Consider the following 110,657-nt stretch of genomic DNA (forward strand, 5'->3'; position numbering starts at 1 on the left):
CGAAGATGACCCACAATCAATGTGGAGCACGGGAACGTCCGATCACAGAGATGGTTAGACATTCACCGTTTTGATGGAGTCCAAAATGATCAATATGAAGGTTCTGAGCACCGCCGCGGCTCTGGCGCTTGCGCTGCCGTTGGCTGTGGCGCCGACCGTTTCGTTCGCCCAGTCTGCCGCACAGATGGGTGCGATGGGCGGCGGCGGCGGCCACGTTGGCGGCGGCGGTGGTGGCGGCTTTGGCGGCGGCCGCGGAGGCGGAGGTGCCATGGGCGGCGGCGGTGGCGGCGGCTGGCACGGCGGCGGTGGCGGTGGTCACTGGGCCGGTGGTGGCGGCGGCGGTTGGCGCGGCGGTGGCGGCTGGCACGGCGGGTATCATCGTGGCGGCGGATTCTGGCCCGGCGCGGTGGCCGGTGCGGTCGTCGGCGGCGCCCTCGCCTCGGGCGCTTATTACGGCTCCGGCTATGGCTACGGCCCCGGCTATTATGACGACAGCTACGGCTATTACGATGAACCGTCTGTTGCCGTGGAGGTGCCGAGTGGCGGCGGCGCCAGCTACTGCGCGCAGCGCTACAGGTCCTACGATCCTGCCTCGGGCACCTATCTCGGCTATGACGGCCGGCGGCATCCCTGCCCGTAATGAAGGCCTGAATTCTTGATTGCAAAAGGGCGGCGCCAGCGCCGCCCTTTTTTCATGTACGCAAGTCTTATGTGCGCAAGGCGACCGCGACGGCCGCGAACGTCACCACGAGCGCTGCGATGTCGCTCGTGCTGAGCGGCTCGCGCAGCATCGCCGCTGCCGCAAGCACGCCGACGACGGGGACCAGCAGCGTGCCGATCGACGCGGTCGCCGCCGGCAATCGCTCGAGCGCCGCAAACCAGCAGACATAGCAAAGGCAGAACTGGATCAGCGTCATGTAGATCATCGACGCCCAGCCGAACTGCGACAGCGCGGCGAGCTGCGGCTGCTCGATCATGATGCCGATGATTGCGATCGGCACGCAGCCGATCGCAAGCTGCCAGGCCGCGAGCGACAGCGGCGGCATCGCGAGCTTGAACGATTTGGTCAGCACCGTGCCGAGCCCGACGCAGACCGCGCCGGCGAGCGCGAACAGAATCCCCGGCAGCTTGCCGAGGCTTGCGTCGATGCCGCCGCCGCCGATCAGCACCGCGATCCCGGCGAGCGCCACCGCAAGCGCAAGCGCACGCGGCAGCGACACACGCTCGCCGAGCACCGGCCAGGCCACCAGCGCGACCCACACCGGAATCGATATCCCGAGCACGGCCGCCTCGCTGGCCCGCAGCCAGATCAGCGCGAGGCCCATGGACGCGACCCAGCCGCCGATCGACAGTGTCGACACCAAAGCAAGCCGCAACCACATGCCGTCGGGCACGCGCAGCGTCTGTCCCCGCACCAGCGCGACCAGCCCGAGCGCAACCGCGCCGACCACGCCGCACAGCCCGCGCGCGGACAGCGGCGGCCACTCCGTGAGCAGGAACTTCATGATCGGGAAGTTGAGTCCCCAGCCGATCGAGGCGACCACCAGGAATGCGACGCCAAGCGGTGACAGCGGGGCGCGGCCGGCGATGGGAACTGCGGTCATGGACCTGTCGTAAAGGGGATGGACAAATACAGGTGATGTGTCACGGCTAGCTGGAAATCTGCTTGTCAGCAAACAGCATATGCATTCTATGATACAGACTTTCCGTCTAGGTTCCGCCTTAATTGACGAACAGGCCAAGCGAGTCGCCGGCACGCGAGGCCGTTAGAAAGAGGATGCATCGTGCCGAGCGTTCTCGTGGTTGATGACGACCCGATGGTGTGCGTTGCCATCGAGGTGTGTCTGCAACGCCAGGGCTTCGAGGTCACCGTCGCCGATGGCGGCGAAGCCGGCATGCGCGCGCTCGAGCAGGCCACCTTCGACGTCATGCTGGTCGACGTCTTCATGCCGCATATGCGCGGGTTCGAGGCGATCCGCGTCTTCCACGAGCGTGCCCCCGATATTCCCGTCATCGCGATGTCCGGCTATGCCTTCGCCAATGCCGATCGCGCGCCGGACTTCCTGCGGATGACGATCGAGCTCGGCGCGTCCGCCTGCCTGCGCAAGCCGTTCACCCCGCAGGCGCTGATTGCCGCCGTTAACGAATGTCTTGCGAAGTATGCACCTTCCGCTCGTCTTTCGAAATAATTGCTCGTACTAATCCTCGATGGCTTCCCAGCGTCTCATTCTCGGCAGCGGCCTTGCGATCCTCCTCGTCATCAGCGCGGCGTCGATCGGGTTGGACGTCAAGTCGCGCAGCGAGATTGATTCGGTCGATCGCACGCTCAGCATCCTGAAGCGCATTTCGGACGCGCGTCAGCTGCCGCGCAGCGTCGAGAGCGCGGCGCGCGGTTTCGCGCTGACCGGCGATGCGTCCTTTGCCGACGAGTTTCGCGAGCAGAGCGCAGCCCTCACCGCGGCCTTCGACGATCTGATGGCGGCGGTGACGTCGGCCCCCGAGGAGGCGCAGTTGATCACGGGCACCAGGGTCGAGGTCCAGCGTGCCATTGCGCTCGGCGCCGAGCTGATCAGGTTGCGCAGCGCGGGCGACACGGCCGGCGCCGCGGCGCTGGTCTCCGCCGGCGAGAGCCGCGCGCTGACCGACAAGGTCGGCGCGGCGCTCGACCGCCTGGTCACCGAAGAGCGCCGCCTGCTCCGGATTCGCACCGACCAGTCCAAGACCAATGGACGGCTGCTGCTGATGATCGATCTCGCCGGCGTGGCGATGATCCTGCTGCTCGCGATCGCGCTGACGGTGACGGCCCGGCGCGCCAGCCGCGAACTGCAGGGCGCGCTCAGCGCGACCAAGGCGACCAATCTGTCGCTCGAGGGCAAGGTCGCCGATCGCACCAAGGATCTCGGTGCCGCGCTCGAAGAGCTCCGCCGTTCCACCTCGGTGATGGAAACCACCTTCCGCACCATGGCGGAGGCGGTGCTGGTGATCGACAGCGCCGGCACCGTGCTGCTGTCGAACCCGGCCGCCGAGAAGATGCTGCGCTACAAGCCGGGCATGACGGTCCGGCAGCTGCGCGCCATGAGCAACGTGTTCCAGTCCGACGGCGTCACGCCGATGCAGGCCGACGACATGCCGTCGGCCAGGACGCTGCGCGGCGAGGAATTCGACGGGCTGGAATTCGTCGCCAAGCCGGTGCGCGGCGCGCCGGAGATTCACCTCGTGGTGTCGGGCCGGCCGCTGCGCGATGGCGACGACACCGTCACCGGCGCGGCGCTGATCTATCACGACATCACCGCCTCGCGCGAAACCGAGCACAAGCTGCAGCAGGCACAGAAGCTCGACGCCATCGGCAAGCTGACCGGCGGCGTCGCGCACGACTTCAACAACATGCTGACGGTCATCACCGGCACCACCGAGACGCTGGTCGACAGCCTGCGCGCCCAGCCGCAGCTCGCGAAAACCGCCGAGCTGATCGACCGCGCCGCCGAGCGCTGCCGCGAGCTGATCCAGCATTTGCTCGCCTTCGCGCGCCGCCAGCCGCTGGAGCCGCGCACCGTCGACATCAACGGCACCGTGGTCGACATCGCCAAGCTGCTGCGGCCGACGCTCGGCGAGCAGATCGAGATCAATTCGGTGCTGGCGCCCGATGTCGCCAGTGTCCATATCGATCCGTCGCAGCTTGCCAACTCGCTGCTCAACATGGCGATCAACGCCCGCGACGCGATGCCGAACGGCGGCAAGCTGCTGTTCGAGACCAGCAACATCGTGCTCGACGACGCCTATGCGGCTGTCAATCCCGACATCACGCCGGGCCGCTACGTGCTGCTCGCGGTCAGCGACACCGGCACCGGCATGTCGCACGCGGTGCAGGACAAGGTGTTCGAGCCGTTCTTCACCACCAAGGAAGTCGGCAAGGGCTCCGGCCTCGGCATGAGCATGGTCTACGGCTTCGTCAAGCAGTCCGGCGGACATATCAAGATCTACAGCGAGGAAGGCCACGGCACCACGATCAAGCTCTATCTGCCCCCTGCCCGCGGCCAGGTCGAGGTCGAGGCGCCCCCGCCGGAGCCGGTGCGGCGCGGCAGCGAAGTCATCCTGGTGGTGGAAGACGACCAGCTGGTGCGCAACTATGTGGTCACGCAGCTAGGCGCGCTCGGCTACAAGACCATCGCCGTGCCCGACGCCCGCGCCGCGCTGGCGCTGGTCGACAAGGGCGAGAAGTTCGACCTCCTGTTCACCGACGTGATCATGCCCGGCGGCATGAACGGCCGCCAGCTCGCCGACGAGGTGCAAAAACGCCGCCCCGGCATCAAGGTGCTCTACACCTCGGGCTACACCGAGAACGCGATCGTGCATCACGGCCGCCTCGACGAAGGCGTGCTGCTGCTGGCCAAGCCCTACCGCAAGGCGCAGCTCGCCAGCATGCTGCAGCAGGCGCTCGGCGAGTGATGTGAGCTACCTCGTCGCCAGCGCGACGCCGGCGAGCGTGAACAGCAGCGCGACGATCTGGCTTGGCCCCAGCGGCTCGTGCAATGCGACCGCGGACGCCACCACGCCGATCACAGGCACCGCCATGGTGCCGATCGCCGCCACCGAGGCCGGCAGGCGGGCGAGCGCGGCAAACCACGCGACATAGGCGACGCAGAACTGGATCAGCGTCGAATAGACCAGGAGCCACCAGCCGACGGTCGTGATGCGGTCGACATGCGTGGTCTCGATCATCATGCCGACGATCGCGATCGGCACGCAGCCGAGGCCGATCTGCCAGGCCGCGGCCGGGATCGGCGGCATCACCAGCGGATATTTCTTGGCCAGCACGGTGCCGAGCGCAAAGCCGAAGGCGCCGCCGAGCGCCATGATGATTCCCGGCAGCTTCTCCTTGCTTGCGGTGATGCCGCTGCCGCCCATGATCGCGGCGAGGCCTGCAAAGGCCATCACCAGCGCGATGGTCCGCAGCAGCGTCGGCCGCTCGCCGAGCACCGGCCAGGCCAGCAGCGAGGCCCATACCGGCATCGTGTAGGCGATCAGCGCGGCCTCGCTCGCCGGCAGCCAGAGCAGCGCCAGCCCCATCAGCACCATCCAGCCGGTGACGTTGAGCGTCGCATAGAGCACGAGCCGCGGCCACAGCCGTTTCTCGACATGCAGGCTCTGGGCGCGGATCAGCGCCAGCACCGCCAGCAGCACGGCGCCGATCACCCCGGTGGTGCCGCGCAAGGTCAGCGGCGGCAGCTCGCCGAGCAGGAACTTGGTGGACGGCCAGTTGAACCCCCAGCCCACCGAGGTGATGGCGAGGAACATCAGGCCGGCGGGCGCAAGGCGCGGCCGCGCTTGAGGCTTCTGGACTGTCATGGAACCCGGCAAGGGTGTGAAAAGGATGTGAGTCGGCCTCACCTTGCCCGCGATTTTGTCGCCCGACCATCACGGCTCTGACATGCCTGATCCGTACTTTGCCCGTAGGCCTACGTGAGTCCCCAAAATTCAATCCGGGACCGCGAATAAAAACTTCGCCTGTGAACAGCGGGGCGAAGCTCCGATCCACAGGCGATAGGAATTTTTTTGGCTTGGGAATCCCTGAGGACTCACCGATAGTTGGCCCGATCACAGGCGCGGCACCGACCCCTGTTATCCCCCTCTTTCCACCATATTTAGTGTTTGATTCAGAAACTCGTACTAGTCCTTGACGGGCGTGACGGACATGGCCTAGCTTTCAACCTGTTCGGCGCGAGTGTGTTTGGGTCCCCGCCGGTCGCTCCCACAAGGGTTCCAAAATGACCACTCCGCCAGGCCTTCGGGCCGCGGGTGAAGGGCTTTTCTGCCCTGATTTTGGGGCCGCGTCGGGGACGACAAACGGGCCGCGAAGGACCCGGAAACAGAGGCCGTAACCGGCCCGCAAGAAGCGTACGCGTGACGTGTCGCGTGAAGCGTTTGGGGCGTTGAATGCATGACCCGGAGCACCCGACCAGTCGGGCGCCGCGCCGGGACGATGCCGCCGCAGGACCGGTCATACCGGTGCCCAGCGGATGAGAGAAAACAGGCCGGATCCACCGGCTGAGCTGCGGATGACGGGAGGCGTGCTGACGCGTGTTCCGAAGTCCGCGAACAGACAACATTCCGGCACCTGCGGGGAAACGTGGGGCCGGGCAGAAGAAGAGACGGGGCTCGACCATGCGAATCGAACGACGCAACACCACCAGCGGACAATCTCCCTATGCCGGGATCAATTTCCGCCTGACCACATCAGAGATCCGCAATCCGGACGGCTCGGTCGTGTTCCGCGCCGAGAACGTCGAGGTTCCGGAGTTCTGGTCGCAGGTCGCCTCCGACGTGCTGGCGCAGAAGTATTTCCGTAAAGCGGGCGTTGCCGCGCGCCTGAAGAAGGTCGAGGAAGAGACCGTGCCGTCCTGGCTGTGGCGTTCGGTGCCGGACACCGAGGCGCTTGGCCTCCTGCCGGAGAACGAGCGCATCGTCGGCGAGACCTCGGCCAAGCAGGTGTTCGATCGCCTCGCCGGCTGCTGGACCTATTGGGGCTGGAAGGGCGGCTACTTCTCCACCGAAGAAGACGCCCTCGCCTTCTTCGACGAGCTCCGCTTCCAGCTGGCAAAACAGATGGTCGCGCCGAACTCGCCGCAGTGGTTCAACACCGGGCTGCACTGGGCCTATGGCGTCGATGGCCCCGGCCAGGGCCACTATTACGTCGACTGGAAGACCGGCAAGCTCACCAAGTCGAAGTCGGCCTATGAGCATCCGCAGCCGCATGCCTGCTTCATCCAGGGCGTCGGCGACGACCTCGTCAACGAGGGCGGCATCATGGACCTCTGGGTGCGCGAGGCGCGCCTGTTCAAATACGGCTCCGGCACCGGCTCCAATTTCTCGAGCCTGCGCGGCGAAGGCGAAAAGCTGTCCGGCGGCGGCCGCTCAAGCGGCCTGATGAGCTTCCTCAAGATCGGCGACCGCGCCGCGGGCGCGATCAAGTCCGGCGGCACCACCCGCCGCGCGGCCAAGATGGTCGTGGTCGACGCCGATCACCCCGATATCGAGACCTATATCGACTGGAAGGTGAAGGAGGAGCAGAAGGTCGCGGCCCTCGTCACCGGCTCCAAGATCAACCAGAAGCACCTCAAGGCCGTGATGAAGGCCTGCGTCAACTGCGAAGGCAGCGGCGACGACTGCTTCGATCCCGAGAAGAACCCGGCGCTCCGCCGCGAGATCAAGCTCGCGCGCCGCGCGCTGGTGCCGGACAACTACATCAAGCGCGTCATCCAGTTCGCCAAGCAGGGCTACAAGGACATCTCGTTCGACACCTACGACACCGACTGGGATTCCGAGGCCTACCTCACCGTCTCCGGCCAGAACTCCAACAACTCGGTGTCGCTGAAGGACGATTTTCTGCGCGCGGTGGAAACGGACGGTGACTGGAATCTGGTCGGCCGCACCACCAGGAAAGTCACAAAAACGCTGAAGGCCCGCGACCTCTGGGAGAAGATCGGCTACGCCGCCTGGGCGAGCGCCGATCCCGGCCTGCACTTCAACACCACGATGAACGACTGGCACACCTGCAAGGCGTCCGGCGACATCCGCGCGTCCAATCCGTGCTCGGAATACATGTTCCTGGACGACACGGCGTGCAACCTCGCCTCGGCCAACCTGCTGACGTTCTACAGCACCACCACCAAGCGGTTCGACATCGAGTCCTACGAGCACCTCTGCCGGCTCTGGACCATCGTGCTCGAAATCTCGGTCATGATGGCCCAGTTCCCGTCGAAGGCGATCGCCGAGCTGTCCTACGAATTCCGCACGCTCGGCCTCGGTTTTGCAAACATCGGCGGCCTCTTGATGACCATGGGCCTGCCCTATGACAGCAAGGAAGGCCGTTCGCTGTGCGGCGCGCTGACCGCTGTGATGACCGGCATCTCCTACAAGACCTCGGCCGAGATGGCGGCCGAGCTCGGCACCTTCCCGGGCTACAAGAAGAACGCGGCGCACATGCTGCGCGTGATCCGCAACCACCGCCGCGCCGCCCACGGCAACGCCACCGGTTACGAGGCGCTGTCGGTCAACCCGGTGCCGCTCGATCACGCCTCCTGCCCGCAGGCGGACATCGTCACCCATGCCAGGCTGGCCTGGGACGACGCGCTGGCGCTCGGCGAGGTCAACGGCTACCGCAACGCCCAGACCACCGTGGTGGCGCCGACCGGCACCATTGGCCTGGTGATGGATTGCGACACCACCGGCATCGAGCCCGACTTCGCGCTGGTGAAGTTCAAGAAGCTCGCCGGCGGCGGCTACTTCAAGATCATCAACCAGGCGGTGCCGTCGGCGCTGCGCGCGCTCGGCTATCGCGAGAGCGAGATCGCGGAGATCGAGGCCTACGCCGTCGGCCACGGCTCGCTGTCGAATGCACCGGGCATCAATGCCTCCACCCTGAAGGCCAAGGGCTTCACCGATGAAGCCATTGCCAAGGTGGAAAAGGCGCTGCCGACCGCGTTCGACATCAAGTTCGCCTTCAACAAGTGGACTTTCGGTGAAGACTTCATCCGCGACCAGCTCGGCATCGGCGCCGAGGCTATCGCTGCCCCCGGCTTCGACCTGCTCCAGGCCGTCGGCTTCACCAAGCGCGAGATCGAGGCCGCCAACGTGCACATCTGCGGCGCGATGACGGTGGAAGGCGCGCCTCATTTGAAGGCCGAGCACTATCCCGTGTTCGACTGCGCCAATCCCTGCGGCAAGATTGGAAAACGCTACCTCTCGGTCGAGAGCCACATCCGGATGATGGCGGCCTCGCAGCCGTTCATCTCGGGCGCGATCTCCAAGACCATCAACATGCCGAACGACGCCACGGTGGAGGACTGCAAGTCCGCCTACCTGCTGTCGTGGAAGCTGGCGCTGAAGGCCAACGCGCTGTACCGCGACGGCTCGAAGCTGTCGCAGCCGCTGAACTCGCAGCTCATCGCCGACGATGAGGACGAGGACGATGCGGTGGAAGCGCTGTACGAGAAGCCGATGGCCGCGCGTGCCGCCCAGGTCTCGGAGAAGATCGTCGAGAAGCTGGTCGAGCGCATCGTCGTGATGCGCGAGCGCGAGAAGATGCCCGATCGCCGCAAGGGTTACACCCAGAAGGCGGTGGTCGGCGGCCACAAGGTGTACCTGCGCACCGGCGAATATGACGACGGCCGGCTCGGCGAGATCTTCATCGACATGCACAAGGAAGGCGCGGCGCTGCGCTCCTTCATCAACAATTTTGCGATCGCAGTATCCCTGGGTCTGCAATACGGCGTGCCGCTGGAAGAATATGTCGACGCCTTCACCTTCACCCGCTTCGAGCCCGCGGGTCCGGTGCAGGGCAACGACTCGATCAAGTACGCGACCTCGATCCTCGACTATGTCTTCCGCGAGCTCGCGGTGAGCTACATGGCGCGCTTCGATCTCGCCCATGTCGATCCGAACGAGTCTGGCTTCGACGCGCTCGGCAAGGGCGTCGAGGAAGGCAAGGAGCCGGATGAGGCCCCCGCCCAGCACCAGGCGACCAAGTACCTGTCGAAGGGCCTGACCCGGTCGCGCACCGACAACCTCGTCGTCATGCGCGGCGGCTCGGCCGCGGTCAGCCAGGGCGCCGACAACGCGCCCGCCGGCAGCCGCGTCACCGCGCTCGCCTCTCACGGCGCAACGTCGCGCGGCGCCTCCGACACTGTCGAGGGCGCGGTCGCCCTGAAGCAGGAAGTCAGCCACGACCTCTCGCCGACCGAGAAGCTCGAGGCATTGAACTGGAGCAAGCCCGGCACCGCCGCAGCCGCCGCCCCGTCCAAGGCCGAGCGTCGCGCCGAAGCGAAGGCCAAGGGCTACGAAGGCGAGATGTGCTCGGAGTGCGGCAACTTCACGCTGGTGCGGAATGGGACGTGTATGAAGTGCGACACTTGCGGGTCCACGACGGGGTGTTCGTGAGGCGGTAGACAGCGTTCATCAGCCCTCCGGGAGCGGCGGCGGAGAAAGTTGGTCCCCAATCCCAATCGAGTGCTCTTCTCCGGCTCTCTAAGCGCCGGCAGTAACAAGAAGGATCGCGGCGAGCTTCGGCTTCGCCGCGAAATCGCAAACCGAACGAAACATGAATCGATAGCGCTATGCCCGAACCGATTACGCTCACCACTCTGCTTATCGCCGGCGCAAACCTAGTCGGTACCGAGACCGTCAAAGAAGTGACCAAGGACGCCTACCGCAAGCTGAAAGAGAAGGTCGGCGAGGTGTTCGGATCACGGGCCTCGACCGCAGTGGCAAAACTCGAGAGTCCCGCGACTCACGAGGAAGGGCGGAAGGATCTTACGCGTTGCGTGGACGATGACCTGCGACCCGACGAGGCGTCCGAGCTCGCTCCGTTTGTCGAGGCGCTCGTCCGAGCGATGCAGGCCGACACCGTCGCCAAAAGCGCCGCGCAATCCCGGGTCGGTCTAGATATCGAGGCGGGCGGCAATGCCTTCATTCGCGACATCAAGGGCGCCCGCGAAGTCGTGGCGAAAGTCAAGGCCGGTGAAGACGTCACTATCGAGGGCCTGCATCTGGACACGGGAAGATATCCGGGAAAATAGCCGGCGCGCTCGCTGGTCCTAACAGCGCGCCGGTCTCCAACACGGATCAAACTGCTGCCGGTCTTCGCATCGATGCGAAAGCCGGTGGAAATGCAACGGTCACCGTCAACCAGTATCAAGGTCCCGACCTAGCTCAGATCCGTAGCGAGATGATGAGCGTGCTCGTGACTGCAGGTCTGACCGCTGGGCTGGTGCAGGTCCAAGAGGTCGTTGTTCCAGCGCATGAACAATACCTTTCGGACCAGTTGGACCGCCTGCGGGACGGTGCGAAGACTGCGGATCCGGACACCAATCTGAAGCTGTTTCACAGCTTCATGGATAGTCTCCCAGCCGATGCCAGCGACACCATCCGCTACCGCGCGAAGGCAAACATCGGACTGCAACATCTCGCGCGCGGGGAAGGCGTCGAAGCGATCCAATGGCTTCTCGACGCGTACGACGAAGCACCGAACGATCCACGCGCGATCGCGAATCGCACCCTTGCCCTGTTCGTGCGAGGAGACGCCGACGAGGCATATCGCTTCGGCCGGGAACGGTTGGATGCAGATCCGACCAACGAAGTCCTCGCTTCCTATCTGCCACAAATTGCGGCCAAGGTCGCCAGCGTCACCGACGGCCTGGATGGCATTCCGAACGACGTGCGTGACAAGGAAAGCCTTCTCATCGCGCAGACCGCGTTTCTTCGAGGCCGTAACCTCGTTCCGCAATGGTGGGATTTCGCGCGACAGGCGCTCGCCAAGCATCCCAACTCCGAGCACTTGAAGATGCTGGCAGCCTTCGCTGACGTCGATGAGATATCGCGCGACCCTAACGCGTCACGGACCTTAATCTTCACTGCCGATCAGCGCGCGAGGCTTACCGCGGCTGCCTCGGTGCTAGAAGCGGACTGGCAATCCAAGCCATGGTTGCTGACCAGCCGTTTCGACGACGCGATCTATACCTTGTCCGTCGCCATGATCGCCTACCGCTTCCTACACGATCGGGAAAAGGCGCTGGCTCACGTCGAGCGTATGGCCGACGCAAAAATTGACGAGCCGGGCGTCCTACTCAACGGCGTGACCATCGCGTTGAGTTTCGGCAGAGCCGACCTTGCTCTCCGCCTCATCGCCCTAGTACCGAGCAATCCTGATCTCGCCTTCCACGCCGCTGTGATTGCAATCGGTGAGAACCGGTGGTCGGATGCCGTCGAGCTCTTCGGCAAGGCCAATATTCCGGATCACGAACAGCGCGTAACCGAAGCTGCGATCGCACTTGCCCCGATCGCGGAGGCCGGCAGACCATCCGACGGAAGTCCGGCGGATCCCGCGCCGTTGATGGATCTGATCTCGAAATTCAAGGACAGCGCGCGCGGCCTCGTCCTGATCGCGCAGGTCGCCACCGCGAGCGGATTGAGCGACGTCGCGGAATCGGCGTTCGAAGCCGCCGTGGAAGCAATTCCGGAATACAGCGATATCGCTACGCGCCTCATGGTCGCGCACCAAGCCGATCGGGCCGGCTCACCAGCCGCGGTAATCCAGCTCTTGGATGGACACCTTCCGTTCGAAGGCTTCGAGAAGGACTTCGAGTTGCTCTCCGTCGCGCATGCCAACGAGCATCCGCACCGCGAGCGGAATCTTACCTTCTTCTCCCGGCTGCCTGCCCGTCTTCGGGACTCTCACCCGATCGCCCGCGCACACGCGAGCGTCCTGGTCGACGTTGGGAAGCTTCCCGAAGCGATCAGGCTGCTCCGCCATCTCCGCGACAAAGATCCGACGGACGCGCTCGTCGCTCTTCGCATTTATGATGCTCTATACCGATCGGCGGACATTGTCGGCGCCGAAGCCGTAATCCGGGGAGTCGATCTCGCGCGCCTGGTCGGCGTTCCCGAGCACATCATGCGACTGGCGCACGAAACGCTGCGCCAAGGGGACTTCGAGCGGGCCTACGTCGCCGCCTACAACCTCGTCCGTCGCCATCCGAACAACCCCAACATTGCATTGGGTTACGCCGGACTGGGCCTGATGTACGAGGTCAACCCGATGTTCACGGCAACGACCGCGGGTCTGGGTACTTACGTCGCCGTCGAGGCACCCGACGGCCTGCGGCAGGACTTCGTGATCGACGAGGGCGGCGACTTCTTTGGCATGAACGTTCAAGCCGCGACGTCCGGGATCGCGACTCGCGTGATGGGCTTGCGCCGCGGCGAGACGTTCGCGATACCGAAGTTCGGCCTGGATCAGCCCGAGACCTGGAGGGTCGTCGAGGTCAAATCCAAGTATCTCCACCTTCAGCATCGCGTTTTCGAGGAGTTCGAAACCCGTTTTCCGGGCAAGCCCGGGCTAGCCAGGTTCACGGTCGGCCAAGACAACATCGACAGTGTTCTCGATGTCGTCCGCCGAAGCGCCGAAGAGAACGTCAAGAACGCGCAAGTCTACATGGATAAGGCCCTCCCACTCGCATTCATCGCGCGAGGGCTCGGCGGCGACGTCGTCAGCTTTGCCCAGTTCGTGCGTAAATTGGGCGGCCGGGTCGTTACGTGTGCTGGGAATTTACCGGAGCGTATTGGGGCCGTCAGGCTGGCGCGGCAACATCGGGGGAGAGGTGCAGTCCTCGATGCCTATACCGCTTGGGTGGCGGCCGAAATCGGGATCCTACCAGTGCTGAAAGCATGGTTCGGCAGCCTTCGGACGCCGACTTCAACAATGACAATGATAGACCGGATGACCCGGCGCGAAAACGACGGTCGTGGCCGCCGTCAGATGACCATTAGCTACCAGGACGGGCAGTTCTACCGGAACGAGGTGACGGACGAATATCGCGATCACCAGATCGGGGCGATCAATCGCATCCGCGATTGCATTGAGCAGAAGTGCGAAGTTGTTCAGGTCCTGGTGCCGGATGACGTTTCTGAGACGACGGAAAACCTACTTGCCGTGTGTGGCAGCCGATTCCTCGATGCCGCCTTCCTTGCCGCCCGGAGCGACGCGCTTCTGTTGTCCGACGACATGCGGTTCCGCCAGTTGGCGGCGGAAGCCACAGGAACTGCTGGGACCTGGTTGCAAGCCGCGCTTCTCGCCGCCACTGAAGCTAGGCAGCTGGCTCCTTCCGAATACGCGAGAGCGGTAGTCGGCCTGGCCAGGAATGCGCACGATCACGTCGTGCTGAACGCTCCCTTGCTCTATCTCATTGCACGCCAGGATGAGGACGGTCTTCCCGGACTTCAAGCGGCGTTGCGATGCCTTGGCGGCCCGAACGCTGAGATGGTCTCTCATCTGAACGTCCTCGTCAGCTTCATCACGCTGCTCTGGCCTCCGGACAATCCGCTAGACGAGGTGAAAACGAGAGCTGCCATCGGTCTGAGTCTCGAAATCTTCCTGAGTGCTCGAAGTCGCGATTGGGCCCCGTTACTTGGCGAGATTTTGCTGCGGACTGGCCACAATCGTGATCTGGCAAGATATCTGTCGGGCTGGCTCCGGGGCCATTTTATCACCAAAGCCGTCGTGGAGAATGCACTTGCGCCTGCGGCACCGCCTCGACGCCGGCGCAGGAAAGCAGCTTGATTGCTGGTTGCGGATAAGCGGAGATTCGGACTGGTTTTTGCTGCTTGTAGGTCCCGTCCAGCAAAGGGTCGATCGGATAGCCGAAGACGTAATCCGCTGTTTCGCGCGCAACAGTCACGGCGGGTTATGCTTCGCTAGCCCGCCCCTTGCTGGAGCCTGCGGTCGACGCCGTCTACGCCGGCAGCACGATCACCTTCGTTTTTACGGGCGTCCGCGAATAGAGGTCGATCATGTCCTGACTGAGGAGGCCGGTACAGCCGCTCGTAATACCGTTCCCGATCGTTTCGGGGGCGCTGGTGCTATAGATCGTGTAAAGCGTGTACACCCCATTTTGGTAGAGGTAGAGCACGCGCGCGCCAAGTGGATTGTCGAGACCCCCCGCCATGCCGCGAGCATATTTGCCCGCCTCCGGCTGGCGCGCGATCATCTCCTTGGGCGGCGTCCAGGTCGGCCATTCGGCTTTGCGCCCGACATAAGCCTCCCCGCTCCACCGGAACCCATCGCGGCCGACATTGGCGCCATAGCGGGTCGCGTTTCCTTCGCCTTCGATGCGGTAGACATAGTATTTGCTCGGATCGACGATGATCGTACCGGGCGCCTCATCGCTGTGGTACTTCACGGTCTTGCGAAAATATTTCGGATCGACCTTACTGACGTCGACCGCGGGGATCGGGAATTTCTCGTCGGGCACGGGCCCGTAGACCTTCTCCGCCTCGGCCAGGGTCATGTAGTCGGATGCGCAACCGGCCAGGCTCAGTGCGGCGAGACCGGCAGCAGAGCCGGCCAGGAACGCCCGGCGGTTGAGAAAGCCCGACCGAGATCCGGGCAGAGCGCCCTCGCCCATCGCACCGGCGTCGGCAATTCCACGGTCCATGATCATGATTTCTGATTTTCCCTTGTCCCGTTGCGCGGCAGAAGCAGACTTTGGCATACAGTAGAAGGGAAAAGAAAAGTTCTTCGTCATTGTCTGAGGTTGACCAACAGATGGTGTTGTGAATCCTTCCGAGAACAATGCGAGAACTTCGGCGGATTACGCTTCCGCCTTCGCTCCATGAGCTAAAGGTCGGCGGGTTACGCCTTCGGCTAATCCGCCCTACGCGATGGCAACAACTGATTGATCACGTTTTCATGCGATTGATCTGCGGCGCTTTGTCGGACCAAATTAGTATGGAATCACCGCCCCGCTACCCTGCCGCATTCCATGCGGAAAATGAATCGAAGGTGAAAACCCAATGAGACGCGTTGTCCAGGCTTCGCTCGGACTCCTCGCATGGAGCATTCTCCAAACCTCGCCCGCATCCGGCCAGCTCAAGGGCAACGCCGACAACATTTGTCGGAACGGATATTTCCCGCGCGAGAGCACCGACTACAGGCTGGCGAAGATCAAAGGCGCAGCCGGCGACAGGATCTATTTCCGCGGCGACGGCAACGAGCGTTGCCCCGACGACCAAGCCTGTCGTCTGAAAACTTATGTCGTTCGCAACGATGAAGTCATTGTTTCCCGGACGTCAGGCAAGTTCGCATGCAGTTGGTTTCAACCTCGCAAGGGCACTGAGACGGTCGGCTGGATCGAGATCGAAAGGCTTGCGTGGCAGGAGGACATACGAGGACCGGCAGAACGGGATTGGCTCGGCGAGTGGCGTGCCTACGACAACGTCATTCGCATCTCGAAATCGAAAGAGGGAGGTCAGCTGGCCATCAAGGGCGAGGCCATTTGGGGTTCGGGCAGCCGCACCCATTCCGGCGAGCTTGATTACGAAGCAAAACCTTCAGACGATAAGATGAAATTCGGTGACGGGACGGACGAACTCGACTGTCAGGTCACGATGCAGCTCGTCGGCAAGTTACTGGTTGTCGGCGACAACCTCCATTGCGGCGGGACAAACGTCTCATTTTCAGGTGTCTACCAAACGAGACCGACGCGATGAGCATCTCGCGGCTCGTAGGGCGGATTAGCGCAGCGTAATTCGCCCTACGTCGCGGTAACGCCGAGCGGCGGGTTACGAGGAGTCTATCATCGGACACGCGTTCCGCGCGATCCGTTGGCGAACCCACCCTACTCGTTACGTGCTTGTTCGTTTCGCTCAGGCCGCCTTCGCTGCACCTCGATCGCGAAGAGATTGGTGTGAAGCTGGCAAGATCATTGCCGCTGTCAGACCGAGATCGGCGGGACGAAATCGACCCGTTGCGGACGTAGATGGGTCGGCCATAATGTCTTCTTTTCAAGGCAATTCGGTCGGAGGCGAGATGGTCGATCCGTGGCCCGCAGATGCAAAGTTTCAAATGGGTGACTATGCCGCCAAGAAAGGGCGAGCATCATGGCGCGGTCGAATCGTTGGTTGGTATCGTACGGATTTGACCAGGCTCGGATATGCGATCGAGAGCTACTTCGAGCCCGGCTCGGTGCAGATTTACCCGGAGACGGCGATCGACGCATGGCAGCCGCCGGCCTTGGAACGTGAGTGACCGATTCTCACCCTCCTGCGACCTTCGGAACGTTTGCTCGTGCACGAATCGGAAGCCTCGTAGCCCGGATGAGCGAAGCGATATCCGGGACCGGCATCGCCATACGCACGACCGACCCCGCATGTCGCTTCGCTCATGCGGGCTACCGCTGCCCCCCCTGGCCGAGAAACAGACCGGACACCGCGCATCGCATGCGCAACAAATCGATCAGACGCCTTCAGCCACACGCAACGTGATCCGGGTCAATTCCGACGGGCGGCCGAGCCGCAAGGCAAAGCCCGGCCAGAGCGCGGTGCCGTTGTTGACGTAGAGCGTCATCCCGTCGACGTCGTAGCGGCCGGAGACGAAGCCGGCGTTGGCGCGCGCGGCGAGGCGATCGATCCCCAGGATCAATCCGCCATGGGTGTGTCCGGAGAGTTGCAGCGCGACGCCGAGCCGAGCGGCCTTTCGTGCGTCGCTCGGCTGGTGGTCGAGCAGGACGACGGGCGCGCCTTTGGGGGCGCCGTCGAGAACCGCGGCAAGGTCGCGTATGGAATGCCCCCGGTGGCGCGACGCGCGGTCGGTGATCCCTGCGATCACCAGGCGGCCGCCGCCGCGTTCGAGCACGATGTGCCTGTTCTCGAGCGAGCGCAGGCCGAGCGCTTCGTAGTGCGCCATCCAGCCGTCATAGCCGAAGATATACTCGTGATTGCCCGAGATCACGTAGACGCCGTCGGCGGCCATCAGGTCGCGCAGCGGCGCGATGTCGTTGCGCCGCGCATCAATTGTGCCGTCGATCAGGTCGCCGGTGATCGCGATCAGGTCGGCGCCGAGCTTGTTCGAACGCTCGACCACGGCGCGCGCCCACGGCGCGGGAAACAGCCGACTGATGTGCAGATCGGTCAGTTGCAGGATGGTGTAGCCGTCGAACTGTAGCGGAAGTCCCCTTATGCCGACCTCGACATCCCTGAGCGGCGGAATCCGCATCGCCTGATGCACGCCGAGCGCGGCGGCTGCGCCCGCGAGCGCAGCAAGTGCGTAGCGGACGCCGTCGGGCGCGCCGACGAAGCCGCCGTGGATCAGCGCGGCCACCAGCAGCCCGGCATCGAGCGCCAGTTGCAGCAGCGCCAGCAGCATGATCGCACCGAACGCCCAGTTGAACAGGACGACCACCGGACGCGGAAACTCCGGCGAGAATTCCGATCCCGACGACAGTCTGTTCCAGCGGTGAAACTGCAAGGCAACCAGCACCAGCAACGCGGCGACGATCTTTGCCGGGAGCGGCCAGTCGAGTGGCCAGATGAAGCGGGCCAGGATCAGCAGGCTGGTCAGGCCGAATATGAGCTGGGGAATAGGTCTCGCTCCGGATCGGATCGGTTAAGGCTGTGCGGGTCGGCGCCCAGCGAAGGTAGGGTGGATCGGCCGCAGGCGTAAGCCGCCATCGTCAGCACATTTTCGGCAAGTTGCGCTTCGCCGAAACGCTCTGCGCTTTTGTCCCAGTAGCCGGGATGAGCCAACGGGTCGCGCGAACGCGCGCCCGATGACAGGCTCCACGACATCCGGGATCCGCCTCGCACCGGTCCCCGCATATCGCTTCGCTCATGCGGGCTACGGGCTGCACGCCTTGCTGCGGAGCGCAGCCGGAGGCCGCGTTGACGCCTCGGGGTCTCCTGGCACCTTCCCCATTAGCATTATCGGCCCCTCCCGAAAAATGAACTTGAACATTGCTCATTTCCATGTCAGATATTGAACATTGTTCATTTTGTTTGGAGCCGACGATGCAAACGACCTTCCGGATGGACGGATTGACCGGGTCCGAACGGCCCGTGAAACCGTGGATGAAACTCGCCCCGACGATCACCACGATCGGCATCATCGCGGCATTCGCGGTGCACGGGCGCATCGCGCAGCCGGCCCACTACAACGATTTCGCCGACCACTCGGCCATCTTCGGCATCTCGCACGCAGCCGATGTCCTGTCGAACATCGGCTTCGCCCTGGTCGCGATCTGGGGCTGGCTGGCGCTGCGCCCTCACCGCAACAGTGATCAGCTTCGCACCGGATGGCCGGGCTATCGCCTGTTCCTGATCGGATTGTTCCTGACCGCCTTCGGGTCCGCGTTCTTTCACCTCGCCCCCGGCAATGGCCGGCTGACCTGGGACATGCTGCCGATCGCGCTTGCCGGCGCGGGCTTGCTGGTCGGCGTCCGCGGCGACACCCAGCCGGGATCGAAGACGAACATTGAAGCGATCGTTCTCGGGCTTTACGCCACCGCCAGCGTCGCATGGTGGGTCACCACCGACCGGCATGGTACGGGCGACCTTCGACCGTATCTGCTGCTGCAGGTCCTCCCTCTCATCCTGATCCCGCTCTGGCAGTCGATCTATCGCGCGCCGCGCGCCGACCGCATCGCGTTCACCACCGCGATGATGTTGTACTTTGTGGCCAAGATCGCCGAAGTGCTCGACCACCAGATCGCGAACACGCTTCATTTCGTCAGCGGACACACCTTGAAGCATCTGCTCGCGACGGCAGCCACGGCCGCAATCGTCTGGGGCCTGACGCGACGATTCTCCGATGGCGGCGGGCGACGGGGTCATTTCGGAATAATGGAAAAGTATCGCTGATTTGCCCGACGCGTCAAGTCGCTTTTCCGAGTGCCGGCGGCAGCCTGCACCTTTGCATGGGGTTGTTTTCGATATTTTGGACGGGCAGCCTTGCTTAGTCGATCGCATCGGGCGGATTGACCGGCATGGCGACCGCATCCATATGCATCTGCATGAACCGGCTGTTCCCCGCCGTTTCGCATCCACCTGGACACAGCCAAATACCATCGGCTCCCGTCCCTAACGCTCCGGAGTCGCCGTGGCCGCCCTCTCCATTCTCGATCTCGTCCGCGTCACCGAGGAAACCGACGCGCGCGGCGCGCTCTATAACGCGCGCGATGTCGCCGTGCATGCGGAGGCTCTCGGCTATCGCCGCATCTGGGTGGCGGAGCATCACAACATGGCGGGCATCGCGAGCGCGGCGACGTCGGTCGTGATCGGGCACATCGCGGCGGGCACCAAGACCATCCGGGTCGGCGCCGGCGGCATCATGCTGCCGAACCACGCGCCCTACGTTATCGCCGAGCAGTTCGGCACGCTGGCGCGGCTGTTTCCTGACCGTATCGACCTCGGCCTCGGCCGCGCCCCGGGCACCGACCAGCTCACGCTGCGCGCGCTGCGCCGCACGCCGGAATCCGCCGAGAACTTTCCGCAGGACGTGCTCGAGGTGCAGGCCTTCCTCGCGGCGGCCGGTCCCAACCAGCGCATCCAGGCGGTGCCGGCCGCGGGCACCGACGTGCCGCTGTGGATTCTCGGCTCGAGCAATTTCGGCGCGATGCTGGCCGGCGAGCTCGGCCTGCCCTACGCCTTCGCCTCGCACTTTGCCCCCGAGCTGCTGATCCAGGCGCTGCAGATCTATCGCGCCCGCTTCAAGCCGTCGGAGCAGCTCGACCGCCCCTACACCATGGTCGGCGTCAACATCATCGCCGCCGACACCGACGAGGAGGCGCGGCGGCTGGCGACCACGCAGCAGATGTCGTTCACCAACATCTTCCGCGGCGCGCGCGGCCTCAGCCAGCCGCCGATCGACGACATCGAGAGCTACTGGTCGCCGGCGGAGAAGGTGCAGGCGATGCGGATGCTCGCGCGCTCCATCATCGGCTCGCCCGCGACGGTGCGCGCCGGCATCGACGCGCTGGTCGCGGAGACCGGCGCCGACGAGCTGATGATCGTGTCCGACGTCTACGATCACCAGAAGCGGCTGCGATCGTTCGAATTGATCGCCAAGGCCGGCGGGATCACACCGCAGACGTAGCCTGCAGGATGGGCAGTAGCCGACACACTAACGCAGCCTCACTTCGGCGCGCCGGCGGGCGCCTGCGACTGCGCGAGCTGGCCGAGCGTCACGCTCAGCGAATTCGGCGCGTTGTCCCGCAGCATCGAAAGCTTGACCGAGCTGCCCGGCGCGCCCGCATAGACCTTCTTGGTCAGCTCGTTGGCGCTCTTGATCGGCTCGTCATTGACCGAGGTGATCACGTCGCCCCGCCTCAATCCGGCCTTCGCTGCCGGACCGCCGGTCTGCACGCCGACCACGACCGCGCCGTGCAGATTGTTCGCACCCAAGCTTTCGGCAATGCCGGGGGTGATCGATTGAATCTGGGCGCCCATCCAGCCGCGCGTGACCGAGCCCTTGTCCTTCAGCTGCGGGATCACCGTCTTCACGGTATCGGCGGGTATCGCAAACGCGACACCGACCGAGCCGCCGGAGGGCGAGAAGATCAGGCTGTTCACGCCGATCACCTCGCCATGCGTGTTGAAGCTCGGCCCGCCGGAATCGCCGCGGTTGATCCGCGCGTCGATCTGGACGAAATCTTCCGACGACCCCGTTTCCAGGTCGCGTGCACGCGCCGAGACGATCCCCGCGGTGACGGTGTTTCCGAGACCGAATGAATTGCCGGCCGCGAGCACCCAATCGCCGGTGCGCGGCGCTTGATCCGCGAGCTTGACATAGCTGAAGTCGGTCCGCCCATCGACCTTGAGCAGGGCCAGGTCGCTGACCGGATCCTTGCCCAGGACTTTCGCCTTGTAGACCTTGTTGTCGCTGGTGCGGACATCGGCGCGGTCGCTGCCGCCGAGGACATGATTGTTCGTCACCGCATAGCCGTCCGCCGAGATGAAGAAGCCCGAACCGATCGAGGTCATCTCACCCAACTTCGGCAGATTGCCCGGTCCGCGCCTGCCGGGATCCGGAACGGCCCTTCCCGGCGTGTCCTGATCGGGAGAGCCGTCCGGCCCGAGAGAACCGCCGGGGGAGTCACCGGGAGACGAGTCGTCGTCATCCGCCGCTGCCGCCACCTTGGCGTTGACGCCAATCACGGCCGGCCCGACCTTCTCGGCAAGGTCGGCGAACTCGCCAGGACCACCATTGCCATGATCCGCGCGCGAAGTCGCCGGCTGTGCGTGGGCAAGAGTTGCGCTCACAAGACTAGCGCCCACCAGCAACGCCGACGTGAAGGCGGCGGTGACGAGCGACGTGCGAAGGCAGACGAAGGCTGGATTTCTCTGATTCATCTTCCGCGTCCATGTTTGGGATCAGCCGATTGCTCCTGGATGAATTGCCGGCCCGGACGCGACGATCAGTGAACCGTTCCCCGCAAGCACAGGGGCGCAATGCCGAGCGACGGACGGCAACGGATAGAGGCGCAGACCGTTCCACCGGCATCCGCGGGTGGACGAGTGGCTCGCCACCTTTGCGCCGCTTTGCGCATCAAATCGCCGGGTTTTTGCTTGCTTTGGCCGCCTGTGCCTCTACGGTGCGCCCGCAACGACGGAGACGATCTCGACTATGGACGCCGCAATGAACTGCCCGAAATGCAATTCCGAGCATGCCTATCAGGACGGCGTTCTCTGGGTTTGCCCGGAATGTGCCCATGAGTGGAGCAGCGATGCGGCCGCGGCCGCCGAGACCGCCCAGCAAGCGGGCGTGCGCGACGCGCATGGCAACCCGCTGACGGACGGCGACAGCGTCATCGTGATCAAGGACCTCAAGGTCAAGGGCTCGTCGTCGGTGGTCAAGGGCGGCACCAAGGTCAGGAACATCCGCCTCACCGAGGGCAGCGACGGACACAACATCGCCTGCAAGATCGACGGCATCGGCGCGATGAATCTGAAATCGGAGTTCGTCAAGAAGGCCTAGCGTAGCCCAGCTTACGCATCCGCCAATGCTTTCGCCGGTGAGGCGGCAGCCTTCGCGACGTGCCGGTTCTTGTCGTCGACCAGCACGACCCGCGGATGAAACTTGCGCGCCTCGTCGGCGTCGAAGCTGGCATAGGCGACGATGATGACCTTGTCGCCGGCCATGGCGAGCCGTGCGGCCGCGCCGTTGAGGCCGATGGTGCCCGATCCCGCCGGCGCCTCGATCACGTAGGTCGAGAAGCGCGCGCCGGTGTCGATGTTATAGATGTCGACGCGTTCATTGATGAGGAAACCGGCGGCCTCGATCAAATTGCGGTCGATCGAAATCGATCCCTCGTAATGCAAGTCCGCTTCGGTGACGTGCGCGCGATGAATCTTGCCCTTCATCAAAGTCACTTGCATCGAGACCATCCCGTATCGTTGCGTCGGAATTTTCCGCGCCGCCAATAACGGCGCGCCGCCTCCGCGTCAACGTTGTCCGGGTGTACGCTCGCTTCGAGCGCAGTTCCGCCACGATGGGTTTGTCCTGAAATCGTCGACCGCGCCGGGCTGCAATGCTCCGCGCCACCGAAATCGGAGAATGAATGCGCTGCGGCGGAGCCTTTCCGGAGCAGGCTATTATTTGTGACCCGGTAGCGAACGCCCTACTCTCGCTTGCTCGCAATCTCGTTCGCCAAGACCACTATCACCTCGCCGTCGAGGATCGGCTTCGCGACCTCAAAGAAGCGCGCCACAGCCGGCGAATTGTTGTGCCGGTCCATCGCCGCCTGATCCAGGTATCGCTCATACGTCGAAAATATCCGCGGACTGTCGACATCCTGCGAGACGTAGTAGCCGACGGTGGACGGCTCGTTGGCGCGGACATGCTCGACGACGTCGAGCAACGCCTGACGCATCGCCGCCTCATGGCCCTTCTTCGCGCGGATGATCGCCGTGATTGCCAGCATGCACTCTCTCCGGAGGTTGGTAGCCCGTAGGACGGGTTTCGTGGAGTTTATCATCGGGCCGCGCGACGCGCGGCCCCGTTGGCTCGACCCATCCTACACGCTTTTGACTGGCTCACACCCGGCTCAACGCCTGCGCGATGTCGGCCACCAGGTCGGACGGATGCTCGATCCCGATCGAGAGCCGGATTGTCGAATCCAGCACGCCGATCCGCTTGCGGATGTCGGCTGGCACGCCGGAATGCGTCATGGTGGCCGGCAGGCTCGCGAGCGACTCGGTGCCGCCGAGGCTGACTGCGAGCTTGAAGATCTGCAGCGAGTTGAGGAATTTCTCCGCCGCCTGCTGCCCGCCGACGATATCGAACGAGAAGGTCGAACCGGCGCCGCTGCTTTGGCTCGCGAACACGCGCCCCGCAGGCGACGCCGGATCGTGATGGCCGAGATAATGCACCTGCGCCACCTTGGGATGGTCGCGCAGATAGTCGGCGACGATCCGCGCGTTGCGGTCGGCCTTTTCCATGCGCAGACTGAGCGTTTCCAGCGAACGGCTGATCATCCAGCAGGAATGCGGATCGAGCTGGGTGCCGATCGCGCCGCGCAGCGCCTTGATGTCCTTCATCAGCTTCTTCGAGCCGAGCGCCGCGCCCGCGATCAGGTCGGAATGGCCGCCGACATATTTCGTCAGCGAGTACAGCGAGAGATCGGCGCCGTGCTCGATCGGCCGCTGAAATACCGGCCCGAGCAGCGTGTTGTCGCAGGCGATGATCGGCGTATGGCCCTGTGCCTTGCCGATCGCATCGGCGATGCGCCGCGTCAGCGCGATATCGACCAGGCCGTTGGTCGGATTGGCCGGCGTCTCGATGAAGATCATCGCGACACGGCCCTTCTTCATCGCCTCGTCGGCAGCGGCGCGGATGACACTCTCGTCGAGGCCGTCGGCAAAGCCCACGGCGTGAATCGAGAAGCCCGCCAGTGTCCTGGTGAACAGCGTCTCGGTGCCGCCATAGAGCGGCTGCGAATGCAGGATCACGTCGCCGGGCCGCGCGAAGGCCAGCACCGTGGTCGAGATCGCCGACATGCCGGAGGAGAACAGCGCGCAGCTCTCGGTGCGCTCATAGATCGCAAGCCGGTCCTCGACGATCTCGCTGTTCGGATGGTTGAAGCGCGAATAGACCAGCCCCGCCCCCATGCCCTCCGGAGGCTCGCGCCGGCCCGCGACAAAGTCGAAGAAGTCCTTGCCGTCCTCGGCGGTGCGGAACACGAAGGTCGAGGTCAGGAACACGGGCGGCTTGACGGCCCCCTCCGACAGCTGCGGATCGTAGCCGTAGTTCAGCATCTGGGTTTCCGGATGCAGCAGGTGATTGCCGATATGGGTTTTGGACGGAAACGGTTTTGTCATGGCCGGTCTCCTGTTCACGGGCCGCCGCGCTGGCGGCGATTCCCGGAATGATGGGACCAGCATACCCCAGCTTTATGCCATTCAGCCAAAGCACGGCATCAGACAGTTCTGGATAACGAACGGCCGGCGTGCGCCCTGCTCCGCCGGCCGTTCCGAATTTTCACGCAGCGGTGAAGACGCGGGCTACCAGCCGCGATCCACGTTGCGCACCTCGCCGGTCCGCGCGTCGACATCGACCTTCATCCAGCGGCCGAGGCGGTCACGCCCCTCGACCTCCCACTCGTCGCCGAGGAACTGGGTGTTGGACACCGTCACGATGCCGAGACCGGTCGCGACATCGAGCGCGGCCTCCATCGAGACCTGGCTGCCGGAATCGTAGGCCATCGCCGGCGTCGCTGCGCCGATCGCCAGGGCCGCGATCGCGGGAATAATGAAACTTCGCATGGCTCACTCCTCATGGAACAGGATGTTATGCCGCATAAAACGAGCGGCGCACCCATCAGTTCCGACAACAGGAGTGCGAAGCAGCGCGAAACTTCGGCAGTTGCGGCGATTTGGTGGCGGTTCCGGTTTCATCGACGCGCGCCGTTCGCCTTGCGCGCTCTCTTCTTCCACATTCGAAATCCGCCCTCGAATGCGTTGGCGTTGTCGCCGAACCTCACCTTGGGCGGCGGGTTGTCGACCTTGTCGGCATTGCCGCCGCCGAGCACGATGTACTCGGGCTCCAGCGCGGCGGACAGCCGCGCGATGACGTCGTCGACGCTCTTGCGCCATTTCTTCCGGCCGCGCCGCTCGAGACCCGCGGCGCCGACATAATCCTCGAACGTCGCGCCCTTGCGGTACGGCAAATGACCAAGCTCCATCGGCTCGTAAACACCGTCCACGATCATCGCCGAGCCGAGGCCGGTGCCGAGGCCGAGAAACAGCATCCGCCCGCCCTGATAGCTGCCGATCGCCTGCATCAGCGCATCGTTGACGACCCTGGTCGGGCGGCCGAACGCGTGGTGAAAATCGAAGCCGGCCCAGCCGCGGCCGAGATTGTGCGGCTCGGTCAGCGGACGGTTGTGAACGACGGGTCCCGGATAACCGACCGAGATCACATCATAGGACCAGTCCTTGGTGAGCAGCTTGACCTGCCGCACCATCTCGGTCGCGGACAGAGTTGGACCCGACTCGAATTCGCGCTTGATGCGCTCTTTGTCGGTCATGACCTTCACATGCGTGCCGCCGACGTCGATCGCCAGCACAGTGCGGCGCGACGCGGGCCCGTTCGTCTTCTTGCTGGTCTTGTTGCCTGCCTTCTTGGCCATCAATCCACTCTCCTATGCGCGCCGAGTGGAGCAGAGAAACGCATCGCGCACCACAGCGACGTTCTGCATCTGACTCCAATTTGTTCGCCAAGAACGAATCGGAATCGAACAAGTCAGGAGAGTCCAAACATTAAGAAGTCGTGTGCATCATCAACGGCGCGTAGCGATTGCGCTGCGGGGCGATGTGGGGCCGTGCGCTGTCCGCACAAATTCGGCCCGTCGGCCGGACTAATCCTTTGACACGAAATCCTTCAAGCGAAGCCGGCTCCGGTGATCCGCATGCGTTTCCTCGCCCGAGGGATTGAGGCCCCGAAAATAGGTCTTTTGCCACCGCTGCTGCGTTGCCCCCGATCCCGGGTCCTGCAAGTCGGTATTGAAGGCGTTGCGGCCTTCGGACCACAGTCTGTGCTCGCGCTCGATGTCGGGCGCCTTCGATAGTGGCAACGTCTCCGGCTCGATCCGCTCAAGACTGCCACGCTCAATCGGAAAAAGATGGCAATAGGGCTCCCCCCGCTCAAATCGCATCTTTGTGTTTGAACGCGTGAATCGCCAGTTCATCGTGAAGGTGTACGGTGACCAATCCGTCTCGATGACCCCGCTCAACGGCGCAATGGCGTCTTTCGGCCTGTTGATGGGTCCGGTGACAAAAAGGTCGAAACCAGGATCGGTGCGGAACAGGCACGGGACGTGGAAGGTCAATACACCATGTCCGAAGTGACTCACAGCCGGCGCGTCGGTGCCGAAATCAGCCTTGACCCGAATGGTCTCCTTATGATTGAGCCCGTCCCAACGAGCCGAGAAGCCTGACGGACAGAGCAGTTCCCAGCCATGGGCGTTTGCAATGTTGAGTGGCAGGCAGCGGTACGCATAGCGCTGGTCGGAAGCATCCATCCAATCGCGCTCCGGCGATGCAGGCCGGATGTGAACCGCATGGCCGTCCATCGTATAGGCAATGAGCTTTGGCATCACCCAGCCTTATCGCGAGAACCAGCTGCTGCCGCTGCTTGGCGGACCAGTCAACTTATAGCTCAACCCTACGCGAACAATGTTTTCAGTCAATTTCGCCGAGTGGTCCCAAGCGTACGCGCTGAGCCCACCGATGTTCTGCGGTGCCGGGGCCGTCCGATCACCGAGATCGACATAGAGATATTCGAACTTGGCGGTCCAAGGGCCGCTCACGACGGCCTCCCAGCCGACGCCCGCCGTCCAGCCCGGCTTCGCACGGGAGTCGGAGCCCGCAAATCGAAAGCCACTGAAGCCGGGAAAATCTGTTGCCGTCGAAAATGCATAATCCGCATAGGCGAGGCCCGCGGTCACGTACAGCATGTTCGATTGATTGGCCAGGATTCCCAGACGCCCACGGACCGTGCCGAGGTAATTCGAGCGAAAACTGTTTTCCCAAGTGGTTGATACGCCGGCCGCGAGCGGAAACGGCCCGCGCAGCTGGGACGATTGCAGATCTGTGTAGTTGATGTCGGTTTCTAGTCCGATGACCGTCTTGTCATACTGCACGTTGCAGGAGAGGCCGCCGCCGGCAGTCAGCCCTCCCGTGTTCCGGGTACTGATCGAGCCCGCCTGTTGAGCGGCGATTTCGGGAAGGACGCCGTTACGTTGCGCGAAATCGATGATGGCGCCATTTGGATCGGAAGAGAATTGCGCCTTGGCTGAACCATACCCCGCATTCACGCCGACACTGCAGCCAGTCCAGCTGAACGGGGCGACTGGCGGCGGCGCCTTGACCGGCATATAAGCGGCCAACGCCGAGTTCGTCTCGTCGAAGCGCATCCGGAAATGCGCTTTCGCCTCCCAGGCATCGATCCCGGGTGTGAAGAATGACAAATAGCCGCCCGATAGCCACAGTTCGGCTTGCGATCCAAGTTGGGCGCGAACGCCGCCACGCAGCTGTCCATGCCAGCGCGTGAGCCCAATGTCGGTGCCGTCGATCGTGGTAACGGTATCGACAAGCTGTTGCGTGTCGTATCGCAACGTTGCCTGGACGAACGGCTGCAGTAGGAAACGCTGGTCGACCACGAAATCTCGATTGACCTCCACAGAACCTTCGACGTGGCCCCAGCTGTAGGCTTGGCCGGGGATGGGAAATCCCTGGCCGCTTGTAACGCCCCCGACGTTGTCGTGAGCATGAAAAAACGTGAACCGGGGCACGACGCGCGCCCATGGCGTATCGACAATCTGGGTCAGGCTCGCCGATAGAAACACGCGGTCGACAGGCATATTGGCACCATGGCCGAAAACGTCGAAGGCACGATCAAGCCGTGCGTAACCGAGCCAGGCATCAAACAGTGTCGTCGGGCTGACGAGCCATCCCAGGTAGGGTCCGCCGCCGATTCCCGACTGGTAAATCGATGCATTCAGTCCGTCGTAGGTGACTTGGTGCTTTCAGGATTGAACGCAAAGCCGGCAACGAGATCCGGGCTGACACGGTAGTCGAGCCCGTATGTGAGTTCAGACAGCGTGCCGTACGACGTGAGTCCGACGATGCGGTCGGTGAAATTGACCTGGCGCGGTGTTACCCAAGCATGCCAACCGTGGCCGATCGACGCATAGGAAGGATTGGTGGCGATGCTTGCGTACTGGTTGAACCCCGCAAAGATCGCGTCCGAGATGAAGTAGCTGCGCGCAAAGTCCGTCCCCAACGCGCGTGCGAGGTTCGCATGCGGCACCGGCATTGGCGATGGCGGCGGAGGTGGTGGCGGCGCCGGTGGTGGTGGTGGCGGCGGTGGCCCCGGCGGAGGCGGTGGCGGCGGTGACGGTGGCACCGGAGTGGGTGGAGGTGGAGGCGGAGGCGGAGGTGGCCCCGGCGGCCCTGGTGGCGATGGCGGCGGCGATATCGAACAGACCTGGTCACGGAACGCATTGACATCGTTTGATATGGATTTTTCGCCGATCAGAGGTCCTAGGACGCTGCCCCAGGCCCTGAACTTCTCATGATCGTCGAACGATGGCGGAAACACCTCGGTTGCAGTGTCCGTTCGCAGATCGAGGAAGGTAGGTCCTCCGGTAAGCGTTCCGCTCTTGCTGAAGCGCCACATGAATCCAGTCTGCGGATCGCCCTGCACGCTGCTCGCATTGATGCAATAGTCATTGGTCGCGGAGCGATAGCCGTCGAAGCCCAGATGGATTCGGTCCGCGGCGACCGCGACGTTGCCGGAAACGAGCGACGCCGCGGTCCCCAATAAGAAGGGACGAACTCGCGTCTGCCAGTATCGCTCCGTCGGAGCGGAACATGCGTGCTGTCGGTTGGATCCTACCGAGGCTTCGGTTGGCATCGTTGATGGAATCAAGGCCGAACGAGTTCGCGGTGCATCCATCCGCGGTCTCCACAAATCGGCCCCACTGCACGCTAACGCTTGGGGATGAAATATTCAGTCACATAATTGCGGCGTGATGAATTGCTACCTGAAATAGTTCCTTGATGTTGCCGCGTGGCAACGATTCACTACAATTTCCACGATAGTTCCTCGCAACCTCGCGCGATCGGTGCCGAACTCTCCGCATCGTCGCGCAAGCTATGGCATAAACTGCACCTTGCTCCCGTGGGCCGCACAACGATCGCGTTCGCGATCCGACTCCAGTTTGTTCGCGCAGAACGAATCGGAATCAGGAAAATCGGCGCGATCCAGATGTTAACAACGCACATACATCGACCGCATCCGAACAATCGATGTTGTATCATGATGGGATTATTGCTCTCGGCGTGCAACACCGCGGCGCATCTCAGGCACACTGCGTTCTCCCGCATCACTGATCGATCGATGAGTCGCACCACGGCCACGTTCCCGATCCGACTCCAGTTTGTTCGCGAGGAACGAATCGGAATCGAAAAATCGACGCAAAACGATACTTAACAAGAGGTTTGCGCGATTCGATGCCGCGGCGCTTCGTACGGCGGATGAGCGCAAGCGTAATCGGACATCCACCGACGACATCACCGCGTCGGGTTACTCCGCGCCCATTATCGGCCGCGCTTCGCGCGGACCGGTCGGGTCGCCCGCCCTGCACGCTGAGCGAGCCGCCAGCCTTTGAGGTGAAGCCAGAGCGCTTCGGCGACCGGTCCGTGCGAATGCTGGCGATGACGGACTGCCGCAAGATTTTCCTCGCGGCCCGGAAAATTCGGTCCGGCGATGCTGATCAGCCTGCCGTCCCGCAGCTCGTCCTCGATCAGCCATGCGGGCAGATGGCCCCAGGCAAGACGATGCAGGATCAGCTCCTTCTTCATCATCTGGTCCGGCACGCTACACTGATGCGCACCTTCGATCAGGAAGAAGTTTTCCGGCGACGCTCGCCGCGCCGTGTCGCGGATGACGCACTGCGCGAAGGGGCGCATCTGCTCCGGCGTGACTTTCTTCGTCCACGCAAACGGCAGAAAGCCGGGAGCGACGACCGGCACCATGGTCGTGCGCGAGAGCCTGATCTGTTCGAAGCGCGGATCGGACGGCTCCGCGCGATGAAACACCAGATCGGCGTTATCATCGATCAGGCGCTCGAGCGGTCCGCCGACCGCCTCATATTCCAGGTGCAGGCGCGTGTTGGGATAGCGGGCAAAGAACGCCGAGAGCATCTGCAGCACCGGCGGCCGCGGGCACAGGTCGCCGATGACGATGCGCAGGACGACTTCTTCTCCGCCTGCAAGCTGCTCCGCATAGCCCCGCAGCAGATCGAGCTCGCGCAGCGTCACCTGCGCGCGTGCGTGAAACGTCCGGCCGGCGTCCGTCAGCCCGATACGGTATCCGCTGCGATCGAACAGCGTGAGGCCGAGTTGCTGTTCGAGCCGGGCGACCGCCGCAAACACCGACGGGTGCGACCGGTTCAGCGCCGTGCCGGCGGCCTGAAAGCTTCCCTCGGTCGCGACAGCGTCAAAGCAGCGCAAATCGTGCAGCTTGATCCGATCCATTGTTCATAAAACCTACAGAGATTGATCAATCTTAGTAATTTTTCTTCGAAGGCGCGAGTCCTAGCCTGGGTCGATGCGAAGCCTGCCGGCTTCCACCAGCACAAGGGACTGACGAGATGAGCGGCGATCGACACTTCACCACGGCGGATGGCTGCCGGATTGCGTACCGCATCGACGGTCCCGACGATCGGCCGGTGCTCGCGCTGTCGAACTCGATCGCCACCAACCTGCACATGTGGGATCGTTCGATGCCGGCCCTCAGCCGGTCGTTTCGGGTGCTCCGCTACGACACCCGCGGTCACGGCGGGTCGGACGCACCGGTGGGCGCCTACTCGATCGACCGGCTCGGCCGCGACGTGGTCGAACTGCTCGACGCCCTCGGCATCGATCGCGCGCATTTCCTCGGTCTGTCGCTCGGCGGCTTCGTCGGGCAATGGCTCGGCATCTTCGCGCCTGACCGCATCGACCGCCTGATCCTCTCGAACACCTCGTCCTATCTGGCGTCCGAACTGGCGTTCGACGAACAGATCCGCGCGGTGCTCGCGGCCACGGACATGAATGGAATCGCAGACGGCTTCATGCGCAACTGGTTTCCGGCAGCGATGCTGGCCACGCCGAACGAGGTCGTCGACGAATTCCGCAACATGGTGCTGACCACGCCGCCGCGCGGTCTCGCCGGATGTTACGCCGCACTGCGCGACGTCGATCTCCGCCGCGTCATCTCGCTGATTGCGGCGCCGACCCTCGTCATCGGCGGCAAGAGCGACACGGTCACGCGGGCCAGCCACAGCGCTGATATCGCCACGACAATCACCGATGCCAAGCTTGTCCTGCTGCCCGGCGTTCACATCCTCAATATCGAGCAGCCGGATCGATTCAACAGCGAGGTCGTGAGCTTCCTGGCGCTCCACCACATGTAGCCCGGATGAGCGAAGCGACATCCGGGACCGCTCCAAGAGTACGTGGTCAGGCCCGCATATCGCTTCGCTCGTGCGGGCTACATGGATCCACGCACCACATGTTCCCCATTCGACTCCATTTTGTTCGCAAAGAACGAATCGGAATCGAACAAATCAGCGCGGAGCGATTCTTAACAACACGTTTGCGGACTCGATGCCGATCGGCTCTATGGCGCGGATTAGCGCAAGCGTAATCCGCCCTCTGTCGCGTAGAGACAGCGCCGGGTTACACGGAGCTGACCCGCCTTCCGCACGGTCCAATGTCGTATTCAAGCTCCGGCCGCAGCGCGTGCATCTTCTCCGCCAGCCTTTGGCTTGCCGTCTCCTCCGCGCGCGCGAGGCGATTGACCAGCGCGACATAATCCGCATCGCTCTTGTGCTGGTTCAGCTTTGACTGGCCCTCGATCTCGTCGACGACGATGTCGATCACCCTGATCCCCGCCAGCATCGCTTCGCGCTTGCCGGGCTCCATCTGCGTCAGGTCCCAGGGTTGCTTTTGCAGCCGCGCCTCGGAGACCGCGAGCAGCGCGTCGCCATGGCCGCGGTTCTCGCCGTGATCGCGCAGATGCGCGACGCCGGACAAATGCACCGCCTCGTAGAGCCAGGTCGAGACGTTGTCGGGTGAGACATACCAGTCGTTCGAGATGTAGGCGTCATCGCCGGAGACGATCAGGAGAAAGCGCCTGACACCGTCGGCGAGCTCGACCAGCGGATTCTTCGCGGTGAGATGGATCTGCACGATCACGCGATCGTCGCGCCGCTCGATCACGAACGGCACGTGGGACGCGCGCGGGCCGCGTGCATCGGCGGCGACGATGGCGCCGAAGCCGCGCGCCGCCGCAAAGGCGAGCGCGCGGTCTTGCTCAATGCGAAACTGGGGACGGAGGATGTGCATGGCGGCGGCGCTCGCGAGCTGGAGGGAGACGACCCAGCAAGGCTAGCGCAACTTTCGCCGGAGATCACCGCCATGCACGATCCGGCTCAGCAGATCATGGCATTGTCGCCGTGATCGCAGACGCCGCCGGGCTGGTCGCGCGGCAGCGCCTCGGACTCGCCGAAATGCGGGACCGCCATGCGCGGCGGACCGCCGCTCCAGCGGCCGGCGGCGGCATGGCTCTTCACGAGCGCGGATGGGCCCGCCGCCGGCACTTCGTGTGCCATGGCCGACGCCGTCAGCATGGCGAGCGCGGTCAGCGCGGCCGCAATCTGTTTGATCCCTGACATCAGTTGCTCCTGTTGGATACGGCGCGCCGGCGCGTTGTTCGCCGCCGCCGATCGGTTCGCGCTCACATCATGATCGATCGCTCTGCCGTCTTATTCCGACGCCATGAGGCAAGCGTTTGGATGCAGGACAGTCCACCCACGCATCTTCTTCCACGTCGATCCGACACGATCGGTTGATCGCAGCGTGACAGACGAGGTCCCGACGCGAACCCGCAAATCAAACCCGGCTGCGCCGCCTGCGACAAAACAGCCCCACGGGCAACTCAGCAAAACCTGTCGATATCAGAATAAGAAAATATTCCGCTTACTGCCCTTTGCTCGCGGCCCATGGGTGCGGTCAGACAAAACATGTCGCGAGAATGCGGATGTATGACTCGCAGCGCACCACACGTTCGATGTCGTCCCGGCGAATGGAGAAAGATGCGCGCGCCGACTCCATCACCGTCATGCCGGCAGTAAAGGCGAGGGCTTTGCCCAGGAATGATCGAGCTTAGCAATGCCGCGGAATCCCAATCCGCCGTTGAACTGACGGCAACTGGCAGGTTACGCTGTCTCCACGCTCACGCCCTCCCGCTGGAAGGATTCCCCATGAACGGCAATCGATATTATGGCGTCCGCGTCGAGGGCGCGAAATACGGCGTGGGGTTCGGCTCGGCGCTGGCGATCGCGATCTCCTACACCAAGAACCATTCGATCCTGTGGGCCATCATCCACGGTATCCTGGGCTGGCTCTACGTCATCTACGCCGTACTGTTCGGGTGATGCGCACAAGATGACCGTCATCTCGATCCAGTCACAGGTCGCCTGGGGCCATGTCGGCAACAGCGCCGCCAGCTTTCCGATCCAGCTGCACGGCATCGATGTCGTCGCCGTGCCGACCACGCTGCTCAGCAATCGGCCGGGCTATCCGACCATCCGCGGCCGGGTGCTCGACGTGCAGCTGGTCGCCGACCTGCTGCGCGGCATCGAGGAGCGCGGCGCGGTCGAGGCCGCGCGGCTGATCCTGTCGGGCTATCTCGGCTCGGCCGACATCGCGATGGACGTTGCCGACTTCGTCGAGCGCGCGAAGGCGGCGAACCCGGCCCTGCTCTATTGCTGCGATCCCGTGCTCGGCGACCGCGACCGCGGCATGTTCGTGCGGTCGGACATCCCGCCGCTGGTGCGCGACCAGCTCTGCCCGCTCGCCGACATCATCACGCCCAATCATTTCGAGTTCGAATTCCTCTGCGGCGCACGCGCGACGACGATCGACGACGTCGTCGCGCAGGCGAGCGCGCTGATGGCGCGGGGACCTGCGACCATCGTCGTCACCAGCGCCGAGCTGGCCGGCACGCCGCACAGCGAGATCGAGACGCTGGCGATCGAGCGCACTCAATCCGACAAGACTTGCGCCTGGCGCGTGCGCACGCCGCGGGTTCCGATCAGCCCGTCCGGCACCGGAGACCTGTTCGCCGCGCTGTTCGTCGCCGCCCGCGCGCGCGGCCTTGCGACGCCGGATGCGCTCAGCCACGCTGCGTCAGGCATCCACGGCGTGCTGGAGCGCACGGCGCAGAGCGGGACCGAGGAAATGCGCATTGTCGAAAGCGCCGGCGTGATGCTTGATCCGAAGCCGCGCTTCGCGGCGGTTACCATCGCCGCATCCTGACATCCGGGACAGGTCTTCATGATCGACATCACCACCCTCCTCACCTACGCCGCCGTCGTGCTCGGCCTGTTCCTGATCCCCGGGCCGGCGGTGCTGCTGGTGCTCGCGCGTTCGGTCACCGGCGGAGCGCGCGTCGGCGTCGCGACCGGGTTCGGGATCGCCCTCGGCGATCTCGTCCACACCGCGATGGCGACATTCGGCCTCTCGGCCGTGCTGATGACCTCGGCGCTGGCGTTCTCGGTCGTGAAATATGCCGGCGTGATCTACCTGATCGTGCTCGGCGTCCGCGCCCTGTTCGAGAAGAACGACGAGCTGGATTTGCCGGCGGCGCAGCCGGTCGATCCGCGCCGCGCGTTCCGGCAGGCGATCTGGGCGGAAATGCTCAATCCGAAGACCGCGCTGTTCTTCCTCGCCTTCCTGCCGCAGTTCGTGCACCCCGGCCACGGCTCGGCGGTGGCGCAGTTCGCGACCCTCGGCCTTATCTTCGTCGTGATGAGCGCGGTCTACACCTCGCTGCTGGCGCTCGCCGCCGGCCAGATCAGCCCGTGGATCAGTCGGCATCGCCGCATCGGGCAGTGGCAGGGCCGCGTGGTCGGCACGATCTACATCGCGCTCGGTGTCCGCCTTGCGTTCCAGGAGCGCTGATGTCCCCGCTCAAGCCGCAGGCCAGCTACGACGACTTCGCCCGCCTCGATATCCGGATCGGCGAGGTCGTCGAGGTGCAGCCGTTTCCCCGCGCCCGCAATCCGTCCTACAAGGTCGGCGTCGATGTCGGCGCCGGGCGAATCATGTGGTCGAGCGCGCAGATCACGAATTACGAGCCGGCGGCGCTGGTCGGCGCGCTGGTCGTGTGCATCTGCAATCTCGGGCCGAAGAACATCGCGGGTTTCACCTCGGAACTCCTGATCCTCGGCGCCAAGGACGCCAGCGGCGAGGTGATCGTGCTCGGTCCGCGCAGCGAGGTTGCGATCGGCGAGCCGATCTTCTGACGTCGGGCTGATCACAGCCGCGTGATTCAAATCGTCTGGAATCCCCGTAGTTTACCGATGGGGGATCACCCGGATTCTCCGTGCCCGCGCGCGCTGCTATTGCAACGCGCGAGAATCGCTTCGGCATGGGAATCGGAAGAATGTCTGCAGTTTTCTTTCACTGCTCCGACGACAAGCACGTCATCCTGGATCGCACCGGCGCCGCCATGGATCTGGCGGAGGCGCGCGTGTATGCGGAGCAACTGGCGCGCAGCTTTGTCATGACACCGAGTGTGGAGGACTGGCGCAACTGGGCGGTCCACGTCACCGACGACATCGGAACCGAGATCTTCGAGCTGCCGTTCACTGCCATCCTCGGCGAGCTGCATTGAGGGCGTGCCATGAATGCGATGGAACTTGCCCTGCAGCCGTTGCGACGCCACCTCGCCCGCCTCGTCGCGCGCTGCGTCGCGCTGATCGATGGCGTCATCAATCCCTATCGCCCCGAACTGTATTACATGCGCGGGCCTGGCCCGAAATGCCGCGCCCGGCGGCAAGCCGCGCTGCGCGACTAGCTTCGCGGCATCCACAACGAGAAAAGGCCGGCGGGCGTTACGCCACCGGCCTTCTCCTGCAGCTGCCGGTTCCCGGAGTCCGGTTCCGCTGCGATTCCACTTGGTCCTGAGCTTGCGACGACTGTTTTAATCAAATCTTAACGGCATGGCGGTGAGCTGGTTCAAAGGACTCCTTCGCCGTGCGGCGTGGCTTGTTCGTTCGTCGTGCTTGATGCGCTGCACATCGTTTTTGCGCCGATCGCACGTTGATTGTGCGCCACGCATCTTAGGGAATGCTCGACTCAGTGTTACCCTGTGATGCAAACCGAAACGGAGACTTCGGAATGCCGTACTACACCTTCGATCTCGTGGTGGGGGACGAGTTCCGCAATCAAGGAACCATCATCCTCGAAGACATCAGTCTCGCCTCCGACCGCGCCGACCAGCTCGCCAACGAGCTGTCGCAGGTCAAGCCGGAGCTGAAGGCGCGCGGCTGCGCGGTGCGCGTCACCGACATCGACCGGCGCGAGCTCTACCGCACGCCGCTCGATCCCGTGCCGCGGTGGCGCAGGGCGGGCTAGCGTCCGTCGGTTAGATCTGCGGCGACCGCGCTCGCCTCGCGCGGTCCCAGTGTTGTTGCGCGACGGCGGGGTCGCTGCCCCGCCCGCCGTCAGCTCTGATGCGGTCCGCGCATCATCTTCAGCGCGTCCTCGATATGGCGCCAGTCGCGCGCGTCGTCGGTCTCGCCCTTGCTCTCGCAGGCCACGGCGTTCTGCGCGGCCTGGGCGATCGCCTGCGGACCGTGCTTCAACAGCATCTGCCGCGCGATGGTGTGGATTTGCATCTCGGCTAACATGGCGCTCTCCTCGGCTGTCGACTGCTGACATCAGAAACCACCGAGCGCCGCGTCTGGTTCCAGCAGCGCGCCGGGCGCGCCACAATCAGCGGTTCCCACCCGGCGCGGCGGCGGCTACAGAGAGAGCCATGGCGCAGAACATCTATGACGATCCCGGCTTCTTCGCCGGCTACAACCAGCTGCCGCGGCAGGTCCGCGGACTGCTCGGTGCGCCCGAATGGCCGGCGATCCGCGCCATGCTGCCCGATGTCGCGGGCAAGCGCGTGGTCGATCTCGGCTGCGGCTTCGGCTGGGTGTCGCGCTGGATGCGCGAGCAAGGCGCATCCGACGTGCTCGGCATCGACCTCTCGCAGAACATGATCGGCCGCGCCGCGGCCATGACGCAGGATGCGGCGATCACCTACGAGATCGCCGACCTCGAGACGCTGGAGCTGCCGAAATCTACCTTCGATCTCGCCTACTCCGCCCTCGCCTTCCACTACATCAGGGATTTCGATCGCCTGGCGCGCATGCTGTATCGCGCGCTGGTCCCGGAGGGGCATCTGGTCTTCACCGTCGAGCATCCGGTCTACATGGCGGCCGTCCATCCGGACTGGGGGCAGGACGAAGACGGCCACAAGACCTGGCCGGTCAACCGCTACTTCATCGAAGGCGAACGCCGGACCGACTGGTATGTGAAGGGCGTGCTGAAATATCACCGCACCATCGGCACCACGATCAACGCGTTGATCGCCGCCGGCTTCACGCTGCGCCATGTCGAGGAATTCTGCCCGACGCGGGAGCAGGTCAAGGCCGCGCCCGAACTGGCCGACGAGCTCGAACGGCCGATGATGCTGCTGGTGTCAGCGCAACGCTAAAGCATGATCCGGAAAAGTGCGAAGCGGTTTTCCGAGGAGATCATGCTCTAACTGAAGAGCTAAAGCGCGATGAAGCTTCAACCCGAACTCATCGCGCTTTGGCGTCAAGCCGCGAGCAGCTTGTCGAACTCCTCGGGCGGGTATGATTTCCCGTCCTTGTCGGTGATCACCACCTGCCACCCTTCGCTCGCCCAGACCTTGGCCTTGGCGATGATGATGAAGGTGCTCTCGCGCTCGATCCTGACCGTTTCGTTCTCGCGTTCTGCGATCATCTTGTAGGCCAACGCTTGTCCCTCGCCGACTTGGTCCATCCGGCGTTTGTTTGCAGCGGCTTTGGGCCGGATTTCGCTGGGACTGTGACAATTTGGTGGAACCGCCGGCGCAGGATCCGCCAGCGCGCAACGTTCGGTCGCGCCTATGCGAGCTTTCCCATCAAGGTCGGCATATCCAGCGCCAATGAGTTGACGCTGCGCGCGAATCGCATCTGCGGCCCCTCGAAGGTGCAGGTCACGGTGTCGCGAAACGCCGATTCCACGCAGGTCCAGGTCATCACGAACGTGCGCAGGTCGCGCCAGCTGCCGCTCGCGACCACGCGCATCAGGTCGGGCTGGTACTCGTGATGCAGCTTGTTGCCAGTCATCGTCGCGGTGCCCTCGCGCGGCGCATCGAGGCCGACCTCGATCCGGTGCGTGCCTCTGCCGTCCTCGAGCGTGCGAAGCCGTCAGTTTCTTGATTGTTGTTTGGCATGGCCGCCCTCCAAAGCAGAACGGAGGTTATGGCGCCGGCTCGCCCTGTCGACGCATGCGGCGCGCATGGCGGCCACAAGAAAAACCCCGCCCTGGAGGGACACCAAGGCGGGGAAGGTTCATTGGGTAGAAATCCACGCGCCTGGAAATGGAGAGCGCGGGGAAGTAGCGGCAACAATTCTATTTGCCGCCGTCATTCGGACAACAGGATTAAAGCGCGCGCAACGCCGGGACTTTTTCCCGATCGAGCTGGCAAAAATCCCGAACCTGGCTTGCGCCACGCTATTTACTGCACCACGTCGAGCCTGACATTCGTGATGCCCTTGCCGATCATGCCGAGCGATTGCGCCGCAGAATGCGAGACGTCGACGATGCGCCCGGGGACGTAGGGTCCGCGGTCATTGACGCGCACGGTGACCGAACGACCGCTCTTGACGTCGGTCACGCGCAGCTTGGTGCCGAATGGCAATGTCGGATGCGCGGCGGTCAACTCGCGTCCGTCGAACTTCTCGCCGCTTGCGGTCGGCTGCTCCTCGCTGTAGAAGCTCGCGACGCCCTGCGACGCAATCTTGGTGTGGCCGGTCCTGCGCGAGGCATACGGCGTATGCTTGCGCGCCGTGGCGACACGTGTGCGTGTCGCAGATGACGCAGCCCGCGTCGGCTCGATCGACGCAGGCCGGCTCGCTAGCGCCTGTGAGCGCTGGCTGACAACGGAGGACTGCGCGCACGCCGCGAGCGACGCCGCGCCGATCATCACGGCAAGTAGCCGGAGCGGCTTTTGGGCATGCGCAAACGGGATCGGGGCCGCAGCACCATGCGCGCTGCATTTGACGCCGACGTACGAGTTGACTGCATCGTCGCGTGACATGTTGCACCCCCAACTTGCGCCCCCAGCCCAAGCCGAAAATCCAACGGCCTATCAGCCGAATCCAATCGGGGCGGAACGGTGGCGGAGCACGGTCGGAGGTGCCGGACGCCATGCGATTTGCCCTCGGGTGTGGTGGATGCGCCACACAACCCAGGGAGCTTTCATCCGGAATGCGGTAGGGGCGCTGCGCGAGAGGCCGTGGACGTTCGTGCGCTTCGTCCCCGGCTTGGGTTCCCGAAACTCCCCAACCTCTCCACCCTCTCGCCTTGCTTTGGTCAAACCGGACTGGAGTCGTGGGGACAGGGTCAGGGGTCAATACAGAGCGTAAATTTGCCGGCCGCCCATTTGCGGTTGACCTTGGAATGAAACGGGGACCGCCATGCAATCGACACTGAAAGACGCAGATCCACACGATATTTTCGCGATCGAACCCAGCTTCGCTCCGGTACGCCCGGACAACGCCGCTGCGCCTGCCGGAAGGGCAGCGCCGGGGCAACGCGAGCCCTATTTCGGCTCGAGCCTCGCGCCTACGTCCACGCCCCCGGTCGCGTCCGCCGCGGCCGTCGCCTCGGTGCCGCCGGTCACGACAATGTCAGTAGCGGCCGAGCCGGCCTATAGCGCGCCAAGCCATGACGGCCGACTGGACGACATCAGATTGGACCGCGCGCCGCGCCCCACCAGCAAATGGGCGATCCGCGCCTTCTGGTTCTGCTTCGCGATCGCTGGCGCCATGGGCACCGCGGCGTGGCAGCACTACGGCGATCGCGCCAAGCAGATCGCCGCCGAGTGGGCGCCTCAGATCGCTGCACTGACTTCGCTGATCCCAGGCAAGGCAGCCTCCGCCTCGGATCAGGTGAGTGCGCCGCCAGCACCGGCGGCGACAACCGATCAGGCGGCAGCTGAAGCTGCACCGGCCACTCCGCCACAGGACGTCGCCACGGCCGTGCCCGCCACGGCCGCGCCGGCGCCCGCCCCTGCCGCGGCACCGGCTGCCGCAGGAGCGCCGGTTGCGCCCGCTACCGCGGCGGCACCAGCCGCAGCGGCACCCGACCAGACGCAATTGCTGCAATCGATGGCGCGCGATCTCGCGTCGATGGGACAGCAGATCGAGCAGTTGAAGACCAGCATCGATCAGCTCAAGGCCGGCCAGGATCAGTTGGCACAGCGCGTCGCGAAGACGACCGAGACCAGGGCCGTCGAGCCGCGGCCGGTCGCTCCGCCGCGCCCGCGCGCCGCGGTCACGCCGCAGGCGGCGCCGCATGCCGCCGTTGCGCCGCCACCGGTGCGCCGGCCGGCGCAGGCCTATATCCCGCCGCCTCCACCGCCTGCATCAGCAGCACCGCTGCCGGCTCCCGCCGCCGCCCCGCAGGCGGTTGCGGCACCGCGGCCGGTGCAGCAGCAGTCCTCGGTTGTTGACGCGGATGATGGCGGCCCGGTGGTTCGGCCGCCGATGCCGCTGCGCTGAGCCTGACCGACCTTTAAAAAAGCGTGCGGCCGATCGCGATGACGCGATCGGCCGCAATACACTTTGTATTCGAATTACGCGCTCTGTCCCGGCGGCAGAACGACCACGGTCGCGCCCGGCTTGACCCGCTGATAAAGGTCGATCACGTCGCCATTGGTCATGCGAATGCAGCCCGACGAGATCGCCTGCCCGATATATTCGGGCTGGTTGGTGCCATGGATGCGATACAGCGTGTCCTTGTTGCCCTGGTAGAGGTAGATGCCGCGGGCGCCGAGCGGATTGGCCGGTCCACCGGCGACACGCTTCGGATACGGCCCGAGCCGCTCCTGGATATCCTGGGTCGGAACCCAATCCGGCCATTCGGCCAGGCGGCCGACAGTGGCGACGCCGGAGAAGGCCATCGCCTCCTCGCCGACGGCGACGCCGTAACGGATCGCCTTGCCGCCGGGCAGCACGTAATAGAGGTAGCGCGCGTCGGTATCGACCAGGATCGAGCCCGGCTGCTCCCGACGGGTGTACTCGACAATGTGCCGCTGGAACTGCTGCGGGATCTTGGCATCCGCATAGGGCGGATGCGCCAGCAATTGCCGATCGCGCGACGTCATCGCGACATCCGTCGCCGGCGACAGCGTCGCCTGCATGCAGCCGCCAAGCGCAAGCGATCCCACCAGCACCGCAGCAAGCCCCAACTTTGACACGATCATTCTCCCCTGCGTCAACTTGTGCCACATGCTGCCGAAATCGTGCTCAAATCGTGGCAGCGCAGGTTGGAACACGTCCGTTTGATCGGTTCTTTCCGTGAGTGTGTCCTAGCGGTTGCACTCGGTTCCCTTGGACGCTAGCTTCACAAAAAACGTCCAAAACCACCGGAGGAAATTCATGCGTTACGCCCTGCTGATCGGCGGCCTGATTGTCGCAGCAACCCCTGCCCATGCCGATCCGCGCGCGGCCTATGTCACGATGGTGCTGCAGGCCTTCGCCGCCAAGGTCGAGTGCCCCGGCACCGATCTGGTCTATCAGGACCTCGTGCAGCGGGCGCAGGACATGCATCTGCCCGACGGCACCACCGAGAAGGTGCGCAAGGCGATCGCCTTCATGCATACCGGCGGCAAGATGGGCGAGAAGCAGGCCGACGACCTGATGACGGAGGTCGCGATCGCGACCCAGACCACCGACCTCGATCAGCGCCGCGCCGGTAGCATGACGACCTGGTGCCAGGACCAGAAGACGCGGCTTGCGGGTTACATCAGGACGAAGGAATAGAAAGCGTTTTCGAGCGAAGCCTGTCCCACACTTGATGCGGGATGGGCACCGGTTCGCGTGAAGAAAACGCGTCAGACAAGAATCCTCAATCGAGCTCCGGCGGCGCGAACCAGTTGGTCAGCGACAGGCCGCCGTCGACCACGATCGACGCCCCGGTGACGTAACCCGAGAGCTTGTGCGAGAGCACGGCAAGCGCCATCGGCGCCAGATCGTCCGCCTGGCCAAGCCGCCCGAGCGGAATGTGCTTTGCCAGCGCCGGATCGGCGACGAAGCCGCCGGCCGCGATCGCGCCGGGCACCAGCGCATTGACGCGGATGCCATAGCGGCCCCAGCTCTTGGCAAGCTCCTTCACCAGCATCGCCATGCCGGCCTTCGCGGTCGAGTAATGCGGCAGGTTGCGTGGCGTGCCGGCATGCAGCGAGGTGAGCAGCAGGAACGAGCCCGGCGTCTTCGCCGCGATCAGCCTGCGCGCCAGTTCGCGCGACAAATGAAAGCCGGCATCGAGATTGACCGCATGCATCTGCCGCCAGATCTCTTGATCGACGGCCATCGCATGATCGGCTTCGCGGCGCGGCGGCGAAGCACTGTGGACGAAATGGGTGACCTGTCCGAGCGAGGCTTGCGCATGCGCCAGCAGGGCGTCGCACGCCGCGTGCTGCGCGAGATCGCCAACCCAGCTGACCGCGAGTTCAGGACGCGGCGCGGCCTTGATCGCCGCCAGAACCCTGTCCTCATACAGATCGGCAAACACCGTCCGCACACCTTCGCCGACCAGGGCCTGCGCAATGGCGCGGCCGATGCCGTTGCCCGCGCCGGTGACCAGGGCGGTCTCGCATGCGGGATCGAACGGCGATGTGAAGAGGCCCATGATCGCGAAACTCCCGGGATTGGCAGACCTGCGCTCAGTAGGGCGGCGCCTTGCGCGCCCGCTGTGCCTTGGCGGCTTCGATCCACCAGGAAAAATCCTCGGCAAAGCGCGGAAAGGCGCGTTCGAGCGCCTTGCCGCCCTCGCCGATCGGCTTGCCCTCGGCCGACAGCGTCTGCGCGATCGGCCCCGCACCGATCGTGCTCGATACCACCACCATGCCCATCTCGGACAGCGTACCGTGCCAGGCGGTCGCGGCACGCACGCCGGCGAACCGCCCGGCCGAATAGCTTGCGATCGCCGCGGGACGCCAGAACCATTCCTCGAGGAAATGGTCGGTCAGGTTCTTCAGCCCGGGCTGAATGCCCCAATTGTATTCGCCGGTGACGAACAGGAAGCCGTCGGCGTCGCGGATTTTTCCGGCGAGCGTTTCGAGCACGGCCGGCGCCTGCCCCTTGGGATGTTCCTTGTACATCCGGTCGAGCATCGGCAGGCCGACCTCCTTGGCATCGATCAACTCGACATCGTTGCCGCGGGCACGAAGGCCGTCGACGACGAAGTGTGCCAGCCGGATGCCCATGCGATCCGAGCGATAGGAGCCGTAGAACACGAGTATGCGGTGGGTCATGGGGCGATCCTAGCACGGTGCGGCAACAGCGTCCTGCGGCGCGGGCGCGGTGAGCCGCCGCGCACAAGGCTTAACCGGCATGCCGGCTCGTTCCGCCAGCATTAAGCAATTCGTCGCAGGCCCTTCGCCGTGGCCAAAAATCGCCAGATTTGTTTTCTGGATATGTTTTCGCTTCGAGAAGGAGGAACCGACATGCGGATCGCAAAGCTGGTCTTCGCAGGCTCGCTCGCAGCCATCGCTGCCATTGCCACGCCTGCGCTGGGCAAGAGCACCGAGCGGCAGAAGGCCGACGACAAATCCACCACCACCACCACTTCGTCCGGCTGCCAGGCCTATCAGCAGGCCGCCGATGGCACCTGGAACCAGCTCCCCTGCGGCGAAGCGGGCTCGAACGGCGCCACCCAGCACCGCCCCGCGGCCAAGGGCGCTGACGACGACGAGCACTGACGTGTCACGCCCCGCCGCCACGCGCGGCCGGGCGATGCGGCGCCTTCGACTTCGGACCAAACCGCCGGGACCGTTGCGGCGGCTCCCGCATCATAAACCCAAGCTTAATGCACGCCCGCTACGGTTGAGGTCTCCCCTCTCTCGTCAAGAACGGCGCACATCCCATGAAAATCGGTACTCTCCTGACGGCCGCGATCGTCTCATTGTCCGCGGTCGGCGGCGGACTGGCGGCCTATGTCGCGGTGACCAAGTACCAGACCATGGATAAGGTCTCGACCGCGCAGAGCCGGCTCGAAATCGTCCGCGCCGTCGGCGACATCCCGCGCTACATGAACTCCGAACGCGGCATGTCCACCAACCTCTTGTTCAGCACCGGTGCGATCGACCAGAAGCAGATCACCGATCTCGACAAGCTGCGCAAGCTGACCGACGGCGCGCTCGCCAAGGTCAATCAGGTCCGCGCCACGCTGCCCGGCTCGCTCGACGACGGCGAAGCGGTTGCGAGCGCGATCGATGCGCTGAAGGCCAAGTTCGCCGCGCTCCGCGACGCGATCGAGAAGGCGATCGCAGGTCCGGTCGACGCCCGCCGTCCGGCGGCAACCAAGATCGTCGCCGACAACTCCGTCTTCAACGCCGGCGTCACCGTGCTGCTCGATGAGCAGGTGCGGCGCCTCGCCGGCCTTGACGGCAACGCCTACCGCCAGGCCAGCTACGCCAATGTCGCCTGGACGCTGCGCGACACCGGCGGCCTCAATGCCAGCCTGCACAAGGCGCTGGTCGGCGCCAAGCGCGTCGCGACCGAACAGGAAAAGCTGGAGCTGTTCCGCAGCACCGGCCGCACCGAGCAGATCCTCTCGACGCTGCAGGAGTTGCGCAACAATCCGGCGACATCAGCCAATGTCCTGACGGCGCTGGGCAAGATGCAGGCCGACTATGTCGAGCGCTTCGGCAAGGCGCTGAAGCTCGCCAAGGAAGGCGCGATCTCCGGCAAGTATGAGCAAGACGTCGAGACCTATTACGCCGAGTCCCAGATCGGCCTCGCCTCCATCATCACCGTGCGCGACGCATTCTACGAGAACGCCGAGCAAGGCCTTGCGGGCGCCTATTCGTCGGCGCGCTTCAGCTTCGTGGTGGCGCTGATCGGGCTGCTCGCGGTCGTTGCCGTCAGTGCCGGCCTGATCGTCATGGTCCGCCGCCGCATCCTCAACCCGATCGCGGCCCTCACCGGCCGGATGTCGCGTCTTGCCGCGGGCGAAGTTGCCGAGACGATCCCGGGCGCCGCGCGCAAGGACGAGATCGGCGCGATGGCCGCCGCCGTGCAGGTGTTCAAGGACAACAAGATCGAAGCCGATCGCCTCGCTGCCGAGAAGGAAGCCGAGAACGACGTCAAGATGCGCCGCGCCCGCGTGCTCGACGATCTGACCCGCGCCTTCGAAGCCAAGGTCACCGAGCTGGTCGGCGGATTGTCCGCGGCATCCTCGGTGATGGAGGACACGGCGCAATCGATGTCGGCCACCGCCGCCGCCACCAACCGCCAAGCCGCAATCGTCGCCGCGGCGTCCGATCAGACCTCGACCAACGTGCAGACGGTGGCGAGCGCCACCGAGGAGCTGACCTCCTCGATTTCGGAGATCGCCCGCCAGGTCGCGACCTCGACCGAGATCGCCGCGCGCGCGGTCGATCATGCCCGGCGTACCGGCGACACCGCGCGCTCGCTGGCCGAGGGCGCGCAGAAGATCGGCGACGTCGTGACGCTGATCCAGAGCATCGCGGCACAGACCAATCTGCTGGCGCTCAACGCCACCATCGAGGCGGCCCGCGCCGGCGAGGCCGGCCGCGGCTTTGCCGTGGTCGCGTCCGAGGTGAAGTCGCTGGCCGGCCAGACCGCGAAGGCAACCACGGAGATCTCCGAGCAGATCACCGCGATCCAGACCGCGAGCGACGAGACCGTGACGGCGATCCGCAGCGTCATCGACGTCATCACCGAGATCGACCAGATCGGCACCGCGATTGCCGCCGCGATCGAGGAACAGGGCTCGGCGACCAAGGAGATCTCGCGCAGCGTTCAGGAAGCCGCGCGCGGTACCCAGGAGGTCAATTCCAACATCTCCGGCGTGCAGCGCGCCGCGGACGACACCGGCGGCGCCGCGAACCAGGTGCTGGGCGCGGCCGAACAGCTCTCGACGCAGTCCAAGGACCTCGCCGGCCAGGTCAACCGCTTCCTGTCCGACGTGCGGGCCGCGTAATCGAGACCACGTGGCGACCACGTGGCAGGTTTTCTCCTCGTCATTGCGAGGAGCGACAGCGACGAAGCAATCCATGTCTCCACTGCGGCACGATGGATTGCTTCGCTTGCGCTCGCAATGACGGGTTTGCTTGAGGGCCGCGCGCCCTGCTAGCCGCCGCGCAGGCCGAGCACGCGGCGGGCGATCGCCTGGCGATGCACCTCGCTCGGGCCTTCGTAGACCCGCATCAGGCGGGCCTTCTGCCACAGCGCGTTCAGCGGCAATTCCAGCGTCACGCCGAGCGCGCCGAGCGTCTGCATGGCGTGGTCGCAGGCGTCATAGGCCATCTCGGTCGCGAACACCTTGATCATCGAGGCCTCGTGGCGGATGTCCTCGCCGCGGTCGGTCTTGTCGGCGGCCTCGCGCACCATCAGCCGGCACGCATGCATGCGCGTGGAGATATCGGCGATCCACCACTGGATCGCCTGGCGCTCGGCGAGCTTGACGCCGAACGTCTCGCGCTGTTTGGCGTGCTCGCACATCATGTCGAGCGCACGCTTGGTGATGCCGACGCAGGTAGATCCCATCTCGAGCCGCCGCGTGCGCAGCCGCAGCTGCATCGGCGCGTAGCCCTTGCCGACCTCGCCCAGTACGGAGTCCTTCGGGATGCGGCAGTCCTCGAACACGATCTCATAGGTCGAGCCGCCGCCGACCATCGGAATCTCGCGCTCGATGATGAAGCCCGCCGTGCCCTTCTCGACGATGAAGGAGGTGATGCCGCCCTGGCGCTGATCGTTGCCGACCCGCGCCATCACGATGATGAAGTCGGCGGCGCGCGCATTGCTGATCCAGATCTTGCGGCCGTTGAGCACCCACTGTTCGCCTTCGAGCACCGCGCGCGTCTTCATGCCCGCGGGATCGCCGCCGGCTCCGGGCTCGGAGATCGCGATCGCCGAGGCCATCCGGCCTTCGATATAGGGCTGCAGATATTTCTTCTTCTGCGCGTCGGTACCGACCGCCTGCAGCATGCGCAAGTTCGGCGAGTCCGGCGGCAGCACGAACGGCACGCAACTGCGGCCGAGTTCTTCGTGTACCGCAGCCATCGTGCGCGTCGGCAGGTCGTGGCCACCGAGATCCTCGGGCGCATCGAGGCCCCAGAGGCCGAGCTCCTTCGAGACGTCGCGCAGCCGCTTGCGCTGTTCCGACGTGAGCTCGGGGTGATCGCTGCCGGGCAGCTTCGATTTCAGATAGTGCGGCTCGAGCGGGATCAGTTCGCGATCGACGAATCTCGCGACGGTCTCGCGGATCATAGCTGTCTGTTCATCGTCGCTCATCTGGGATTCCTCGCCCGCGCTGTTGTGCTTCAAAAAACCAGTAGCGCATTTTTTACCGGCGAGAATAGCGGAAACGCTCAGCCGTGCTCACGCTCGCGCGATGGTTTCACGGCGCGGAATTCAATATCCCGCGGCGTGGTCGGCGCGTACGCAAATGCGCCGACCACGCCCGTGCATCGCGCAACCGAGCGTGCCGCACGAGGTTGTTCCCCTGAGCAAGCGAACGACGCGGCGCTAATCGGCAAAGCCGACGTAGCGGACAAAATCGTTGTTGGCCTCGCGGTCGGAGCGTACCGCATTGGCGGCAAAGCCGTCGTCGGGATAGCCCATTGCGACGCAGGTCATGATCACCTCGTCTTCCGGGATGTCGGCGACCTCGCGCACGATGTCGGAGCGCATGATGCCCTGGCCGTTGATCACGCTGCCAAGGCCGCGATCCCAGGCTGCGAGCACGATGCCGTAGCAGAGCGCGCCGAGATCGAAATGGCAGACCGCGCCCGGATCGAGGATCCGGTCGTAGGTCAGGACCAGCGACACCGGAGCATCGAACTGGCGGAAGCCGCGCAGCACCCAATCCTGCCGCATCGGCTTGTCATCGCGGGCGATCCCCATCGCCCCGAACAGCTTCTTGGCGATGTCGACCTGGCGGCCGCGGTGCACGCCCTGGTATTCGCCATGGCCGACGATGTCGCGCTTCACCTTGGCACCGGCGACCATCTCTTCCATGTTGCGGCGGCGCACTTCCTCCAGCGGCGCCCCGGTCAGGACGTGAACGTGCCAGGGCTGGGTGTTCATCGAGGACGGCGCGCGCTTGGCCACCTCGATGATCTCCTCGACGGTCGCCCGCGACACCGGCTGCTTCTTGAACCCGCGCACGCTTTTGCGTGACTGTACCAGCGTCTCGAATTCCATTCCGCGCTTCCCCGATTTTGTTCCGCGCTGCGCGCGGAATTTCCTTGATCTGATCGGGGTATTTTATCGACAAAATCGGCCATGGGAACTTGATCGGGCCAAGAATCCCGTATCCAATCCGGCCACTGGTTTGGTTTAGGGAGAACCCAGATGAAGCGGATTTTCTTGGCGGCAGTGATCGCGACCTTTGCCGCCGGTTCGGCATTTGCACAGGACGCCTCCTGCGAGACGAAAGCCGTCGGCAAGGACGGCAAGCCGCTGGCCGGCGCGGCCAAGACCTCGTTCATGAAGAAGTGCACGACGGACGCCTGCGAGACCAAGGCAGTCGGCTCCGACGGCAAGAAGCTCGCCGGCGCGGCCAAGACCTCGTTCATGAAGAAGTGCCAGAGCGGCGCCTGAGCCTCTCGCCGACGCCTTTTCACCCCTCATCGGGACAGACTTCAATCGGGACAAACCATCGGGTCGCGCAGGGCGCGGCCCGAACGGCTATTGGCCGGTGGATCGCCCCTGATCGGCGGGCGCCCTCAGAACGATACGCCGACCCGCACACCCCTGCTCCAAACCCGCCGGCAACGCTTCCGGGTGTTGCCATGAAACATTTCGAAACGCTCCGGCAATTGGGTCGGCTTGGCAAATTCCAGGCAGGCCCCGCCGGCGGAATAGTCCACCAGCCGGCACTCGATCAGCGGCGCCTTCGGTTCAAGCTGGAGCTTGACCACACTGGACACGCATCCGCTCGGACGAACACGCGCAAATCTCCGGGGATGCATTGCCGTCGCCTCTGGTGAAATCGTACCCACAGGCTCGTCGGCGGCCGTTAAGATTCCGTTCAGATCGATGGTTACGAACCGTGTCCGCGGGACGGATCGGCGCGGGTGGCGCCCGGACGGCGCGAGGCGGCCAGTGTTTCGGATGGCGCTTCCCCGAACTGCGACCGATAGCTGCGCGAAAAATCGCTCAAGTGCCAAAATCCGTAGGCCAGCGCGCACATCTTGACGCTGGGCGCACCGGCCAGCAGTTGCTGGCGCACCAGCCAGAGCCGGCGCAACCGCAAATAGCGATGCAGGCTGACGCCCCGGTAGCGCTGGATGGCGTCATGCAGCGTGCGCACCGACACGCCGATCTGCCTGGCCAGTTCGCCGCTGTAGATCGGGTGCGCCACGTCGCCTGCCAGAATTGCGCGCGCGTCGTTGAAGACCTTGAACTGGCGCGTCGTGTTGGCCCGCGTCGTCCACTTGGCCGGCACGATCTCGGCGAAGGCGTTGTCGATCGCGGCAAGCAGCGTCTCCTTGATCGACTCGCCGCTGGCGAACGGGGCATCATCGGTCGGCTGCGAGGTCACGAGCAGGATGTGCCTCACCACTTCGCGCAGCCGATCCTGCGCGCGTTGAGAAATTTCGTGAATGCTGAAATGGAGACCCGCCTGCGGCCAGCCGCGGTCGACAATCTCCGGCGTAAACATCACCGAGGCATATTGGCGGGGCGTCTCCTCCACCGACGAGTAGAACGCGCCGCCGCCACCGAGCACAATGACCGCGCGATCGCGCTCGACGCCGTTGAAGCGAATCGGGACCCCGTCATCCATCGTGAAGCCGACCGCAGTGGTGTGCGGCGCAAGCTGTGCGTCGACGATCCGCGGAAAGGACTGCGTGTAGTTGAGCTCGCATCCCGGCAAACTCAGGATGACCTGCTCGGCCGAAATCTTCCGCGCGAGTGGCGTGAAATCAACATCCAGATTTCGGATCGAACTCCGGAATGCATCAACATCGTCAAAACGAAAGACTCTCGGCACCGGTAATGGCGCCGTCAAATGACCGCTCCCGTGAAATGCTCTTGAAAAATTGCGCGCGACGCGGCGCCTTGCGCGCCGGCCGCATCAATAAATTCCATGCACAAAATGCGAATCGTCCAATAGGTTCAATCAGGAAAAATGCGGTCCGTTCGTCGAACCGGACAATCCGCCAATGTAACGCGGCTGCCGAATTTCGATAGTCTTTAGCGGGATATCCACCGCCGCAATCGGCCCTCCCCATCAATTTCTATACCCCTATTAAAGATTCGAGGAGCAAATTGGCATCGGGAACGATGATGTTCCTCGTCGCGGACCATTTTAGAGACCGCAATGACAGTCATTGCCTCGCCCGATCTTATTGCCAAACTCGACCATGTCTTGAAAGCTGGCTCGCCCGACCTCCGCACGCGGATGCTGCAGGAGGTGGCTGGGCTGTTTCTCGAAGACGCTCACCGCCTCAGCGCGCACCACGTCGAGATGTTCGACGGCATCCTGGTCCGCCTGACCGAGAACGTCGAACTACGGACCCTGACCACGCTCAGCCGCTCGTTTGCCGATTTGCGCCTAGTGCCGCGGGAACTCGCGCGCCGTCTGGCCAACCATGACGACGCCGATGTCGCCGCTCCGATCCTGCGCAAATGCGAATGCCTCCCCGATGCCGACCTGATCGACATCGCCTGGATGCGGGCCGAGGGACACCTCTGCGCGATCGCAGGACGCAAGGCCGTCAATGCGGAGCTCACGGACATTCTCCTGATGCGAGGCGACACCAGCGTGCTTCGGGTCCTCGCGCGCAATCCCGGCGCTGAACTGACCGGCGCGGGCCTCGCCATGATGGTCGATGCTGCCGAGCGCGACGACGACATCGCCGACGGATTGATCTCGCGCAAGGATCTACCTCGCCGCGTTCTTGCCGACCTCGTTATGCGGTCCACGCCGCGCCAGCAGGCCCGGCTGCTCAAGCTTGCGCGGCCCGATCTTCAGGACACGATCCGCGCTGCAATCGATGCCAGCGCAGCCCGCGCCTCCGCGACCCCACCAGCCACAATCGACGATGCGGAGGCGCGGGCCACGGTAACGACGAAGCGCTCCCGGGCAGGAAGCGCTCTCAGGTCGTGCGAGTGATGCAATGACGTATGGTGACCGCAGGGCGGAACGCGTCAGGCTCGAGACGCGCTATCCCGTCAATCTCATGGGTGTCGACGGCACGTGGCGGCGGAGTTGCATCCTGCTCGACGTCTCGCAGAGCGGGGCCCGGCTCGAGGTCGACGGATCGCTCGATGTGCTGAAGGCCCAGGAGTTCTTCCTGGTGCTGTCCTCGCGTGGACTGGCCTTCCGCCGCTGCGAGCTCGTTCGCGTCGACGGTGCCGAGATCGGCGTGAGGTTCATCGAAGAGAGACGGCGAAAGGGACGCCCCGTCATTCCAAGGTGAGGATTGCAAAATGAGGATTGGCGCAACCGGCCCGAAGGGAAGTTGACGACATGACCGTACAGAGAGCGACCAACATCAGGGTATCGACCGCCTCCGCCGCACCGTTGCGCGGGACCATCGAGATCGACTGCGCCGGCACCGTCGCGACGTTTGCGATCGACGAGGAAATGGCGCATCGCCTGTGCGCCGATCTGGAACGGTTTCTGACCCAGGTCCCGCGCCGGACCCGCGCAGCGCGGTGACCTTGAGCTGCCGACTGTCGCGCGCCTACTCCCGCTTGAAGCGATAGTCGAAGCGATCGCCATCCGCCTTGATCAGGCCGACCGTCGGGGCCGGAAAATGGATCGGCAGGATCAGCGTGTCGGTCTCGGCAACGGAGGCAAAGAATTTCCGCCGCGATATCGCCGACTGCTTCGGGTCCCAATCGGGCTTGGCCGACCATTCCGGTTCGCGGCACTGGATTGCATGGTGCATCAGGTCGCCGGCGACCACCGCGCGCTGCCCCTTCGAGAAGATGTTGATGCAGCAATGGCAGGGCGAATGGCCCGGGGTCGGCGTCAGCGTCACGGTGTCGTCGAGCGCGTAGTCGTCGTCGACCAGGAGCGCCTGCCCGGCCTCGACGATCGGCAGGCAATTGTCGCGGAACACCGTACCGGGCGGATTGGCGCCCTTGGCGTTCTCGGCCTCCCAGGCCGCATACTCGCCCTTGTGGAAGACGTATTTCGCGTTCGGGAAGGTCGGCACCCAGCGCCCGTCGCGCAGCGTCGTATTCCAGCCGGTGTGGTCGATGTGCAGATGGGTGCAGAACACATAATCGATCTGCTCATAGGAGATGCCGAGCGCGAACAGCTCGTCGCGCCAGCGCTCCTTGCCCGGGAAGTCGAACGGCGGCGGGTGTCCCTTGTCCTCGCCGGTGCAGGTATCGACCAGGATGGTGTAGCGCGGCGTCCGCACCACGAAGGTCTGATAGGTGATCACCATCATGCCGCGCGCGGCATCGAAGACCTCCGGCTCCATCGTCTTCAGATGATGCTTGAACACATCGTCGTTGTAGGTCGGGAAGAAATCCTGCGGCCGCCGCCACGGTCCTTCGCGCTCGATTACCGCGTCGATCGTGATGTCGCCGATCCTGATCTGCTTCATGGTTGTTTCGCTCCCGGTTTTTTGTAAAGCGTAGCGGGCGGCACCTCGCCTCACAAGCCGAGCGCCGTGCAGCACGCCATGCGGCTTTGCATTGCTGGAGGGAAACAACCATGCCGCAATTCATCCGAAATCCTGCTCATGCTGCGGGAATGACCCATTGCGCGATTCCGATCGTCCTCCTGACGCTCACGACATTGCCGACAGCGGCGGCAGCCGCGCCCGACACCGTTTTCTTTCCGAGCGCCGACGGCAAGACCGAGATCGTCGGCTACCTGTTCAGGCCGCAAACGCCGGGCCCGTACCCTGCCATCGTGCTGCTGCACGGCCGCGGCGGCCCCTATTCGACCAATGTCAACAAGGACTGCACGCTGGTGTCGCGAACCAATCCGTCGGCGGCCTGCAATGCCGGCAGCCTGTCCAAGCGCCACGCGATGTGGGGACAGTATTGGGCCGACCACGGCTATTTCGCGCTGCTGCCGGACAGTTTTGGTCCGCGCGGCAAGGCGCACGGCTTCGGCCGCTACACGCATGACGATCCTGATCGCAGCGACGTCAATGAAAAGACTGTGCGGCCGCTAGACGCCGAGGGCGCGCTGAGCTGGCTGCGCAGCCAGAAGGAGATCAGCAGCAACCGCATCTTCCTGCAGGGATGGTCGAATGGCGGCAGCACCGCGCTGAACGTGATGCAGCGGCAAGGCGCGACGACGTCGGGGTATCGCGCCGCGCTCGTGTTCTATCCGGGCTGCGGGCCGGCCGCGCTGCTGGCGCAGACGCTCGGGTCGGCAGCACCGATCACGATGTTGCTCGGCACGGACGACGAGGAAGTATCGCCCGACCGCTGCCGGGACGTCGCCAGCCGCTCCGTTGCTGCCGGCAGCAAGATCGACGTCGTGGTTTATCCGGGTGCCACCCACGATTTCGACGATCCCGGCCGTCGCCGCCAGTCGAATCCCGCCAACAGCGCGGCGCTCCAGGACGCGATGGTGCGGGCGATTGCCGCAATCGACGGCTTGAAGGATTAGGCCGCCGCAAATCGACCAGAAAGCACCCCTACCCGGGCCGGCGATCCAGCAAGGAACCGAGTCGCTTGGGCAGGAAACTGAAATACGCGGCAGCGGCGATCGTTGCCGTCGCCGCCGCAATCTACCTCAACAACACGAACCTTCTCGCAACGCATGCCGGCGGCAAGCCGGTGCTGCTCGCCCATCGCGGCATGGCGCAGCGCTTCGACGAGCGCGACCTCAAGAACGACACCTGCACCGCGGCGCGCATGCTGCCGCCGACCCATGACTATCTCGAGAACACGATCCGCTCGATGCGGGCGAGCTTCGAGCGCGGCGCCGATATCGTCGAGCTCGACGTCCATCCGACGACCGACGGCGAGTTCGCGGTGTTTCACGACTGGACCGTCGATTGCCGCACCGATGGCCAGGGCGTCACCCGCGAACAGCCGATGGCGCGGCTGAAGATGCTCGATATCGGCTATGGCTACACGGCCGATGACGGCAAGACCTTCCCGTTCCGCGGCAAGGGCATCGGCCTGATGCCGTCGCTGGACGAGGTGCTTAAGACCTTTCCGGATCGCCGGCTCCTGATCAACGTCAAGAGCCGCGATCCCTCCGAAGGCGAGAAGCTCGCAACGGTCTTGAACCGGCTCGCCGCCGAACGGCGCAAGCTGATCATGGTTTATGGCGGCGACGAGCCGATCGAGACGATCCGGCGGCTTGCGCCGGAGACCCGAACCATTTCGCGCGCGACGCTCAAGAGATGCCTCGTCCGCTATATCGGCTATGGCTGGACCGGCATCGTGCCTGATGCCTGCCGCAACGCCATCGTGCTGGTGCCGATCAACTACGCGCCCTGGCTATGGGGATGGCCGGACCGCTTCCTCAACCGCATGGCCGCGGCCAACAGCGCGGTCTTCGTGCTCGGGCCTTATCAGGGCGGCGAATTCTCGACCGGGGTCGACGATGCCGACCTGTTCCGGCGCCTGCCCGAAAGCTATTCCGGCGGGATCTGGACCAACGAAATCGAGACCATCGCCCGCCTCGCCGGGCGTTAGATCCGGCCTCCTCCTGTCATCTCTCCGTCATAGAAATTGTGCGACTGAAGCGGCTCGTCGCATCGAGGACAACGCTATGAACGCACCGAGCCTGACCGGCCCCAAGATCGCCGAAACCGTCATCGAGCCGACGGTCAAGCTGCGCGAGGTCAGGGTCGGACGTTGCTGTGAGGTTCTCGGCGACACCGCGATCGAATACACCGAGCTTGGCGACTACTCCTATCTCGGCAGCGGCTGCATCGTCGCCGACGCCGTGATCGGCCGCTTCTGCGCGATCGCGGCGCAGGTCCGGATCGGCGCGCCCAATCATCCGCTCGAGCGCCCCTCCCAGCATCGCTTCACCTATTGTCCGGAATATTACACCGCCTCAGCCGAGCGCGATCACGACTTCTTCAGGAACCGACGCGCGGATCGCGTCGTGATCGGTAACGACGTCTGGATCGGCCACGGCGTGATCGTGCTGCCCGGCGTCACTGTCGGAGACGGCGCGGTGCTGGCGGCCGGCGCCGTGGTCTCGCGCGATGTCGCGCCCTACACCATCGTCGGCGGCGTGCCGGCCCGGCCGATCAAGGAGCGGTTCAACCGCAAGATCGCCGCCGAGCTGTCGCAGATCGCCTGGTGGAACTGGCCGGCTGAAACCATCTGGGAGCGCCTGCCGGAATTCCAGTCCGGCGACGTCGAGGCGTTTTGCGCGCGATGGCGGACTTGAGCTAGCTCCGCAGTCCCGGCGCTTCCTGGCCGGTACGCGCGACATACTCAGTGTAGCCGCCGCCATATTGGTGGATGCCGTCAGGGGTCAGCTCCAGCACGCGGTTGGAAAGCGCGGCGAGGAAGTGCCGGTCGTGCGAGACGAACAGCATCGTGCCTTCGAACTCGGAGAGCGCTGATATCAGCATTTCCTTCGTGGCGAGATCGAGATGGTTGGTCGGCTCGTCGAGCACCAGGAAGTTCGGCGGATCGAACAGCATCTTGGCCATCACCAGCCGCGCCTTCTCGCCACCCGAGAGTACCCGGCACTTCTTCTCGACGTCGTCGCCGGAGAAGCCGAAGCAGCCGGCCAGCGCGCGAAGGCTGCCCTGGCCGGCCTGCGGAAACGCGTCCTCCAGCGACTGGAACACGGTGCGCTCGCCATCGAGCAGGTCCATCGCATGCTGGGCGAAATAGCCCATCTTGACGCTGCCGCCGACCGCGACCGCGCCGTCGTCGGGCTCGGTTGAACCGGCGACCAGCTTCAGGAGCGTCGACTTGCCGGCACCGTTGATGCCCATCACGCACCAGCGCTCCTTGCGACGGATCATGAAGTCGAGGCCGTCATAGATGCGCTTGCTGCCATAGGCCTTGTGGACGTTCTTCAGGCTGACGACATCCTCGCCCGAGCGCGGCGCCGGCTGGAACTCGAACGCCACGGTCTGCCGTCGCCGCGGCGGCTCGACCCGCTCGATCTTGTCGAGCTTCTTGACCCGGCTCTGCACCTGGGCTGCGTGCGAGGCGCGCGCCTTGAAGCGCTCGATGAACTTGATCTCCTTGGCGAGCATCGCCTGCTGCCGCTCGAACTGCGCCTGCTGCTGCTTGTCGGAGAGCGCGCGCTGCTGTTCGTAGAACTCGTAATTGCCGGAATAGGTGGTGAGCTGGCCGGCGTCGATCTCGACCACCTTGTTGATGATCCGGTTGATGAACTCGCGGTCATGCGAGGTCATCAGCAGCGCGCCCTCATAACCCTTCAGGAACTGCTCGAGCCAGATCAGGCTTTCGAGATCGAGATGGTTGCTCGGCTCGTCGAGCAGCATGACGTCCGGACGCATCAGAAGAATACGCGCAAGCGCGACGCGCATCTTCCAGCCGCCGGATAGTTTGCCGACGTCGCCGTCCATCATCTCCTGGCTGAAGCCGAGACCCGCCAGCGCCTCGCGCGCGCGGCCGTCGAGCGCGTAGCCGTCGAGCTCCTCGAACTGATGCTGCACCTCGCCATAGCGCGCGATGATGTCATCCATCTCGTCGGCCTTGTCGGGGTCGGCCATTGCGGCCTCGAGTTCCCTGAGCTCGGCCGCGACCACGCTGACGGGCCCTGCCCCATCCATCACCTCGGCGACCGCGCTGCGGCCGGACATCTCGCCGACATCCTGGCTGAAATAGCCGATCGAAATGCCGCGATCGAGCGAGACCTGGCCCTCGTCCGGGATTTCCCGGCCCGAGATCATCCGGAACAGCGTGGTCTTGCCGGCGCCGTTCGGCCCGACGAGGCCGATCTTCTCGCCCTTCTGGAGCGCCGCGGAGGCTTCGATGAAGAGGATCTGGTGGCCGACTTGCTTGGAGACGTTATCGAGGCGGATCATGCTCTAATACTGGGGAACTGAGGGTTTGCGGCCTCTTATTCGATCTGGGCCGTGGGTGGAAGCCCATTCCGCAGGTTCGTGCCGCGTTTCGTGCATGCCACGATCGTTGCCAATCGAATATGACATGAAGCGGTTCGACGATCGGTTTTGGGGCATCTTATGCAAGTCTGGTTTCTCTATCTGCTCGCGCTCGGCGCCGGCATCTGCGTCGCCGTTCAGCAGGTCCTGAACGGCAATCTCAGGTCCGCCCTCAACTCGCCGGCCTGGGCCGGGCTCGTCAGCTATCTCGGCGGGCTCGTGACGATGGCGGTCGTGCTGGTCGCGACGCGCGAGCCGGTGCCGTCCTGGAAGCTGGTGACGGCGGTGCCGTGGTGGGCCTGGAGCGGCGGCGTCCTCGGCGGCATCTTTATCCTGCTGATGATCCTGCTGCTGCCGCCGCTCGGCGCCGCGACCCTGCTGGCACTGGTGGTTGCGGGTCAAATGCTCGCGGGCATCGCGATGGACCATTTTGGCCTGTTCGGGCTGGCGCAGCACCCGGTGTCGGTTTCACGGCTGGCCGGCATCGCGCTGATCATCGGCGGCGTGCTTCTGATCAAGGATTGACGGGCTCTCGTCAGGCGCGGCGCATCAGGCGCAATTCGGCGGACAGGCGAAGGCTGCGCTTGCCGGCCAGCGCGATGCCTTCGAGCTCGGCACCGTCCGCACGGCACGAACCGGCAAAACCGATGCCGACTTCATAACCGCCGAACACCGGGTACTCGCCCTTCGCCGGCGTATGCTCCTGGTTGACGATCTCGCCTCGCCAGCGGCCATCGGCCGACGAATACGAACCGAGATAGTAGAAGAACGCATCGCCGCCGAGGATGCGGCCGTCCATCAGCAGCATGACCCCGGTGAGCCCGGCATCGACACCGTCGAGCGCGCGCAGATGGATCGAGTACAGTCCGTTGACGATGCCGCCGGGACCGACCGCCCCGCGCGGCGGCAAGGCCTCGTCGTCGAGCGGCGCCAAATTCGCCCAGAACACGCCGTCCGGCATGGCGTCGGCCTTGCCCTCGAGCAGGATGGTGGACCCCTCGCTCCTGCCGCGCACCTTGATGACGGTGACGTCGGCGCCCATCAGCGGCTTGAAGTTCGGATCGTCATTGTGGCGCTCGGTGATCACCTCGGCGGCGATCTCGCCTTCCGTCACCTGATAGGTGCCGAGATGGGCAAAGGCCGAATTGCCGCCCAGCATCCTGCCGTCATGCATGCACATGATGCTGCGGCCGAATGCGCCGTTGATGCCGTACTCGACCTTGTAAAGTCCGTTGAGCACGCAAAAATCCAAAAAATAAAATTGATTCTATTCGCCCCATAGCACCAGGCCGAGCGCCGCACCATTGCGTCTTTTGGCGCAGGCACGCCCGCAATGTCCGGGTGTGGACAGCAGCCGATTCGTCGCTTAGCTGTAGGCACCGCCCGCGTCGTGCTGCGTCACGCGGGATCCGGTCTGCCGGTTCTCTGATCTCCCAGTTCATTGTGTCCAAGCATTTGCGCATCCCGCCAATGGTCGCGCGGCCGCACCCGGCCTCGACACAGGCGAGGCTTCGAGGAGCATCACATGATCAATCGCTTTGGCCTGGCCGCCGCGCTGGCGCTGCTGCTCGGCGGCGACGGCACAGCCCTGGCCCAGTCACTTCCCGACTATATGGGGCCGATCTCCGGTAAGACCTCATCAACGCCGGCCGACGTCGCGACCAAGGACGTGCTCGCGCTCAACACCGGCATGTTCGAGCTCTACGGCGATGCGGCGCGGATCTTCCAGAAGAACATCCTCGACAAACACCCGGTGATCCTCGGCCTGTTCTCCGGCGCCGGCGGCCGCCTGATCCTGTACCGGCCGGGCAAGCCGCCGACCGAGGCGCCGCAGGTGCCGATCGTCTATCAGCTGCTCAAATCGGTCGGCCACAGCACGATGGCGCTGGCCGAGGTGGTCGGCCCCTATGTCAACAATCCCGACGACAAGGCATGGCGCGGGTCGATGCAGGCCTATCGCAGCCGGATGCAGTCGGCGCTCGACGGGCTCGATGCCACGCCGATGCAGGCGGACTGGCGCGACAACAACCGTGCCATCCTCAAGAACAACATCGCCTTCATGGATGAATGCCTCACCGCCGGCGCGATCCCCTTCGCGACGCTCGAGGCGTTCGGCAAGAAGCAGGCGCCGCTGCTCGCCAAGAACGTCGCCTGGGCTGCGCAGACCCAGGTTGCGCACTGGATGACGGTCATGGCCGACTGGAAGTCGCAACTCGGCACCGACTGGGAGAAGACCTACGGCGCGAGCAACACGATCTATGTGGCGCGGCAGAACAACGTGATCTTCAGCGTGCTGGCGCAGTTCTTCGGGCCTGACGCCATCAACAGCCGCCTGATGCTGATCGAGACGATCTCCTTCACCACCACGCCGTCGGACATGCTAGAGTCGCTGATCCGGATCATCGCGGACCGCTCGGTCGGCGCGCTGTTCTTCGGCAGCTATCACCTGATGGACTATGAGCTGATGGGGGGCGACGCGCGCGAGGCGATCATTGCCGAGACCAAGAAGCGCGGCATGACCGCCTTCCTGCCGCCGCTGGTGCCGTTCGGTTCCAAGCAGTGGCCGACGCTGATCACGCCGGGTCCGGGACCGGCCACCATCGCCGACCTGAAGTGAGCCCAAAGCTACGAGGGAGGCAGCTACGACCTATTGCGGCGTTGCGGTTGCGCTCGCTTTGCCGCAATACTTTCGCGTGTATTGCACCAATTGTTAAACCCCGGCGCGATATGCCGTCGTCGAGGTGTCGATGAAAGATCAGACCATGCGGCCTTCGCGACGCGATTTCGTGAAGTGGTTGTCGGCAGGCGGCATCTCGGTCAGCCTGTCGCATCTGGCGCTGGCGAAGGAACCGGCTTTCGCGACCCGCGAGACGCTGCCCGGCCGCGGCCATTTCAACCCGGCGGAAAAGGGCGCCGGCCGTGTCGACGGCGTCGCCAAGGTCACCGGCGCAAAACTCTACGCGTCCGACTTCCGCGCCGCCGACATGCCGGGCTGGCCCGCGACCACCGCGCACGCCATCCTGGTCCGCGCCGATGACGCGACGCATGTCTATGCCGGCATGGACCTCGCCCGTCTCGATGGTCCGGCAAAGCCGTCGGTTATCGTAACCGCTGCCGATCTCGACCGGATCGGCACGCGGGTCCCGGAGTTCTACACCGGCGACCTGTTCTGCCCGGTCGGCAAGACGCCGCTCTATCTCGGACAACCGGTCGCGCTGTTGATCTTCGAGCAGTTCGACGCCTTCGACCGCGCCCGCCTCGCGCTGCGCGACGGCGGCTTCGTCAAATTCGGCGACGAGACCGGGCCGGTCATCCTGCCGAACTACGGCGCGTATCGCTTCACGCGCGTGGCGGGCGCCTCGCCTGACGCGCCCGACGTCTATTCGCCGATCCAAGCCGGTTGGGTTTCGCCGAGCCGCATCCAGAACGCGGCGCTGCCGGTCTGGCTGCCGCTCGCCAAGGAGACCAAGGCCGACTACGCCAAGGCCGCAACCCATGGCGAAGCGATCCGCGCCCAACTCGCCAAGGACGATCCGACACAGCTCGTGCTCGACCGCGAGTTCGAGACCCAGTCGGTCGATCCGATGTTCCTGGAACCGGAGAGCGGGCTCGCCTGGTACAGCGACAACAGCGGCAATCTCGAACTGGTGCTCGGCGTGCAGTCGCCCTATGAGGCGACCGAGTCGATCGCCTTCATGCTCGGCAAGGCTCGTCCGCCGTTGCGGCCCTCGCACATCAACGCGCAGTTCGCCCATGTCGGCGGCGGCTTCGGCGGCCGCGACCATACCCCGTTCGTGCTTTACGTGGCGCTGGCGGCGATGTTCTTCCCGGGCCGGCCGGTGCGGCTGGCGCAGGACCGCTACCAGCAATTCCAGGGCGGCATCAAACGCCACCCGATCAAGATGCGCTCGCGGATCGGCATCGATCGCGCCAGCGGCAGGATCACGGCATTTGCCGCCGATCATGTGCTCGACGGCGGCGGGCTCGCCAACTTCTCGGCCAATGTCGCGGTCGTTGCCGCGACCGCCGCGATCGGCATCTACGACATCCCGAAAGTCGACGTCACCACCGTGGCGCTGCACTCGCGCGGCGTCACCGCAGGCTCGATGCGCGGCTACGGCACGCTGCAGACCATGACCGCGCTCGAAGTCCTGATCGACGAGGCGGCGAGCGAGCTCAAGGTCGATCCGATCGCATTCCGGCGCAACAATGCGCTGAAGCAGAACGGCCGGACCATGACCGGCAATCCCTACATCGTGTCGGTGCGCACGCCAGACATCCTCGACAAGCTCGAGAAGCATCCGATCTGGCAACAGCGCGCTGGCTTCAAGCAGAAGGCGCCGGAGGGACGCCTGGTCGGCACCGGCGTCGCCTGCGTCACCAAGGATTACGGCTCGGGCGCGGATTGCTCGCTCGGCCGGGTCGAGATCGACCCCGAGGGACGGATCGCGATCCACTGCGACCACGTCGAGATGGGCAACGGCGTCGGCACCGCGCTCGCCAACCGGGTCGCGAGCCATCTCGGCGCCGTCGCCGACGAGGTCGCGGTCTCCCGGGTCGACAGCTACGACGCGCTCGGGCTCGTCACCTCGGGCGATCCCTACACGATGGATCAGAAGACCCAGGATCTCGCCGAGAAGAACCCGCGCTGGGTGCCGGCGATCAGTTCGGCAACCAGCGCGTCGATCGGCGCCCATGTCGGCACGCACTCGTCGGCCGAGGCGGCCCGCGTCATCTTCCGCTTCGGCCTGTGGCCGGCGGCGCTCGAGCTCTGGCACATCGCCAAGGCCGATCCCCGCACCCGCCAATGGGACAAGGCGCACTGGAAGGATGGCCAGCTGGTGCTCGACGATCTCGCGCCGCTACCCTTGCCAAAGCTTGCCGCGACCGCGCATGCGCGCGGCTTCGTCACCGGCGCCATCGCGCACAGCTTCTCGCGCTGGGCCTGGTCGCGCGCCCGCTTCCCGCTGTTCGGCGAGCAGTACCGCGCCGAGATCGACGCGCTCGCTATTCGTCGCGGCCGGAGCCAGTTCGAGCGGATCGACCGAACAAGCGTGAAATTTCCACCGACCGACAACAACCGGATCGGCACCGCCTACACCTCGATGTGCGGCACGCTGGTCCGCGTCGAGATCGAGCGCGCGACCGGCAGCTTGCGCATCGCCAAGGCCTACAGCGTGTTCGAATGCGGCCAGGCGCTGGTGCCTGAAGTGGTGCTCGGCCAGTCGCATGGCGGGTTCGCGATGGGCGTCGGCTACGCCTTGCTGGAAACCCTGCCGCCGTTCGAGGGCGGGCCCGGCAACGGGCAGTGGAATCTCGGCCAGTACCTGATCGCGCGCGGCTCCGACCTGCCGCTGCACGATCTCGAGATCGAGATGCTGCCGCCGCTGACGCCGGACGAGCCGCCGAAGGGCATGGCCGAGGTGGTGATGATCCCGATCGTGCCGGCGCTGCTCAACGCCATCAACGACGCGACCGGCCACCGCTTCCGCTCACTGCCGGTGACAACGAGCCTGCTCAAGGGAGCGCTGGCGTGACGACGCTCAACCTCACCATCAACGGCCAGAAGCACGGTCCGATCGAGGTCCGAGACGACCTCTCGATGAACGATTTCCTTCGGGAAATGCTCGGGATGACCGGCACCAAGTTCGGCTGCGGCGCCGCGCAATGCCTGAGCTGTGCCGTTATCATCGATAATCCCGACGGCACGAGCTACACCACCCCGACCTGCGTGGTGCCGGCGGCCAATTTCGACGGCAAGGCGATCCGCACCGTCGAGGGCCACGCCAGGGACGGCGAACTCTCGGCGTTGCAGCGCGCCTTCATCGACCACTTCGCGTTCCAGTGCGGCTATTGCACCGCCGGTTTCCTCAACGAAGGCCAGGTGCTGCTCGAACGGCTGGCGAAGACGCCGGTGGCGCGGGACCAGCTCGAGAGCGTGATTGCGGATGCGCTCGACGGCCATCTGTGCCGCTGCACCGGCTACATCAAGTATCATCAGGCGGTGCGCGACGTGATCCTCGCCGATTCCAAACGCTATCTGACCGCCAGCAAGTGAGTGCGCGAGCAATGCCATCGGAAACGCGGTTTCGGATCGTTGCGGTGCTGACGGCGCTCGCGACCAGCCTGTGCGCGGGCTACGCGGCGTCGGAAAGCGCGAGCCACGCCCTCGCCTCGCCGGAAAGCTTTGCCGGCATCGAGAATGTCGAGCAGCGCTCGGCGGCGATCTTCACCGAGCTCGGCAAGGTGTTGACGCATCCGCGCTGCACGAACTGCCATCCTGCCGGCGACAGCCCGCGGCAGGGCGACATCAGCCGCATGCATCAGCCACCGGTGACACGCGGTGCCGACGGCCACGGCAAGGACGCCATGCGCTGCTCGATCTGTCACCAGCACGCCAATTTCGACCCCGGTCGGGTGCCGGGACACCCGGAATGGCACCTTGCGCCGCGCGAGATGGCATGGGCCGGCAAGACCGTCGGCGAGATTTGCGCGCAAATCCGCGACCCCGAGCGCAATGGCGGCCGCAAGGTCGAGGAGCTGGTCGAGCATATCGGCAAGGACACGCTGGTGGGCTGGGCCTGGCATCCCGGCTTCGGCCGCGCACCGGCACCGGGCACGCAGGCGCAGGCCGGCGCGCTGGTCGAGGCCTGGGTGAAGACCGGCGCGGCCTGCCCAGTGCCTTAAGTCGCGCAACTCCGAACTAGTGGCGCTTGAAATACTGCACGTCGCGCTCGTGCTTCTCCGCCGCCGCGCGCGACTTGAAGGTGCCGAGATTGCGGCGCTTGCCGGTCTTCGGATTGACCTTGCGGGAATAGAGCCGGTACTCGCCGGAACTTAGTTTGCGGATCATCGCAACGCCTCGCCAATGCCTTTCGCATGTCAACGACATGCCGCGGAGAGCGTTCCAGTTCGGTTAGAAGCAGAGATTGGTCACGGCATTGCCGCGCTTGTCCTTGATGACATAGGGACAGCGGGCCCGCTCCAGCGCCTTCTTGGCATCCTCGTCGCCGAGCGCCGCCGCCCGCTCGTAATAAGCTTTCGCGGCATCGCTGTCCTTCGGCCCGCCGCGACCGGCCTGCGCGAAGGCGCCCATCCGCTCCAGCGCGCCCGGATGGTTCTGCGCAGCGGCCTTCTCGAACAGCGCCCGCGCGCCGACATCGTCCTGCGCGCCGCCCTGGCCTTCGGCCAGCATCATGCCGAGCTGGTACTGCGCTTCGGCATTGGTCTCGGCGGATTTGGCGAGCAATTCGCGCGCGCGTGCCGGATCAGCTGCCGCGCCGCCGCCGCCGAGCGCGGCGAGATTGCTGACGCCGCGCGCGTTGCCGGCCTGCGCCGCGCGCTCGAACAATTTGCGGGCCTGCGCCTCGTCTTTGGCAACGCCGGTGCCGTTGCCGTAGAGCACGCCGAGCTCGACCATCGCCGAGGTCGAGCCCTTGTCGGCGGCCTTGCGCCAAGCGCTTGCGGCTTCCGCCGTCTGCCGGTTGGCGGCATAGGCCCGGCCGAGCTGGTACATCGCGCGGCGCGACGATCTTGCGGCCACCGCGCAGTACTTGATCGCGGTCGCGATGTCGGCCGACGCGATGTCGGGCACGCCCTTCACGTCGGCCGGCTTGTCGGGATCGGTGGGATCGGCGGCAAGCCGGTCGCACAGCACGAGGTCGGCCGATTGCGCATGGGCAAGCACGGGCGCGGCCAGCGCCACAGCGAAGACAATCGCGTGAAGTGGTTTGAACATGACCAGCAGGTTGCGTCGCGGTGCGGGCGAATTCAAGGCTCGAGCCCGGTCTCGCGCAGCACTGGCGCGACGTCAGCCGACGACAGATAGCGCAGCAGGTGATCGGCGGCCGCCGCGCGCTGCGACGCTGCCATGCGGCCGGCGGAGAACACCGCCGGGGTCTGCAAATCCAGCGGAATCGGCCCGACGACCTCGATGCCCTCGATCTGCTTCAACTCACTGATCTGCTGGATCGCGAGGTCGGCCTCGCCGCTGACGAGCTTCTCCGCGGTGAAGCCGCTCGGAATGATCACCGCCCGCGCGTTGATCGCCTCCACAATGCCGAGACGCTCGATCAGCTGCGCGAACAGGATGCCGCTGGCGCCGAGCCGCGAATAGGCCACCGCCCGCGCACCGAGCAGCGCCGCACGCAGCGCGGCTTCAGTCGCGATGTCGGGATGAGCCGCCCCCGCCTTCACCGCGACGCCGACATAGGAGCGCGCGAGATCAACGGCACTTTCCCGCGCAACGCGGCCCTCGCCGATCATCTCGTCGAGGCCCTGGCGGGTCAGGATCACGAGATCGGAGCCCTCGCCGCCGCGCAGGCGTTCGAGTAGTGCCAGCGTCGGGGCGAAATCGGCGTCGATCGCAACGCCGCTCGCCGCCTGATAGGCAGCGGCGAGCCGCGCGACCGCGCCCTTCAGCGCCAGTGTCGAAAGAACGCGAACCGAATTGCCCATATGGCCTATGCCCGCCGCATCAGCTTGAGCGCGGCCGTGAGGCGCAGGCTGCGCTTGCCGGCAAGCGCGGTCGCCTCCAGCACGGCGCCCTCGGCGTCGCAGGTGCCGGCAAAGCCGATGCCGACCTCGTGGCCGCCAAAGATCGGGTTCTCGCCCATCGCCGAAGTGTGCTCCTGATTGAGGATCTGGCCCTTCCAGCGGCCTTTCTCGGAGGTGTAGGTGCCGAGATAGTAGAAGAAAGCGTCGCCGCCAAGGATGCGGCCGTTGTTCAGCAGCATCACGCCGGTGAGGCCGCCGTCGACCCCGTCGAGCACGCGGATGTGGATCGAATAGAGCCCGTTGATGACGCCGCCCTCGCCGACTCCGCCGGCGAGCGGGATGTCCCCCTCGGTGATCGGCGTCATCACCGACTGGAACGGCACGCCGGGCAACTCCTTCAGCTCGCCCTTGAAGCGGTAGAGGTCGCCGTCCGGCCGGCCTTTGGCAATCAGCGTGGCGTCATCGGTACCGGCCATCGCGCGGTAGTTCGGATCGGGGTTATGGCGGACGGTCTGGATCTCGACTGCGACCTCGTCGCCGGCTTTCTCGTAGGTGCCGATATGGGCGAACGCCGAATTGCCGCCCAGCATCTTGCCATCGCCGACATACATCACGCCGCGGCCGACGGCGCCGCCGAGTTCGAACCGGACCTTGTAAAACCCCTCAAACAAGCGCCGCATCCCCGGCAGCCAAGATGCACCCGTTATCTAGCGCGGTTCATAACGCAGCGAAACCGGTTTCGGCGGAACGCCGCCTGCAAAGGGTATCGCTAAATAGCGAAGGTCCGCCAAGGCTGTCGCCCTGGCGGACCCGATTTGCGGTACCGGATGGCTCCATCCGGGTCCGATAGCAGCTTAGGCCGCAGCCTTGGCGCCGGTCGGCACCTCGGAGATCGTCTTCAGGATCTGCGAAGCGATCTGGTAGGGGTCGCCTTGCGAGTTCGGGCGACGGTCTTCCAGATAGCCCTTGTAGCCGTTGTTGACGAAGGAGTGCGGAACGCGGATCGAGGCACCACGGTCAGCCACGCCGTAGCTGAACTTGTTCCAGGGCGCGGTCTCGTGCTTGCCGGTCAGGCGCTTGTCGTTGTCCGGGCCGTAGACGGCGATGTGATCCATCAGGTTCTTGTCGAAGGCCTTCATCAGGCTCTCGAAGTACTCCTTGCCGCCGACTTCGCGCATGTACTTGGTCGAGAAGTTGGCGTGCATGCCCGAGCCGTTCCAGTCGGTGTCGCCGAGCGGCTTGCAATGGAATTCGATATCGATGCCGTAGCTCTCGGTGAGGCGCAGCATCAGGTAGCGGGCCATCCACATCTGGTCAGCGGCGGTCTTGGAGCCCTTGCCGAAGATCTGGAATTCCCACTGGCCCTTCGCCACTTCGGCGTTGATGCCTTCGTGGTTGATGCCGGCGGCGAGGCAGAGATTGAGATGCTCTTCGACGATCTTGCGGGCGACGCTGCCGACGTTCTTGTAGCCGACGCCGGTGTAGTACGGGCCCTGCGGCGCCGGATAACCCTCTTCCGGAAAGCCGAGCGGACGGCCGTCCTTGTAGAAGAAGTATTCCTGCTCGAAGCCGAACCAGGCGCCTTCGTCATCCAGAACGGTGGCGCGCTTGTTCGAGACATGCGGCGTCTTGCCGTCGGGCATCATGACTTCGCACATCACCAGCACGCCGTTCTCGCGCGCGGCGTCGGGATAGCAGGCGACCGGCTTCAGCACGCAGTCAGAGCTGTGGCCTTCAGCCTGCTGGGTGGACGAACCGTCAAAGCCCCACAGCGGAAGCTGTTCGAGGGTCGGGAACGACGCGAATTCCTTGATCTGCGTCTTACCGCGCAGGCTCGGCGTCGGCGTATATCCGTCGAGCCAGATATACTCGAGCTTGTACTTGGTCATTGAACCTCTCTGTTGATGATGCAAAACCGTGAGGAACCGAAAGCCAGTCGGCCGCCGCACGCGTACCCGGCCACCATCGGCCGGCTCTTACTAAGCAATTAAAATGCCAGTCGCTGCACTGCGGTGCCCGCCCGGCCGCGGATGTCCACAGCGGAGATCGCATTTTTTTCTGCGACATAGCAGCGCGGCTGGCATGCGCCGCGGTCAGTCAAAATCTTCTCCCAGCGCCCTCCGCCGCCCGTTTCTGCAGCAAATTCGGCTACGGCATCGCCTGCCGCTTAATGCGGCGGCAGCGCCATGTGACAGTTCGTGTCCAACGATCGGGTGCCCCGCAACCATCGTCGCGGCTCAAGCGTTGGTCAGCTACATCCTGCCTCACAGGAAGCAAACCCGAATCTGCCCACGAATTAGCCAAACAATGACTATTTCTTGTTCACTTGCACCCCGCCCAGCCCGGGCCGATATCGAAAACACGGTAACCACACGCGAATGAGTCGGGCGCACCATGGAGGCTCGCTCCGGCCAAAGGAGACTTTGACATGATCACCACGGGCCAAAACCAAGGACCGATCCAGGGATCGGCAACAATCTATCAATTCCCGGCAGGGGGCCGCGCGGCTCTCGGCGGACGCCGCTACGGCGAGGCGCGGACCGCGCTCGAACTCGCCGCTGAAGTCGAGACCTCGGCCTGCAGCGAGAGCTGGTACCATCAGGCGGCCATCGACGACGCCAAGCCGGGCCGCGATCACTGATGCCGATGCGATCGAGGGGCGCGACGCAAAAACGTCAGACAGCAGCAGAACAATAACAAGGGTCGGAACGCGAGCGTTTCGGCCCTTTTTTCATGCCAGCTCGCAGGCCGTCGCCGGCCGCCTTGCATGCCGGAGCCTGGCAAGCCCGGCCCGGCTGATCTCGAGCGTGACCCCGCCGCCCTTGTAGCGCGTGCCCGTCAGCGACAGGCGCTTCTTCAGCGTCACCGCCTTGCCGTCGAGTTGCAGATGCGCGCGCGTATCCCCGTTGAAGAACCCGGCAATGAATTGCGTGCCGTCGGCGCAGCGATAATTCCGAAAGGCGGACTGCGCCGACACGTTCGAGGAACCAAAGAGCTCGAAAAGAATTGCGCCGATGACAATGGCGCCCCCGCGATAAGTCATATTCTCCCCCCAACGGGCCGGTTATAGACCTGTCTGCGCCGCTATTCCTGCGCCAAGACCTCATCAGCTGCAACAGGCCCGCCCGATGTCCGAAGCCCCTGCCCGTCATCTCAATCTCGCCGGCGCCAGCAATTTTCGCGACCTCGGCGGCTACCAGACGCGCGACGGGCGGACGGTGCGCTGGCGCCAGATCTTCCGCTCCAACCATCTTGCGCATCTTACCGAGCAGGACGTCGCCGTGGTGCGCTCGCTCGGGGTCAGAAGCGCGTTCGATTTTCGCGGCGTCGCCGAGCGCGCCGAGGCGCTATGCGGCATGAGCGACGTCACCGTGCATTCGCTTCCCGTCGAGCCGACCGTGGTGGCTTCGCTGCGCGAGATCGCCAGCAACCGTCAGCTCTCGGAAGCCGATGCGATCGACGTGATGCGGGACTCCTACCGGGGCTATGTGCAGGACAACACCGCGCGCTACCGCACGCTGTTTGCCCATCTATTGGAAGACCGCGCGCCGCTGGTGATCCACTGCACCGCCGGCAAGGATCGCACCGGCTTTGCCTGCGCGCTGATCCTGCACGCACTCGGCGTATCCGATCAGGTGATCGCGGACGACTATCTCCTGACCAACCGGTTCTACAAACGCGACCCGGCCCACAGCACCGAGCTGCCTGACGACGTCAAGCAGGTGCTCGGCACCGTGCGCGCGGCATTTCTGGAGGCTGCATTCGAGGCGATCGATGCCGACTATGGCAGCCTCGACGGTTATTTCCGCGAAGGCCTCGGGCTCGGCCAGGCCGAGCGCAAGGCGCTTGAAGGCCGCTATCTGCAGGCCTGATCAGTTCGCCCGACTTTTCGAGCGACGTGCACACCGGTTCGCGTGAAGAAAACCCGGCTGAACCAAAAAAGCTCAGGCCGCTGCGGCCTCGAGCTCGAGTTCCGCATCGAGGTCGGCAATCACATCCTCGAACGCCGAGATCGCCTGCTGGATCGCGGCGATCTGCATCAATTCCCAGCTGCCCACTGGTCCCTTGCGGTTTTGCAGCGCCACCACGAGATCGCGCCGCTGCTCCTTAAGCTGAACCAGCGGTAAACCGTGATCCGGAAGATTTCCCATTCGCATAACCCCTACCTTGGCTGGAGTTCCGCTTCTAAGGAAAGGGTTCTGCAAACGACTTACAGAACTGCTGCAAATTTTACCCAACAGGCCCTACCCCGTAGTCTTACGTAGTCGGGCCGACGTCGTTGGGCTTACGTGATCGCCTCCGGCTTCAAGGCGTCGTCGATCGCGCCGAACAGCGACTGGGTTACGCAATTGGTCGCCCATTCGCTGGTATGAAGCTGCCCGCCATCGTCGAGCTCGGCGAGTGGAATCCCGTCATCGGTCCAGCGCTTCATCAGCGCGAAGCGGCTGAACAGATTCACCTTCTTGCTTGCGGTCACTTCGGCGATCATCGGCATGATCACGTTGGCGAGATTGAGCGCAGCTTCCGTGCCGACGATCGCCTGCGTGTACTGGGAATCCATCACGACCACGTCAAGCGGAAGCGCAGCGAGCACGTCGAGCCCGGCCTCCAGCGCCGCACGCACCTCGGCCGGATTGTAGCTCTTGTAGACGGCGTTGGTGCCGACCTGCCAGATCACCAGCACCGACGCCTCAGCCGTCACGTCGGACTCGATGCGCGAATACTCCTCCGGCGCCTCCTGCCCGCCGATCCCGCGATTGATCACGTCGATCATCCGGCCGAAGAAGCGTTGCCGCAGCAGCATCTCGAGCCGCGGCGGGAACGGCAGGATGTTGTCAGCGCCCGCGGTCGAGGACGATCCGAGCGCCACCAGCTTGATCTTGCGCTGATGCCGGAGCGCATCCGCGAAGTGCGGCAGCTTATGTCCGAACCTGACGAGATCGGGATGGGTTTCGCACGGTCTGGGTGTCGGCATCGCAAACATCCTTGAGGTGAATGAATTGATGAATGCGCGCAGTAGGCGGCGAAATTGGCGGCATTGCAAATGAATTCCGCCTGATCATAGTGGGCATTCGTTTGCTCGCGAATGCGGAGACCGCCATGCACGGAAAAGCCATCGTCATCACGGGCGCCCTTGGCGCGCTTGGCAAAGTGGTCGCCACAGAGGCGCTGGCGCGCGGCGCGCGCGTCGCCGGCATCGATCATGCCGCGTCAACGCTTGCGGCGACGGCCGACCATATGGAGCTGGGCGGTGTCGACCTCACCGACACGGCGCAGGCGACCGCCGCGATCGACAAGGCGGCCGCGCATTTCGGCCGGCTCGACGGGCTGATCAACATCGCCGGCGGCTTTACCTTCGAGGCGGTCGGCGACGGCGACCCGGCGACCTGGCAGCGCATGTATGCGATGAACGTGATGACGGCGCTCAACACCTCGCGCGCCGCTATCCCGCATCTCACCAAATCGGGCGCCGGACGGATCATCAATATCGGCGCACTCGGCGCCTTGCAGGCGGCCTCCGGCATGGGTCCCTATGCCGCCTCGAAGGCCGGCGTGCACCGCCTTACCGAGTCGCTCGCTGCGGAACTGAAGGGCAAGGTCACGGTCAACGCGGTGTTGCCCTCGATCATCGACACCGCCGCCAATCGCGCTGCGATGCCGCAGGCCGACATCTCCAAATGGGTGACGCCGAAAGAGCTCGCCCAGGTGATCCTGTTCCTCGCCAGCGATGCCGCGAGCGCCGTCACCGGCGCGCTGCTGCCGGTGAACGGGCGGGTTTAGATGCGCTCCCTCTCCCGGATGCCTTTCGGGTCGATCTGGCCGATGCCATATGCTCGTGATGACTACTGCAGAAGACATCGAAAAGGCCGTCGAACGGCTGCCTCCTCGTGAGCTGGCCCGCTTTCGCGCCTGGTTTGAAACGTTCGATGCCGAGCGTTTCGATGCAGCGATCGAACGGGACGCAAAGGCCGGGAAACTCGACGCCTTGGCGGACGAGGCCTTGGCAGCTTATCGCGCCGGACAGTCGCGCGACTTGTGAAACACTCGGCCTCCCCCAAATTTTGGACTGCCTACGAATAACTACCCGTTCCAATCCGTGAGCTCGCCGACGCGAACTTTGCGCTGTTGAAGCGCAATTCACGTCATCCATCTCTACAATTCAAGAAGATCGGGCGATTTTGGTCCGTTCGGGCTGGCTTGCGCTATCGCGCGCTTGCCGTCGAAACAAACGAGGATACCTCTGGTTCTGGATCGGCTCGCACGCAGAATATGATCGCCTGATCAGCTGAGGCCGCGAGCGCGACTAGCATCGGCAGTTCAGTCCGCAACCAGCAGCCGCAGCTTCGACCGGAAGCGGATGCTCTGCTTGCCGGCGAGCGGCATGCCGTCACCTTCGGCTGTCTGGTCGGTGTAGGTGCCGGTAAATCCGATCGTGACCACCTTGCGTTCCCACACCGGGCGCTCGCCATAGGTCGGCGAATGCTCCTCGTTGGTGACCTCGCCCTTCCACTTGCCATCGGCTGCGGTGTAGCTGCCGTAGGCAAAGAAAAACGAGTCGCCGCCGCGCATCTGTCCGTCGCGCAGCACCATGACGCCATGGTTGCTGCCAGAGACGCCGTCGAGAAATTCGACGGTGATGTGATCGAGCCCGTTCCGGATCATGAGCTGCGCCTGGTCCCGGTTCCGACAATAGCCGCTCGGCCGTGTCTTGGGCAAATTCCAATCGCATCGGCGGGCGCAATTCCGCGCTATGCTGGCGCACCGAGTCGCGGCCGATGCCGCAGGAGCCCCTGCCTGTTGGAAACCGCGCTTTATCTGCCCGTCAAACGCTTCCTGGAAAAGCTCGGCTTCACGGTGAAGGGCGAGATCGGCGGCTGCGACCTCGTGGCGCTGAGCGGCGATGATCCACCGGTCGTCGTGGTCGGTGAACTCAAGCTCGCCTTCAATCTCGAACTGATCCTGCAGGCGGTCGATCGCGCCGGCGCCGCTGACGAGGTGTGGATCGCGGCCAAGGTGTCGGCCCGCGGCAAGGGCCGCGAGAGCGACGCGCGCTATCGTAATCTGTGCCGGCGGCTCGGCTTCGGCATGCTCGGTGTCACCGACCGCGGCGACGTCGAGGTGCTGGTGCCGCCGCCGACCGCGGCGCCCCGCCGCAATCCGAAGAAACGTTCACGGCTGATCACCGAGCACCAGAAGCGCAAGGGCGATCCCGCAATGGGCGGATCGACGCGGGCGCCGATCATGACCGCCTACCGGCAGCAGGCGCTGGCCTGCGCCTGTGCGCTTTCGGATGGGCCGCGGCGGGTGCGCGACCTCCGCGCGGATATTCCCGACGCCGGCAAGATCCTGCTGCATAATGTCTATGGCTGGTTCGATCGCGCCGAGCGCGGCATCTATGTGCTGACCGATGCCGGTCGCGCCGCGCTGAAGCGCTGGCCGCAGCAACAGATGAGTGCATCCGGGGCAGAAGCCATCCCGTAGAGCATGATCCGGAAAAGTGCGAAGCGGTTTTCCGAAAAGATCATGCTCAAACAAGAACCTAAAGTGCGATGATGACTTGGCTTCATCGCGCATTGGAGGGGGAAATCATGATCGTCGTCACCGGCAGCGTCACCGCCCGCCCCGACTCGTTCGACGAGGTGCGGCGGCTGAGCCTTGAACATGTTCATCGCTCGCGCACCGAGCCCGGCTGTATCTCCCACGCGGTCCATGTCGACTGCGAGAATTCGCTCAGACTGGTGTTCTTCGAGCAATGGGCCGACCGCGCCGCGCTGGCGGCGCATTTCGCGGTCCCTGCGTCACGCGATTTCGTCCGCTCGCTGCAATCTCTCGCGGCCGCGGCGACCACCATCGAACTTTATGACGCTCACAAGATTGAGAGACTCTAGCTGCATGGCTGGATTGCCATCTCACATTCATATTGCAATGCAACATTGGGGACCTTACGTATCTCTCGCGATTCAATGATGAGGCGGCGATGAGCGGAGACTGGAACACCAAGTATGGCACCCGGCGCGTGCGGCATGATCCGCCGACGCTGGAAGAAGCAATCTTCGCTGCCATCGGCATCACCGATGACGTGGAGGCCCAGGCCGAGATCGCGTCGGCCCTCATGGGGCTGCCCTATGACGACGTGCTCGCCGAGGTGAAGAAGACCGCGCGCGTCAGTGCCCGCACCGGCACGGCAACCCGTGTCATCGCCGGCGAACAGGGCGCGCAGCGCTCCGTGGTAGTCGAGCGCCGCGTGGTCCGCCGCTTTGCGACCGACAAGCGCACCGGCACCTGAGACGCACCATCCAATTGCTGAAAGAAAAAGGGCAATCCATTGAGTGGATTGCCCTTTTTCGTTTGATCTGGGATTCTTGTTGGACGCGTTTCCTTCACGCGAACCGGTATCCACTTCGCTTGGAAACGCTGCGGATTCAGGCCGCCCGGCCCCAGCCGGAGATCTGCATCACCATGCGCCAATACGCGCGGTTCATTTCGACGATCGCGTGCGCAGCCTCGACCGGCGTCACCGCGGCGACAGCCGGCGCCGCTTCGGGCTGCTGCTGCTCGCTCAGGTCGATGCTGCCGGTCGACTCGCCATGATGGAAGGTCAGCTGGGCACCGAACTTGGTGGCGAGCGCCCGCATCGCATCGTTCTGTGCGCCAGTGGTGATGCGCAGGCTGCCGTAGCCCTTGGCGTGCGCCTCGGCGATCAGCTTGCGGAACAGGGTGCTGCCGACGCCCTTCCGCCGCGCCGACCGCTCGACGCTGAAAGCGATCTCGGGCTGGGCATCCGGTGACTGCTCCGGCGGATGCAACTCGGCCGCGCCGCGGACCACGCCGTCCTCGAAATAGGCGATGATGACCGTGCCGTCATTGGCGCAGCGCTCGGCGTAGCGGCGGATGAAACTGTCGTCGATGAAGCCATGAAAACGATCATGACGGCTGGTGCGATCCAGCCGCAGCAGGTGATCGCGCAGCAGCGGAAGCTCTTCCTGCTGGCTCAACGTCCGCACGGTGCCCTTGGCGGCCGTCGAACAAATGGAATCATAGTTCATTTCATAACTCCTCTTGGTAGCCCTCGAGGAGGCGTCGAGTCCCTAGCAACCCCTATATTGTGCAACGCACCATAAAATTCAAGCGCTGAGATTCATTCAATTAAGGCATGTGGTGATTGGTAAATCACATTATCGCCCCATCATAGTACCAGCTGTGTCTGGGTCACCACCGCGACCAGCTTGCCGTCTTCGGTCTCCAGCCTGGTCTGCCACACCTGGGTCCGCCGCCCGCGGTGAACCGGTGTTGCGGTCGCAATCACGGTCGTCCCCTCCTTGGCGCCGCCGATGAAGTTGGTCTTGCTCTCCAGCGTCGTGGTGCCCTTGGCGTCCCCAGGCAGGTTGATCACGGTCGCGGCGGCGCCGACCGAGTCCGCAAGGGCCATCACCGCGCCGCCATGGATCGTGTTGCGGAGGGTGCAGAGGTCCGGCCGCACCACCATTTTCGCGACCACCCGGTCCTGATCGGCCTCGATGAACGTAACGCCCTTCAGTTCCGCAAACGGCATCTTCATCGACTGGATCTTTTCGAGCGGCGTCATGGGCACTCCCTGCTTTGTGGCCTTCTTCGAGGTTGATATCGGGCATGATGGATTGCCAGAGCGGGCCCGGCAATGACGTCTGAGGTAATGGCGCGAATGACGTCATGACATCAGTGACAATGTGCCTCGGAGCCTGCATACCGCCTGCCATGCGCGACTTCCCTCCCCGTCGGATCGTCTGCCTGACCGAAGAGACGGTCGAGACGCTCTATCTGCTCGGCGAGCAGGACCGCATCGTGGGCGTCTCCGGCTACGCGGTGCGGCCACCGCAGGTCCGCCGCGAGAAGCCGCGCGTGTCGGCGTTCATCTCCGCCGACATGCCAAAGATCCTGGCGCTCGACCCCGATCTGGTGCTCGCCTTCTCCGATCTGCAGGCCGACATCGTCGCCGATCTCGTGCGCGCCGGCGTCGCCGTCCACGTCTTCAACCAGCGCGACGTCGCCGGCATCCTCGCGATGATCCGCAGTCTGGGCGCAATGGTCGGTGCCGCCGACCGCGCCGATCGGCTCGCGCAAAACCTCGAACAACGGCTGGCGACGATCGCGGCAACGCCGCGTCCGGCACCGCGGCCAAAGGTCTATTTCGAGGAATGGGACGATCCGCTGATCAGCAGCATCGGCTGGGTGTCCGAACTGACCGAGATCGCCGGCGGCGAGGACGCGCTGCCGCATTTGCGCGTTCACAAGGCGGCCAGGGATCGCATCGTCACGCCTGACGCGGTGCGCGCGGCGATGCCCGACGTGATCCTGGCGTCCTGGTGCGGCAAGAAGGTCGTGCCCGACCGCATCCGCAAGCGTGAGGGCTGGAGCGAAATCCCGGCGGTGCGCAACGACCGCATCGTCGAGATCAAGTCGCCCATCATCCTGCAGCCCGGCCCCGCCGCGCTGACCGATGGGCTCGATGCGATCGTGAAGGCGTTGTGGGCGGAGCGCTGAAACCTCCAGCGTCGTCCCGGCGCAGGCCGGGACCCATACTCCGCGGCTAATGTTGTGATCGGGACTCGTCCTCGCAGCGCTGCACAACAAGCAAGATTTGTGGTTATGGGTCCCGGCCTTCGCCGGGACGACAGCGAATTTGTTGCGCAATCACGCACAACACATGATTGCAATGGCATAGGGAGAACGAAGCTACGCCTTCTCTACGCCGCACCATTCCGCGATGAACAGCGCCATCGCCTTGGTCGCTTTCCGCAGCGACTCCAGTTCGACATATTCGTTGAAGCCGTGCATCGCCGCGCCGGTGGCGCCGAAGCAGAGGCTCGGGATGTTGTGGTTCAAACCGTAGAAGCGCGTGTCGGTCAACGCGGTGAAGGCGCGGTCTTCCACAGCGCCGCCATAGACGACCGAGTGCGCCTTGGCGAAGGCAGCTTCCGGTGCCTCGGAGTTCACCAACTCGTAGCCTTCCGACAGGAAGCCCGACCATTCGACCTGCGGCGGATTGTTGGAGAGGAAGCGATGATCGCGCGCCGCCGCCGACACGCAGGCCAGAATCTCCTTCTGGCACTCGGCGATCGACCAGCCCGGCAAGACCGCGATGCGGCAGTCGACGTCGCACCAGGCCGGCACGCTGGAGGCCCAGTCGCCTCCCTTGATGATGCCCGGATTGAAGTTGATCGGGTGATTGACGCCCTTGAAATGGCGGTCGGCCTTGGCGCGCTCGTTCCAGGCGATCTCGAGCTTCTCCAGCGCATGCACCAGATGATACGCCGCCATGATCGCGTTCGAGCCCGCGCCGGCCTCGAACACATGCACCGGGAAACCGCGCACCTTCAGGCGGAACCAGATCACGCCGACCTGCGAGCGGATCATCTTGCCGTTGGTCGGCTCCGGGATGAAGCAGGCATCGGCGCGATAGCCGCGCTGCAAGGTCGAGAGCGCGCCGACGCCGGTGCTCTCCTCCTCGATCACGGACTGGAAGTGAATCCGCGCCGTCGGCTTCAGGCCGGCCTTCCTGATCGCATCCAGCGCATAGAGCGCGGCGATGGTGCCGGACTTCATGTCGCAGGCGCCGCGGCCATACATCCTGCCGTCCTTGATGACGGGCGAGAACGGCGGCGTCTCCCACATCTCGAGCGGACCGGTCGGCACGACGTCGCAGTGGCCCTGCAGGATCAGCGATTTGCCGGCATTGCTGGCCGGGCGGTAGGTGCCGACCACCGTGCGTGCCTTCGAGAAATCATGCTCGATCGGGCCGAAGCCGCGCAAATCCTTCAGCTCGTCGAGATTGATGTGCCAGTCGTCGACCTCGTAGCCGCGCTCGCGCAGGAGATCGCCGATCATGTCCTGGCACGGCCCCTCGGAGCCGCGGGTCGAGGGGATCGCGACGAAGGCCTGCGTCGTCGCAAGCTGCGCATCGAATCCCTCATCAACAGCGGCAAGGATTCGTTGTTGCGTCTCGGCAGTCATGCTTTGGCTCCATCGGGAAAACAGATCAGGCGGGAGCCGCAGCGTAGCCCGATTTCACTCCGCGGGGTATTGCGCAAAATAGGCGTCCCGCAATGCATCTTCGAGCAGCCGGCCTTCCGAATAGCCATCGAGCGTCTTCGGCCGCGTCACGCCGTCGAGCAGCCGCGGGCACGGCTCGGGCGCGCCGAGCACGGTGCGTACCGGAATGCGCTCGGCATAGATCGGCAACTCGTAATCCTCGTCATCGTCGGCGACGCCCTTGGCGCGAATTTTTGCCGAGGCCTCCTCGATCTCCATCGCGATGAACGAGGTCGCCTTGATCTCCTGCTTGTTGCTGGCACGCAGGCTCGCGGTGCGCTCGGGAAAGAAACGGTCGACCATCGCGACGATCGCGCGTTCCTTCTCTGCGGGGTCGGTGACGAGATAGGCTGACCCGAACGCCATCACCGCGCGATAGTCGGCCGAGTGGTTGAAGCCGCAGCGCGCCAGCACCAGGCTGTCGAGATGGGCGACCGTCAGGCACACGCGTTGCCCTTCGGACTGGTTCTCCAGCATCCGGCTCGCGCTCGAGCCGTGCCAGTAGAGCCTGGTGCCCTCGCGCCAGAAGAAGGTCGGCGTGCAATAGGGCTGGCCGTCGATCACGTAGGAGACGTGGCACAGCATCGAGGCGTCGAGGATCTTGTGCACGGTGGCGTGGTCGTAGAAGCCGCGGTCGTGGCGGCGCTTCACGCGGCTGCGGGACGACATGGGATAGGACGGAGCGGATGCGCCTTCGGTCACGGTGAGCCTTTCGAAATCTGGAATCTGTCCAGAGTTGTAGCGGCTCATTTGGTCTGCGATAGTGCCAATTCCATGCGAAAAATTCCGACCAATTCTCGGGAGCCCGCGGCGCGCAAGGCCGAGCTGCCGCTCGATCTCGCCGGCCCGCACGTCACCCCCGGCGCGGCCTCGCAGCAGCGGCTCTATCAGGCGCTGTGCCACGCGATCGTCGGCGGCCTCGTCAAGCCGGGCGAGCCGCTGCCGCCGTCGCGCGCGCTCGCCAAGCAGACCGGCTTCCGCCGCAACGCGGTCACCACGGCCTATGAGCGGCTGATCGCCGACGGCTTTGCGGTGGCAACAACGGGCGCCGGAACCTTCGTCGCGGCGCGCATTCCGGCGCAGGCCGCCGCGCCGCGCCGTGCAAGGATCGCGATCGAACCGCCGCAGCACAACGCGCTGTCGCTCGGCTGCACCCATATTGACGAGCGCGCGCTGCAGCGCTTCCGCGCCTTTGCCGGCCGCAGGCTGCGCGCGTTCGGCTCCGAGCATCTGCATTACGGCGATCCCCGCGGCAGCAGCGAGCTGCGCGCGGCGATATCGGACCATCTGCTGTCGGCGCGCGGGCTGCGCTGCGACCCCGACCAAATCATGCTGGCGTCCGGCACGCTGCATGCCCTGCGCATCGTGCTCGGGGCGATCCTCAAGCCCGGCGACCAGGTCTGGTGCGAAGACCCCGGCTATCCGGCGGCGCGGCGCGCGATCGAGCATTGCGGCTATCGTCCGGTGTCGGTGCCGGTCGACATGTCGGGCATGCGCATCGACAAGGGGCGCGCGTCCGCGCCGCAAGCGCGCGCTGCCTATGTCACGCCCTCGCACCAGTTTCCGCTCGGCGTGCAGATGTCGATGCCGCGCCGGCTCGAGCTGCTCGACTGGGCACGGGACGCCGGCGCCTTCGTGTTCGAGGACGACTACGACAGCGAGTTCCGCTACGACGGCGCGCCGCTGTTGTCGCTGGCCGGCATCGATCATCTGCGCCGCGTGATCTACATGGGCACGTTCGCGAAGACGCTGTTTCCCGGATTGCGGATCGGCTATTGCGCCCTGCCCGAAGCCTTGATCGGCCCGGTGACGGCGGCGCGCGCCGCGCTCGACCGCTTTCCCGCCACGTTGATGGAAGGCGCGGTCGCCGACATGCTGAACTCCGGCGCCTTTGCGGCCAACTTACGCAAATCGCGCAAACTCTATCGCGAGGCGCGCGACATCCTGGCGTCGACGCTTGTGAGCGCATCCGAAGGCGAGCTCACGGTTCCCGTGCCCTCGCAGGGCCTGCACCTCGTGGCGCGGCTCGATCCCGCGACCGATCCGCTGATTGCCGCGCAGGCAAAGGCTAATGCCGGCGTCGGCGGCTGGCTGCTCGCCGAGACCTATCATCGCGCGCCGCCTCTGCCCGGCTTCGTGCTGGGATTTTCCGGCCATCCGGTTCCGCAACTCGTTGCATCGGCGGAACGATTGGCGAAGACAACGCTCGCCGCGCTGCGCGCGACGCGCAAGGCGTCGGTCAAGCCATCCGCCAAGCCGCAGCGCTCTAGGAGAATCGCAGTCACCTGACTAAGGTCGCCCGCGTTCAGTCAGTGTCCGCTTACGGAGATACCGGATGCCAAATCGCAACGTCCTGTATCTCGTGATCGCCGCGCTGGTCGTGATCGCAGGCATGCTCGGCTACAATCTTTATCAGGCGAACAAGCAGCCCGAAGGCCTTCAGATCAATGTCGGCCCCGACGGGCTCAAGATCCAGAACAAGTGAAGGAGGCTGCGATGCTGCGCTCGGGATTCGTCGCGCTGGTCAGCGTCGCAGCTCTTGGCGCGATGACACAATCCGCCGCAGCAGAGCAGTCCTACATGCGCGAGGGCGACATCGTCGATCTGCGGGTCGGCCAGCGCGTCCTTGTCGATGACGGCTCGTGCCCGGCCGGGCAGATCAAGCAGGTCGTCGGCTCCAGGCTGAGCCAGAACGGCGTGGTGCGGACCAGCAGCTGCGTGCCCCGCCTCGCCAAAAAGTAAAACGCCCCGCTGTCGCGAGGCGCTGCGGTCCTCATTGCTTTGATGCGCGGCTCAGTTCGAGACCGGCTCGAACATGCATTGCAGGGTCGGCTTGGCGATCTTGGTGAAGGTCGGGCCGATCTCACCCTGCTTGGACGGCGGCACCCAATCGGTCTCGATGGTCGGCACGCCGGTCTCGCTGATGCCGCGCAGCAGCGCCTGGCGCAGGTCGGGATCGTCTACCGTCGCGGCGGCGTGGTCGTGCAGGCAGCCGCACACCGCCTCGGGATGCGCCCAGCGGCCGAGCATATGCGGCGCGCATTGCCGCACGAACTCGTCGCGCGGTTCAGGCACGCGGTACAGTGAGCGGATCTGCATCGATTCGAGAGGGAGCTGGGATTGGGCCTGCGCGGCGCCCGCCAAAGGCCCCATCAGGACGAGCGATGCCAACATCGCGGCGGAACAGATACGGAGCAGCATGGGGAGCCTTTACCGGCAGTTCTATTTTTTGCGTCGCGCTCAGTTGGCCTGCGCCAGCACCATCGGGGCCGGGGTGACCACCGGCGAGCCGTTATAGGAGAAGGTGCCGATCCCGGGCAAACCGCTGTCCGGCGAGCCTGCCATTGACGAACCGGCCATCACAAAGGCGAGGGCGAGGATCAGGCTCATGGTTCGCATCTGACAGTCTCCGTTATTCCGCTCGGCATCCGGCGCCGTTGTGTGACGGTCTGATAACGATCTGCCGTTTCCGGAGTTCTGCGGAACAAGCCGAAAATGGTTTCGTCGGAACTCGAATTGTTTCGTCGACCAGCGGTCCACGAAACATTCGGCGGAAAACACCAATGATTTCAGCGGCAGAAGTGTGACTGAAAAGCTGTTGAAAACTTCGCGCGACAATGCCGGACCTCGGCCACTGCCGGAGCGACGGCCAATTATGCGTGCAAACTGAACGAGCTACCGCGCTTTGTTAACTTTCCTCTGCTGAGAGGAGAAGCAGCACAGCAAGGGCGGCGGTGAACCGGGCGGCGGTTTCGTCGACTCATGTCTGCGTGCCGTGCAACCATCTTCGCGGTGGCACGTTGTCGTGATCCCTCCCGATCCAACGAAGGATGTCAGTCGTGGGCAATGGCAACATCGGTGTTGGCAATGAATCCGCGGCGAGCAAATCCGGCCAGCAGCAGATGACGGCCGCGATGCCGCAGCAAGGCGCCTACGTGATGGGCGACAATGAGTGCGCGCCGCAGAAGCTGGTCCGCCTCGTCGGCTGCCGCGACTCGAAGGTCAAACCGGGCCTTGGCATCAGCGCGAAGCAGTTCGGGCAAACCGAGCGCTAGCTCGCCCACCGCCTCAGCCGCCTGGGCCAAGCCCCTGCTCCAGCTATTGAATGAACTCGCCGCACTTCTGCACGGCAGCATCGGCCGCGCCCCACGGCATAATCGGCACCGACGACGTCGAGTTCTTTGGCGAGCCCTCGATCAGGCGGTCCGAATAGACCATGTAGACCAGCACGTTGCGCTTGGCGTCGCAGCCGCGCACGATCTGCATCTTCTTGAAGAACAGCGACCGGCGCTTGCTGAACATGTCATCGCCCTGCCCGAGCTTGGTCTTGAAGCGGATCGGCCCGATCTGCCGGCAAGCCAGCGAGATATCGGAGACTTCCTCGGCAAGGCCAAGCCAGCCCTTGAAGCCGCCCCTCTCCGGCACCGTGAAGTGACAGGCGACGCCCTCGACCTCGGGATCGTCGACGCCATAGGTCGCGAGCTTGTCGTTGGGGCTCACCCATTTGAACACGGTGGAGCGGCGGAAGATCAGGTCCGGCTCGTCGGCCGCGACCGCAGGACCCGCCTGCCCCAAAGCCAGCAACATCAGCAGCACCGCGCATCCCCATCGAGACAACCGTCGCAGGTCACACAAGCTCACAGTTCTCGATGTCATTGAGGTCTCCGCGGGGTGGGTCCCGCCTATGTAGTGCGCAAACGCCGCACAGGAAGGCGCTGACAGTTCGGTGATCGAACGCGGCGCTTTAACCTCTTGTGAGGCTTTTTTGTTACTCTTTCGTCGAAAATACCGCCCTCACGGAAGGGTTAGATCGCTTGCGCTGGTGAACGCGTTGTGCGTCTGCGACAACCAACATGTAGTTTGGACTGGGATTCGGAATATGCGCGCAGGTGGACGGCGGATTTCGGTTTTTGACTTCGCGAATGAGCGGTTCTGGCAGCTGGCAATTCTGACGACCGCCGGCACCGTCGCCGCCTCCACGCAGGCCGATGCAGCGCTCTATTACTGGAACCGCGACTCCGCCTTCTACGGCGACTACGAGCCGATGCCGCAGCCGCACCGGCAAAAGCCGAAGCGCAACACAGCCAAGAAGAATCCGGCGATCGAGAAGGAGGCCGGCAGCAAGCCGCAAGGTCCCCTGATCATCTCGGTCTCGATCGACCAGCAGCGGGTCAGCCTCTACGACGCCAACGGCCTCTATGCCGAGAGCCCGGTGTCGACTGGCATGAAGGGGCATTCGACCCCCATGGGTGTCTTCAGCGTCATCCAGAAGCAGAAGTACCATCAGTCCAACATCTACAGCGGCGCGCCGATGCCGTATATGCAGCGCATCACCTGGTCGGGCATCGCCATGCATGCCGGCGTGCTGCCCGGCTATCCGGCGTCCCACGGCTGCATCCGCATGCCGATGTCGTTCGCGGTCAAGATGTACAATTGGACGCGGATGGGCGCCCGCGTCTTCGTCACGCCGGGCACGATCTCGCCGGAAAGTTTCTCGCACCCGCTGCTGGTCACGCAAAAGGTGGCGCCGCAGCAGCCGGTTGCCGACGACATTCTGAAGATGGATGCGCCGCTCGGCGTGAAGAGCGACAAGGGGGCCGACAAGCAGTCCAATCTCGATTTGCGCAGCAGCGTCGGCCATGCCGCCGCGTCGCTGCGCGACAACACCCACACCGCCGACGCCAGCAGCGCGATGCCGGCAGCGAGTGCGTCAGTGACAATGTCCGATGCATCCTCTTCCACGGCGCGCGACGCCATCGCGGAGAAGATCGCAGCCGACAAGTCCGAGACAGTGAAGCCCCAGACGGCCGCCGCCGACAAGCCGGCCGAGACCAATTCCGCCGGCCACGACAGCAACCCGACCACAGATGACAACACGGTCGGCGAAACCACCGCCAGCACCGACACGCCAAAGAGCGAGGTCTCCGCAAGCGATCCGGCGAAGGCGGAAGCCAAGGCCGACGAGCCGAAGGCGGACGCCGCCAAGCCTGGTGTTGCCGAGGCGCCCAAGATCGATGCACCGAAGACCGACGCACCGAAGGCCGATGCCTCGAAGGCCGCTGACAAGCCCGCCGAGGCAGCGACTGCAGCCGATGCGCCCGACGCCAAGAAGGATCCGGCGCGGCTGCCGGGCACCGCCAGGATCGACGTGCCGAAGCGCGCCGGCCAGATTGCGGTGTTCATCAGCCGCAAGGATTCCAAGCTCTACGTGCGGCAGAATTTTGCACCTCTGTTCGAGGTGCCGGTGACGATCGAGGCAAGCGACCGGCCGCTCGGCACCCATGTGTTCACCGCACAAGCCGACAAGACCGATACGAACCTGCTGCGCTGGTCGGTGGTGACGCTGCCGACCCGCAACGTCGCCCGCATCGACGTCGAAGAGCGTACCTCGCATCGCCGCAAGGTCGCGGCCGCAGCAGTGGCCGAGGCCAAGCCGCAGCCGGTGACCAACAGTCCGGCCGAGGCGCTCGACCGCATCTCCATTCCGGCCGACGTGATGGCGCGGATCAGCGAAGCTCTCGGCACCGGCGGATCGATCATCGTCTCCGACCTCGGTGTGAACCAAGGCGAGACCGGCGAAGGCACTGACTTCATCCTGCCTTTGCGCTGAGGCCATCCGGGCGACCCGCTTCCGGCAATAACGCCTTCTTGAAAGCCTGCGCGTCCCCTCCGGATTATGATCCCGACGAACATCTGTTCTGGGGACGAGACCATGATGGACCGCAGGACCCTGATCGTGACCGCGATCGCCGCAGCCGCGGCATCCCGCCCGCTGCATGCCGAGCAGCCTGCGATAAGCCGGATCACCGCCTACGCCTTCTCATTTCCGGCACTCGGCGGCGGCGATATCAGACTTGCCGACTATGCCGGCCGTCCGCTGATGATCGTGAACACGGCCTCGCTTTGCGGCTTCACGCCGCAATATGCCGGCCTGCAGCAACTCTGGACCGAATTCCGCGATCGCGGCTTCGTCATCATTGGCGTCCCCTCCAATGATTTCGGCGGCCAGGAGCCCGGCGGCCCGACCGAGATCGCCGAGACTGCGCAGCATCAATATGGCGTCACCTTCCCGATCGCGGCGAAAGCAATCGTCCGCGGCGCGAGCGCGCATCCGTTCTACCGCTGGGCGGCGGAGGCTCGGCCAAAGGACGTGCCGCGCTGGAATTTTCACAAATACCTGATCGGCCGCGACGGCTACATCGCCGACGTTTTCGCTGAGTCGGTTGCGCCCGACGACACGCGCATCAAGACCGGGATCGCACGGGCATTGGCGGCCGCCTGAGATATGACGATAATCCCCGGAATTAACTGATCCGACGAGGATTTTGGACACGCGCTCGCCACGTTCATTGCCTTGGCGTCGCCACTGCGACTAGGGTACGATCGGTTGGGGGCGAAGCGACCCGGTCGCGGCAATGCCGGCGCCGGGAGCGCGAGCAGCAGGGAACACGCCATGCGCATTGCGACAGGTCTGATTTTTGCGGGGACCGTATCGTTGCTCGCGTCGAGCGCAGCTTGGTCGCAGACGTCGCCCCCCAAGGGCGCTACTGCGGCACCGACAGCACCAGCACCAGCGGCCGCGGCTCCCGCGCCCGCCGCCGCAGCCCCGGCAGCGGCCACTGCAACCGCAGCCCCGGTTCCGCCGAAGCAACCGCCACAGCCGGCGCGCGCCGCCTGCAACAATCCGAACGCGCTCGGCGTCGGCCGCACGGTCGAGATCGATACTACCGGCGGTCCGGGCTTCGGCTTCGAGCATTTCAAGCAGCTCGACTTCCTGCGCGACCATGAGGTGGTGCTGACCTTCGACGACGGCCCGTGGCCGGGCAACACGCCGGCAGTGCTGAAAGCGCTCGCGGATGAATGCACCACGGGCATCTTCTTCCCGATCGGCAAGCACGCGACCTATCACCCCGAAATCCTGCGGCAGGTCTATGCCGCCGGCCACACGGTCGGCGCCCACACCTGGTCGCACGCCAATCTGAACAACAAGAAGCTGACCGAGGATCAGAAGAAGGACGAGATCGAGCGCGGCTACGCTGCGGTCAAGTGGGCGCTCGAGACCTCACCCTCGCCGTTCTTCCGCTTCCCGGCGCTGCAGCATCCGCCGGAGATGGTGACCTATCTTGGCAACCGCAACATCGCGATCTTCTCCTGCGACCTCGACTCCTTCGACTTCAAGGCGAGCAAGCCGCAGCAGGTGATCGACACCGTGATGAAGAAGCTGAACAAGCTCGGCAAGGGCATCATCCTGATGCACGACTTCCAGAAGCACACCGCGGAAGCCCTGCCCACGCTGCTGACGCAGCTCAAGGCCGGCGGCTACAAGGTGGTCGCGATGCGCGCCAAGTTCCCGGTGACAGTGCTGCCGCAATACGAGCAGGAGCTCGCCAAGGACGTCAAGCTGCCGACCGTAAGCTCGCGCCCGGTGAACAGCGTCGTCACCACCGTCGATCAGCAATAACGCCGGCGACAATCCTGGTGCCGGCGCTGCGTATCGAAGGCTTCGTCATCGTCTCCGCCGATGGCCGGCTGGCGAATGCGCGGAATGTGATGCCCGACGACCTCAAGATCGAGGGCGACAAGCGGTTCTTCACCGCGGCCCTCGACCGCGCCGACCTCGTCGTGCATGGCCGTCACTCCCAGGAAGAGCAGCCGAACGCGCCGAAGCGGCGGCGGCTGATCCTGACCAGCAAGGTCGCGGCCACCGCGCCCGACCCCGACAATCCGAAGGCGCTGTTGTGGAATCCCGCCGGCTGTCCGTTCGAGACGGCGAGCCGCGAGGCCGGCGTGACCTCGGGCATGGTCGCGATCATCGGCGGCCCCGGCGTGTTCGGCATGTTCATGGACCGCTACGACACGTTCTGGCTCTCGGTCGCCCCGAAGGTGCGCATCCCCGACGGCGAGCCGTGCTTTCCGGGCGTCCCTGCCCACACCCCGCAACAGGTGCTATCGGCGCACGGCCTGCACGCCGGCGCGCCGCAGCTGATCGATGCCGCGCAGGATGTCAGCGTGACGCCGTGGCGGCGAAGCGCATAGATCCCGAGCCAGCTTGCGATGAACAACGGCATGACCTCCCTGGCGAACGCCGTAGCGCTTGTGGCGATGGCGTCGCTGGTCGCAACCAGCGCAGTCGGCGCCTGCAAAACCACCCTGCGCGGCGAACTCGTGCAAGCGCCCGGCGACCGCAAGGCCTCTGTCGGGGAATTCCTGTACTTCTATCTCGTCGAAATGACGCCGGAGAGCCCGACGGGCTCGGAGAAGCTCTTCCAGTCCTTCGTGGTTCCCAACATGAGCAAGACACTTCCAATTCCGTTCGCCCTGGAGATCGAACAGCCCAAAGACTGCCCAGGCAAACTCGAGCTGCGCGTCGATACCAAAGACCGAGACATCATGCGACTTGGCACGGATGCGTCGTCGGCTGGCAGGAAAACGGTCCGCCTCGAGAGGTTTGAAAGCGTACCTATGTGGGGACCATCTTTCTGAACGTCGCAGAGGGGGTTAGCGCCAGCGTAACCCGCCACCCCTCTTGCCGAATGCGCAGGTCGGCGGGTTACGCCTTCGGCTAACCCGCCCTCCACAGCTGCGTATCGTCCTACACGTCCCCATAGGCCGGGTCGTCGCGGCGCGGGCCGCGGCCGTAGCCAGCGATGATGAACAGCGCGCCGATCAGCGACAGGTTCTTCAGCGCATCGATCAGCGTCCTGAGGTTGTCGGGCGCCGGCTGATTCCAGAAGTCATGGAAGTAGAAGGTGGCGAAGCACACGAAGATGATCAGGAGAATCGCGAAGAACCGCGCCAGCACGTTCACCGCGATCATCAGCCCCGCGACGATCTCGAAGCCGCCGATCGTGACCGCCAGCAGCTGCATGAAGGGCATGCCGACGGCGGTTTCGATCTGCTGCGTATAGGGCGCGACCACGGCCGGGATCGTCACCTTGGCCGCCAGCAGATCCGCCGTCGCCTGGATGCCGAACAGCTTGCTCGCTCCCGAATAGAGGAACAGCACGGCGAACAGGATCCGCCCGAAGGTGATGAACGCTGGCATGGGTCGGCCTCACTGGATGGCGGAAATCGGACGAAGCAGGCGAAGCGATTATGGTCGCTCCGCCTGCCTCGATCAAATCGAATCCATCTCGGTTCAAACACGATGCGGAAAACCGCGCTGCGGTTTTCCGAACATAACGTGCTCAAACAACGGCCGTCAGCCGAACAGCGTCGGCTGCGCGCGGCCGGCGCGCTCCTGGGCTTCGACGGCGGCAACCGCCGTCATGTTGAGGATGCCACGCGCCGTCACGCCGGGGGTGAGGATGTGCGCCGGGCGCGCCGGACCGATCAGGATCGGCCCCACCGGCAACGCATTGGCGAGCGATTTGATCATCTGGTAGGCGATGTTGGCGGCATCGAGGTTCGGCATGATCAGGATGTTGGCCTCGCCTTCCAGCCGCGACTGCGGCAGCACCAGGCGCCGCGCCGCCGCCGACAGCGCGGTGTCGCCCTGCATCTCGCCGTCGGCCTCGATCTCCGGATGCTTGTCCTTCAAGAGCTGGGTCGCCCGCCGCATCTTGCGCGAGGAATCCGTGTCATAGCTGCCGAAGTCGGAATGTGACACGAAGGCGACCCGCGGCTTGAAGGCGAAGCGCTGGACGTGGATCGCCGCGAGCGATGCCACTTCAGCGAGTTCCTCCGCGCTCGGGTTCGGCCGCACCTGGGTATCGGCGAGGAAATGGGCGCCGGTGGAGGTGATCATCAGCGCCAGCGCGGCATAGTCGCTGACCCCCGGCAGGAAGCCGATGATCTCGCGGACATGGCGCAGATGGCTCATGTAGCGGCCCTCGACGCCGCACAGCATCGCGTCGGCCTCGCCACGCGACACGGCAAGCGCCGCGATCACGGTATTGTTGGTGCGGACCACGGTCCGCGCGGCCTCCGGTGTCACGCCGCGCCGGCCGGCGACGTCGATATAGGACTGCACATAGGAACGGTAGCGCGGATCGTCCTCGGGATTGATCAGGTCGAAATCGCGGCCGGCCTTGATCGACAGGCCGAAGCGCTTGATCCTGGTCTCGACCACCGACGGACGGCCGACCAGGATCGGCCGCGCCAGCTTTTCCTCGAGCACCACCTGCGTCGCGCGCAGCACACGCTCGTCCTCGCCTTCGGCGTAGATCACGCGCACCGGCTGGGTCTTCGCCTTGGCGAACACCGGCTTCATGGTGAGGCCGGAGCGGAAGGCGAAGCGTTCGAGATTGGCGGCGTATTCGTCGAAATTGGTGATCGGCCGGGTCGCGACGCCGGACTCGATCGCGGCCCTGGCCACCGCCGGCGCGATGCGCAGGATCAGGCGCGGATCGAACGGGCTCGGGATCAGCGAACCGGGGCCGAACCCCTGGGTCTCGCCGCTCTCGAAACCATGGGCCACCGCATCCGACGGCGGATCGCGCGCGAGCTGCGCGATCGCGTCCACCGCGGCATGCTTCATCGCCTCGTTGATCGCGGTGGCGCCGACGTCGAGCGCGCCGCGGAAGATGAAGGGGAAGCAGAGCACGTTGTTGACCTGGTTCGGAAAGTCCGACCGCCCGGTGCAGATCATCGCGTCGGGACGCGCCAGACGCGCCTCATCCGGCATGATCTCCGGCACTGGATTGGCCAGCGCCATCACCAGCGGCTTGTCGCCCATCTGCTTGACCATTTCGGGCTTCAGCACACCCGGTGCAGACAGTCCGATGAAGATGTCCGCGCCGGGAATGACGTCGGCGAGCACGCGTGCGTCGGTCTTCTGGGTATAGACCGCCTTCCAGCGATCCATCGTGGTGTTGCGGCCCTCATAGACCACACCGTCGATGTCGCAGACCCAGATGTTCTTGCGCTGCGCCCCCATCGAGACCAGCAGATTGAGGGTTGCGATCGCGGCGGCGCCGGCGCCCGAGCAGACGATCTTCACGTCAGACAGTTGCTTGCCGTTCAACAACAGCCCGTTGACGATCGCCGCGGCGACGATGATGGCGGTGCCGTGCTGGTCGTCGTGGAAGACCGGGATCTTCATGCGCTCCTTGAGCTGCGCCTCGATCTCGAAGCACTCAGGTCCGCGGATGTCCTCGAGATTGATGCCGCCGAAGGTCGGCTCCAGCGCGGCAACGGTCTCGACTACGCGCTCGATCGTGTCGGCCTTGATCTCGATGTCGAACACGTCGATGCCGGCGAATTTCTTGAACAGCACCGCCTTGCCTTCCATGACGGGCTTCGAGGCCAGCGGACCGATATTGCCGAGACCGAGCACCGCGGTGCCGTTGGAGACCACGGCGACCAGATTGGCGCGCGCGGTCAGCGTCGCCGCCTCGGCCGGGTTCTTGGCGATCTCGGTGCAGGCGGCGGCCACGCCCGGCGAATAGGCCAGCGCCAGGTCACGCTGGTTGGCAAGCGGCTTGATCGCCTGGATCTCGAGCTTGCCCGGCCGCGGCAGCCGGTGGTAGGCGAGCGCCGCGTTGTGGAGTTCTTCAGACGATGACGACATGCGTGCTCCCCGCGTTTCCGGCCCAAATTTCTTGTTTCTGTGCTAATCCAGGCAAAAGTCAGTTGTCCGGCAAATCGAGCCGGATGTGAAGCATGTCCAACCACTTGGATGCAACATCCGATAATATCCCCGTCAACAGGTCCGGGCCGGCCGTTCATCGACGCCTGCCCCTCCCCGCGCCATTCGGCCGGGATTGGCAATTTTTTTCCCTTGATGATCCGGAGTTGACCGAATGAAGAAAATTCTGCTCGGCCTGATCGCCGTGGTTGTGATCGCGGCCGCGGGCTTCTTCGGTTTCGACTTCTACGCCCAGCGCCGGGTCACGCGCGACGTCGAGGCCGCCTTCGAGCAGGTCCGTGCCACCGGCGCCAAGGCGAGCCACGGCAAGATCACGTTCGACGTCAAGAGCCGCACCCTGACGATCGCGGACGTCGCCACCGAGTCGGGGACGCAATCCCCGGTCAGCGTCAAGATTGCCAGTCTCACGATGACCGGCCTCGGTCAAACCGACGCGGCACGGGTCTCCGCCGGCAATGTCGAGTTCAGCGATGTCGAGATCGGCATGTCGGGACCGACCCCGACGATCGCCTCACTGACCTACAAGGCGCCGCGGATCACGGTGAAGGATTATTCCGGCCCCGCCAGCCTGCCCCAGCTTCCGGCTTCGTCGTCGATCTTCGAGCTGTACCGGTCCGCGTTCGGACTGCTCGCGAGCATCAACGCATCATCGGTCGCTGCGCCTAGCCTGACCGGAACGATGACCTTCAGCGGCGCCGCAAAAGCCGGCGACGGCGTCGGCGGCGAATTCGCCTATTCGGGCATCGCCATCGAAAACATGAAGGACGGAAAAATCGCGTCCAGCAAAACCGACAAGGTTGTGTTCACGATCAACCAGCAGGCGGCCGGCAAGCCGATCAAAATGACCGGCGAGCTCGCCAACATCGCCGCGACCGATATCGACGTCGGCGCGATGGCGGCGATATTCGATCCAGGCAAGGCCAACGATGACAGGGAGTATCGGGTCCAGGGACACGTTTCGGCCGGTCCTTATGTCATTACCGCCGCGCCCGGTGTGAACATGCGGATCGAGGGAGTGACCGTCGACGACACCAGGATCAATCCGTCACGGATGCAACTGCCGGCGCTGCTGGCAATGATCCCGCCGCAAGGGAGTCCGCCGCCGTCTGCCGCCCAGGCACGCGAACTGCTGGACAAGGTCGCCGGCCTCTATTCGGGCATCGGAATTGCAGATGCCGAGATGCATGGGCTCTCGGTCGAGACGCCGCAGGGCCCGCTCAAGCTCGCCTCGATGCGGTTCAACTTCGAACACGGCAAGATCGGCGAGCTTGCGGTCGAGGGACTCGATACCCGTGCGCCGAACGGTCCCATCAAGGTCGGACGCTTTGCGCTGAAGTCGCTCGACGTCGCCAACTTCATGCGGCTCTCGGCGCAGTTCGCCGCGCAGAAGCCGTCGGCCGAACAGGCGCTGGCGCTATTCCCGCTGATCGAAGGCGTCGAGGTCAAGGGCGTCGCGTCGCCCTACAAGGCCACCGGCAAGCCGGTCAACATCGACGTCCTCAGCCTCGACTGGGGTCAGTTCGTCGGATCGATCCCGAGCAAGCTGCGGCTGACCGCGAAGCTGGCGGCGCCGCTCGATGCGGCCGATCCGCGGCAGCAACCGCTCGTCGCCGCCGGGATCGACCGAATGGCGGTCGACGCCGATCTCGGCGCCGTCTGGACCGAGACCTCACGCGCGTTCGCGCTCGAGCCGGTCAAGCTCGACATGGCGGGCCTGCTGAGCGCGTCGGCGCAGGTCACGCTCGGCAACGTGCCGCGTGAGGCATTCTCGACCAGCGCCGCGGAAGCAATGGGCGCGGCCGCGCAGATCGAAACCGGCACGATCGAGCTCGCGGTCCACGACCTCGGCGTCATCGATCTCGCCGTCGCTCAATTTGCGCGCACCCGGAACGTCAGCCGCGACGAGGCGCGCAAGGTCATCCTCGACGCTATCAAGGCGCAGGGCGGCGAGATCGGCGGAGCCAATCCCGACGCCACCGCGCTCGTCACAGCGATCGGCCAGTTCATCGAGACGCCGGGGCAGACGCTGGTCATCAAGCTGACTCCACGCGCGAAGGCGCCGGCGCTTCAGCTGATGCAACTGCTCAAGACCGATCCGCAATCGGCGCTGGCGCAGTTCCGGATCGAGGCCTCGACGGGGTTGTGATTCTCCCGCCCGTAGCCCGGATGGAGCGAAGCGCAATCCGGGAACAGCGTCGCCGCAGGAGGAACCGCCCCGGATTTCGCTTTCGCTCCATCCGGGCTACGCACCTCTCCTGCCCCCCTAACCCTTCGCCGGCAGGTTGGTGCGGATGTGCAGCTCCTTAAGCTGCTTCGGCGTTGCTTCCGACGGCGCGCCCATCAGCAGGTCCATGGCCTGCTGGTTCATCGGGAACAGCGAGATCTCGCGCAGATTGTTGGTGCCGCAGAGCAGCATCACGATACGGTCGAGGCCGGCCGCCATGCCGCCATGCGGCGGGGCGCCGTACTGGAACGCACGGTACATGCCGCCGAAGCGGTCGATGACCTCCTGCTCGCCATAGCCTGCGATCTCGAACGCCTTCACCATCGCTTCCGGCTTGTGGTTGCGGATGCCGCCGGAGGCGATCTCGTAGCCGTTGCAGGCGATGTCGTACTGGAACGCCTTGATCGTCAGCGGGTCCTGCGACGTCAGCGCGTCGAGGCCGCCCTGCGGCATCGAGAACGGGTTGTGCGAGAAGTCGACCTTCTTGTTCTCCTCGTCATACTCGTACATCGGGAAGTCGACGATCCAGGCGAGCTCGAACCGGTCCTTGTCGATCAGGTTCAATTCCTCGCCGAGCTTGGTGCGCGCGAGACCCGCGAACTTCCAGAATTTCTCGGGATCGCCGGCGACGAAGAACGCCGCATCGCCTTCCTTCAGTCCGAGCTGGTCGCGGATCGCAGCGGTGCGCTCGGGGCCGATGTTGTTCGCCAAGGGGCCTGCGCCCTCGCCGCCCTCGCGCCACATGATGTAGCCGAGACCCGGCTGGCCTTCGCCCTGCGCCCACGAGTTCATGCGGTCGCAGAACGCGCGGCTGCCGCCGCCGGTGCCCGGGATCGCCCAGACCTGGCTCTTCGGGTCTTCGAGCATGCGCGCGAACACCTTGAAGCCGGAGCCGCGGAAGTGCTCGGAGACTTCCTGCATCACGATCTTGTTGCGCAAATCGGGCTTGTCGGAGCCGTATTTGCGCACGGCCTCCGCAAACGGAATCCGCGGCCAGTTCCTCGTGACCGGCTTGCCCTTGGCAAAATCCTCGAACACGCCGGTGATCACAGGCTCCATCGCCGCGAACACGTCGTCCTGGGTGACAAAGCTCATCTCGACGTCGAGCTGATAGAACTCGCCCGGCAGACGGTCGGCGCGCGGGTCCTCGTCGCGGAAGCACGGCGCGATCTGGAAGTAGCGGTCGAAGCCCGACATCATCAACAGCTGCTTGTACTGCTGCGGCGCCTGCGGCAGCGCGTAGAACTTGCCGGGATGGATGCGCGACGGCACCAGGAAGTCGCGCGCGCCTTCCGGCGAGGACGCCGTCAGGATCGGGGTCTGGAATTCGAAGAAGCCCTGCTCCTTCATCCGCTTGCGCATGGAATCGACCACCGCGCCGCGGGTCATGATGTTCTGGTGCAGCTTCTCGCGACGCAGGTCGAGGAAGCGATATTTCAGCCTGATATCTTCGGGATATTCCTGCTCGCCGAACACCGGCAGCGGCAGCTCGGCCGCCGGGCCCAGCACCTCGATCTCCTTGATGTAGATCTCGACCATGCCGGTCGGCAGCTCCGGATTGTCGGTGCCGGCGGGACGGCGGCGCACCTTGCCGTCGATCCGCACCACCCATTCGGAGCGGAACTTCTCGACCTCGCCGAACGCCGGCGAGTCCGGATCGGCCACGCATTGGGTGATGCCGTAATGGTCGCGCAGATCGACGAACAGCACGCCGCCATGGTCGCGGACCCGGTGAACCCAACCCGAAAGCCGGACCGTCTGGTCGATATCGCCCTCTCGGAGCGCGCCGCATGTGTGTGACCGGTAGCGATGCATAGTCGTTCCAAAAACTGATGTCGGAGGAGAATCGCGATAGGAACCTTCCTATCCGAAGGCGCTGGGTTTACCCGAGCCAGCTCGGGGCGGCAACCAAGGGAACGCCCGCTTTTGGCCCGAAACTGCAGATTTTGCTGCGATCCGGCGCCAGATGGGCGCCAATCGTTTGCCTATTCGGCCCGCAGGCCTATCTTCGGGATATGACCATTCATTTCCCGTTCCAGAACACCTATTCGGCGCTGCCGGCGAACTTTTTCGCCCGTGTCGCGCCGACCCCGGTGGCCGCCCCCCGGCTGATCAAGCTGAACCGGCCGCTCGCGGTCCAGCTCGGGCTGGACCCGGACCTGCTGTCGGCGCCGGAGGGCGCCGAGATCCTTGCCGGAAAGCGGCTGCCTGACGGCGCCGACCCGATCGCCATGGCCTATGCCGGCCATCAATTCGGGCACTTTGTTCCCCAGCTCGGCGACGGCCGCGCCATCCTGCTCGGCGAGGTCATCGACAAGGACGGCGTCCGCCGCGACATCCAGCTCAAGGGGTCCGGCCCGACCCCGTTCTCCCGCCGCGGCGACGGCCGAGCCGCGCTCGGTCCGGTCTTGCGCGAATACATCGTCAGCGAGGCGATGTTCGCTTTGGGCATCCCAACCACCCGCTCGCTCGCCGCCGTCGTCACCGGCGAGCCCGTGATGCGCGAGACCGCGCTGCCCGGTGCGGTGCTGACCCGCGTCGCCGCGAGCCACATCCGCGTCGGCACCTTCCAGTTCTTCGCCGCCCGCGGCGACACCGACGGCGTGCGCGCGCTCGCCGACCATGTCATCGCCAGGCACTATCCCGAGCTGACGGACGCCGCCCAGCCCTATCACGCGCTGCTCGCCGGCGTCGTGGCGCGGCAGGCCGCGCTGGTCGCGCGCTGGCTCCTGGTCGGCTTCATCCACGGCGTGATGAACACCGACAACACCTCGATCTCGGGCGAAACCATCGATTACGGTCCCTGTGCCTTCCTTGATGCCTACAACCCGGCGCAGGTGTTCTCATCGATCGACGAGATGGGCCGCTACGCCTATGCCAACCAGCCGCGCATCGCGTTGTGGAATCTGACCCGGCTCGCCGAATGCCTGCTGCCGCTGTTCGCGGACGAGCAGGAGAAGGCCATCGAGCAGGCGCAAGTGATCCTCGGCGAATTCCCCGAAAAGTTCACCGCAGCCTATAACGCCGGCCTGCGCGCCAAGGTCGGCCTGTTCACCGTGCGCGACGGTGACGAGGCGCTGATCCAGGATCTGCTCGACGCGATGGCCAAGAACGCGGCCGACTTCACGCTGACCTTCCGCCATCTCGGCGAGGCCGCAAGCGATGACGCCGCGGACGTCCGCGCGCAGTTCACCGATCCCGCGGCGTTCGACGAATGGGCCGCCCGCTGGCGCACCCGCCTCGCGCTGGAGCCGCAAACGCCGGCCGATCGCAAGGCCGCGATGCAGGCGGTCAATCCGGCCTTCATCCCGCGCAACCACCGGATCGAGGCGGTGATTGCGGCTGCGGTGAACTCGGATGACTACGCGCCGTTCGAGGAACTGCTGACGGTGCTGGCCAAGCCCTATGAGGACCAGCCGCAGTTCGCGGCCTACGCCGATCCGCCGCTCCCCGAGCAGCGCGTGACGCAGACATTCTGCGGGACGTGAGGTCTTTCCGCTGTCATTGCGAGGAGCGCAGCGACGAAGCAATCCATACCTCCGTGCATGCGGGCCGATGGATTGCTTCGCTTCGCTCGCAATGACGTTGGTGCGACCCTCACACCGTCACCACGATCTTGCCGAACTGCGTGTTCGACTCCAGGTACCGGTGCGCCTCGACGATCTCCTCGAACGCAAACGTCCTGGCGATGATCGGCCTCAAGGTGCCATCGGCAAGCTCGTCGAGGATGAACGCCTTCGCCGCGGTAAGCCGCGCGGGATCGCGCACGATCTCGTGCACGAGGTAGCCGCGCAGGGTCAGGCTCTTGCCGAGCACGTTGGCGAGCGGAAACGGCGTCGGCTCAGGACAGAGTCCACCATATTCGATCAGGATGCCGCCGGGTGCCATCGCCGCCGTCAGCGGCACGAAGGCGGGGCCGCCGACGGCATCGAGCACCACGCGCACGCCGTTCGGTCCCGCGATCTGCTCCAGCCTTGATTGCAGATCCTGCTCCGCCGACGCGATCACGTGCGCCGCGCCGGCCTCGCGCAGCGCCTGCGCCTTGGCCGATGTCCGCGTCACCGCTATCGGGACCGCGCCGATACGGTTGGCGATCTGGATCGCCGCGAGCCCGACGCTGCTCGACGCCGCTGTGATGACGACGAACTCGCCTCGCCCGAGCCTTGCAAGATCGACCAGCGCACCGAACGCGGTGAGATACTGCATCCACACCGCAGCGGCCGTTTCAAAATCGAGCGCGGGCGGATGCTTGACGACAAGCTCCGCCGGAAAGGTCGCGAGCTCGGCATGGGCCGGCCAGCGCACCATCGAGACCGGCGGCACGATGCTCACGGCATCGCCCGGCGCAAATTCTTCGACGCCTTCGCCGATCGCCGCGACAATCCCGGCGGCTTCCAGCCCGAGGCCGGACGGCAGCGTCGCGGTCTCGATATAGCTGCCCCGGCGCAGCGAGGCCTCGGCGCGGTTGAGCCCGAGCGCCTTGACTCGGATCTGAACCTCGCGGGGCGCCGGCGGCGCAACCGCGATCTCCTCGATACGCAGCACCTCGGGACCACCATGCTGGTGAAAGCGGACGCCGCGGGCCATGGGCGAACTCCAAAACAATTGAATGGAATGCCGCTATGCCCGGTGGCGATCGCCGGATAAATCACCCGGTAGCTCCGACAATCGAAACCAGGAGTTTTGAATTGGATCGCCTCACCAGCATGGCCGTCTTCGTCAGGGCGGTCGATCTCGGCTCGTTCGCGGCCGCCGCCGATGCGCTCGAGATGTCGGCCCCAATGGTCGGCAAGCATGTGCGCTTCCTCGAACAACGGCTCGGCGTCCGCCTGCTCCATCGCACCACGCGGCGGCAGAGCCTGACCGATTCAGGGCAAGCCTATTACGAGCGCTGCCGCATCGTGCTCGGCGAGGCCGAGGCGGCCGACGCGCTCGCCTCCGATCAATCGTCGCAGCCGCGCGGGCGGCTGCGGGTGACGATGCCGGCGCTGCTCGGCCGCTACTGCATCGTCCCCACGCTGCTGAAGCTCGCGCAGAAATATCCCGCGCTCGAGCTCGATCTTTCGTTCGGCGATCCGATCGCCGATCTGATGGAGGGCGGTCACGACCTTGCGATCAGGACCGGCGAGCTCAACGAGCAATCCGGCGTGATCGCGCGGCGCATCGCGCGCCAGCGCATGGTGGTGTGCGGCTCGCGCGCCTATCTGAAGGCCCATGGCAGGCCGCGCACGCTCGACGAACTCGGCCGGCACCAGGCGATCGTCTACCGCCGCTCGGGCCGCGTTCGCCCCTGGCTGTTCCCGCGCGACGGTCTTGCGCCGCACGAGGTCTGGCCGGCCGGGCGGCTCAGGCTCGACGACCTCGAAGCCATCGCAGATGCCGCAGCGCGCGGCATGGGGCTGGCGTGGCTGCCCTCCTGGCTGGTGCGCGAACGCCTCGACACCGGCGCGCTGGTCCGCGTTCTCGGCGACAGCGGGGAATTTCCCTACGATTGCCACGCGCTGTGGCTGCCGACGCCGCGACTGCCACTCAAGATCCGCTTTGCGGTGGATGCGCTCGCGGCCGCGCTGCCGAAGCTCGTGGCGTAGCGCCGCGCCCCCGATTTGTTTGCAACGATTTCGCGCGCGCATCGTTGGCCGGTCAGCGCGGAACATGCGGCCTCGTCCGATCCAGGTTCCGTGCCGCCTGTTGATGGAGCGCCAGTATGAACCAGCGCGATGACGACCTGAAAACCGCGATCGAGCGCAGCAACCCGAACGGCGTCGAGCCGCCCTTCTCCGAGGACGATCTGCAGCGCCGGCAACTCGGGCCGCGCGGCGTGCCCGGGCAACCGGACCCGGCGAAGATGACGCCACAACGTGCCAAGAAGACGCCGGTCGATTCCGGTTCCGGCGGCCACACCGCCTGAACGCCGAAACAACCTGAACGCCGAAACAAAAAAGGGTTTCACGATGAGGATCACCAGCTTCAAGGACATGTATGTCGCCGAGCTTCAGGAACTCGCAAGCGTCGAGGAGCAACTCGCCGTGGCGCTGGCGCGGATGGCGGAGATCGCCTCGCATCCGTCGCTCAAGGATGCGTTCAGCCGCCATCACCGCGAGACCATCGTGCAGGGCGAGCGGTTGAAGTCGCTGCTGCGCATGCACGGCGCCGATCCGCTTGAGCACACCGACCAGGCCATGCAGGCGCTGATCCACGAGACCGCCAAGATGGTTTCGCTGCTGCCCGACGACAATCTGCGCGATGCCGGCCTCGTCGCGTCGGCGCAGAAGCTCGCGCATTACGAGATCGCCGCCTATGGCAGCGCGGCCGCCCTCGCCGGTCAGCTCAATCTGCGCGACGACCAGCGGCTGCTGCACGACAGTCTCGAAGAAGAGCGGCACGTCGACACGCTGCTGACGGCGCTCGCCAAGGGCGAGATCAACCAGGACGCCCTCGCCGCGTGACACGGCAGGATGGGTGGCCCGTAGGATGGGTAGAGCGCAGCGAAACCCATCAGCTCATCTCGAGCTCATCTCGTGAGCGGCACCACTATGGGTTTCGCGGAGTTCTATCAACGGGCCGCGCCTTGCGCGGCCCCGTTGGCTCTACTCATCCTACGCATCGACGCGCGCGGGAAAAATGCTGCTGCAAATTTCGCGCTTCGCGGAGCTGCTGTCGTTTTTATCTCGCGACTATTGCACTGCATGGGCCGTTCGATCAGCCTCTCGTGATTGATGCCATGGGGAAGACGAACGATGAGCTTCAGGTTCAAGCAGGTTTTCGCAGACACCCAACAGGCGCTCGGCGCCGAACCGGCGCAGGCGCAGGCCGTGTTCCAGGCGACTTCGCAACTCGGCGACGGCGTCAATAGCCGCGTTGCCGTGCGGCAATTCAACGTCAGCGTCGACGAGCCACCGGCGCTGGGCGGCGAGGACACCGCACCGAACCCGGTCGAGTACATTCTCGCCGCGCTCGGCTCGTGCCAGGAGATCACCTATCGGCTCTATGCCGACGCGCTCGGCATTCCCCTCAACGGCGTGTCCGTCAAGCTGTCGGGCGCCATCGATCTGCGCGGCTTCTTCAGCGTCGATCCAGACGTGCGAGCCGGTTTCCAGCAGATCGAGGCCGAGGTCGCCATCGACAGCCCGGCCTCCGCGGCCGACATCGCCCGGCTGAAGGAAACCGTCGACCGTCATTGCCCCGTGCTGGACATCCTGCGCAACCCGACGCCGGTGGATCTGAAGCTGCGCACCGGACCGCTCAGCGTAGCCGCCTAGCTTCGCGATGTGAGCGTTAACTCACTCTCCACCATGCGCCGAGGCCGGCAGCGGTAACCATAAGGCTTAACAGCGCGTCAACGCTCCCCCAACAAGTCTAACTGTTTCTGATGGGGAGAATGGCCCGTGGACGCATTTGCATTCGAATTTATGGGATTGGCGATGATCGCGCTCTGTCTCGTCGTGCTGGCGATGCCCGCCGCGCGCCGGCCGTCGAAGAACATCCGCTACGAGTGAGAGCCGCGAGAAATAAGGCGCTCAAACGTCATCGAATGGCGATATACTCGCGCTGACAAGTCCTGACCTGGACACAAGTTGCGGGAATTGACGACGCTTGAACAACACCGACGTCCCGCAGCCCGGCACACCGCCCGCCACCGCGAGCTCGACGCACTCGCCGCTGGAGGTGCTGCTCATCTTCTTCAAGCTCGGCGCCAGCTGCTTCGGCGGCCCGATCGCCCATATCGGCTATTTCCGCGACGAGTTCGTCACCCGCAGGCGCTGGCTTGACGAACAGGCCTATGCGGATCTGGTCGCGCTCTGCCAATTCCTGCCGGGCCCTGCGAGCAGCCAGGTCGGCTTTTCGCTCGGCCTGATGCGCGCCGGGTACCTGGGGGCGCTGGCCGCCTGGACCGGATTCACGCTGCCCTCGGCGATCGCGCTCGTGCTGTTTGCCTTCGGCGCCAGCGGATTGAGCGGCCCTGCGGGTAGCGGCCTGGTGCATGGCCTCAAGCTGGTTGCGGTGGCGATCGTCGCCCAGGCCGTCTGGGGCATGGCGCGCTCGCTTTGCCCCGATCGCGAACGCGCCTCGATCGCGACGGTCGCAGCACTCGTCATCCTCGCCAGTTCGTCGTCGATCGCGCAGATCGGCGCGATCATTCTCGGCGCTGTCGCCGGGCTTTGGTTCTGCCAGGCGCAACAGGCCAACGGGGTCACCCATATCGCGATGCCGGTATCGCGCCGCGTTGGCGTCGCAGCGCTGATCCTGTTTGTCGCGCTGTTGGTCGGACTGCCGCTGCTGTCGCGGACATGGCCCGGCCTCGGCCTGTTCGAGGCCTTCTACCGCTCGGGCGCATTGGTGTTCGGCGGCGGCCACGTCGTGTTGCCGCTGCTGCGCGAAGCCGTGGTGACGCCGGGCTGGATCGGCGACGATGCGTTCCTGACCGGCTACGGCGCCGCGCAGGCGGTGCCGGGCCCGCTATTCACCTTTGCCGCCTATCTCGGCGCCGTGATCGGCGGCCTGCCGGCCGCGATCGTCGGCCTCGTCGGCGTCTTCCTGCCGGGACTTCTCGTGCTGCTCGCGGCGCTGCCGTTCTGGGATAGCTTTCGCAAACGGCCGGCGGCGCAGGCGATGATGCGCGGCGTCAACGCCGCCGTCGTCGGCCTTCTGGGGGCCGCGCTCTACAATCCGGTGTGGACCAGCAGCGTGCACCGTCCGCTCGATTTCGGCATCGCGCTGGCCGGCTTCGTCCTGCTCACGGCATGGCGCGCGCCGCCGCTCGTGGTGGTCGTGCTCAGCGCGGCCGGCGGCATCGCCACGGGGCTCCTGCAATCGTGAACGACCGCGCGGTCGTTTCGCCGGGTGGATTAAGAACGCCTTCATGCCTCGCCGCCACGATAGCGGATATATGCCGAGCGTTTCTAAACAACCGGATCCGACCCGAGTTCCCGTGCTGGACCTGCTGCGGCTCGCCGCGGTCGGGGCCGTGATCCTGTACCATTACGGCTTCTGGGGGGTGGCATCGAACGGCGTGCAAAAGGTGGCGATGCCGTACCTCGCCCCGGTCGCGCAATACGGCTTCCTCGGCGTCCCCGTGTTCTTCGCGATCTCTGGCTTCGTCATCGCCTATTCCGCCGAAGGCCGCACGCCGGTCGGTTTCGCGATCGCCCGCTTCAGCCGGATCTATCCGACCTTCGTCATCTGCATGACGCTGACCTTCCTCGCGACGCTGCTGTTGGGCCACGCGTACTTCCACGTGACGTGGGGGCAATGGCTGACAAACCTGTTCATCGCGGCCCCGATGCTCGGTCAGCCCTACATGGACGACGCCTACTGGTCGCTGGTGATCGAGGTCGTGTTCTACGTCTGGATCGCGCTGTTCCTGACCTGGGGCATCTTTCCGCGGCGCATCGACACGATCATCGTGGCGTGGATCGCAATCACCTTCGCCAACGAGCTGACCCTCGACGTTCCGCTGTTCGAGAAGCTGTTCATGGCCGACGACAGCGGCTTCTTCGCCGTCGGGCTCCTGATCTATGAGCATTACCGCGGACGGCGCGACACCAGGCTCTACAGCCTGCTGACGCTGGCGATCGGCACGGCGACGTTCCAGGCCGTGCACAAGCTGGAGCGGCTCGGCGTCCACACCCATGGCAGCTTCGATCCCCGCGTCGTGACGGTGATCTGCATCGTCTCGCTCGGCATCGTGTTCGCCGCCACTCGCATCAAGTCGGTAGCCCTGCCTGCAGGCCTCGTCAGGGCCGTCGGCGGCATCACCTATCCGCTCTATCTGCTGCATCTGCAGCTCGGCTACGTCATCCTGCTCTTGATCACACCAACGCCGGACGCGCTGTCGACCGCGCTGGTCGTGACGGGCATGGTGGTGCTGGCATGGCTCGTCTGGCGCTTCCTCGAAGGCCCCGCGCATTATCTCGTCAGGGACAGGCTGACGACGCTGGCCTCGCGGCACGGATGGCCGTCACGCGTTCGCGCGAACGAAGCCCGGATCGATCGGGACGACGTTGCCTCGCCAATCGAGGCCAGCAGCATCGCCAACCGCTGATCAGTTCGGCGCACATCGCCGAAACAGCATCCACCCAACGTTGCCGCCGCCGCGAACACCATCATTCATCTGCGATGCGTGGAGACGACAGTCAAGCGCAAGCGGGCGGACGGCGCCCGGGGCGCCTCTGTATCTTAGACCCGCCCGCTCCATTCATGATCTCCGGGCATTTCCATTGTCAGTTCATTCGCCAGCTCGAGCGCTTCCTTGACGTCAGGCGTACCTAGACCTTCCGTGAACGATCGGACAACGGGTAGCAGCAGCTCGGCCGCTCGCGCTTGTTTGCCGGAATGTAGCCAAACGCGCGCCAGGCTGACAGCTGACCGTAATTCAAAGGACCGCGCGCTTTGCCCGCGCGCCAGCTCGATCGAGGCGAGGAACATTCGCTCGGCGGATTCAACGGACGATGATCTCGAATCATTGAGCGTCATCTCACCTTGCAGACGATAGATCTCGGCTTCGTAAAAATGCTCTCCCGTTCTTCTCCCGATCGCCAGTGCGCTGTCGAGTTCGTGCAAGGCTGCATCCGGCAAGCCGGCACTTGCATAAGCCTTCGCGAGCAGGCTTCTGAACCAGCAACTGGCTAGCCGGGCGCTCATGCCCTCGTAACCGTCGATAGCCATTCGCATCTGGTTCAATCCCTCATCGACATTCCCGAGCTCGGTCATCGCCCATCCTCGCAGGATGGTTGTCTGATGCTTCCAATGCAGGAAGCCGTGTTCCGATGAGAGAGCCAGTGCCCTGTTGGTGTAGTCGTGGGTCCCTTCGACATCGCGGAGATGCTGGCAAACGTAAGCGCCGAATGTCAGCGCAAATGACAGCGTGAAGGGGTGGCGAAGGTCTTCCGCTTCCGAAATAGCCTGCTGGCTATATCGGCGCGCCGCGTCAGGACGGCCCAGAAACCACGACACGTACCCGAGATACGAGAGCGAGACGATGCCAGGATGGATGCCATGCGTTGCCGTCAGGGCGCCATGTAGATCAGGACTGTACAGATTCCTGAAGCGATGAAGGTGATGTTCGGCGGCGACAAACCGCCCGCGGTACAGCATCGTCATCGCGATGGCCCGATGCGCCTCGATCAGATATCCCGTCTGTTGCGTCGCGGACGAACTTTGGTTCGACGCCTCGCGCCTTGCGAACTGCAGGAGCTCCGCGCTCAGCTCATGCGCCCGTGCGAGATCGCCGCGGATGAAGTGGCACACCCAAAGTCCGCGCGTCGCCGCAAAGACCTTCGCCATGTTGCCAAGATTCCGGCCGAGTTCGAGCGCGCGAACATAGTTCTCCTCGACTTCCTGCACGGCGTATCCCTTTGCCGCGATCAGGGCAGTGCCCAGGGCGATGCGAAGCTCAAGCTCGGACTCGTTTCGGCCCTGCATGCCGGGTGAGGCTTGCAGAACCCCGAGCCCACGACGCAAATGACCGATCGCCTCCAGAGTCGCACCCTTCATCGCGGCCTGCTTTCCGGCCTTGAGCCAGAAACCCGCGGCCGGCTCGCTTTGTCCAGACTCGGTCAGGTGGTAGGCGAGAAGCTCCGGTTCGCGCTCGATCTTTTCCGGATATTTTTCGGCCAGCACGCGTCCGATCTTGGCATGCAGCGTCCGTCTTTCCCTGTGCAACAAGCTTTCATGCGCCGCATTCTGGATCATCACGTGCTTGAACGAGTACAGCGCCTCCGGCAGAAAGCCGAAGCGGACGATTAATCCGGCTGCCTCCAGATGGTTCAGGGCGGCTTCGATCTGGTCCGCCGGCGCTTCGGCAACCTCGCGAAGGATCTCATAAGAAAACTCGCGGCCGATGGTAGCGCCGATCTGCGCGATTTTCTTGAACGATCCCATCCGGTCGAGGCGGGCCATCAGGGAATCGTTCAATGTCGCGGGAATAGCGAGCTGATGCCACGGACCGGACAAGACGTAACGTCCATGTTGCTCAGTCAAGACGTCGGATTCGAGAACGGCCTTGGTCAGCTCTTCAAGGAAGAGCGGCACGCCATCGGTTTTGACAATGATGTCCTCAATCACCTCTCGGGGAAGCTCCTTTTCTCCAGCCACACGTTCGACCAATATCGTGCGGACCTGTCGGCCGAGACGCTTGAGGTTCGCACTGATGGTGTGCGCGTGATCCTTCCAGCCCGGCTGAAACTCCGGACGACAGGTGATCACGACAAGGATCGACGTGGTGCGAACGTTCTCCACCAGCAGATCGAGCACGGCCCGCGAGGTGGGATCGATCCAATGTGCGTCCTCAAAATCGATCAGGAGCGTCTGCTCGCGCGCTTGCGCGAGCAGATGGTTGACGAGCGTGGCGATCGTCGCATCCTTCAGCTGTTGCGGCGAGAGATCCAGGGCCGCGTAGCGGTCCCCGGTGGGAATTGAAAGCAACGCCGCAAGGATCGGCACCACTGTGTTCGCCTCGCCGTTCGAGGCGGCGACACCAGCTTCAAGCTTTGTCAGCCAAAGCGCAGACGCGTTCTCGCCGTCAAGGCCGAGCGAGAATTTGAGATGCTCGATGAAGGGGTGAAAAGCGGTGCTGCTGTAATAGGGAGAGCACTGGAACGAAACTTGTCCGTGCTGATCACCCGCGATCCGCTCCCGCAATTCCTGAACGATCCTGGATTTTCCAATTCCCGGCTCGCCCGTCAGCAGCACGACCTGCCCCTCATGGGCTTTCGCTTGCTGCCAACGCGTGAGCAGCAACGCCACCTCTTCGGTGCGGTTGACCAGCGGCGTCAATCGGGAGCCCATGGCTGCGGCAAATCGCGTCTCGGCGCGGCAGGGCCGAACCACGAGCCAGGCCTGGGCCTTCGCGGATATCCCCTTCAGCGCGTGAAATCCGAAGTCCTGGTAGTCGAACTTTCCTCTCAGCAGGGATTGCGTCGAAGACGCAATCACGACGCCGTCCGGAGGCGCCAAGGCCTGCAGACGGGCAGCCAGATTTGGCGTCTCGCCGACTGCGGAATCGTGCTCCTCGGTGTCCTGTCCAACCAGGTCTCCGACGACAACAAGGCCGGTCGCAATCCCGATGCGCACACTGGGCCCATGACTTGCAACGTCGCGGGCGTCGCTCGCTCTCGCCGACGACAGGCTCCGTACAATTTCGAGCGCCGCACGCACCGACCGCTCGGCGTCATCCTCATGCGCATTCGGATAGCCAAAATAGACCAGAATGCCGTCCCCAAGGTAGCGGGCCGCGAAGCCTTCGTACCGCTTGACCACGCTGACGCACTTTTCCCTGAAGCTCGCGATCACGTCGCGGACGTCTTCGGGATCGAACTGCTCGGACAGCGAGGTCGAACCGACCATGTCGCAGAACATCACGGTCAGCTGGCGCCGCTCGGCGCTCACCGCCGCGCTTTCCGCGACGCTCCTACCGCCGGCGGGACCTTTTGCCGAACGGGTCAGGGAAGCAACCGCGCGCTGCAAGCGCTTGCGGTCTCCCAGCGGAAGTCCAAGTTCGACCAGATCCTGCTCGGTCAAATCGGGCAGGATGTCCAAACCGATGCGATGCAGGACAAAGAGGTCGCTATACTGGCCGAGATCAACGGTTTCGAGCCAGTGCTTGAGAGCAGCCTCCATATCGGCGCTTGGCTGTTTCTCCGGCATTGTGATCCGTCCGACTGCGGGCCATTGGCGACAATGGGCCTCGTTCGACGATGCCAAGGGACCTGTTTACCCCAGACTGGACGCGTTCACAAAGTGCGAAAACAAGGAGCAGACCGATCGAAGACGCACTCTGCCCTCGGTCACTCGGATATTCGAGATAGCGCACGCGCTGGTATTTTGGCCCTTCGCCGACTGCGATGGCGCTGTAGGCGAAACCAGAGTCGCCCCCTCGGGCGCCATCATCCAACCTCCGGCATGTTCGGTACTCGGCGCGACAAAGGCGCCCGGCGAACGACGGCGTGACTCACGAATTTGCGCGCGGAGCCATTCGATTTTGCGCGCTATGACAGGCAGCCCCTGCCACCGAGTTGCCCGTCTGGGGCTATCCAGTCCTTGGCAACGCTGCCCGGTGCCGTGACCAGCGATTGCTCGCCAATCCGGCACAGAACACCGCGTCAGCGCTGTTGGGGATGGTCTGCGCGAACCATCGGTCGACATCCGGCGAGGTTTGGGTCGTCGGCTCATCGCGATAGCGAAGCCGGCCATAGGCCCCCCGCATCACCATCGTCGTCTTCTCGACGGTTTGACGAGGGTACAGGGTTGCAGCCAGTTTGAGACAGAGATCGTCGAGATCATCCGCGTGCGTGTCGTCCGAGATAGCGGACACGACGCTGCGGCACTGCGCGCGACCCAGCACGTAGATGACGGGATTTCTCGTCCGCCAGCACAAGCAGAAGTCAGCCGGCGCCGCCGGGTGACCGAACTCCGCCGTCATAGCGGCATCGAACATCCGCTTGAAAGAGCCGCGACCACGATGCGTGTCTCTGACGGCGGTACCCGAGAGATAGATCACCGACGTGCTGGCAACGGCGAGGCGCTGAATGATGAGGTAAGCCACGCATTCACCGCCGTGGTGGAGCAGGACAATGCCGTGGTCGGGCTTGAACGGAGAGTGTTCGCGGGACCAGAACTTTTCCTCCGTCAGCCAATTCGTGTCGAAGATGCTGTTGATGCTATCGAGCACTGCATCGCGGCGCTGTTCCGGGACTTCAGAGGCGATTTGAAACAGCTCGCTGGTGACAGCCCCGGGCTGCGTCGCGATCACGATAGCGGCTCCTCGTTGGTCATCGACTTCAGGTTGCTTTGGCAGAATACGGCACCCATGATCGGCCAGGCAAGCCGGCCCCGAGAAAGCTCAGCACTCCGGTTGACCCAAATCGCCATCCCGACGGCGCAAGCTCCCGCAGCGGCGCGCCCCCACTACGACTGTCATCGTCCGCGAAAGCGGGCGATCCAGTACGCCGCGGTCTCTCGGTTCGAGCACAACTGTCTCTGGGATTCGACCGGTCGAGCCGGGCGATCAAAGCCGCAAGTGGGGACGCAATGACGGCGCGGTGCGCCTCGTCACCATGACGGGTCGGTTGCAGAAGTCCGCAAATGTCACAGCCCCAAGCGTGGCGACGCATGACTTCGGAATAATGGAAAAATATCGCTGATTTGCCCGACGTGTCAAGTTGCCGTGTCGAACACCGCTAGCTGTCGGCTCCTTTGCATGGGGTTGTTTTCGATATTTTGGTCGTGTGTCCCGGCGCCAGCGGGCTATCGCCTGTGGCGCTCAGCCCCCGTTCGTCATGCCCGGTCAAGCCGGGCGGTGACACCGAAGATGGCGGACGACCGACGAACTGCCGGCACGACCGGGCCGAAAACACCCTCGAATCACGCCCAATCAATTCAAAAACGGCCCGTCCCTCACCCCGCGCAGGGCCAAAATCCCTGCAAGACCCTTGACATAGCTGCCCTTTCGGCAGAACGCGTGTGGTCAAGCCGTTATGGACACTTCATGGATTTGATTAGCACGACCTCCGACCTCGCCGCCGCCTGCGACCGGCTCGCCAAACACAAGGTCATCACTGTCGACACCGAGTTCCTGCGGGAGACGACCTACTATCCGCTGCTCTGCGTCGTGCAGATGGCGAGCGCGGACGAAGCCGTCGTGGTCGACGCGCTGGCACCCAGCATCGACCTCAAGCCGTTCTTCGACCTGATGTCGAACGAGGCCGTGCTCAAGGTATTCCACGCCGCGCGGCAGGACATCGAAATCGTCTGGCACCTGTCCGGCACGATCCCGCATCCGATCTTCGACACCCAGGTCGCCGCCATGGTGCTCGGCTATGGCGACAGCATCGCCTACGACCAGCTCGTCGACCGCGTCACCGGCCACCGCCCCGACAAGACCCATCGCTTCACCGACTGGTCGCGCCGGCCGCTGACCGACGAGCAGCTCCACTACGCCGTCTCCGACGTGACGCATCTGCGCGAAGTGTTCGCAGCCCTCGATGCCGATCTGAAGAAGCGCGACCGTAGTGACTGGGTCAGCGAGGAGATGGAGGTCCTGACCTCGCCGAAGACCTACGACTTCCATCCCGAGCGCGCCTGGGAGCGGCTCAAGACCCGCGTGCGCAAGCCGCGCGAGCTCGCGGTGCTGATCGAGGTCGCGGCCTGGCGCGAGCAGGAGGCGCAGAGCCGCGACGTGCCGCGTTCGCGCGTGCTCAAGGACGATGCGGTCGGCGATATCGCCACCCATGCGCCGACTTCGCTGGAGAAGCTCGGCAATCTGCGCTCGCTGCCGAAGGGCTTTGAGCGCTCGAAATGGGGCGCTGACATCATTGCCGCCGTGCAGCGCGGGCTCGCCCGCGACCAGGCCATGCTGCCCAAGCTGGAGAAGCCGAGAAACAATTCCAACGGCGCGGCGACCGTCGAGCTGTTGAAGGTGCTGCTGCGCATGACCTCGGAGCGCCACGGCGTCGCCAGCAAGGTGATCGCCACCGTCGACGACCTCGAGCAGATCGCGGCCAGCGATCAGGCCGAGGTCGGCGCCCTGCACGGCTGGCGCCGCGAACTGTTCGGCGAGGCCGCGCTCAAGCTCAAGCACGGCCAGCTTGCGCTGGCGATCGACAAGGGCCGCGTGGTGCGGGTGGACCGGGGTTAGCGCGTCCGCCTGGTGCCCGCCAGGTTCCACCGGCAGTCGGCCAGTGGCCGAACGTGTTGCCCCGGAGTTCGACCGGCACAGGCTGAGGTTGCGTCACGCAAAACCACCGCGCTTGCTAAGGCGCAATTTTCGTGTTGCAATCCGTTCACAATCGGATTTGCGGCCGTTCGACTGTGCGTTTCGCGACGTTGATATCCAAGGCTTCGATGTACAGGGCCTCGAGAGGCGAAACTTCGGACTTGAAGACTTTGGATCTGACGACCCGGGAAGTGAACAGACAGCGCAAAGTCCGCTTGTGGCGTGGCACGTGGAAAACGTGGCCGCGTCTTTTTTATGTCTAAACTGGGAGAGAGACGATGCCGAAGGGTACCGTCAAATGGTTCAACCCGACCAAAGGTTACGGGTTCATCAAGCCAGCCGTCGGCGACAAGGACGTGTTCGTCCACATCTCGGCGGTCGAGCGCGCGGGCCTCAGCACATTGAACGAGAACCAGTCCGTCGAGTACGAGCTGGTGGAGAACCGCGGCAAGGCGTCGGCAGAGAACCTCAAGGTTCACTGAACGCCGCTGCCAGCGGAATTCATCCTGATGCCTCCCCCGGCCGCATCACCCCGGGGGATGTCTCCTGCAACCGCGCGCTAAGGCGCCGGCGCGATCAGGGTATGGTCGGTTGCGCCGCTGCCCAGGGTCCTGCAGAGATCGCCTTCCAGCTTGAGCCGGCCGCTCGCCAGCAGCCGCAGCGCCTCCGGATAGATGCGATGCTCGATGGTGATCACGCGCGCGGCGAGCGTCTCGGCCGTGTCGTCGTCAGCGACCGTGACCGCGCCCTGCATCACGATCGGTCCGGCGTCGGTCTCCGGGATCACGAAATGCACCGTCGCTCCGGACAGCTTGACCCCTGCACGCAACGCCTGGCCGTGCGGATCGAGACCCGGAAAGCAAGGCAGCAGCGAGGGATGGATGTTGAGCATCCGCCCGTACCAGTGCCGCGCGAACTCGGCGGTGAACAGCCGCATGAAGCCGCCGAGGCAGATCAACTCGACCTGCCTGTCGTCGAGCGCCCGCTGCAGCACGGCCTCGAAGCCGGCGCGGTCCTTGCCGAACGGCTTGCTCTCGATGACGATGGT

The 110,657-nt window shown here is 64.6% G+C and carries 117 protein-coding genes and 2 pseudogenes (1 of these 119 cut by a window edge); 65 read left to right on the forward strand and 54 right to left on the reverse strand.

Annotated elements, in window-relative coordinates:
- Positions 1–85: 85 nt before the first annotated feature.
- On the forward strand, positions 86–640 hold the full coding sequence (locus J2R76_RS08690; protein ID WP_253590373.1) for a BA14K family protein: 555 nt from the start codon (positions 86–88) through the stop codon (positions 638–640).
- Positions 641–707: 67 nt separating this feature from the next.
- Here J2R76_RS08690 and J2R76_RS08695 read toward each other — a convergent pair whose 3' ends face one another.
- A complete protein-coding gene (locus J2R76_RS08695) occupies positions 708–1,604 on the reverse strand; it encodes a DMT family transporter (RefSeq protein ID WP_076832182.1) in 897 nt (298 codons plus the stop codon).
- Between the two features lie 180 nt (positions 1,605–1,784).
- On the opposite strand from J2R76_RS08695, the gene J2R76_RS08700 reads away from it, so the two are divergent.
- Together J2R76_RS08700 and J2R76_RS08705 are read left to right on the forward strand one after the other, a co-directional pair.
- Positions 1,785–2,189, forward strand: coding sequence for a response regulator (locus J2R76_RS08700; protein WP_026192708.1), 405 nt, complete (start codon positions 1,785–1,787; stop codon positions 2,187–2,189).
- A 19-nt stretch (positions 2,190–2,208) separates the two neighbouring features.
- The gene (locus J2R76_RS08705; RefSeq protein ID WP_057019973.1) at positions 2,209–4,446 is read left to right on the forward strand and encodes a CHASE3 domain-containing protein; all 2,238 of its coding nucleotides are present in this window, start codon (positions 2,209–2,211) and stop codon (positions 4,444–4,446) included.
- 6 nt (positions 4,447–4,452) lie between these two features.
- Here J2R76_RS08705 and J2R76_RS08710 read toward each other — a convergent pair whose 3' ends face one another.
- Positions 4,453–5,346 carry a DMT family transporter gene (locus tag J2R76_RS08710; RefSeq protein ID WP_076832180.1) on the reverse strand — a complete coding sequence of 298 codons (894 nt, stop codon included), beginning with the start codon at positions 5,344–5,346 and terminating at the stop codon, positions 4,453–4,455.
- 816 nt (positions 5,347–6,162) lie between these two features.
- Between J2R76_RS08710 and J2R76_RS08715 the strand changes: the two genes are divergently transcribed.
- From J2R76_RS08715 to J2R76_RS08725, 3 genes are all read left to right on the forward strand, one after another.
- Positions 6,163–9,936 carry a vitamin B12-dependent ribonucleotide reductase gene (locus J2R76_RS08715; RefSeq protein ID WP_076832177.1) on the forward strand — a complete coding sequence of 1,258 codons (3,774 nt, stop codon included), beginning with the start codon at positions 6,163–6,165 and terminating at the stop codon, positions 9,934–9,936.
- Positions 9,937–10,112: 176 nt separating this feature from the next.
- Complete coding sequence (locus J2R76_RS08720; RefSeq protein ID WP_076832174.1) at positions 10,113–10,574, forward strand: hypothetical protein; 462 nt, start codon at positions 10,113–10,115, stop codon at positions 10,572–10,574.
- A gap of 149 nt (positions 10,575–10,723) precedes the next feature.
- Positions 10,724–14,113: a hypothetical protein gene (locus J2R76_RS08725; RefSeq protein WP_253623926.1), complete on the forward strand. Its 3,390-nt coding sequence runs from the start codon at positions 10,724–10,726 to the stop codon at positions 14,111–14,113.
- Between the two features lie 172 nt (positions 14,114–14,285).
- Here the strand turns inward: J2R76_RS08725 and J2R76_RS08730 are convergent, their stop codons facing one another.
- Positions 14,286–14,993, reverse strand: a complete 708-nt coding sequence (locus tag J2R76_RS08730) for a L,D-transpeptidase (RefSeq protein WP_253623927.1) — start codon at positions 14,991–14,993, stop codon at positions 14,286–14,288.
- 352 nt (positions 14,994–15,345) lie between these two features.
- On the opposite strand from J2R76_RS08730, the gene J2R76_RS08735 reads away from it, so the two are divergent.
- Both J2R76_RS08735 and J2R76_RS08740 read left to right on the forward strand, forming a co-directional pair.
- Positions 15,346–16,041 (forward strand): hypothetical protein, encoded by a 696-nt coding sequence (locus J2R76_RS08735; protein WP_076832166.1) that lies wholly within the window; start codon positions 15,346–15,348, stop codon positions 16,039–16,041.
- Positions 16,042–16,324: 283 nt separating this feature from the next.
- Positions 16,325–16,579, forward strand: a complete 255-nt coding sequence (locus J2R76_RS08740) for a hypothetical protein (protein ID WP_063790162.1) — start codon at positions 16,325–16,327, stop codon at positions 16,577–16,579.
- A gap of 207 nt (positions 16,580–16,786) precedes the next feature.
- Here J2R76_RS08740 and J2R76_RS08745 read toward each other — a convergent pair whose 3' ends face one another.
- A complete protein-coding gene (locus tag J2R76_RS08745; RefSeq protein ID WP_076832163.1) occupies positions 16,787–17,911 on the reverse strand; it encodes a metallophosphoesterase in 1,125 nt (374 codons plus the stop codon).
- Between the two features lie 485 nt (positions 17,912–18,396).
- On the opposite strand from J2R76_RS08745, the gene J2R76_RS08750 reads away from it, so the two are divergent.
- Together J2R76_RS08750 and J2R76_RS08755 are read left to right on the forward strand one after the other, a co-directional pair.
- Complete coding sequence (locus tag J2R76_RS08750; protein WP_076832160.1) at positions 18,397–19,185, forward strand: hypothetical protein; 789 nt, start codon at positions 18,397–18,399, stop codon at positions 19,183–19,185.
- Positions 19,186–19,423: 238 nt separating this feature from the next.
- Positions 19,424–20,419, forward strand: coding sequence for an LLM class flavin-dependent oxidoreductase (locus J2R76_RS08755; protein ID WP_076832156.1), 996 nt, complete (start codon positions 19,424–19,426; stop codon positions 20,417–20,419).
- A 38-nt stretch (positions 20,420–20,457) separates the two neighbouring features.
- Here the strand turns inward: J2R76_RS08755 and J2R76_RS08760 are convergent, their stop codons facing one another.
- The gene (locus J2R76_RS08760) at positions 20,458–21,675 is read right to left on the reverse strand and encodes a S1C family serine protease (protein ID WP_076832153.1); all 1,218 of its coding nucleotides are present in this window, start codon (positions 21,673–21,675) and stop codon (positions 20,458–20,460) included.
- A 274-nt stretch (positions 21,676–21,949) separates the two neighbouring features.
- On the opposite strand from J2R76_RS08760, the gene J2R76_RS08765 reads away from it, so the two are divergent.
- Entirely contained in the window at positions 21,950–22,300 is a 351-nt protein-coding gene (locus J2R76_RS08765) for a zinc ribbon domain-containing protein YjdM (RefSeq protein ID WP_076832150.1), read from the forward strand.
- 11 nt (positions 22,301–22,311) lie between these two features.
- On the opposite strand, the gene panD is transcribed toward J2R76_RS08765, so the two are convergent.
- The 8 genes from panD to J2R76_RS08805 form a co-directional block, all read right to left on the reverse strand.
- A complete protein-coding gene (panD, locus tag J2R76_RS08770; RefSeq protein WP_057020066.1) occupies positions 22,312–22,701 on the reverse strand; it encodes an aspartate 1-decarboxylase in 390 nt (129 codons plus the stop codon).
- Between the two features lie 242 nt (positions 22,702–22,943).
- On the reverse strand, positions 22,944–23,246 hold the full coding sequence (locus J2R76_RS08775; RefSeq protein ID WP_057019963.1) for a putative quinol monooxygenase: 303 nt from the start codon (positions 23,244–23,246) through the stop codon (positions 22,944–22,946).
- Between the two features lie 112 nt (positions 23,247–23,358).
- A complete protein-coding gene (locus J2R76_RS08780; RefSeq protein WP_076832148.1) occupies positions 23,359–24,642 on the reverse strand; it encodes a cystathionine gamma-synthase family protein in 1,284 nt (427 codons plus the stop codon).
- Between the two features lie 183 nt (positions 24,643–24,825).
- On the reverse strand, positions 24,826–25,086 hold the full coding sequence (locus J2R76_RS08785) for a PepSY domain-containing protein (protein ID WP_057019961.1): 261 nt from the start codon (positions 25,084–25,086) through the stop codon (positions 24,826–24,828).
- Between the two features lie 128 nt (positions 25,087–25,214).
- Entirely contained in the window at positions 25,215–25,952 is a 738-nt protein-coding gene (locus tag J2R76_RS08790; protein ID WP_076832145.1) for an ROK family protein, read from the reverse strand.
- 228 nt (positions 25,953–26,180) lie between these two features.
- A complete protein-coding gene (locus J2R76_RS08795) occupies positions 26,181–26,918 on the reverse strand; it encodes a DUF6065 family protein (RefSeq protein WP_076832143.1) in 738 nt (245 codons plus the stop codon).
- Between the two features lie 9 nt (positions 26,919–26,927).
- Positions 26,928–28,184, reverse strand: coding sequence for an outer membrane protein (locus J2R76_RS08800; protein ID WP_076832140.1), 1,257 nt, complete (start codon positions 28,182–28,184; stop codon positions 26,928–26,930).
- A gap of 137 nt (positions 28,185–28,321) precedes the next feature.
- On the reverse strand, positions 28,322–28,639 hold the full coding sequence (locus J2R76_RS08805) for a hypothetical protein (protein ID WP_253623928.1): 318 nt from the start codon (positions 28,637–28,639) through the stop codon (positions 28,322–28,324).
- A 5-nt stretch (positions 28,640–28,644) separates the two neighbouring features.
- On the opposite strand from J2R76_RS08805, the gene J2R76_RS08810 reads away from it, so the two are divergent.
- Entirely contained in the window at positions 28,645–28,830 is a 186-nt protein-coding gene (locus J2R76_RS08810; RefSeq protein ID WP_253623929.1) for a hypothetical protein, read from the forward strand.
- Between the two features lie 1,095 nt (positions 28,831–29,925).
- Here the strand turns inward: J2R76_RS08810 and J2R76_RS08815 are convergent.
- The gene (locus J2R76_RS08815) at positions 29,926–30,648 is read right to left on the reverse strand and encodes a substrate-binding domain-containing protein (protein WP_309143568.1); all 723 of its coding nucleotides are present in this window, start codon (positions 30,646–30,648) and stop codon (positions 29,926–29,928) included.
- Between the two features lie 81 nt (positions 30,649–30,729).
- A pseudogene (locus J2R76_RS40785) lies at positions 30,730–30,864 on the reverse strand (LysR family transcriptional regulator); the annotation flags it as partial.
- Positions 30,865–30,980: 116 nt separating this feature from the next.
- On the opposite strand from J2R76_RS40785, the gene J2R76_RS08820 reads away from it, so the two are divergent.
- Positions 30,981–31,784, forward strand: a complete 804-nt coding sequence (locus J2R76_RS08820) for an alpha/beta fold hydrolase (RefSeq protein WP_076832135.1) — start codon at positions 30,981–30,983, stop codon at positions 31,782–31,784.
- Positions 31,785–32,049: 265 nt separating this feature from the next.
- On the opposite strand, the gene J2R76_RS08825 is transcribed toward J2R76_RS08820, so the two are convergent.
- Both J2R76_RS08825 and J2R76_RS08830 read right to left on the reverse strand, forming a co-directional pair.
- Positions 32,050–32,718 (reverse strand): FMN-binding negative transcriptional regulator, encoded by a 669-nt coding sequence (locus J2R76_RS08825; protein WP_076832132.1) that lies wholly within the window; start codon positions 32,716–32,718, stop codon positions 32,050–32,052.
- Positions 32,719–32,804: 86 nt separating this feature from the next.
- Positions 32,805–33,047 (reverse strand): hypothetical protein, encoded by a 243-nt coding sequence (locus tag J2R76_RS08830; protein WP_057019953.1) that lies wholly within the window; start codon positions 33,045–33,047, stop codon positions 32,805–32,807.
- 588 nt (positions 33,048–33,635) lie between these two features.
- On the opposite strand from J2R76_RS08830, the gene J2R76_RS08835 reads away from it, so the two are divergent.
- From J2R76_RS08835 to J2R76_RS08865, 7 genes are all read left to right on the forward strand, one after another.
- Positions 33,636–33,809 carry a hypothetical protein gene (locus tag J2R76_RS08835; protein WP_194295402.1) on the forward strand — a complete coding sequence of 58 codons (174 nt, stop codon included), beginning with the start codon at positions 33,636–33,638 and terminating at the stop codon, positions 33,807–33,809.
- Between the two features lie 10 nt (positions 33,810–33,819).
- Entirely contained in the window at positions 33,820–34,692 is an 873-nt protein-coding gene (gene pdxY, locus J2R76_RS08840; RefSeq protein ID WP_076832126.1) for a pyridoxal kinase PdxY, read from the forward strand.
- Positions 34,693–34,710: 18 nt separating this feature from the next.
- The gene (locus J2R76_RS08845) at positions 34,711–35,337 is read left to right on the forward strand and encodes a LysE family translocator (protein ID WP_076832123.1); all 627 of its coding nucleotides are present in this window, start codon (positions 34,711–34,713) and stop codon (positions 35,335–35,337) included.
- Positions 35,337–35,681 (forward strand): tRNA-binding protein, encoded by a 345-nt coding sequence (locus J2R76_RS08850; protein WP_076832119.1) that lies wholly within the window; start codon positions 35,337–35,339, stop codon positions 35,679–35,681. Before J2R76_RS08845 ends, J2R76_RS08850 begins: the two co-directional genes overlap by 1 nt.
- A gap of 140 nt (positions 35,682–35,821) precedes the next feature.
- On the forward strand, positions 35,822–36,052 hold the full coding sequence (locus J2R76_RS08855; RefSeq protein ID WP_028332292.1) for a DUF6894 family protein: 231 nt from the start codon (positions 35,822–35,824) through the stop codon (positions 36,050–36,052).
- 9 nt (positions 36,053–36,061) lie between these two features.
- Positions 36,062–36,235: a hypothetical protein gene (locus tag J2R76_RS08860; protein ID WP_168857013.1), complete on the forward strand. Its 174-nt coding sequence runs from the start codon at positions 36,062–36,064 to the stop codon at positions 36,233–36,235.
- A gap of 323 nt (positions 36,236–36,558) precedes the next feature.
- Positions 36,559–36,795, forward strand: coding sequence for a hypothetical protein (locus tag J2R76_RS08865; RefSeq protein ID WP_016840755.1), 237 nt, complete (start codon positions 36,559–36,561; stop codon positions 36,793–36,795).
- A gap of 89 nt (positions 36,796–36,884) precedes the next feature.
- Here J2R76_RS08865 and J2R76_RS08870 read toward each other — a convergent pair whose 3' ends face one another.
- Complete coding sequence (locus tag J2R76_RS08870; protein WP_076832116.1) at positions 36,885–37,070, reverse strand: hypothetical protein; 186 nt, start codon at positions 37,068–37,070, stop codon at positions 36,885–36,887.
- A 128-nt stretch (positions 37,071–37,198) separates the two neighbouring features.
- On the opposite strand from J2R76_RS08870, the gene J2R76_RS08875 reads away from it, so the two are divergent.
- The gene (locus J2R76_RS08875; RefSeq protein WP_076832112.1) at positions 37,199–37,927 is read left to right on the forward strand and encodes a bifunctional 2-polyprenyl-6-hydroxyphenol methylase/3-demethylubiquinol 3-O-methyltransferase UbiG; all 729 of its coding nucleotides are present in this window, start codon (positions 37,199–37,201) and stop codon (positions 37,925–37,927) included.
- A 104-nt stretch (positions 37,928–38,031) separates the two neighbouring features.
- Here J2R76_RS08875 and J2R76_RS08880 read toward each other — a convergent pair whose 3' ends face one another.
- The 3 genes from J2R76_RS08880 to J2R76_RS08890 all read right to left on the reverse strand — a co-directional run bounded on the left by J2R76_RS08880 (position 38,032) and on the right by J2R76_RS08890 (position 39,541).
- Positions 38,032–38,238 (reverse strand): hypothetical protein, encoded by a 207-nt coding sequence (locus J2R76_RS08880; protein WP_057019948.1) that lies wholly within the window; start codon positions 38,236–38,238, stop codon positions 38,032–38,034.
- Between the two features lie 104 nt (positions 38,239–38,342).
- On the reverse strand, positions 38,343–38,567 hold the full coding sequence (locus J2R76_RS08885) for a hypothetical protein (protein WP_076832109.1): 225 nt from the start codon (positions 38,565–38,567) through the stop codon (positions 38,343–38,345).
- A 392-nt stretch (positions 38,568–38,959) separates the two neighbouring features.
- A complete protein-coding gene (locus J2R76_RS08890; protein WP_143271147.1) occupies positions 38,960–39,541 on the reverse strand; it encodes a septal ring lytic transglycosylase RlpA family protein in 582 nt (193 codons plus the stop codon).
- Positions 39,542–40,130: 589 nt separating this feature from the next.
- On the opposite strand from J2R76_RS08890, the gene J2R76_RS08895 reads away from it, so the two are divergent.
- Positions 40,131–41,006, forward strand: a complete 876-nt coding sequence (locus J2R76_RS08895; protein WP_253623930.1) for a hypothetical protein — start codon at positions 40,131–40,133, stop codon at positions 41,004–41,006.
- A gap of 74 nt (positions 41,007–41,080) precedes the next feature.
- Here the strand turns inward: J2R76_RS08895 and J2R76_RS08900 are convergent, their stop codons facing one another.
- On the reverse strand, positions 41,081–41,710 hold the full coding sequence (locus J2R76_RS08900; RefSeq protein ID WP_016843930.1) for a L,D-transpeptidase: 630 nt from the start codon (positions 41,708–41,710) through the stop codon (positions 41,081–41,083).
- Positions 41,711–41,885: 175 nt separating this feature from the next.
- On the opposite strand from J2R76_RS08900, the gene J2R76_RS08905 reads away from it, so the two are divergent.
- Positions 41,886–42,269 carry a hypothetical protein gene (locus J2R76_RS08905; RefSeq protein WP_016843931.1) on the forward strand — a complete coding sequence of 128 codons (384 nt, stop codon included), beginning with the start codon at positions 41,886–41,888 and terminating at the stop codon, positions 42,267–42,269.
- 85 nt (positions 42,270–42,354) lie between these two features.
- Here the strand turns inward: J2R76_RS08905 and J2R76_RS08910 are convergent, their stop codons facing one another.
- A complete protein-coding gene (locus tag J2R76_RS08910) occupies positions 42,355–43,137 on the reverse strand; it encodes an SDR family NAD(P)-dependent oxidoreductase (RefSeq protein ID WP_076832102.1) in 783 nt (260 codons plus the stop codon).
- Positions 43,138–43,171: 34 nt separating this feature from the next.
- Complete coding sequence (locus J2R76_RS08915) at positions 43,172–43,762, reverse strand: NADPH-dependent FMN reductase (RefSeq protein WP_057019944.1); 591 nt, start codon at positions 43,760–43,762, stop codon at positions 43,172–43,174.
- A gap of 192 nt (positions 43,763–43,954) precedes the next feature.
- On the opposite strand from J2R76_RS08915, the gene J2R76_RS08920 reads away from it, so the two are divergent.
- On the forward strand, positions 43,955–44,209 hold the full coding sequence (locus J2R76_RS08920; RefSeq protein WP_076832099.1) for a hypothetical protein: 255 nt from the start codon (positions 43,955–43,957) through the stop codon (positions 44,207–44,209).
- 164 nt (positions 44,210–44,373) lie between these two features.
- Complete coding sequence (locus J2R76_RS08925) at positions 44,374–46,455, forward strand: methyl-accepting chemotaxis protein (protein WP_076832096.1); 2,082 nt, start codon at positions 44,374–44,376, stop codon at positions 46,453–46,455.
- 149 nt (positions 46,456–46,604) lie between these two features.
- On the opposite strand, the gene J2R76_RS08930 is transcribed toward J2R76_RS08925, so the two are convergent.
- Together J2R76_RS08930 and J2R76_RS08935 are read right to left on the reverse strand one after the other, a co-directional pair.
- On the reverse strand, positions 46,605–47,768 hold the full coding sequence (locus J2R76_RS08930; RefSeq protein WP_016843936.1) for an acyl-CoA dehydrogenase family protein: 1,164 nt from the start codon (positions 47,766–47,768) through the stop codon (positions 46,605–46,607).
- 234 nt (positions 47,769–48,002) lie between these two features.
- Positions 48,003–48,680, reverse strand: coding sequence for a nitroreductase (locus tag J2R76_RS08935; protein ID WP_057019941.1), 678 nt, complete (start codon positions 48,678–48,680; stop codon positions 48,003–48,005).
- Between the two features lie 150 nt (positions 48,681–48,830).
- Between J2R76_RS08935 and J2R76_RS08940 the strand changes: the two genes are divergently transcribed.
- Positions 48,831–49,079: a hypothetical protein gene (locus J2R76_RS08940; RefSeq protein WP_021079659.1), complete on the forward strand. Its 249-nt coding sequence runs from the start codon at positions 48,831–48,833 to the stop codon at positions 49,077–49,079.
- Positions 49,080–49,204: 125 nt separating this feature from the next.
- On the opposite strand, the gene J2R76_RS08945 is transcribed toward J2R76_RS08940, so the two are convergent.
- Entirely contained in the window at positions 49,205–49,450 is a 246-nt protein-coding gene (locus J2R76_RS08945) for a hypothetical protein (protein WP_076832093.1), read from the reverse strand.
- 71 nt (positions 49,451–49,521) lie between these two features.
- Entirely contained in the window at positions 49,522–50,490 is a 969-nt protein-coding gene (locus J2R76_RS08950) for an AraC family transcriptional regulator (protein WP_076832090.1), read from the reverse strand.
- A gap of 393 nt (positions 50,491–50,883) precedes the next feature.
- On the opposite strand from J2R76_RS08950, the gene J2R76_RS08955 reads away from it, so the two are divergent.
- From J2R76_RS08955 to J2R76_RS08965, 3 genes are read left to right on the forward strand one after another with little or no spacing between them, the layout of a single operon-like run.
- Positions 50,884–51,597 (forward strand): DUF2336 domain-containing protein, encoded by a 714-nt coding sequence (locus tag J2R76_RS08955; protein ID WP_158074229.1) that lies wholly within the window; start codon positions 50,884–50,886, stop codon positions 51,595–51,597.
- A 4-nt stretch (positions 51,598–51,601) separates the two neighbouring features.
- Entirely contained in the window at positions 51,602–51,904 is a 303-nt protein-coding gene (locus J2R76_RS08960; RefSeq protein WP_057019938.1) for a PilZ domain-containing protein, read from the forward strand.
- Positions 51,905–51,954: 50 nt separating this feature from the next.
- Complete coding sequence (locus tag J2R76_RS08965) at positions 51,955–52,146, forward strand: hypothetical protein (RefSeq protein WP_076832084.1); 192 nt, start codon at positions 51,955–51,957, stop codon at positions 52,144–52,146.
- 25 nt (positions 52,147–52,171) lie between these two features.
- Here J2R76_RS08965 and J2R76_RS08970 read toward each other — a convergent pair whose 3' ends face one another.
- Positions 52,172–53,047 carry an MBL fold metallo-hydrolase gene (locus tag J2R76_RS08970; protein ID WP_076832081.1) on the reverse strand — a complete coding sequence of 292 codons (876 nt, stop codon included), beginning with the start codon at positions 53,045–53,047 and terminating at the stop codon, positions 52,172–52,174.
- 110 nt (positions 53,048–53,157) lie between these two features.
- Between J2R76_RS08970 and J2R76_RS08975 the strand changes: the two genes are divergently transcribed.
- The 3 genes from J2R76_RS08975 (at position 53,158) to J2R76_RS08985 (ending at position 55,818) form a co-directional block, all read left to right on the forward strand.
- Positions 53,158–54,069 (forward strand): dienelactone hydrolase family protein, encoded by a 912-nt coding sequence (locus tag J2R76_RS08975; protein ID WP_083715153.1) that lies wholly within the window; start codon positions 53,158–53,160, stop codon positions 54,067–54,069.
- A gap of 65 nt (positions 54,070–54,134) precedes the next feature.
- A complete protein-coding gene (locus J2R76_RS08980; RefSeq protein WP_076832075.1) occupies positions 54,135–55,109 on the forward strand; it encodes a glycerophosphodiester phosphodiesterase family protein in 975 nt (324 codons plus the stop codon).
- Positions 55,110–55,185: 76 nt separating this feature from the next.
- On the forward strand, positions 55,186–55,818 hold the full coding sequence (locus J2R76_RS08985) for a DapH/DapD/GlmU-related protein (protein ID WP_076832073.1): 633 nt from the start codon (positions 55,186–55,188) through the stop codon (positions 55,816–55,818).
- Between the two features lies 1 nt (position 55,819).
- Here the strand turns inward: J2R76_RS08985 and J2R76_RS08990 are convergent, their stop codons facing one another.
- Positions 55,820–57,442: an ABC-F family ATP-binding cassette domain-containing protein gene (locus J2R76_RS08990; RefSeq protein ID WP_028344860.1), complete on the reverse strand. Its 1,623-nt coding sequence runs from the start codon at positions 57,440–57,442 to the stop codon at positions 55,820–55,822.
- Positions 57,443–57,601: 159 nt separating this feature from the next.
- Here J2R76_RS08990 and J2R76_RS08995 point away from each other — a divergent pair, with 159 nt between their 5' ends.
- Positions 57,602–58,045: a DMT family transporter gene (locus J2R76_RS08995; protein WP_016843015.1), complete on the forward strand. Its 444-nt coding sequence runs from the start codon at positions 57,602–57,604 to the stop codon at positions 58,043–58,045.
- A 10-nt stretch (positions 58,046–58,055) separates the two neighbouring features.
- Here the strand turns inward: J2R76_RS08995 and J2R76_RS09000 are convergent, their stop codons facing one another.
- The gene (locus tag J2R76_RS09000; RefSeq protein ID WP_057019933.1) at positions 58,056–58,760 is read right to left on the reverse strand and encodes a GrlR family regulatory protein; all 705 of its coding nucleotides are present in this window, start codon (positions 58,758–58,760) and stop codon (positions 58,056–58,058) included.
- A gap of 285 nt (positions 58,761–59,045) precedes the next feature.
- Between J2R76_RS09000 and J2R76_RS09005 the strand changes: the two genes are divergently transcribed.
- From J2R76_RS09005 to J2R76_RS09020, 4 genes are all read left to right on the forward strand, one after another.
- A complete protein-coding gene (locus J2R76_RS09005; RefSeq protein ID WP_076832070.1) occupies positions 59,046–60,137 on the forward strand; it encodes a hypothetical protein in 1,092 nt (363 codons plus the stop codon).
- A 145-nt stretch (positions 60,138–60,282) separates the two neighbouring features.
- Positions 60,283–63,057: a xanthine dehydrogenase family protein molybdopterin-binding subunit gene (locus J2R76_RS09010; RefSeq protein WP_076832216.1), complete on the forward strand. Its 2,775-nt coding sequence runs from the start codon at positions 60,283–60,285 to the stop codon at positions 63,055–63,057.
- The gene (locus tag J2R76_RS09015) at positions 63,054–63,578 is read left to right on the forward strand and encodes a (2Fe-2S)-binding protein (protein ID WP_028332318.1); all 525 of its coding nucleotides are present in this window, start codon (positions 63,054–63,056) and stop codon (positions 63,576–63,578) included. The genes J2R76_RS09010 and J2R76_RS09015 overlap by 4 nt, the downstream gene beginning before the upstream one ends.
- An 11-nt stretch (positions 63,579–63,589) precedes the next feature.
- Positions 63,590–64,207 carry a hypothetical protein gene (locus J2R76_RS09020; RefSeq protein WP_057019930.1) on the forward strand — a complete coding sequence of 206 codons (618 nt, stop codon included), beginning with the start codon at positions 63,590–63,592 and terminating at the stop codon, positions 64,205–64,207.
- A 16-nt stretch (positions 64,208–64,223) separates the two neighbouring features.
- Here the strand turns inward: J2R76_RS09020 and J2R76_RS09025 are convergent, their stop codons facing one another.
- From J2R76_RS09025 to J2R76_RS09045, 5 genes are all read right to left on the reverse strand, one after another.
- Positions 64,224–64,373 carry a hypothetical protein gene (locus J2R76_RS09025; RefSeq protein WP_092086355.1) on the reverse strand — a complete coding sequence of 50 codons (150 nt, stop codon included), beginning with the start codon at positions 64,371–64,373 and terminating at the stop codon, positions 64,224–64,226.
- 63 nt (positions 64,374–64,436) lie between these two features.
- Positions 64,437–65,258 carry a tetratricopeptide repeat protein gene (locus J2R76_RS09030; protein WP_076832067.1) on the reverse strand — a complete coding sequence of 274 codons (822 nt, stop codon included), beginning with the start codon at positions 65,256–65,258 and terminating at the stop codon, positions 64,437–64,439.
- A gap of 32 nt (positions 65,259–65,290) precedes the next feature.
- A complete protein-coding gene (locus J2R76_RS09035; protein WP_076832064.1) occupies positions 65,291–65,977 on the reverse strand; it encodes a substrate-binding domain-containing protein in 687 nt (228 codons plus the stop codon).
- Positions 65,978–65,982: 5 nt separating this feature from the next.
- The gene (locus tag J2R76_RS09040) at positions 65,983–66,687 is read right to left on the reverse strand and encodes a hypothetical protein (RefSeq protein ID WP_057020062.1); all 705 of its coding nucleotides are present in this window, start codon (positions 66,685–66,687) and stop codon (positions 65,983–65,985) included.
- A 183-nt stretch (positions 66,688–66,870) separates the two neighbouring features.
- Positions 66,871–67,905, reverse strand: coding sequence for a glutamine synthetase beta-grasp domain-containing protein (locus J2R76_RS09045; protein ID WP_024581543.1), 1,035 nt, complete (start codon positions 67,903–67,905; stop codon positions 66,871–66,873).
- Positions 67,906–68,444: 539 nt separating this feature from the next.
- On the opposite strand from J2R76_RS09045, the gene J2R76_RS09050 reads away from it, so the two are divergent.
- Entirely contained in the window at positions 68,445–68,657 is a 213-nt protein-coding gene (locus tag J2R76_RS09050; protein WP_050386610.1) for a DUF2735 domain-containing protein, read from the forward strand.
- A 90-nt stretch (positions 68,658–68,747) separates the two neighbouring features.
- On the opposite strand, the gene J2R76_RS09055 is transcribed toward J2R76_RS09050, so the two are convergent.
- Positions 68,748–69,059 carry an MliC family protein gene (locus J2R76_RS09055; protein WP_057019926.1) on the reverse strand — a complete coding sequence of 104 codons (312 nt, stop codon included), beginning with the start codon at positions 69,057–69,059 and terminating at the stop codon, positions 68,748–68,750.
- An 85-nt stretch (positions 69,060–69,144) separates the two neighbouring features.
- Between J2R76_RS09055 and J2R76_RS09060 the strand changes: the two genes are divergently transcribed.
- On the forward strand, positions 69,145–69,888 hold the full coding sequence (locus tag J2R76_RS09060; protein ID WP_076832061.1) for a tyrosine-protein phosphatase: 744 nt from the start codon (positions 69,145–69,147) through the stop codon (positions 69,886–69,888).
- A 72-nt stretch (positions 69,889–69,960) separates the two neighbouring features.
- On the opposite strand, the gene J2R76_RS09065 is transcribed toward J2R76_RS09060, so the two are convergent.
- Together J2R76_RS09065 and J2R76_RS09070 are read right to left on the reverse strand one after the other, a co-directional pair.
- Complete coding sequence (locus J2R76_RS09065) at positions 69,961–70,167, reverse strand: hypothetical protein (protein ID WP_035634033.1); 207 nt, start codon at positions 70,165–70,167, stop codon at positions 69,961–69,963.
- 134 nt (positions 70,168–70,301) lie between these two features.
- Positions 70,302–70,991, reverse strand: a complete 690-nt coding sequence (locus J2R76_RS09070) for a hypothetical protein (protein WP_076832214.1) — start codon at positions 70,989–70,991, stop codon at positions 70,302–70,304.
- Positions 70,992–71,116: 125 nt separating this feature from the next.
- Here J2R76_RS09070 and fabG point away from each other — a divergent pair, with 125 nt between their 5' ends.
- The 3 genes and pseudogenes from fabG (at position 71,117) to J2R76_RS09085 (ending at position 72,306) form a co-directional block, all read left to right on the forward strand.
- On the forward strand, positions 71,117–71,797 hold the full coding sequence (gene fabG / locus J2R76_RS09075) for a 3-oxoacyl-ACP reductase FabG (RefSeq protein ID WP_057020061.1): 681 nt from the start codon (positions 71,117–71,119) through the stop codon (positions 71,795–71,797).
- A gap of 49 nt (positions 71,798–71,846) precedes the next feature.
- Positions 71,847–72,056, forward strand: a complete 210-nt coding sequence (locus J2R76_RS09080; RefSeq protein WP_371852171.1) for a hypothetical protein — start codon at positions 71,847–71,849, stop codon at positions 72,054–72,056.
- Positions 72,057–72,109: 53 nt separating this feature from the next.
- Positions 72,110–72,306: pseudogene (locus tag J2R76_RS09085) on the forward strand (hypothetical protein).
- A gap of 28 nt (positions 72,307–72,334) precedes the next feature.
- Here the strand turns inward: J2R76_RS09085 and J2R76_RS09090 are convergent.
- Positions 72,335–72,679: a hypothetical protein gene (locus J2R76_RS09090; RefSeq protein ID WP_076832058.1), complete on the reverse strand. Its 345-nt coding sequence runs from the start codon at positions 72,677–72,679 to the stop codon at positions 72,335–72,337.
- Between the two features lie 135 nt (positions 72,680–72,814).
- On the opposite strand from J2R76_RS09090, the gene J2R76_RS09095 reads away from it, so the two are divergent.
- The 3 genes from J2R76_RS09095 to J2R76_RS09105 all read left to right on the forward strand — a co-directional run bounded on the left by J2R76_RS09095 (position 72,815) and on the right by J2R76_RS09105 (position 74,303).
- A complete protein-coding gene (locus J2R76_RS09095; protein ID WP_057020059.1) occupies positions 72,815–73,498 on the forward strand; it encodes a DUF2161 domain-containing phosphodiesterase in 684 nt (227 codons plus the stop codon).
- A gap of 107 nt (positions 73,499–73,605) precedes the next feature.
- The gene (locus J2R76_RS09100) at positions 73,606–73,905 is read left to right on the forward strand and encodes a putative quinol monooxygenase (RefSeq protein ID WP_076832055.1); all 300 of its coding nucleotides are present in this window, start codon (positions 73,606–73,608) and stop codon (positions 73,903–73,905) included.
- Between the two features lie 89 nt (positions 73,906–73,994).
- Positions 73,995–74,303: a hypothetical protein gene (locus tag J2R76_RS09105; RefSeq protein ID WP_016843036.1), complete on the forward strand. Its 309-nt coding sequence runs from the start codon at positions 73,995–73,997 to the stop codon at positions 74,301–74,303.
- Positions 74,304–74,439: 136 nt separating this feature from the next.
- Here J2R76_RS09105 and J2R76_RS09110 read toward each other — a convergent pair whose 3' ends face one another.
- Together J2R76_RS09110 and J2R76_RS09115 are read right to left on the reverse strand one after the other, a co-directional pair.
- Positions 74,440–75,063, reverse strand: coding sequence for a GNAT family N-acetyltransferase (locus J2R76_RS09110; RefSeq protein ID WP_076832051.1), 624 nt, complete (start codon positions 75,061–75,063; stop codon positions 74,440–74,442).
- 140 nt (positions 75,064–75,203) lie between these two features.
- A complete protein-coding gene (locus tag J2R76_RS09115) occupies positions 75,204–75,602 on the reverse strand; it encodes a PaaI family thioesterase (protein WP_057019919.1) in 399 nt (132 codons plus the stop codon).
- Between the two features lie 149 nt (positions 75,603–75,751).
- On the opposite strand from J2R76_RS09115, the gene J2R76_RS09120 reads away from it, so the two are divergent.
- Positions 75,752–76,537, forward strand: coding sequence for a cobalamin-binding protein (locus J2R76_RS09120; protein ID WP_076832048.1), 786 nt, complete (start codon positions 75,752–75,754; stop codon positions 76,535–76,537).
- A gap of 192 nt (positions 76,538–76,729) precedes the next feature.
- On the opposite strand, the gene J2R76_RS09125 is transcribed toward J2R76_RS09120, so the two are convergent.
- Both J2R76_RS09125 and J2R76_RS09130 read right to left on the reverse strand, forming a co-directional pair.
- Positions 76,730–78,007, reverse strand: coding sequence for an ArgE/DapE family deacylase (locus J2R76_RS09125; RefSeq protein WP_076832045.1), 1,278 nt, complete (start codon positions 78,005–78,007; stop codon positions 76,730–76,732).
- 54 nt (positions 78,008–78,061) lie between these two features.
- Complete coding sequence (locus tag J2R76_RS09130; protein ID WP_371852173.1) at positions 78,062–78,754, reverse strand: pyridoxamine 5'-phosphate oxidase family protein; 693 nt, start codon at positions 78,752–78,754, stop codon at positions 78,062–78,064.
- Positions 78,755–78,859: 105 nt separating this feature from the next.
- On the opposite strand from J2R76_RS09130, the gene J2R76_RS09135 reads away from it, so the two are divergent.
- The 3 genes from J2R76_RS09135 to J2R76_RS09145 are packed head-to-tail and all read left to right on the forward strand — an operon-like array spanning position 78,860 to position 80,827.
- Complete coding sequence (locus J2R76_RS09135) at positions 78,860–80,374, forward strand: PLP-dependent aminotransferase family protein (protein ID WP_076832042.1); 1,515 nt, start codon at positions 78,860–78,862, stop codon at positions 80,372–80,374.
- A 46-nt stretch (positions 80,375–80,420) separates the two neighbouring features.
- A complete protein-coding gene (locus J2R76_RS09140; RefSeq protein WP_167350431.1) occupies positions 80,421–80,570 on the forward strand; it encodes a hypothetical protein in 150 nt (49 codons plus the stop codon).
- 11 nt (positions 80,571–80,581) lie between these two features.
- Positions 80,582–80,827: a DUF6719 family protein gene (locus J2R76_RS09145; RefSeq protein WP_057020057.1), complete on the forward strand. Its 246-nt coding sequence runs from the start codon at positions 80,582–80,584 to the stop codon at positions 80,825–80,827.
- Positions 80,828–80,878: 51 nt separating this feature from the next.
- Here J2R76_RS09145 and J2R76_RS09150 read toward each other — a convergent pair whose 3' ends face one another.
- Complete coding sequence (locus J2R76_RS09150) at positions 80,879–81,286, reverse strand: hypothetical protein (protein ID WP_057019915.1); 408 nt, start codon at positions 81,284–81,286, stop codon at positions 80,879–80,881.
- Positions 81,287–81,325: 39 nt separating this feature from the next.
- A complete protein-coding gene (locus tag J2R76_RS09155; protein ID WP_143271143.1) occupies positions 81,326–81,703 on the reverse strand; it encodes a hypothetical protein in 378 nt (125 codons plus the stop codon).
- A 212-nt stretch (positions 81,704–81,915) separates the two neighbouring features.
- On the opposite strand from J2R76_RS09155, the gene J2R76_RS09160 reads away from it, so the two are divergent.
- Positions 81,916–82,140 carry a hypothetical protein gene (locus J2R76_RS09160; protein ID WP_076832039.1) on the forward strand — a complete coding sequence of 75 codons (225 nt, stop codon included), beginning with the start codon at positions 81,916–81,918 and terminating at the stop codon, positions 82,138–82,140.
- A gap of 43 nt (positions 82,141–82,183) precedes the next feature.
- Here J2R76_RS09160 and J2R76_RS09165 read toward each other — a convergent pair whose 3' ends face one another.
- Entirely contained in the window at positions 82,184–82,741 is a 558-nt protein-coding gene (locus J2R76_RS09165; RefSeq protein ID WP_028332339.1) for a CreA family protein, read from the reverse strand.
- Between the two features lie 223 nt (positions 82,742–82,964).
- Between J2R76_RS09165 and J2R76_RS09170 the strand changes: the two genes are divergently transcribed.
- The 5 genes from J2R76_RS09170 to J2R76_RS09190 all read left to right on the forward strand — a co-directional run bounded on the left by J2R76_RS09170 (position 82,965) and on the right by J2R76_RS09190 (position 87,568).
- Complete coding sequence (locus J2R76_RS09170) at positions 82,965–84,695, forward strand: L,D-transpeptidase (protein WP_076832036.1); 1,731 nt, start codon at positions 82,965–82,967, stop codon at positions 84,693–84,695.
- Between the two features lie 102 nt (positions 84,696–84,797).
- Positions 84,798–85,367 (forward strand): glutathione peroxidase, encoded by a 570-nt coding sequence (locus tag J2R76_RS09175; protein WP_057019911.1) that lies wholly within the window; start codon positions 84,798–84,800, stop codon positions 85,365–85,367.
- Between the two features lie 171 nt (positions 85,368–85,538).
- Positions 85,539–86,546 (forward strand): polysaccharide deacetylase family protein, encoded by a 1,008-nt coding sequence (locus J2R76_RS09180; protein WP_076832034.1) that lies wholly within the window; start codon positions 85,539–85,541, stop codon positions 86,544–86,546.
- Between the two features lie 17 nt (positions 86,547–86,563).
- Entirely contained in the window at positions 86,564–87,121 is a 558-nt protein-coding gene (locus J2R76_RS09185) for a dihydrofolate reductase (RefSeq protein ID WP_076832031.1), read from the forward strand.
- Positions 87,122–87,139: 18 nt separating this feature from the next.
- Positions 87,140–87,568: a hypothetical protein gene (locus J2R76_RS09190; RefSeq protein WP_076832028.1), complete on the forward strand. Its 429-nt coding sequence runs from the start codon at positions 87,140–87,142 to the stop codon at positions 87,566–87,568.
- 109 nt (positions 87,569–87,677) lie between these two features.
- Here the strand turns inward: J2R76_RS09190 and J2R76_RS09195 are convergent, their stop codons facing one another.
- Both J2R76_RS09195 and J2R76_RS09200 read right to left on the reverse strand, forming a co-directional pair.
- The gene (locus J2R76_RS09195) at positions 87,678–88,130 is read right to left on the reverse strand and encodes a DoxX family protein (protein WP_057019907.1); all 453 of its coding nucleotides are present in this window, start codon (positions 88,128–88,130) and stop codon (positions 87,678–87,680) included.
- A 156-nt stretch (positions 88,131–88,286) separates the two neighbouring features.
- The gene (locus tag J2R76_RS09200) at positions 88,287–90,596 is read right to left on the reverse strand and encodes an NADP-dependent malic enzyme (protein ID WP_057019906.1); all 2,310 of its coding nucleotides are present in this window, start codon (positions 90,594–90,596) and stop codon (positions 88,287–88,289) included.
- Positions 90,597–90,828: 232 nt separating this feature from the next.
- Between J2R76_RS09200 and J2R76_RS09205 the strand changes: the two genes are divergently transcribed.
- On the forward strand, positions 90,829–92,820 hold the full coding sequence (locus J2R76_RS09205) for a hypothetical protein (RefSeq protein WP_076832026.1): 1,992 nt from the start codon (positions 90,829–90,831) through the stop codon (positions 92,818–92,820).
- A gap of 117 nt (positions 92,821–92,937) precedes the next feature.
- On the opposite strand, the gene aspS is transcribed toward J2R76_RS09205, so the two are convergent.
- Positions 92,938–94,713 carry an aspartate--tRNA ligase gene (aspS, locus tag J2R76_RS09210; protein ID WP_076832023.1) on the reverse strand — a complete coding sequence of 592 codons (1,776 nt, stop codon included), beginning with the start codon at positions 94,711–94,713 and terminating at the stop codon, positions 92,938–92,940.
- 200 nt (positions 94,714–94,913) lie between these two features.
- Between aspS and J2R76_RS09215 the strand changes: the two genes are divergently transcribed.
- Positions 94,914–96,386 carry a YdiU family protein gene (locus J2R76_RS09215; RefSeq protein ID WP_076832021.1) on the forward strand — a complete coding sequence of 491 codons (1,473 nt, stop codon included), beginning with the start codon at positions 94,914–94,916 and terminating at the stop codon, positions 96,384–96,386.
- 109 nt (positions 96,387–96,495) lie between these two features.
- Here J2R76_RS09215 and J2R76_RS09220 read toward each other — a convergent pair whose 3' ends face one another.
- Positions 96,496–97,485, reverse strand: a complete 990-nt coding sequence (locus J2R76_RS09220) for a zinc-dependent alcohol dehydrogenase family protein (protein ID WP_076832018.1) — start codon at positions 97,483–97,485, stop codon at positions 96,496–96,498.
- Positions 97,486–97,586: 101 nt separating this feature from the next.
- Between J2R76_RS09220 and J2R76_RS09225 the strand changes: the two genes are divergently transcribed.
- The 6 genes from J2R76_RS09225 (at position 97,587) to J2R76_RS09250 (ending at position 102,940) form a co-directional block, all read left to right on the forward strand.
- A complete protein-coding gene (locus tag J2R76_RS09225; RefSeq protein ID WP_076832014.1) occupies positions 97,587–98,486 on the forward strand; it encodes a LysR family transcriptional regulator in 900 nt (299 codons plus the stop codon).
- A 116-nt stretch (positions 98,487–98,602) separates the two neighbouring features.
- A complete protein-coding gene (locus J2R76_RS09230) occupies positions 98,603–98,806 on the forward strand; it encodes a hypothetical protein (RefSeq protein WP_076832011.1) in 204 nt (67 codons plus the stop codon).
- Positions 98,807–98,849: 43 nt separating this feature from the next.
- A complete protein-coding gene (locus J2R76_RS09235; protein ID WP_076832008.1) occupies positions 98,850–99,344 on the forward strand; it encodes a ferritin-like domain-containing protein in 495 nt (164 codons plus the stop codon).
- A gap of 291 nt (positions 99,345–99,635) precedes the next feature.
- Entirely contained in the window at positions 99,636–100,157 is a 522-nt protein-coding gene (locus J2R76_RS09240; protein WP_076832005.1) for an OsmC family protein, read from the forward strand.
- A gap of 334 nt (positions 100,158–100,491) precedes the next feature.
- Positions 100,492–101,715: a chromate efflux transporter gene (chrA, locus tag J2R76_RS09245; protein WP_206601533.1), complete on the forward strand. Its 1,224-nt coding sequence runs from the start codon at positions 100,492–100,494 to the stop codon at positions 101,713–101,715.
- A gap of 112 nt (positions 101,716–101,827) precedes the next feature.
- Complete coding sequence (locus J2R76_RS09250; RefSeq protein ID WP_076832002.1) at positions 101,828–102,940, forward strand: acyltransferase; 1,113 nt, start codon at positions 101,828–101,830, stop codon at positions 102,938–102,940.
- 134 nt (positions 102,941–103,074) lie between these two features.
- Here the strand turns inward: J2R76_RS09250 and J2R76_RS09255 are convergent, their stop codons facing one another.
- Both J2R76_RS09255 and J2R76_RS09260 read right to left on the reverse strand, forming a co-directional pair.
- Positions 103,075–106,542, reverse strand: coding sequence for an AAA family ATPase (locus tag J2R76_RS09255; protein WP_076832000.1), 3,468 nt, complete (start codon positions 106,540–106,542; stop codon positions 103,075–103,077).
- Between the two features lie 382 nt (positions 106,543–106,924).
- Positions 106,925–107,647 (reverse strand): hypothetical protein, encoded by a 723-nt coding sequence (locus J2R76_RS09260; protein ID WP_076831997.1) that lies wholly within the window; start codon positions 107,645–107,647, stop codon positions 106,925–106,927.
- 735 nt (positions 107,648–108,382) lie between these two features.
- Here J2R76_RS09260 and rnd point away from each other — a divergent pair.
- Both rnd and J2R76_RS09270 read left to right on the forward strand, forming a co-directional pair.
- A complete protein-coding gene (gene rnd / locus J2R76_RS09265) occupies positions 108,383–109,531 on the forward strand; it encodes a ribonuclease D (RefSeq protein ID WP_076831994.1) in 1,149 nt (382 codons plus the stop codon).
- A 356-nt stretch (positions 109,532–109,887) separates the two neighbouring features.
- Positions 109,888–110,091, forward strand: coding sequence for a cold-shock protein (locus J2R76_RS09270; RefSeq protein ID WP_016847412.1), 204 nt, complete (start codon positions 109,888–109,890; stop codon positions 110,089–110,091).
- A 77-nt stretch (positions 110,092–110,168) separates the two neighbouring features.
- Here the strand turns inward: J2R76_RS09270 and purN are convergent, their stop codons facing one another.
- Positions 110,169–110,657, reverse strand: the 3' portion of a protein-coding gene (gene purN / locus J2R76_RS09275) for a phosphoribosylglycinamide formyltransferase (protein WP_057019894.1). 162 nt of this gene lie beyond the right edge of the window; only the last 489 of its 651 coding nucleotides appear in the window; its start codon lies beyond the right edge, outside the window — the gene reads right to left on this strand; it ends in the stop codon at positions 110,169–110,171.

This window comes from Bradyrhizobium sp. USDA 4532 (assembly GCF_024171315.1).
GTDB classification, from domain to species: Bacteria; Pseudomonadota; Alphaproteobacteria; order Rhizobiales; family Xanthobacteraceae; genus Bradyrhizobium; species Bradyrhizobium australafricanum.

Excerpts from the sequence above, each read along its gene's own strand:
- J2R76_RS08690 (WP_253590373.1), top strand. The coding sequence starts at position 86 with ATGATCAATATGAAGGTTCTGAGCACCGCCGCGGCTCTGGCGCTTGCG.
- J2R76_RS08695 (WP_076832182.1), bottom strand. The coding sequence starts at position 1,604 with ATGACCGCAGTTCCCATCGCCGGCCGCGCCCCGCTGTCACCGCTTGGC.
- J2R76_RS08705 (WP_057019973.1), top strand. The coding sequence starts at position 2,209 with ATGGCTTCCCAGCGTCTCATTCTCGGCAGCGGCCTTGCGATCCTCCTC.
- J2R76_RS08710 (WP_076832180.1), bottom strand. The coding sequence starts at position 5,346 with ATGACAGTCCAGAAGCCTCAAGCGCGGCCGCGCCTTGCGCCCGCCGGC.
- J2R76_RS08715 (WP_076832177.1), top strand. The coding sequence starts at position 6,163 with ATGCGAATCGAACGACGCAACACCACCAGCGGACAATCTCCCTATGCC.
- J2R76_RS08720 (WP_076832174.1), top strand. The coding sequence starts at position 10,113 with ATGCCCGAACCGATTACGCTCACCACTCTGCTTATCGCCGGCGCAAAC.
- J2R76_RS08725 (WP_253623926.1), top strand. The coding sequence starts at position 10,724 with ATGATGAGCGTGCTCGTGACTGCAGGTCTGACCGCTGGGCTGGTGCAG.
- J2R76_RS08730 (WP_253623927.1), bottom strand. The coding sequence starts at position 14,993 with ATGATCATGGACCGTGGAATTGCCGACGCCGGTGCGATGGGCGAGGGC.
- J2R76_RS08735 (WP_076832166.1), top strand. The coding sequence starts at position 15,346 with ATGAGACGCGTTGTCCAGGCTTCGCTCGGACTCCTCGCATGGAGCATT.
- J2R76_RS08740 (WP_063790162.1), top strand. The coding sequence starts at position 16,325 with ATGTCTTCTTTTCAAGGCAATTCGGTCGGAGGCGAGATGGTCGATCCG.
- J2R76_RS08750 (WP_076832160.1), top strand. The coding sequence starts at position 18,397 with ATGAAACTCGCCCCGACGATCACCACGATCGGCATCATCGCGGCATTC.
- J2R76_RS08760 (WP_076832153.1), bottom strand. The coding sequence starts at position 21,675 with ATGAATCAGAGAAATCCAGCCTTCGTCTGCCTTCGCACGTCGCTCGTC.
- J2R76_RS08765 (WP_076832150.1), top strand. The coding sequence starts at position 21,950 with ATGGACGCCGCAATGAACTGCCCGAAATGCAATTCCGAGCATGCCTAT.
- panD (WP_057020066.1), bottom strand. The coding sequence starts at position 22,701 with ATGCAAGTGACTTTGATGAAGGGCAAGATTCATCGCGCGCACGTCACC.
- J2R76_RS08775 (WP_057019963.1), bottom strand. The coding sequence starts at position 23,246 with ATGCTGGCAATCACGGCGATCATCCGCGCGAAGAAGGGCCATGAGGCG.
- J2R76_RS08780 (WP_076832148.1), bottom strand. The coding sequence starts at position 24,642 with ATGACAAAACCGTTTCCGTCCAAAACCCATATCGGCAATCACCTGCTG.
- J2R76_RS08785 (WP_057019961.1), bottom strand. The coding sequence starts at position 25,086 with ATGCGAAGTTTCATTATTCCCGCGATCGCGGCCCTGGCGATCGGCGCA.
- J2R76_RS08790 (WP_076832145.1), bottom strand. The coding sequence starts at position 25,952 with ATGGCCAAGAAGGCAGGCAACAAGACCAGCAAGAAGACGAACGGGCCC.
- J2R76_RS08795 (WP_076832143.1), bottom strand. The coding sequence starts at position 26,918 with ATGCCAAAGCTCATTGCCTATACGATGGACGGCCATGCGGTTCACATC.
- J2R76_RS08800 (WP_076832140.1), bottom strand. The coding sequence starts at position 28,184 with ATGCCTGTCGACCGCGTGTTTCTATCGGCGAGCCTGACCCAGATTGTC.
- J2R76_RS08805 (WP_253623928.1), bottom strand. The coding sequence starts at position 28,639 with ATGCCGGTGCCGCATGCGAACCTCGCACGCGCGTTGGGGACGGACTTT.
- J2R76_RS08810 (WP_253623929.1), top strand. The coding sequence starts at position 28,645 with ATGGCGGCGGAGGTGGTGGCGGCGCCGGTGGTGGTGGTGGCGGCGGTG.
- J2R76_RS08820 (WP_076832135.1), top strand. The coding sequence starts at position 30,981 with ATGAGCGGCGATCGACACTTCACCACGGCGGATGGCTGCCGGATTGCG.
- J2R76_RS08825 (WP_076832132.1), bottom strand. The coding sequence starts at position 32,718 with ATGCACATCCTCCGTCCCCAGTTTCGCATTGAGCAAGACCGCGCGCTC.
- J2R76_RS08830 (WP_057019953.1), bottom strand. The coding sequence starts at position 33,047 with ATGTCAGGGATCAAACAGATTGCGGCCGCGCTGACCGCGCTCGCCATG.
- J2R76_RS08835 (WP_194295402.1), top strand. The coding sequence starts at position 33,636 with ATGAACGGCAATCGATATTATGGCGTCCGCGTCGAGGGCGCGAAATAC.
- pdxY (WP_076832126.1), top strand. The coding sequence starts at position 33,820 with ATGACCGTCATCTCGATCCAGTCACAGGTCGCCTGGGGCCATGTCGGC.
- J2R76_RS08845 (WP_076832123.1), top strand. The coding sequence starts at position 34,711 with ATGATCGACATCACCACCCTCCTCACCTACGCCGCCGTCGTGCTCGGC.
- J2R76_RS08850 (WP_076832119.1), top strand. The coding sequence starts at position 35,337 with ATGTCCCCGCTCAAGCCGCAGGCCAGCTACGACGACTTCGCCCGCCTC.
- J2R76_RS08855 (WP_028332292.1), top strand. The coding sequence starts at position 35,822 with ATGTCTGCAGTTTTCTTTCACTGCTCCGACGACAAGCACGTCATCCTG.
- J2R76_RS08860 (WP_168857013.1), top strand. The coding sequence starts at position 36,062 with ATGAATGCGATGGAACTTGCCCTGCAGCCGTTGCGACGCCACCTCGCC.
- J2R76_RS08865 (WP_016840755.1), top strand. The coding sequence starts at position 36,559 with ATGCCGTACTACACCTTCGATCTCGTGGTGGGGGACGAGTTCCGCAAT.
- J2R76_RS08870 (WP_076832116.1), bottom strand. The coding sequence starts at position 37,070 with ATGTTAGCCGAGATGCAAATCCACACCATCGCGCGGCAGATGCTGTTG.
- J2R76_RS08875 (WP_076832112.1), top strand. The coding sequence starts at position 37,199 with ATGGCGCAGAACATCTATGACGATCCCGGCTTCTTCGCCGGCTACAAC.
- J2R76_RS08880 (WP_057019948.1), bottom strand. The coding sequence starts at position 38,238 with ATGGACCAAGTCGGCGAGGGACAAGCGTTGGCCTACAAGATGATCGCA.
- J2R76_RS08885 (WP_076832109.1), bottom strand. The coding sequence starts at position 38,567 with ATGACTGGCAACAAGCTGCATCACGAGTACCAGCCCGACCTGATGCGC.
- J2R76_RS08890 (WP_143271147.1), bottom strand. The coding sequence starts at position 39,541 with ATGTCACGCGACGATGCAGTCAACTCGTACGTCGGCGTCAAATGCAGC.
- J2R76_RS08895 (WP_253623930.1), top strand. The coding sequence starts at position 40,131 with ATGTCAGTAGCGGCCGAGCCGGCCTATAGCGCGCCAAGCCATGACGGC.
- J2R76_RS08900 (WP_016843930.1), bottom strand. The coding sequence starts at position 41,710 with ATGATCGTGTCAAAGTTGGGGCTTGCTGCGGTGCTGGTGGGATCGCTT.
- J2R76_RS08905 (WP_016843931.1), top strand. The coding sequence starts at position 41,886 with ATGCGTTACGCCCTGCTGATCGGCGGCCTGATTGTCGCAGCAACCCCT.
- J2R76_RS08910 (WP_076832102.1), bottom strand. The coding sequence starts at position 43,137 with ATGGGCCTCTTCACATCGCCGTTCGATCCCGCATGCGAGACCGCCCTG.
- J2R76_RS08915 (WP_057019944.1), bottom strand. The coding sequence starts at position 43,762 with ATGACCCACCGCATACTCGTGTTCTACGGCTCCTATCGCTCGGATCGC.
- J2R76_RS08920 (WP_076832099.1), top strand. The coding sequence starts at position 43,955 with ATGCGGATCGCAAAGCTGGTCTTCGCAGGCTCGCTCGCAGCCATCGCT.
- J2R76_RS08925 (WP_076832096.1), top strand. The coding sequence starts at position 44,374 with ATGAAAATCGGTACTCTCCTGACGGCCGCGATCGTCTCATTGTCCGCG.
- J2R76_RS08930 (WP_016843936.1), bottom strand. The coding sequence starts at position 47,768 with ATGAGCGACGATGAACAGACAGCTATGATCCGCGAGACCGTCGCGAGA.
- J2R76_RS08935 (WP_057019941.1), bottom strand. The coding sequence starts at position 48,680 with ATGGAATTCGAGACGCTGGTACAGTCACGCAAAAGCGTGCGCGGGTTC.
- J2R76_RS08940 (WP_021079659.1), top strand. The coding sequence starts at position 48,831 with ATGAAGCGGATTTTCTTGGCGGCAGTGATCGCGACCTTTGCCGCCGGT.
- J2R76_RS08945 (WP_076832093.1), bottom strand. The coding sequence starts at position 49,450 with ATGCATCCCCGGAGATTTGCGCGTGTTCGTCCGAGCGGATGCGTGTCC.
- J2R76_RS08955 (WP_158074229.1), top strand. The coding sequence starts at position 50,884 with ATGCTGCAGGAGGTGGCTGGGCTGTTTCTCGAAGACGCTCACCGCCTC.
- J2R76_RS08960 (WP_057019938.1), top strand. The coding sequence starts at position 51,602 with ATGACGTATGGTGACCGCAGGGCGGAACGCGTCAGGCTCGAGACGCGC.
- J2R76_RS08965 (WP_076832084.1), top strand. The coding sequence starts at position 51,955 with ATGACCGTACAGAGAGCGACCAACATCAGGGTATCGACCGCCTCCGCC.
- J2R76_RS08970 (WP_076832081.1), bottom strand. The coding sequence starts at position 53,047 with ATGAAGCAGATCAGGATCGGCGACATCACGATCGACGCGGTAATCGAG.
- J2R76_RS08975 (WP_083715153.1), top strand. The coding sequence starts at position 53,158 with ATGCCGCAATTCATCCGAAATCCTGCTCATGCTGCGGGAATGACCCAT.
- J2R76_RS08985 (WP_076832073.1), top strand. The coding sequence starts at position 55,186 with ATGAACGCACCGAGCCTGACCGGCCCCAAGATCGCCGAAACCGTCATC.
- J2R76_RS08990 (WP_028344860.1), bottom strand. The coding sequence starts at position 57,442 with ATGATCCGCCTCGATAACGTCTCCAAGCAAGTCGGCCACCAGATCCTC.
- J2R76_RS08995 (WP_016843015.1), top strand. The coding sequence starts at position 57,602 with ATGCAAGTCTGGTTTCTCTATCTGCTCGCGCTCGGCGCCGGCATCTGC.
- J2R76_RS09005 (WP_076832070.1), top strand. The coding sequence starts at position 59,046 with ATGATCAATCGCTTTGGCCTGGCCGCCGCGCTGGCGCTGCTGCTCGGC.
- J2R76_RS09010 (WP_076832216.1), top strand. The coding sequence starts at position 60,283 with ATGCGGCCTTCGCGACGCGATTTCGTGAAGTGGTTGTCGGCAGGCGGC.
- J2R76_RS09020 (WP_057019930.1), top strand. The coding sequence starts at position 63,590 with ATGCCATCGGAAACGCGGTTTCGGATCGTTGCGGTGCTGACGGCGCTC.
- J2R76_RS09025 (WP_092086355.1), bottom strand. The coding sequence starts at position 64,373 with ATGATCCGCAAACTAAGTTCCGGCGAGTACCGGCTCTATTCCCGCAAG.
- J2R76_RS09030 (WP_076832067.1), bottom strand. The coding sequence starts at position 65,258 with ATGTTCAAACCACTTCACGCGATTGTCTTCGCTGTGGCGCTGGCCGCG.
- J2R76_RS09035 (WP_076832064.1), bottom strand. The coding sequence starts at position 65,977 with ATGGGCAATTCGGTTCGCGTTCTTTCGACACTGGCGCTGAAGGGCGCG.
- J2R76_RS09045 (WP_024581543.1), bottom strand. The coding sequence starts at position 67,905 with ATGACCAAGTACAAGCTCGAGTATATCTGGCTCGACGGATATACGCCG.
- J2R76_RS09050 (WP_050386610.1), top strand. The coding sequence starts at position 68,445 with ATGATCACCACGGGCCAAAACCAAGGACCGATCCAGGGATCGGCAACA.
- J2R76_RS09055 (WP_057019926.1), bottom strand. The coding sequence starts at position 69,059 with ATGACTTATCGCGGGGGCGCCATTGTCATCGGCGCAATTCTTTTCGAG.
- J2R76_RS09060 (WP_076832061.1), top strand. The coding sequence starts at position 69,145 with ATGTCCGAAGCCCCTGCCCGTCATCTCAATCTCGCCGGCGCCAGCAAT.
- J2R76_RS09065 (WP_035634033.1), bottom strand. The coding sequence starts at position 70,167 with ATGGGAAATCTTCCGGATCACGGTTTACCGCTGGTTCAGCTTAAGGAG.
- J2R76_RS09070 (WP_076832214.1), bottom strand. The coding sequence starts at position 70,991 with ATGCCGACACCCAGACCGTGCGAAACCCATCCCGATCTCGTCAGGTTC.
- fabG (WP_057020061.1), top strand. The coding sequence starts at position 71,117 with ATGCACGGAAAAGCCATCGTCATCACGGGCGCCCTTGGCGCGCTTGGC.
- J2R76_RS09080 (WP_371852171.1), top strand. The coding sequence starts at position 71,847 with ATGCTCGTGATGACTACTGCAGAAGACATCGAAAAGGCCGTCGAACGG.
- J2R76_RS09090 (WP_076832058.1), bottom strand. The coding sequence starts at position 72,679 with ATGATCCGGAACGGGCTCGATCACATCACCGTCGAATTTCTCGACGGC.
- J2R76_RS09100 (WP_076832055.1), top strand. The coding sequence starts at position 73,606 with ATGATCGTCGTCACCGGCAGCGTCACCGCCCGCCCCGACTCGTTCGAC.
- J2R76_RS09105 (WP_016843036.1), top strand. The coding sequence starts at position 73,995 with ATGAGCGGAGACTGGAACACCAAGTATGGCACCCGGCGCGTGCGGCAT.
- J2R76_RS09110 (WP_076832051.1), bottom strand. The coding sequence starts at position 75,063 with ATGAACTATGATTCCATTTGTTCGACGGCCGCCAAGGGCACCGTGCGG.
- J2R76_RS09115 (WP_057019919.1), bottom strand. The coding sequence starts at position 75,602 with ATGACGCCGCTCGAAAAGATCCAGTCGATGAAGATGCCGTTTGCGGAA.
- J2R76_RS09120 (WP_076832048.1), top strand. The coding sequence starts at position 75,752 with ATGCGCGACTTCCCTCCCCGTCGGATCGTCTGCCTGACCGAAGAGACG.
- J2R76_RS09125 (WP_076832045.1), bottom strand. The coding sequence starts at position 78,007 with ATGACTGCCGAGACGCAACAACGAATCCTTGCCGCTGTTGATGAGGGA.
- J2R76_RS09130 (WP_371852173.1), bottom strand. The coding sequence starts at position 78,754 with ATGTCGTCCCGCAGCCGCGTGAAGCGCCGCCACGACCGCGGCTTCTAC.
- J2R76_RS09135 (WP_076832042.1), top strand. The coding sequence starts at position 78,860 with ATGCGAAAAATTCCGACCAATTCTCGGGAGCCCGCGGCGCGCAAGGCC.
- J2R76_RS09140 (WP_167350431.1), top strand. The coding sequence starts at position 80,421 with ATGCCAAATCGCAACGTCCTGTATCTCGTGATCGCCGCGCTGGTCGTG.
- J2R76_RS09145 (WP_057020057.1), top strand. The coding sequence starts at position 80,582 with ATGCTGCGCTCGGGATTCGTCGCGCTGGTCAGCGTCGCAGCTCTTGGC.
- J2R76_RS09150 (WP_057019915.1), bottom strand. The coding sequence starts at position 81,286 with ATGCTGCTCCGTATCTGTTCCGCCGCGATGTTGGCATCGCTCGTCCTG.
- J2R76_RS09160 (WP_076832039.1), top strand. The coding sequence starts at position 81,916 with ATGTCAGTCGTGGGCAATGGCAACATCGGTGTTGGCAATGAATCCGCG.
- J2R76_RS09165 (WP_028332339.1), bottom strand. The coding sequence starts at position 82,741 with ATGACATCGAGAACTGTGAGCTTGTGTGACCTGCGACGGTTGTCTCGA.
- J2R76_RS09170 (WP_076832036.1), top strand. The coding sequence starts at position 82,965 with ATGCGCGCAGGTGGACGGCGGATTTCGGTTTTTGACTTCGCGAATGAG.
- J2R76_RS09175 (WP_057019911.1), top strand. The coding sequence starts at position 84,798 with ATGATGGACCGCAGGACCCTGATCGTGACCGCGATCGCCGCAGCCGCG.
- J2R76_RS09180 (WP_076832034.1), top strand. The coding sequence starts at position 85,539 with ATGCGCATTGCGACAGGTCTGATTTTTGCGGGGACCGTATCGTTGCTC.
- J2R76_RS09190 (WP_076832028.1), top strand. The coding sequence starts at position 87,140 with ATGAACAACGGCATGACCTCCCTGGCGAACGCCGTAGCGCTTGTGGCG.
- J2R76_RS09195 (WP_057019907.1), bottom strand. The coding sequence starts at position 88,130 with ATGCCAGCGTTCATCACCTTCGGGCGGATCCTGTTCGCCGTGCTGTTC.
- J2R76_RS09200 (WP_057019906.1), bottom strand. The coding sequence starts at position 90,596 with ATGTCGTCATCGTCTGAAGAACTCCACAACGCGGCGCTCGCCTACCAC.
- J2R76_RS09205 (WP_076832026.1), top strand. The coding sequence starts at position 90,829 with ATGAAGAAAATTCTGCTCGGCCTGATCGCCGTGGTTGTGATCGCGGCC.
- aspS (WP_076832023.1), bottom strand. The coding sequence starts at position 94,713 with ATGCATCGCTACCGGTCACACACATGCGGCGCGCTCCGAGAGGGCGAT.
- J2R76_RS09215 (WP_076832021.1), top strand. The coding sequence starts at position 94,914 with ATGACCATTCATTTCCCGTTCCAGAACACCTATTCGGCGCTGCCGGCG.
- J2R76_RS09220 (WP_076832018.1), bottom strand. The coding sequence starts at position 97,485 with ATGGCCCGCGGCGTCCGCTTTCACCAGCATGGTGGTCCCGAGGTGCTG.
- J2R76_RS09230 (WP_076832011.1), top strand. The coding sequence starts at position 98,603 with ATGAACCAGCGCGATGACGACCTGAAAACCGCGATCGAGCGCAGCAAC.
- J2R76_RS09235 (WP_076832008.1), top strand. The coding sequence starts at position 98,850 with ATGAGGATCACCAGCTTCAAGGACATGTATGTCGCCGAGCTTCAGGAA.
- J2R76_RS09240 (WP_076832005.1), top strand. The coding sequence starts at position 99,636 with ATGAGCTTCAGGTTCAAGCAGGTTTTCGCAGACACCCAACAGGCGCTC.
- J2R76_RS09255 (WP_076832000.1), bottom strand. The coding sequence starts at position 106,542 with ATGCCGGAGAAACAGCCAAGCGCCGATATGGAGGCTGCTCTCAAGCAC.
- rnd (WP_076831994.1), top strand. The coding sequence starts at position 108,383 with ATGGATTTGATTAGCACGACCTCCGACCTCGCCGCCGCCTGCGACCGG.
- J2R76_RS09270 (WP_016847412.1), top strand. The coding sequence starts at position 109,888 with ATGCCGAAGGGTACCGTCAAATGGTTCAACCCGACCAAAGGTTACGGG.